This window comes from Gilliamella sp. Choc5-1, from assembly GCF_001690595.1.
GTDB lineage: Bacteria > Pseudomonadota > Gammaproteobacteria > Enterobacterales > Orbaceae > Gilliamella > Gilliamella apicola_M.
Window position 1 is genome coordinate 1 of the sequence record NZ_LZHH01000111.1, and the last position, 106,923, is coordinate 106,923.

A 106,923-nucleotide genomic window follows, 5' to 3' on the forward strand; every position below is an offset into this window, starting at 1 on the left:
AAGTTAAGCAACGTTGGAACTATTTATGTGTTTTAGTGAACTTATCCGATAGGCAGATTGTCGGTTACCATGTTGGTCAACATAAAACAGCAGAGCTTGTTATGTCGGCATTAAGCCAAATTAAACTGCCATTATCGAAATTAGATTTATTTCATTCAGACCGAGGTAAAGAGTTTGATAATCGGTTATTAGCGGATTGTTTTAAGACATTTAATATCACGCATTCATTAAGCAAGAAAGGATGTCCTTATGACAATGCGGTAGCGGAAGCGACATTTAAAACAATTAAAACGGAATTTGTAAAAGGCCAACGTTTTAACTCAACGGCTGAGTTACAACGCGCTTTTTCGGCTTATGCTTATTGGTATAATCATAAACGATTACATTCTTCGTTAGGCTACTTGCCTCCCGTTGAATTTAAAAAACACTTACCCCTTAATTTTTTTGTTTGAAAATGTGTTGCCATTCCATATTTATTTTTTAGTAAAAACCAAATCAAAATCTAATAAAAAATACTAAATAAAATACAAAATAAAAAGAGGGTTCCCCCCTCTTTTTTTATACTCCAGCTCGATAATTAGGTGGCTCTTTGGTAATAAGAACGTCGTGGACGTGGCTTTCTTTCATACCTGCCCCCGTAATACGATAGAATTTAGGCTTAGTTCTTAATTCATCAATCGTTACGCAACCCGTTAATCCCATACAAGATCTTAAACCACCCATTTGTTGGTGAATAATTTCTTTTAATTGTCCTTTATAGGCGATGCGCCCTTCTATGCCTTCTGGCACAAGTTTATCAGCAGCGTTATCGGTTTGAAAATAACGATCAGAAGATCCTTTAGCCATGGCACCAAGCGATCCCATACCTCGATATGATTTATAGGCTCTACCTTGGAATAGTTCAATTTCGCCTGGCGCTTCTTCAGTACCTGCAAACATGGAACCAACCATCACACAAGACGCGCCTGCAGCAATCGCTTTAGCAATATCGCCAGAAAAACGAATTCCACCATCAGCAATAACTGGGATACTGTGCTTTTGCGCTACTTCGACTGCGTCCATAATAGCACTAATTTGTGGTACACCAACGCCAGTGACAATACGAGTTGTACAAATAGAGCCTGGGCCAATTCCAACTTTAACAGCACTAACGCCGGCATCAATTAAGGCTTTAGCACCTTCGGCTGTAGCAACATTACCTCCAATAATTTGTAGTTCTGGATAGGTCTTTCTTGCTTGGCGAATGCGTTCAAGTACACCCTCGGAATGACCGTGTGACGAGTCAATTAATAATACATCAACACCTGCTTCAACTAATGCTGCAATGCGCTCTTCATTACCAGCGGCTGCGCCAACAGCTGCTCCAACACGCAAACGACCTTTTTCATCTTTACAGGCATTCGGCTTTTGTTCTGCTTTATTGTAATCTTTGACGGTGATCATGCCTTTTAGATGGAATCGTGAATCAACAACAAGAACCTTTTCTACACGGTGTTCGTGCATTTTTTGTAGTACAATTTCGCGTTGCTCACCTTCATTGACCGTAACTAAACGGTCTTTTGGTGTCATAACTGCGGTAACAGGTAAAGATAAGTCTGTGGCAAAACGTACATCACGCGCGGTAATAATACCAACAAGCTCTTGGCTTTCGGTCACAACAGGAAATCCTGCAAAACCGTGCTCTTTAGCAAGTTCAATAACCTGCTCTATGGTAGCAGTTGGTAAAACAGATACAGGATCTTGTACAATACCACTTTCGTGCTTTTTAACTCGTCTTACATGATTGGCTTGACTTTCAATTGACATATTTTTGTGTATAAAACCAATTCCACCTTCTTGGGCTAATGCAATAGCAAGATCTGATTCGGTGACGGTATCCATTGCTGCTGACAGCATTGGAATATTTAGCTTTATGGTTTTAGTTAGTTGAGTAGAGATATCAGCTGTATTAGGTAAGACGGTTGAGTGAGCTGGAACTAATAACACGTCGTCAAACGTGAGGGCTTCTTTAACTATGCGAGACATGACAATATTCACCATTGAGTTGAATTGTTGATAAAATATTGCCAAAGCATTCTATCTGCTTTTAATTTAAAAAACTAGTAAAATTTTATTTTCTATTAAAATAGAAAATAAATAAAAATGAATGAGTTCAAAATGTGTGAAGATATAGGAAAAATACCTCATCAGTAAGATAAACCTGATGAGGTAAAATAGACATGAAGCTTGATTAAATAAACATATTAATCACTAAGCAACCTGCTAACCCACAAACAGAGATTATTGTTTCTAACAATGACCATGATTTCATTGTTTCAGTAATGCTTAAATTGAAATACTCTTTAAATAACCAAAATCCTGGATCATTAACGTGTGAAAACACAACGCTACCTGCACCCGTTGCAATAACCATCAGCTCAGGACTTACCCCTGTTGAAGCAATTAGAGGAAACACAATGCCACCAGCTGTCAACGCGGCAACGGTGGCAGAACCAAGCGCTAATCGAAGCAGTGCAGCAATTAACCAAGCCATAACAATGGGTGAAACACTTGACGAATGCATCAGCTCTTCAATGTAAACTTTAACACCACTATCAACAAGCACTTGCTTGAAAGCACCGCCGCCACCAATAATTAATAACATCATTGCGATGATTTTGATTGAGTTAGCAAGCGTTTCATTAATTTGGGCCATTGAACGCCCACGGAAAATACCAAAAGTAAATACGGCAACTAAAACTGAAATTAATGTTGCAATGACAGGATCACCAAAAAATTCAACATAAGGTAATACTGCATGGCCTTTAGCTAACGTCATTTCACAAACAGCACGAATTGACATTAAGATCACAGGAATCAATGCAGTAAATATGCTAATACCAAAACTTGGCATTTGATCATCAGTGAATTTTTTAGAATTGTATAAACCTTCTTCAATTGGATGATTAATTGCACGAATAAATGGTAATCCTGCTAATACAGGCCCTGCTAAAATTACCGTTGGGATAGCAATAATAGTGCCATAAAGCAAAGTTCGTCCCATATCTGCTTTAAAAATTTCAGCAATCGCAGTTGGCCCAGGATGCGGAGGTAAAAAACCATGCGTAACAGATAATGCAGCAGCCATTGGAATGCCGACATACAAAGGAGATATTCGTAATGTTGCAGCGATGGTTAACACTAATGGTAATAATAAAACAAAACCAACTTCATAAAAAAGAGCAAAACCAACAATAAAACCTGTAAGCGTCACAGCCCATTGGATTTTTTTATCACCAAATGTTTCAATAAGTGTTGTTGCAATACGTTGTGCACCACCACAATCGGCTAGTAGTTTTCCTAACATTGCCCCAAAGCCCATAATTAAGGCTAAACTACCCAGTGTACCACCAACTCCATTTTTAATTGATTTTACAACATCCATAATTGGCATTCCTTCCATAACACCAACACTTAGTGCAACTAGGATGAGAGCAATAAATCCATTAACTCGAAGTGGTAACATTAAAATAAGTAGCAGAGCTACGCCTATAGCAATTATAATCAATGGCATGAATAAATAGTCCTCTAAATAAAAATCCGTGTTATCGGTAACATGCCGAATTATAGAGAATTTTAAAAAAAATAGTGAATAAAATCTCAAAATTGAGAATTAGATCACATTTTTAAACATTTCTTATTTTTTTGCCATTAGTATATAATTTACATCAACATTTGAACTTAATTTAAATTGATTTTTAAATAAGTGATATTCCATACCAATAATATCTTTCACATTCAGCTTGGCTTGTTCAACAAATGTCATTAATTCTGATGGACGAATAAAACGGTTAAAATCGTGTGTACCTTTAGGCACTAAGCGAGCAATATATTCTGCCCCATAAATTAATAATAATTTGGCTTTATGATTGCGATTAATGGTTGATAAAAACAATTTTCCATTAGGTTTAAGTAATGCTGAGCAAGCTTGAATGACTGAAAACGGATCTGGCACATGTTCTAGTAATTCCATACAGGTAATTACATCATAATGCTCTGGGTGTTGCTGTGCATGTTCTTCAACTGTTTGCTTTTGATAATTAATTGTAAGATCATTTTGCTCAGCATGCATTTTAGCAACCGCAAGCGACTCATCAGCAAGATCGATAGCAGTAACATTTGCCCCTAATTTAGCTAGGCTTTCAGACAAAATTCCCCCACCACATCCCACATCTAATACGGTTTGATTAGTTAACGAACCGCATTTTTGTTGTATGTAATCCATCCGCAATGGATTGATTATATGCAGTGGTTTACATTTGCCATTAGGATTCCACCAATCAGCAGCAAGTTGTGAAAATTTGTTAATTTCGTTTTGGTCGATGTTTTGCGACATAGTGACTCTTTAATATCAGTAAAATCTAAAATTAACTATATGCTATGTGCTTGTGATTATCAATAAATCAGCCTAATTAATCTTGTTTATTTAAATGCTAGTACGTTTATTATTTTTTATTACCCATTTTTCCCTTGCCTACCACTATTATTAATGATGCAACATAAGCTCATGACGACACTAATAAAAAATAGGTTCGTTAAAATAACAACCGCTTTTTACATTGCTTCCTTTTTTAGTTGTATTTTTGATGTATTAAAGATGTTTAATATGGCATAACAATTAGCTAATCCCCTTAAAAATAAATATGATACATTTGTATCACTACCCGCTAAATTTTTATACAGATATAACGAATAACATGCATAATGTCTTGTTTATAGATGTGTTTCATGGCATGATTAAAAATTCACTTATAAAAGAAACACTTTTTTCACAACGCAAATTAAACTAATTGAGATTAAAGGAAACAATATTAATGAGTACGGGTACTATGAAAAAAAGTCACTCACAGTGGAGTTCGCGCATGGGATTTATGCTAGCTGCGGCGGGTTCTGCTGTTGGGTTAGGTAATATTTGGAAATTCCCCTATATGGCTGGTGAAATGGGTGGCTCTGCGTTTGTGCTTACCTATTTATTATTTATGTTTGTTATTGGCTTGCCAATTTTAGTTTTAGAATGGTTAATTGGGCGTCGAGGGCAAAAAAATCCAATTCATACTATGGAAGATGTCGCTGTTTCAGAAGGTCGTTCTAAATCATGGCGCTGGATTGGTATTATTGGTGTAGTAGGTTCTTTTTTAATTCTATCATTTTATAGTGTTATCGGGGGATGGGCGACCGATTACATTGTTTTAGCTGCTCAAGGTTCTTTCGAAGGTGCTAATGGCGAAGCTACTGGTCAACTTTTTACCCATTTCCTTGGTAATGTTAACAGTCTACTAACTTGGCACACCGTATTTATGTTTGCTACAGCATTTATTGTTGCTCTTGGTGTTGGTGCTGGTTTGGAACGCGGTTGCAAATTGATGATGCCTGGGCTAGGTGTACTATTACTTGTTTTAGTTGGTTATGCTGCTTATGTTAGCGGTCCATCTTTTTATGATGCTTTTAAATTCTTGTTCACCCCTAATTGGTCTGCAATTAACGGTACAGCAGTATTGGCGGCATTGGGACATGCATTCTTTAGTCTATCTTTAGGTATGGGAATTATGATGGCATATGGTTCTTATCTGGGTTCAGATGTGAACTTACTATCAACTGCACGTACTGTAGTTATTTTAGATGTAATTGTAGCTATGCTATCTGGTATGGCGATTTTCCCACTGGTATTTGCTAACGGTTTACAACCTGGTGAAGGCCCAGGACTTATTTTTGTCACCTTACCGATTGCTTTTGGTAATATGGCTGGCGGCACTGTTTTAGGTGTTTTATTCTTTATTTTCCTTACTTTTGCTGCATTAACTTCTTCTATTTCATTACTTGAACCAACAGTTGAATTGTTAGAAGAAAAAACACCATTGGGTAGAAAATCAGCAACAATTTTAAGTAGTTTAATTATTTGGGCATTAGGTATCGCATGTATTTTATCATTTAATGAATGGGCTGAAGTGAAACTATTTGGTAAAAATATATTTGATTTGCTTGATTACTTAACTAGTAAAATAATGTTACCTGTTACAGGTTTAGGCACAGTGATATTTGGTGCTTGGATGATGAACCAAAAACGCATCCGAGAAGAATTAAATTTAAATAATTTCTGGTTTAGCATTTGGACTGTTTTATCACGATTCGTTATTCCAGCTGCTGTTATTTTAATTCTTGTTTATGGATTTATGTAATTTTTATTAATTTAAAATAACCTTTAATTAAAAAGCCTTAATCCCTTCAAGGCTTTTTTTTTGCTCTCTTTTTGCATTTTTAACAAAAAATAACCAAAAATGAATAAATGTCTTAACCCCTATTGAAATCTGGTTTTTTACTCCCATATAGCAATACATCAATAAATCAAACCATTATGTTAATTTTATTCGGTTAATCTAACTGGCAATGCGCTATTAAACTGAGCAAAATGATAAAAGTTAGTTAATAACAAATCATTTTCGCCATTAGAATTAATTGAAATGACTAAATATAATAGAGGAACTAGTCAATGAGTAAGCAAGGCACTGAAACTCGTGGATTTCAATCCGAAGTTAAACAAATTCTACATTTAATGATTCACTCTTTATACTCAAATAAAGAGATTTTTTTAAGGGAACTTATTTCAAACGCATCTGACGCCGCTGACAAACTTCGCTTTAAAGCGTTAGAAAACCCAGATTTATACGCGGGTGATGGCGAACTTGGTGTGCGCATTTCAACTAATAAAGAAGCAGGTACCCTAACCATTGCTGATAATGGCATTGGTATGACGCGTGATGAAGTAATTGAAAACCTAGGTACCATTGCTAAATCAGGTACCAAAGCATTTTTAGAGTCCATTGGTAGCGATCAAGCCAAAGATAGCCAATTAATTGGCCAGTTTGGTGTAGGTTTTTATTCTGCTTTTATCGTTGCCGATAAAGTCACTGTTAGAACGCGCGCAGCCACCGCAAAAGCTGACGAAGCAGTTATGTGGGAGTCAACAGGGGAAGGTGAATATACTATATCTGATGATAATAAAGAAACTCGTGGTACTGAAATCACTTTACACTTAAAAGAAGATGAAAAAGAATTTTTAGATGATTGGCGTTTACGTTCTGTAATTAGTAAATATTCTGACCATATTTCGCTCCCTGTTGAAGTACAAACCACTGACGAAGAAAGCAAAGAAGTCAAATGGGAAAAAGTCAACAAAGCCCAAGCACTTTGGACACGCAGTAAATCAGAAGTGACTGACGAGGAATATAAAGAGTTTTATAAACATCTGTCACACGACTTTGCCGATCCATTAAGTTGGAGCCATAACCGAGTTGAAGGTAAACAAGAGTACACAAGTTTACTTTATATCCCATCAAAAGCACCTTGGGATTTGTGGAATCGTGATAATAAACATGGTTTAAAACTTTACGTGCAACGTGTGTTTATTATGGATGATGCTGAACAATTTATGCCTAACTATTTACGTTTTGTAAAAGGCTTGATTGATTCAAACGATCTACCATTAAATGTATCGCGCGAAATTTTACAAGATAATAAAGTCACCCAAAGCTTACGAAATGCATGCACTAAACGTGTGTTACAAATGCTAGAAAAACTAGCTAAAGACAACAAAGAACAATATCAACAGTTCTGGAGTGAGTTTGGTTTAGTGTTAAAAGAAGGAACGGGTGAAGATTTTACAAACCGTGAAGCGATTGCTAAATTACTTCGTTTTGCCTCAACCCACACTGATAGCGATGCACAAACAGTATCACTAGAAGATTACATTAGCCGTATGCAAGATGGTCAAGAAAAGATCTACTATATTACTGCTGATAGCTATGGTGCGGCAAAAAATAGTCCTCATCTTGAGCTATTCCGTAAAAAAGGTATTGAAGTATTGTTATTGTCCGATCGTATTGATGAATGGATGATGAGCAATTTAACCGAATTTGATGGTAAGCAATTCCAATCAATCAGCAAATCAGATGAATCTATTGAAAAACTTGCTGATCAAGATACTGAAGAGCAAAAGCAAGTTGAAAAAGAACTTGAACCATTTATTGAACGTGTTAAAACCGCATTAGGCGATAAAGTGAAAGAAGTCAAATTAACGCATCGATTAACTGATACACCAGCAATTGTTACCACTGCTGCCGACGAAATGAGCACACAAATGGCTAAACTATTTGCTGCTGCAGGTCAAAAAGCGCCTGAAATCAAATATACATTTGAAATCAATCCAGATCATAAATTGGTTAAACGTATTGCCGATACACAAGATGAAAGCGCATTTAACGATTGGGTTGAACTATTGCTTGATCAAGCTTTACTTGCCGAAAAAGGCTCATTAAGCGACCCAAGCAAATTTATTCAAACCATGAATAAATTATTAACACAATAATAAAATAATAGACTAAGCAGCCTCGATACATTAACCCTATCGGGGCTTTTTTATAGTAAAAGAAAAGCAATATTTTTTTAAAATATGATATTTATCACATTTCTTTATATTTTTGCTTCCGATTTTTTTATGTCTATTCATAATAAATAGACATATATAATTAATCACACCCAATGAAAGTTTATAAAATATTAAACAACAATGTTATTGTTACACTTGATGCTAAAGGTAATGAATTAATTGTCACCGGCCGTGGAATTGGATTTAAAAAACGTGAAGGTGACTTAATTGATACAAGTCTTATTGAAAAGCAGTTTTCACTCGATAATAAAGAAACATACCCTAAATTTGAAGAATTACTTTCAAAAATTCCTTTTGAGGTATTGACCACATCTGAAATTATTATTAATCATACAAAACAATGCATAGATGGCAAATTACAAGACAGCATTTATATTTCGCTGACCGACCATATCCATTTTGCCATTGAACGCCATAAACAAGGTTTTGATATTCCTAATGGATTTCTATGGGAAATCAAAAAGTTTTACCCTAAAGAATTTCAAATCGGTTTGTATGCATTATCAATAATAAAAGAACGATTATCTGTTGAATTACCTGAAGACGAAGCTGGTTTTATTACTTTTCATATTATCAATGCGCAATTAAATGACACAATGCCCAATATTGTTAATATGACTAAAATCATGCGCGAAATTCTTAATATAGTGAAATATCACTTTAACTTTGAATATGACGAAAATTGCCTATCTTATCAACGTTTTGTTACTCATTTGAAATTCTTTGCTCACCGTATTTTAATAAGCCACAGCAAGCAAACACAACAAGATAATTCTTTGTATGAACTAGTACGACAAAAATACAAACTAGCCTATCTTTGTACTAAACAGATAGATTTACATTTAATACAACAATATCAACATCCACTTTCTGATGATGAAAGTCTCTATTTGACTATTCATATTGAACGATTACGAACTGAACTGAAAAATCAATAATGTGATATAACTCACATTTTAATCATTATATTTAAATAAACTATATCCATTATTCTTAAATCATGCTAATTTTATTAAATCATTTTTGGATTGTTATTGCATAGAAAAGCAGTTAGCTATGCGAGCAAAACCTAAATTCCTTAAATTAAAGGGATTTAGGTTTTTTTTTGCCTTGAAAAGGATAAGGTATGAAAAACAAACAGCTTGCCGAATCAATTATTCAACATGTTGGGGGTAAGGACAATGTTATCAGCTTAGTGCATTGTGCTACTCGTTTAAGATTTGTATTAAAGGATGATAACAAAGCCGATGCAGAAACATTAAAAAAGCTAGCCGGTGTGATTACTGTTGTACAAAGTGGAGGACAATTTCAGGTTGTCATTGGTAATAATGTTGCTGATGTATATAGTGACATTATGCAACTGACAAATCTTAATGAAAATAATCAACCAGCCTCGCAATCAGGCAAAAAATCGGGGATTTTCTCTAAATTGATTGATCTGGTTTCGGGCATTTTTATTCCAGCACTTGCTATACTTGTTGCTGGCGGGATTTTAAAAGGTCTAATCTCGTTGTTACAAGTAATCAATGTTATTATCCCTGAAACACCTACTTATAATTTCCTATTTGCCATTGCTGATGCACCTTTTTATTACCTACCTATTATTTTAGGATTTTCTGCTGTTAAAAAATTTGGCGGTAACCCCTATGTAGGCATGGCAATTGGCGGTGCATTAGTTCACCCTAATATTGTCGGTATGATGAGAGGCGCATTAGAATTACAAACTGAATTCTTTTCAATCCCAATTAGTCTAATCCCTTATGCATCATCGGTATTTCCAATTATTTTAGCGAGTTGGGTATATTCTATATTTGAACGAGCTTTTAATAAAATATTGCATGATTCATTTAAAAAATTTATCTCGCCATTACTCAGCATATTAATTACCGTACCGTTAACTTTTGCGGTTATTGGCCCAGTTGTGTCAATGTTAAGTGACCTTATTGCCTCTGGAATTATCTTCATCTATCAATTAAACCCTGTAATTGCTTCAATGATTTTAGCCGCTAGCTGGCAAATCATGGTGATATTTGGGGTTCATTGGGGATTAGTACCATTTTCAATGAATAACTTGGCTCTTTATCATGAAGACTTTATGTTACCTATTTTATTACCGGCTGTTTTTGCACAAACAGGGGCAGCATTAGCGGTAATGTTACGTTCTAAAGATAAACAATTTAAAGCATTAGCAAGTTCATCTGTATTATCAGGGATTTTTGGTGTGACAGAACCAGCAATCTATGGCGTGAATTTACCATTAAAAAAACCATTTGTTATTGGTTGTTTGTCTGCCGCAATTGGTGGGGCTATTGTTGGTTATCATCACACTGTCACTTATTCGTTTGGTATGGTTAGTATATTTTCATTTTTACAATTAATTCCAATTGAAGGGGTTGATACAAGATTTTATGCGGTTGTTATTGCTACAATTATTTCCTTTACAATTGCAACAATCGTTACTTACTTCTTTGGTATACCTAAAGATAAATCTCAAACGGATGAAATTGATAATTCATATTCTAACAATATGGAAACTGAAAATAAAACCACGATCTACAGTCCAATGTCAGGCAAGGTCAATTTATTAAGTGAGGTAAAAGATCCTACATTTGCCAGTGAATTAATGGGTAAAGGTATTGCAATCATTCCAACTGTTGGTCAAGCTGTCGCCCCTGATGATGGTGAAGTTGTGTCATTATTTCGAACTAAACACGCAATTGGCTTTCAAACAGAATCTGGAGCTGAAATATTAATTCATATCGGTATTGATACCGTTAAATTAGATGGTCAACATTTTGAGGCTCACGTAGAAGCTGGTAGCAAAGTAAAAAAAGGTGATTTGCTAGTCAGTTTTGATATAGAGGCAATTAAGCAAGCTGGTTTTGAAGTTACCACACCAATTATCATTACTAATAGTGATAGTTATCAAGATATACAATGTATCTTTGAACAAGATAATATTCAAAGCGGAGAGGCTTTATTAGCGTTATCCCAAAATAAGGAGTAAAACATGTCAACAAAATTTCCTAATGATTTTCTTTGGGGCGGTGCCATTGCCGCTAATCAAGTTGAAGGGGCTTACCGTGAAGGAGGCAAAGGTTTATCTACATCAGATTGTACGCCAAATGGTTTATTTGGAGACATCATCAATCGCAATGAAACTGATATTGCTAGTATTAAAGACAAAGCTATCGATTTTTATCATCGTTATCCTGAAGATATTGCTCTATTTGCTGAAATGGGTTTCACTTGTCTACGCACATCAATTGCTTGGACACGCATATTTCCTAATGGCGATGAAGAACAACCAAATGAGGCTGGTTTAGCCTTTTATGACAAATTATTCGATGAAATGGCAAAACACAACATAAAACCACTAGTCACTTTATCACATTATGAAATGCCCTATTATCTTGTTACCCAATATGGTGGATGGGAAAATCGTAAAGTCATTGAATTTTTCACTCGTTACGCTAAAACTGTTTTTGAACGCTATAAAAATAAGGTTAAATATTGGCTTACCTTCAATGAAATCAACATGTCATTACATGAACCTTTCACTGGTGTTGGTTTGGACAGAAACAGCACCAAACAGCAAATCTACCAAGCAATTCATCATCAATTAGTTGCCAGTGGTCGAGCGGTTAAACTCTGTCATCAAATCATTCCAGATGCAAAAATTGGTAACATGTTATTAGGTGCTGTGGCTTACCCTCTTACACCAAAACCTGAAGATGTTTGGGAAACTCATCAAGAAAATCATGGTTGGTTATTTTTTGGGGATGTTCAGGTGCGTGGTTATTACCCAACCTATATGAATCGATTCTTTAAAGAAAATCATATTAAGCTTGATATTACTGAACAAGATAAACAAGATCTAAAAGAAACAGTCGATTTTGTTTCATTTAGTTATTACATGAGTTGCTGTGCAACAGATGATGAGTCACAAAAAACCAAAGGTAATATTTTAGATATGGTGCCTAACCCTTACCTTAAAGCATCCGAATGGGGATGGCAGATCGATCCTGTTGGTATTCGCTATCTACTTAACTTACTTTATGAACGTTACCAAAAACCGTTATTTATTGTCGAAAATGGCTTAGGTGCTAAAGATAAATTAGAAGCAGACAATACAATTAATGATGATTATCGAATTAATTATATGAATGATCATTTAGTACAAATCCGAGAAGCCATTAATGATGGTGTTGAAGTCATGGGATACACCAGTTGGGGACCAATAGATCTTATCAGTGCATCCAAAGCCGAAGTAACCAAACGTTATGGCTTTATATATGTTGACCTAAATCAAGATGGTTCTGGCACATTAAATCGCTATAAAAAGAAAAGTTTCTACTGGTATCAATCCGTGATTTCATCAAAAGGTGAAAATTTGAAAGCATAAGATAATCTGGGAGGATTGACGCTGCTCATCTCCCCTATTATTTTTTAATAAACATGTGACAAGGTAAATAGCTAATCGAATGGAGATATAAATTATTTAAATTAATCATATTACTATAAAAAACACATATACATAAAAATAAAACAAAACTTTAAATTATTGGATTGTTACTGCTTTTTGGCAGGCAAAACCTAAATATTAATTAGAGAATTATTCTCTGATTTAGTATTTAGGTTTTTTTAATATAAAAAACAATTAGGAAAAGGAACAATGAAAATAAAATATTTCACAATAATGCTATTAGGGATATCAGGTTATTCTATGCTAGCAAATGCGACAACCCAAAACTCAATCCTCGATGATACATTTTTTAAAGACACCAAATTTGTATTTTCTACTCGAAACTATTGGAAATATTTAAAAGAAAATGCATCCCAACCTAAAGAGGTACACAGCGCTTGGGGGCAAGCATTTAGCTTTGATTATAAATCAGGTTATTTATTTGACATGATCGGTTTTGATGTCACCTATGATAACATAATAAGATTAGGCGCCAGTGATTACTTTGCGACCCGTAATCTACTTTATAACGATGGTAAAGGCTATAACAAACATAACGCTCACGGATTTAATAAATTTACCCAACGTTATGCCAAAATAAAATTAGGTAATGATGCTATTAACTTTAATGGGAAAGCTGGTTGGCATAGCATGAAGGATTTAGGTATCATAAGTTCAACCCAACATCTTACCCGCAATAGTTATCTTGGTTATAGTGGAATTCTAAAATATGATAACGTTTATTTTTCATTGGCTTATATTGATAGCACCCTACCCCGCGAATCCGCTAAAAAATTACGTTTTTTAACGGCAGATCGTAAAAAAGTCATTAATAATATTGCAACAGCTGAAATCGCTTATAAAAATAAAGATCTTACTTTAGATTATTCTTATGGTGTTGCTAAAGATTATTTAAGGCGCCATGTCATTGAATTATCGTATAAACCAATACAAAAATTAATCTTAGGCGGACAATTCTACGGAAGTTATGCTCTTGACAATTATGATGCCATGAAACAAAACAAAAAGGAGTTTGAAGATCACGCATGGCACTATGCAACCGATGTCGAATGGAAAGAAGAAGACTGGAGTATTAAAGTCGGTTTAGCTTATACAGACGCTAACAAACATAACGCTATCGGATATTATAATCGACATTTAGGTAAAAATACTCGTGCTCGCTTTAACGGTCTTGCCGCTGCTGGCTCAGATTATTTACGTGATGGTGAAATGGTACTAACAACTGTAATGAGTTATGATTTTGTTAAAAATAATAGCACTGGTCTATATATGAATTATGGCCAATTTAACTACAAACATAATACATTAAAAAATGGCGAAATTAACGTTTTTGATATATGGAAACCAACTAGTGGCGCTTTTAAAAATTTTTCTATTTTATCGAAGGTTGGGTATGGTTGGTCTTATAAAACTGTCAGTGCTTCAGACCTTACACCTAAACTTAGACATGGAAAATACCAACGTTCACCTTCACTTTCGGCGGAAACGGTAATTGATTACCGATTTAATTTATTATAAAGAGGACAAAACAATGAAAAAATTTATTATATTAATTAGTACATTAATTATTTCAATAACAACCTTATCACAAGCTTTTGCTGATGATGTTTATCTCTATGTCACTCGCCATGGTAAAACTATGTTTAATAACGTACACCGTGCCCAAGGATGGTCTGATACACCGCTAACAAAACCAGGTGTCGAGGTGGCAGAACAACTAGGACGAGGATTGAAAGGTGTCAAATTTATTTCAGTCTATTCAAGTGATTTAGGTAGAGCACGACAAACTGCTCGCATTGTTTTAGAAGCTAAAGGCGATAAAATTCAAATTAATGAAATGGAAGGCTTACGTGAACAGTGTTTTGGCGATTATGAAGGAGATTTTGATCCGAACATGTGGACACCAGCAGCACAGCATTTAGGTTATGCATCAGATAAAGAGCTAATGGCGGATATGGCTCAAGGCAAGGTTACCCTAAAAACAATGATGGATGCAATCGCCGCAGTTGAAAAATCAGGCGAAGCCGAAGACTACAATAAAGTAAAAAATCGTATGCAAGCATCATTAAAAACCATTGCTGAATCAGCCAAAGCACAAGGTGGTGGCAACGTGCTTGTGGTATCTCACGGTTTAGCAATTATGGCTATGGTTCAAGAGTGGCAAGATAAACCAATTACAGCTGGATTAGGTAACGCAAGTGTTACTAAAATTCGTTACACCGACGATGGTAAATTTATTGTTGAAAGCCTTGGAGATATGAGCTACGTCGAAAAAGGCAAAAATCAAGCAAAATAACTTCAAAATATATGGCTCACCAATGAGCCATATTCCAAATCGATAAATTTGTAGTATTTATCGTCATAAACAAGCATAATTTAATAGTGTATTTATTAAATGTGACTAAAAGACCAATATGTTTTATTTATGCAATTATTCATCTCCAGTGGGACTAATAACCCTAGCCAGTCAACAAAATAAGCTCGTTGGGGCTTGGATTGAAGGTGAAAAATATTTTGGCCACACACTCAATACACGAACAGAAGAAAAATCTAATTTATCCATTTTTAACTCAACAAAAAAATGGTTTGATGATTATTTTTCAGGAAAAAGACCGAATCCATACCAATTAGAGCTTGCGCCAAATGGCACACCTTTTCGAAACTTAGTATGGGAAATTTTATGCAAAATTCCATATGGCCAGGTCATTACTTACGGCGATATCGCAAAACAGATCGCCATTAAAACAAACAAAGCAAGCATGTCTAGCCAAGCCGTAGGCGGGGCTGTTGGTCATAATCCAATATCCATTATCATCCCTTGCCACCGAGTTATCGGCGCAAATGGTAATTTAACAGGTTATGCTGGTGGAATAGATAAAAAAATCAAACTACTACAACATGAAGGAATCGATACTACATCATTTTTTATTCCTAAACATGGTTGTTTTTAGATAAAACCCAAACAAAAAAATATCAGGTAGCATATTGATTTTATTTTATTAAATCGCTCCATAATTAAATAACGTAATAAATATCGGCATAATTAGTGTAAATAAAAAACCTTGGGCAATAGCGGCAGGTACAATTGCTATTCCGCCACCTTTTTGTAACATGGGTAGTGTAAAATCCATTGATGTTGCACCACACAGACCTAATGTGGTTAATTGGTAGCGATTAATCAGTGTTGGAATTAAGATAATTGCACATAACTCACGCAAAATATCATTTAAAAACGTAGCACTACCAATAATTGGGCCATGGGCTTCTGTCATTAAAATACCCGATAACGAATACCAACCAAAACCCGACGACATTGCCAGACCAACTCGCGCGGGCAAATCTAAAATAAATGAAGCAACAATGCCCCCAAAAAAGGCACTTATTGTAACTAACAGCGTTGTTGTTATGCCTATTTTATTAAGCAGAATTTGCTTGATTGAAATATTATTACTGCGTAATTGTATTCCGATAAAAAACAATAAAAAAACCAACACAACTTGCGTGGTAATTTCTGCATATTGCCAAATAAACAAAGGGAATAATCCACAAACAAACCCAAGAATTAACGCAATACAAACACGCAATGACTCAAAAATCATTTTAAAACGAGAATCATAAGTTTGATTTGCTTTAACTGTTTTAGCATGGGAAAAGTAATCAAAAATAAGCAAAACTACAAAATTTCCACCAAACGTACAAACAAACAAAACAATAGCGTAGCATAAAATAATTTGCAAATTAGTAGTCAAATTATCTAAATGAGCCAGTTCAGAGCCCATAATGAACAAAATGAGGTAGATCATCCAACTCAAAGTTAGATTAATTTTAGACATCCAGCTGTTGTTTTTAATTTTAATTAAATAACCTAAACCCAACGGTACTAGCGCAATAAGAATACCAAAATACATATTTTATTCCTTAACTATTCCTGATTTTTATTTTTAAATAATTGGATCAAACCTATGTTTTAAAATGTTACGGCTAATCATTAAGTCAATGATGCTAATTTTTGCTCAATATTAAGTTGAAGCAGATCCAATAAAGCATAACGATTTCGATATTCTGAACGTTTTTTACTGGCGATTTCTTCAATGGTTTTTCGATTAATTTGGCTTGGTAATATAAATAAACCATTGGCATCTTGTTTGCTATCAAGAGTTAACCAAAAATCATCATAATCAGACAAAATACGTTCCTGACGGCTGTTATAACGCCAATTATTATAAATATGAGTTTTATTACCCACAGCAACAATTTGCGTTAACTGGTAATAACGCGCAATCGTTAGTGCGGCTTCGACCACAATGCGTTTAGGAAACAGTCCATAGCACGCTTTAGTCGCTTTTTGCACACGAGTACGCGCATCACTATGCCCTGTGCCTTGTAAACCAGCAATAAATAGTGTTGCTTTGCCTTGATATTCAACGATTGAAAACGTTAAAGTGGCTAAATCAATGCCATCGCTATCATAAAAATAAAGGCTGATTTCGCCCTCTCTTGCAAATTTATTACGAGCTTGTACTGCTATTTGGATGTTTTGTTCATTTTTAACCGTTACATCGGCCAATACAAAAGGCAATTGCGGATTATAAAAAGCCTTGCTTACACTGTCAGGTTGTTTAGCTAAAAAATCATAGTGATACGCCAAAGCGTCATAACGGGATTTTTGACTCAAGCAAGAGGCTAAATAAGGGCGCTGTAATTTACACGGCAAATTTGTTTGGCACGAAAAATAATCGCCAAGTAATGGATACTGCCTTAATTTATCAAGCCATTTTAGGGTGATTGGACTTAAAAATAAGGTTCTGAAAAAAAACTTATAACGATAAGTCGGATTAAGCCATAATTCGTTTAACGGTAATTTACCTGTATAAAGCCAGTTAAAAAGTTGCCATTTACTTTTTGGCCTAGACATATTCGTAATATTATTCATAAGTAGAAATTAAAATCGAGTTAGTTATTCTGTCAATTACTGGCGATTAAATCAATACATATTGATATTTATAATCAGCCATAAAAAATCAAACGATAAGAGTACAACACAACCTAAATTGGTGCAACTGTTCCTGCGGTTATGCAAGATTAAATTAAATGAAAATAAAAAACGGTGAACTAGTCACCGTTTTTTAAGCAATAACGTCTTTTGTAAAAACGAATTATTGACCTTTAACTTCTTTTAAACCGTTGAATGGTGCTTTTGAACCTAATGCTTCTTCAATACGGATTAATTGGTTGTATTTAGCAACACGGTCAGAACGGCTCATTGAACCTGTTTTGATTTGACCCGCAGCTAAACCAACAGCTAAATCAGCGATTGTAGAATCTTCGGTTTCACCACTACGGTGAGAAATAACTGCAGTATAACCTGCGTCTTTCGCCATTTTAACCGCAGCGATAGACTCAGTTAATGTACCGATTTGGTTTACTTTAACTAAGATAGAGTTAGCGATACCTTTTTCAATACCTTGTTTGAAGATTTTAGTATTAGTTACAAATAGATCGTCACCCACTAATTGGATTTTGTGACCTAGTGCTTCAGTTTGGTAAGCCCAACCTTCCCAATCGCTTTCATCTAAACCGTCTTCGATTGATACGATTGGATATTCATTAGTTAAACCTTCTAAGTAATGAGTAAATTCTTGTGCAGTGAATTCTTTGTTACCTTCACCTTTCAATACATATTTACCAGTTTCTTTGTTATAGAATTCAGACGCAGCACAGTCCATTGCTAAAGTGATGTCTTTACCTAAAACATAACCTGCTTTTTCTACTGCTTCTTTAATGCATGCTAAAGCTTCAGCATTTGAACCTAAGTTAGGCGCAAAACCACCTTCATCACCAACAGCAGTATTCATGCCTTTAGCATGTAAAACTTTTGCTAAGTTGTGGAATACTTCTGAACCCATACGGATTGCTTCGCGTACTGTTTTAGCACCAACTGGTTGAATCATAAATTCTTGTAAGTCGATGTTATTATCAGCGTGCTCACCACCGTTGATGATGTTCATCATAGGTAATGGCATTGAATATTGACCTGGAGTACCGTTAAGGTCAGCAATGTGTTGATAAAGTGGCACACCTTTAGCAGCTGCGGCTGCTTTAGCCGTTGCTAAAGATACAGCAAGAATTGAGTTAGCACCTAAATTAGATTTAAAATCAGTTCCATCTAAGTCAAGCATAGCTTGGTCGACAGCGGCTTGATCTAACGCATCTTTACCCACTACAGCTTTAGCAATTGGGCCGTTAACGTTTTCAACCGCTTTTAACACGCCTTTACCTAAAAAGCGAGATTTGTCACCATCACGAAGTTCTAACGCTTCACGCGAACCTGTTGACGCACCAGATGGAACGATAGCAAGACCAACAAATCCACCTTCTAAATGAACTTCCGCTTCAACAGTTGGATTACCACGAGAGTCGATGACTTCACGACCATGTACTTTAACGATTTTTGCCATGTTATTTTCCTCTATATGACAGATATATTACAAATGTTAATTTAAAACTATTTTTGCTGCTGCTCTTGATAAGCTTTAGCAGCCTTAATAAAACTACTAAATAGTGGGTGTCCATCACGCGGTGTTGAAGTAAATTCTGGATGGAATTGACACGCAACAAACCAAGGATGATCAGGAACTTCAATGATTTCAACCAATTTTTTATCAGTTGAAAGCCCTGTCACCTTTAACCCTGCTTTAACCACTTCTGGTAATAAATTATTATTCACTTCATAACGATGACGATGACGCTCAGTAATCGATTCATTTTTATACATACCGTATACTAATGAATTTGGCTCTAAATGACAAATCTGAGACCCTAAACGCATTGTACCGCCTAAATCGCTATTTTCATTACGTTGCACAACATTACCCGACTGATCACTCCACTCAGTAATTAAAGCAATAATTGGACTTGCGCAATCTTTCACAAATTCGGTTGAATTTGCATCTTTAATGCCAGCAACATTACGAGCATATTCGATCATAGCAACTTGTAAACCAAGACAAATACCCAAATATGGAATTTTATTTTCACGCGCGTAGCGAGCTGCCATGATTTTGCCTTCAACGCCACGATAACCAAATCCACCAGGGATTAAAATCGCATCTAAGCCCTCAAGTAGCTCACTGCCACGCGATTCAAGATCTTCTGAATCAATATAACGAATATGCACCGTTAAACGATTTTTTAATCCACCATGTTTTAACGCTTCATTAACCGATTTATAGGCATCAGGTAACGCAATATATTTACCCACCATACCAATGGTCACTTCGCCAACTGGGTTTGCTTCTTCATAAATCACTTGCTCCCACTCAGAAAGGTCAGCTTCTTTACAATCAAGATTAAAACGTTTGCAAACAAAGGTATCTAAATTTTGTGATTTTAATAATGCAGGAATCTTATAAATTGAATCAACATCTTTAAGTGAAATCACCGCACGCTCAGGCACATTACAAAATAGGGCGATTTTGGCTCGCTCATTAGCAGGAATAATGCGGTCAGAACGGCAAATTAGCACATCGGGTTGAATACCAATTGATAATAATTCTTTTACTGAATGCTGTGTCGGTTTGGTTTTGACTTCGCCTGCTGATCCTAAATAAGGAACCAAAGTTAAATGCATAAACAACGTATGTTCACGCCCTACATCAACGGCTAATTGGCGAATTGCCTCTAAAAAGGGCAGTGACTCAATATCGCCCACTGTGCCACCGATTTCAACAATCGCAACATCAAAACCTTTAGCACCATCAATCACACGCGACTTAATTGCGTTTGTGATATGAGGAATAACCTGAACTGTTGCGCCTAAATAATCACCACGACGCTCTTTACGCAACACATCAGAATAGATGCGACCCGTAGTAAAGTTGTTTTTTCGCGTCATTTTAGTGCGAATAAAACGCTCATAATGACCTAAATCAAGATCGGTTTCGGCACCGTCTTCCGTCACGAAAACCTCACCATGTTGAGTCGGGCTCATTGTACCTGGATCAACATTAATGTAGGGATCAAGTTTAAGCATGGTGACTTTTAAATTGCGGGCTTCTAAAATTGCAGCGAGTGATGCTGCGGCAATGCCTTTACCTAAAGAAGAAACGACACCGCCTGTAACAAAAATATAATTCGTGACCATTAATACCAGACCATTATTTATTTAATAGAATAATATTACACTAAGGCTAAATGATAAAAAACCAATGCAATATATGATGAATCAGACGGGAAACTAGTATAACAGAATCTGTCTTACCTAACAATTGAATAATTAATTTTAACGGATGTTTTCAACAAGCATATTAGCCAAACTTATAACTAGTTTAGCTAATGAATTTTTATTAAATAATATCAATAATCGCGAAAATCAATCTAAATTATACCATTAGCGTATAACTTTTTAATTCTATTGTTACGAAGTCGATTCTGAATCAGTTTCAACAAGAACATAATACCGTTAAAAATGGTCACTGAAGCTAAAAGCAAAAATAACAGCAGGTTTACACAAATTGGCAATAGATTTTCGCTTATATCTTTTTGGTATAACTCTTGCGTATTTATGGTTAATGTTGAAATGGTATGATTAGTGTCATAATCAACATTTGAAACGAATCCCGACATCGTGACCACGATATGATCTACATGAAAGTTTTTGTCAGATTGTTGATCTACACTTTCACCCGATTGAGAACTTATCTTTTCATTTATACCATGTAAAACAAAATATCTTGTGGAACTGGCTAAATGAAAAGAGGTATCGGTAGTTGCACTGTGAATTAATGATTGAATACATCTATTGGCTTGATTTTTAACAGGTACTTCACATGCCAATGACACATCTAAAAAATTTAATTTCACTACATCACCCGACTTGATGTCGCTGGTTACTAATTTTGAGGGATCATCAAAAAACCAACGTTTAGAATCGTGATTGTATTGATGATAAACAAATGAGAAATTATCACTGACTTTTGCTTGATAATTGACAGCATAAAGGTAGAACATGCCAACTAAAAAAAGCCATAAATTACGCCCCCAAAATTTTGGTGGACCAAATTGTTCAACCTCTTTACTAACTGACATGTCGTAGCCATAACGAACAATTTTTTTACTGTCAATATCAACATCTAAATTAACATCAAAAGTGCTATTTTCAGGGATAAATGATTGCCAATTTTTAGGATACTTTAATTTCAAATCATGACCAATTTTAATCTCATTGAATTTAACAATTTTCTTATTTATTTTTCCTTTTACTTGATTAATAAATCGCACTTTAGCTTTATATTTTGGTTTACGAAAATAAAAGTAAATAGCAGCCAGAAAATTCACTCCAAACCAAAACAGATCGTTCAACTCTTTTGTATCCCAAAAACGATTAAAATAGCTTACTACAAAAAAACAAAAAAATGCCGTGAGTATCCCTCGATTTAATTTATTACGGGAAGCTGATTCTTGCGATGTTTCTTTTCGAACTGATAAAATTTCGTAACCCAATTTTTCACTCAGTTTAGGATGTGGAATTACAGTGTGTTTAATATTTTCATCTAAGTTTTCGCCTTTTGAGAATTTTGAAGCGCCGCTCAGCCAATATACCGAACTTTGTTTTTCATTTTTTTCATCTGCCAAATAGGTAGCATATAATGCTGAACCTATTTTGTGATCATTTAACTTAACCGCAATAGCGAAATTTTGCGTAAGCGCAATTTCAACTTCGTTATAATCACTAAGGTAACGATCCATGTTGAAAGGAAATACAATATCAATATTATGGATTTTATAAAAATAAGTGTTTTCGGAAGGCGAAAATTCAGTTTGTTTGACACACTCACCGGATATTGACATCACTTCTCTAGAAACTAAATGACTTTTTTTCCCCTGATGATTGGTCACATGTTATCGATAAATAGCTTTCTACACTTTTTCTTTCCTCTTCAGTTAACATTCTAATAGATTTGAGGTTGTTAACCGAACTACCTGCCATTAGCTTTTTTTTATACTTAGTACTTCTATACTTTTTTATCGGATAAAAAATAAATGAAATAATAAATTGAATTAAGAAGACCAAACCTAATATCTGCATTATAACTAATTCCTTATAAATCTTATTTTATAATAATAACTATATGAAACAATTGAGTCTTAATTTCTTAACCACTAAAATTAATGATTTACTGCTTTTCACTACATGATAAACCAATAATGCCAGAACGAACAATTTCAACTAGATTAATTACACGTTTAGCGAATATAGGCTAAAAATATCAATTAAATAGAGTAATTATTTGATTCTATTTTCATATGCTTTGATAATGTTGTTTTTTCGTTGATTATTGGCAATAAGTTTGCAGCAAATTATTATACCATTAGACAATGCCATTAAAGCTGTAATAATAAAAATAACAACACCAATAAATACTGGTGAAGTTAATGATAATAGCTGGTGTTGATAGATGCGATATAGTAGGTCATCATCGATAGTTAGATTCGAAACGGTGTTGTCATTTTGGTAATCAACCCCTGTCACTAAACCTGAAACTTTGACCTTTCCGCCCTTTCCTGATAAGGCGTTATAGTATGTTTGTAACAGGACTATATCTTTGTCTTCATCTGGATAGTTGATTTTGATCTCATTTGCATTTGCTAACGCTAAGCTGACACTTTGTGGTGATTGTTGATAATTAGTTAGAGCTGTGTTCGCTTTATCTAGGTAGTAAAATGACATACTTTTTTGTAAGTTGCTGATTTGTGTCTCTAGGTATTCAAGCGTACTTGCTACGATAATTTTGTCGTAGTTATGGTGTTGTTTGCTATATTCAACTAGTTGTGGCCATTGGTCTAGCTCATAGTCGGTTAGTTTGATAGTTTTGATTAGAATTAGTTTTATTTGTTTACATTTGTCTTCTCCTAACAATTGGCAGCTTTGGTCAACAGTTAGAATTAAGTGATCAACATGTAACAGTTTGCTTAACACACTGCCGGGTTGGTATTCCTTGTTGTAGCTGCTGTTTTTTTTATTTTTTTCGCTATTTAGCTCTTTTTCAAGCTGTTTTACGTCGTTGTCTCGTACTGTTTTAATTAAGTCGCCGTCAAATAATGCGTCGACTAAATTACTATTCGCTTTGGCTTCTTCAATATTGCTCGCAATTTGTTGGTTGATAAACACTTTATCACAATCTTCCAAATACATATCGCTTTCTGCATTACATGATGCACCTTTAAGTTTTATATTAATTAAATCGCCTTTTTTGATTGGGCTGTTTTTTAAAGACTTGGCATCTTTAATGTCCCAAACAGAAACATTGCTATCTAAAGGATAAGTAGCTAGTTGCAAATTGCTGGTGATATCAACTAGTTTGAAAGTCATAATAGATAAAATAAACGCAGTAACAAATAGAATAAGGTTGCGCATTATAAATTTGGGTGGGCCAAATTCTTCAATTTCACGGCTGATGGATAATAAATTGCCATAACGAAGTAGTTTTTCTTTTTTTACAATGACATCGATATCAACATCTTCATCAGATTTATAAGGTAAAAAAGGAGTCCAATAGGCGGGATATTTTAAAGTTCGATCATCGCCAACGAGTATTCTGTTTTTTATGTCGTCTTTATAGTGAATTTTTGTTTTTATGCGGTTAACCTCTAAGGTACAAGATTGTGCCTTACGCAGGTAAAATACAATAGATACAAGCAAGCTCAGCCCAATAAATAGCGGTAACCATGAGTCAAAAGTGTACCAATACTTAATAAAGAGTATAACAGTTAAAGCTAAAAAAACAGCGGCCAATATGCCATTGTTTTTTTTGTTTCTATTTGAAGATTCTATCGGTGTTTCTTGACGTTGTTCAACTATTTTATAACTAATTATAGGTTCTATTTCAATATATTCTTCATCAAATTTCATTATGCTGTCATTGGCATCGGCTAGGTTTTGTTCCGGTAAGATTTCTTCTTTTTTGCTTTTCCAAGCGGATTCAAAATAAGTTTTTTTATTTTGTTGCTTTTGCCGTTGTTGCTGCAGTTGTTCTTGTTTTTGTTTTGCTGTTTTTAAGTCATATTGATTGATTTTGACTACTAATGCATAGTGTTCAGTAACGACAACTTGCACGATGTTAATATCTTCAACATATCGTTCCATGTCATAAGGGAAAAAGACAACAATATCACCAATTTGATAAGTATAGATAGGATCGTTGCTATTATTAGAATGGTTAATAGCAATGCATGAACCAACAATAATTGAGACATCAGGACTAGCTAACGTGGAGCTATGTTCATAATGTCCAACCATGTTTGGGTTGTTAAGATAAGGTTCAAGTAGTTGCAACTCTTCTTCATTTATTGGCCGAGTTAACTCGGAAGATGAAGTCGATGAACTATATAGGCTATTTTTTTTATTAGGTGTAGCACCAAAATCCGCTAATGTGTCTAAACTATAGCCATTAAAACTAATAACTATCGCATAATTCGAAGTAAAAACCACTTCCGCAACATTATGACTTAAAGAAAATAGCTGTAAATTATAAGGAAATAGCGCTTCGATACCATCTATCTCATAATAAAAATCCGTTTCTTCTGAATTGGTATAGAAACTGTGGCGAATACAAGACCCCTCAATAATCGATACTTCGGAGTCAATTAATGATGATTTTAATTTATAAGGTTTAACTAATTTTTTATTGGTAAGGTAAGGTGTTATAAGCTCAAGTTCTTCTGCTGTTAATCTTCTTGTTGTTTTGCGGTTATTTATAAAATCTTCTAGATTTTTTTTGTTTTGCTTACGTTCAGATTTAAAATCTGACCACTGGACAAATCCAATTAAAGCACTAAATAACGTAATTAAGAGTAAAATGATTTTTAAAGTGGAAATTGTATCCATTTTTTGTGTTTTCCTTATTCTTGCCAGTTATTATTTTTATTTTTAAAAATGTAGAGATTAAATGCAATTACGTTTAATTTCTACATCACAATAAGTTATATCATAATTAGATTATTCTATTTTTATAAAATTTAATAATTTCGCTTTGTCGTCGACGGTTTGCAATTAATTTATAACACATTATTATGCCATTAAAGAATGAGATTAAGCTAGTAACACTAAAAATAACAAGGCTTATTAAAACTGGCGATGTTAATGAAAATAGATCATTTAAATTCATACTGTAACAATAATTTGCATCAACCTTTAAACCTGATATTGTATCGTCATCTTGATAATAAATGTCTTTAACCAATCCAACAACATTAATTATTCCTGCTTTGGCCAATAGAACATCATAATAATGATTTAACTTTAATTCTAATAATGAATCTTGTGTAAGATTGCCATTATTTACATTTTCTAGAGTGCTTATATCTTTATAGCTATAATTAGATAAATCAACTTTTAAGCTTGATTTTTGATGCTGATAATTTGAAACCGTATCCTTTATTTTTACTAATATATCTTTCTTTAATGTTGAAATTAAGCTATCAAGCCTAGATATAAATTTGCTATCAACCACCTCATCATGATTTGGATACTGTTCAGCATTTTTAACTATTTCTTGCCAATTAGAACTATTATAAAATATAGATAATTCTTTTCTAACGTTATGACAATCCAATTCAAAAACGTTGCAAGCTTTATCTAAAGTAGTAACAATTTTTCCTATATTTTTTAGTTTTGTATAAAGGCTTCTGATATTCATGCTATAGACTGATGCTCGTCTATCATATTGTTTATACATTTCATTCAATCTGTCTTGATATTGCTGAACTCTCATAACATCACGATCGATACGAGTATCAATAAAATTATTATCAAACAAGCTTTTCATTTGATCCACCATTGATGCTACGTGATTATTTTCAATAGGTTGATTGTTGATAAATAATGTATGGCATCCTTTTTCATTGCTCTTTTCATTGCTCTTTTCATTGACATCACACGATACGCCACTCATTTTTATGTTAACCAAATCACCTTTTTTAATTGGGCTATTTTTTAAGGTTGATTCATCTTCTAGATTCCAAGATGTTATACTTTCATTAACAGTCCGATAAGCCAATAACGCATTATCAATAATACTTGCTTGAAAATAGACAACAATAGATAAAACAATGCCTGTAATAAAGAGGATTAAATTGCATTTAACAAATTTGGGTGGCCCAAATCGTTCAATTTCGTTGTTAATTGAAAGCATATTTTGATAACAAATTAAGTTTTTATCATCTACTGTTACCTCCATGTTAGCTGGAATAGACGATTTATCAGGAAGGAACGGCAACCAATAATGTGGAACGTTTAAAATATAATTTTTACCAACAGTCACTTTTTTGGTATTAGTTTGTTTAGAGGTAATTAAGCCTTTAATACATTTTACTTTATGTAAATCGTATTTAGACTTTGGCTGATACCAATAAAAGAGCATAAAAAGAATAAAACTAAAAATGACTAAAACAAGAATGGCAGAATTAGTCAAATGCCAATACATCAGGAAAGATACTGTCATTGATATCAAAAAAAACGCTGATAATATGCCATTCGTTTTTTTGTTTTTATTTTTTGATTCTAATGGTGTTTCTTCTCGCTCTAACAATTCAACATAGTTATTTTTGTTATCAGTTTCTGATTTTATTTTCGTTGCTTTGCCGCTACTTGACTCCTCATCTTCTAAAGTTTCAAGATCAAAAGATTGTTCTTGTAGCCAAGGTTCATCGAGTTCTGAGTATATGCCCCCATTTTGAGACTCTGCAGCAGTTTTTATATCATAACCATTGATTTTAACAACAAATGCGTATCTTTGGGTAAAAACAACTTCAACCTCGTTAAAATCTGAAATATGATGATACATATTATAAGGAAAAAAGAGTTCAATGCCGCCAATCTCATAATAAAAAGATGTTTCTTCAGAATTTGTGTATAAACTATGTCGTACACAATTCCCTACTAACTCTGATACTTCTAAATCAATTAGAGAAGATTGATATTTATAAGGAAACACCAACCATTTATTATCCAAATAAGGTTTTAGAAGCTGAAATTCATCTTCAGTTAATTTTCTTATTGAAATGCGTTCATTAACAATATCATTTAAATTTTGTTTATTTTGATGTCTTTCTGACCTATAGCTAATCCAAGAAAATAAAGCAAGTCCTATCAAAAAAACTTTAAATAACCAATAAAACTCCATCCCTATATTTTCCTTATATTATTGCTAGTAATAAATAAAGTTAACAATATAACTTTTCTTTTATATTTTATATTTTATATTATTGTATCTTTGACAAAATTAAGGTGCATAATGCGCCTTTGATTAAATAAGTTATCTATAAATATGTTAATTATAAATATAGCTATTTAACTGTTTTTTCACTACGCGATAAACCAATAATGCCAGAGCGAACAATTTCAACAATGTTGCAAGTTTCGCGTATCGAGGCTAAAAATGAGTCTAGTTTTTCGCTAGTCCCTGATAATTGTACGATGTAATGTGTCGCTGTTACATCTACAATTGATCCTCTAAAAATATCAGCACAACGTTTAACTTCATCACGAGCATCAGATCCTTTTGCAGCGACTTTAACTAGCATAATTTCGCGCTCAACATGAGGTCCTTCGGTTAAATCATGTACGCGGTAAACATTAACTAGCTTATGTAGCTGTTTTTGGATCTGTTCAAGGACGTGTTCGTCACCACTAGTCTGTATTGTCATGCGGTGCATGGTAGGATCTTCAGTCTGCGCAGTGGTGATAGTTTCGATATTAAAACCACGTTGCGAAAACAAGCCGATAATTCGTGACAATGCGCCCGGTTCGTTTTCGGTTAAAATTGATAAGATATAACGCATTAGGTTCTCTCCGTTTTGCTAAGCCACATTTCGTTCATTGCACCACCACGAACTTGCATTGGGTAAACATGTTCAGTAGCATCGGTCATAACATCAACAAAAACTAAGCGGTTTTTAATGGCTAAGGCTTGTTTGAGTTTTGGTTCTAGTTCTTCACGTTTAGTAATTACCATTCCAACATGACCATAGGCTTCGGCAATCTTGGCAAAATCGGGGAGTGATTCCATATAAGAGCTAGAATGCCTGCCTGCATAAATCATATCTTGCCATTGCTTAACCATACCTAAAAAACGATTATTTAAATTTAAAACAAGCACAGGTAAGCCATATTGCAACGCGGTTGATAACTCTTGAATATTCATTTGAATACTGCCATCGCCCGTTACACAAACTACAGTCTTTTTAGGGAACGCCAATTTAACTCCAAGCGCTGCTGGCAATCCAAATCCCATTGTGCCAAGCCCTCCGGAGGTAATAAAGTGACGTGGCTTATCAAATGGGTAATAAAGCGCTGTAAACATTTGGTGCTGGCCAACATCGGTTGCTACAAATGCATCGCCTTTCGTTAATTTATACAATACTTCAATCGCTTCTTGAGGTTTGATGCTTTCACCTTCATGGCTATATGCTAAACAGTGACGAGCTCGCCAATGTTCAATTTGCTTCCACCAATCAATTAATGCATCTAAATCACGCTCTACATTTAGCTCATCAATTTGAGATAACATTGTTTCAACCACCATTTTAGCATCACCCACAACAGGAATACTTGCCATAATGGTTTTTGATATTGAGGTTGGGTCGATATCAATATGAATGATTTTAGCTTTTGGGCAATATTTTTCAACATTATTTGTTGTTCTATCATCAAACCTTGCCCCTATAGCCAAAATAACATCAGCATTATGCATAGCAACATTGGCTTCATAAACACCATGCATGCCAATCATACCAAGATAATGTTTATCGGTTCCTGGAAAAGCACTAATACCCATTAACGTTGAAGCGACAGGTAAGTTTAATTTTTCTGCAAGTGTTTTAATTTCGCCACTAGCATCGGCGGCAATAACCCCACCACCAATAAATAACACCGGTTTTTTAGCCGATAACAACGTGGTTAATGCTTTTTTAATTTGCCCTTTATGCCCTTGTATGGTTGGGTTGTAAGAGCGCATAGTCACTGATTTTGGATAATGGTAATTATATTTGTTGGCAGGATTAACAATGTCTTTAGGTAAATCAATAACGACAGGACCAGGCCGACCAGTTGAGGCAATATAAAACGCTTTTTTGATGGTTTCAGGTATGTCTTTGCTGTCTTTGACTAAAAAACTGTGTTTTACAATTGGACGTGAAATACCAACCATATCACACTCTTGAAATGCATCATTGCCAATTAAATTACTAGCAACCTGCCCAGATAATATTATTAACGGTACTGAATCCATATAAGCGGTTGCAATACCTGTAATAGTGTTAGTTGCACCTGGACCTGATGTAACTAAAACCACGCCCACATCGCCCGTTGCTCTTGCATAACCATCAGCCATATGTACTGCAGCTTGTTCATGGCGAACTAAAATATGTTCAATTCCACCTAGTGTATGAATTGCATCATAAATATCAAGAACACTACCACCGGGATAACCAAATATCTGTTTTACTCCTTGGTCAATCAAAGATTGAATAACCATCTCTGCACCTGACAGCTTCACCATGGTTGTTGCCTCCAATGTTATTGATTTATTATATAGTGAGTCATTTTGCATCAACTTGTAATAAAAATCAATAAAGTCAATTAGCTAAGGTATAAGAGAACGCCGACTTGTTTACACTTTATAGTTAAAATAATTCGCTAAAAACTCATAAGGCGTTTAAGTTTTTGTTTTTTCTCTTTTAAGTCGCTAAATATTTGTTGATTATGCAACTTCGCATTAACGTACGTATCACTATTTTGACTTGTCCATTGGTTTGTGTGTAGATGCGCTTGATGAATTTTACGCGTTTAACCAAATTAGTACGGTTATTTTTGTTTATTTTATCAGTGCCCTATCGATTTTATGTGATGGCGTTTCAATTTTGTTTTTTTATAACAGTAATTTCTCAAATTACAGTAAACAACGCGTAAAACTCCTACACATGAATAATACCCATAAAACTAACAATATTTATTCAAATATTGCAGATTGATTTTATTGTTATTTTTTTATTTTTTATATACACTCAGAAGATAAGTATTTCTAGCCATAACGGTACTAGGATTCTTCATCACCCAAAGGTACAAATATGAGCAATATTTCTTCTAAACCAACCTCTCTTGCTGACTGGCAATTACTTAAAGTTACAGGTGAGGATAACCGGGCTTTCTTGCAAGGTCAAATAACTAACGATATTAACCGACTTACTGAATATTCTACGCTTTATGCTGCTCATTGCGACAATAAAGGCAGAATGTGGAGTACTTTATTGTTATTTCAACGAGGTAACGATATTTACTACATTGAACGCAAAAGTGTTGTAAAAAAACAGGTTGCCGAACTAGCAAAATATGCTGTTTTTTCTAAAGTCTCTATCGAACCTGTCCAAGATTTAAATATGATTGGATTGGTTGGCGATGCCATTCCCACTGAAATCAAAGCAAAACTAAATGATAGAAACTGTTTAACTGAAAATAATATCACCTACATCAAGTTATCTTTACCTGAAATACGCGTCATTATGATAACGCCAAAAACGATTTCAAATGATTTAAATCCATGTAGCGAATGGTTAAAACTTGATTTACTGGCCGGTTATCCAGTTATTGATGATAGCAATATGGCCATTTTATTACCGCAAGCTTGCAATTTACAATCATATGATGCTATCAGCTTTGATAAAGGTTGCTATTGTGGGCAAGAAATGGTCGCTAGAGCACAGTTTCGTGGTGCAAATACGCGTGGCATGTATCTCATTAAAGGTACTAGCGACGTTTTGCCAAAAGTAGGAGACACTATTGAATACAAACTTGCTAGTGGTTGGCGAGAGGGAGGCTTAGTCTTAGCTACAACAAAACTAGATGACAAAGATGGAATTTGTGTTCAAGTAGTACTAAGTAATGGAATTGATTTAAATACCGTATTTAGAATCTACGGTAATGACAATAGCCGATTGATGTTTTAATCTATTATTCAGCTAAAACTGGGGGGAATAAATTAATATTTACCCCACCAGTTTTATATATCTACCGTTTTCAGCTAGTTGCTTAATTACTTAATTAGCTAATTCTTGGATAGCTAGTTCTTGGTTAACAATTTCAACAAAATAACTTACACCTGTTGCTAACACTTCATCATTAAAATTAAAGGCAGGATTATGTAAGTTAGCTCCTTTTCCTGCCCCTAACCAAACATATACTCCTGGTATTTTTTGCAGCATAAAAGCAAAATCTTCAGATCCCATTGAAGGAAGCGGATCAATAACTAAGTTTTCTTGCCCAACAACTTTGTTAGCAGCGGCAATTGCAATATCAGCTTGTTTTGCGTAATTAATCGTTGCTGGGTAACGACGTTGATAATCCACATCTGCTTTTGCATCAAAGGCTGTTGCAATACCAGTTGCAATTTGTTTAATTCGTTGTTCAGCCATATCTTGTACTTGAGCGCTAAATGTCCTAACCGTACCACGGATCACCGCTTTTTGAGGTAGCACATTCCAAGTATCACCACTATGAATTTGCGTTATGCTAACTACCAACGAACTTAAAGGATCAGCATTACGGCTCACAATGCTTTGCAAACTATTCACAATTTGTGTGGCAGTTAAAATTGTATCTTTACCTAGATGAGGCGCAGCAGCATGAGCACCAACACCCGTTATTTTGATCTCAAATACATCATACGATGCCATCATTGGACCATGATTAATATAAAAGTGATTTAACTTCATATTAGGTTGGTTATGAATACCATATACGGCTTCAATTGGGAATTGCTCAAATAAGCCATTTTCAACCATCACTCGTGCGCCACCTTCGTTTTCCTCGGCAGGTTGAAAAATAACAACAACCGTTCCTACAAAATTACGATGTTCGCTTAAATACTTAGCTGTGCCAAGTAACATAGCTGTATGTCCATCATGTCCACATGCGTGCATTTTGCCACGAACCGTTGAGCAATAATCAATGTTGTTTTCTTCGATAATATCTAATGCATCAATATCTGCTCGTAGCGCAATCCACCGCCCTTCTTGCTGACCTTTGATAATGCCAACAACTCCCGTTGGGGCAAAATGGGTATAGAGCTCAGTAATTCCAAAAGACTGGAGTTTTTCAACAATAAATTGTGTCGTGTTAACTTCTTCGAAAGCGGTTTCAGGATGAGCATGAATATGGTGGCGCCACGCTATCATTTCGTTTTTTAATTGATTAATACTATTAGATATCATAAGTAATTCCTTAGTTGATAAATAACCTGTGGCTTAGCTAGTTAAGCTAACACTATAACGCGATTTTAACTTTTATAAAAATAACTATTTTTACTATGGATATCAATTTTAGTTATATATTGCATCTATTGAAAAAGATAATAGCTTTATGCATTTTTAACACTTATTTTGTTTAACAATAAATTGATTAATACATCTATTTTTTCTGAAACTTTTTAACCAAAATAATAAATAGCATAACCAGAAATTAATAAAAAAGGACCAAATGGAACAGCTTTCGGTTTTGGTTTATTGATCATATATTGCAAAAAAAGAAAATACATAATCCCTAATAAGGAAGCAAAAAATAATAGCATTGGTAATAATGTATAAGGCAACCAGGCGCCAAGAGCAGCAAGCAATTTGATATCGCCACCCCCTAACCCCTGCTTTTTGGATATTAAATGAAATAAAGTAGCAGGTATTTTTAATAATAGATATCCCAAAAAAACGCCTACTAAAGCATCGGTTAAGGTGATGTTAGCCATGTCAAAATAAGCTAGCATTATACCCGTCCACATTAACGGCTGGGTAAATAAATCAGGTAATAAAAAGTATTTAAAATCGATTAAAGCTAACAGTAAAAAATAACAACCAAGTAGCATTAAAATAACACTTTGATAACCCAAACCGTAATCAAAATAGATAATAGCAAATAAAGCCGAGATTAATAATTCAACAATAAGATAATGCCATGAAATGTTAGTTTTACAGTAATAACAACGCCCTTTTAATATCAGCCAAGAAACAATGGGGATTAATTGCCAAGCATTAAGTCGATAATGACAGTGCGAGCAAACAGATCGATTAATGCAAATACGGTATAAATATTGGCATGGCGTAATTGTTGGCAAATAGCGACAATAAGCAACATAAACAAAGCTACCGACACAAAGCCCTAAACAGATAATGATAAATGCTAACATTAGTGAATCACTTCGCCCATTTGAAATATCGGTAAATACATAGCTACAATTAAACTACCAATAATCAACGCCAATACTAGCATTAATAATGGCTCAAACGCTTGCGATAAATTATCGGTTAGGGTTTGATTTTGTTCTTGATAATAGTTAGCTAACTTATCAAGCATTAAATCTAACGTACCTGACTCCTCTCCCACATGAATTAACTGTGAACATAAATTAGGAAAATATCGTTGCCCATGCAATACATGGCTAAATGAGTGTCCTTGCTCAATACTAGCTATAATTTTCGAAAGACTATCACGATAAAGGCAATAATAAGTGGTATTCGCCGCTGCAGCTAAACCCGCTAATAATGGTATGCCTGCTTTTTGGGTGATCGCAATGGTTTGAAAAATTTGCGTTAAGCAGCTAGTTTGAATCACTCGACCAACAAAGGGGCTTTTGATTATTATTTTTTCGATTTTATGACGATAGCGCACTTTTAAATAGCGCTGATAACAAAAATAGCTGATAAAAAAAATTACACACCAAATTAACCAGCTTTGTTGCAAATAATTAGAAAAATCAATCACACCTTGTGTAAAAGCAGGCAACTCGGCATCGAAATCTTGATAAATATCGGAAAATTTTGGCAAAACAAACAACAACATCACCAAACTTACAATTATCGCAACCAATAATAAAAACATTGGGTAACGCATTGCCTTTTTCAAACTTTTTTGTAGTTTGATTGATTTTTCAAGCAATAACGCTAATTGCTCAAAACTTTCATCAAGCTGTCCTGTCAGTTCGCCTGTTGCTATAATTTCGCAATACAGGGCAGAAAATACCGAAGAATGTTGCCGTAATACTTGGGATAAAAATTCGCCTTTAGCTATTTGTTGCTTAATATCAAGTAACAAATATTGCCAATGCGGTTTAGCTTGTTCTTGAGCAAGCAATTGTAATGTATCAATAATAGATAATCCCGCCTTTAGCATGGTAGCTAATTGTTTGGTAATCATCAGCAGATCTGTACGATTAAAACTGTGTGGGGTGATAATTTTACCGGCTTTAATCTTAATGGCGATTTTACCTTGTAACAATAAATGCCGTTTAACAGCCTGTGATGATTCAGCGATAATTTTGTGTTGATTAAAATCAACATCATACCAATAATAGAGCCGTTTCATACTGTATCACCCAAGACTCGATTTAATTCAGCTAATGTTGTTATTCCCTGCTTCACTAATTTTTGTCCAGCCATTTTTAGCGAAGTCATATTTGAAGGTAAAATAGTTTGATTGATTAATATTTGCTGTTGAATGTCGGAACTGATGACTAAAAACTCGTATAATCCAATTCGCCCTTTATAGCCGCCAATACAATTTGGGCATCCTGAAGCTAAATAATGGGGTTGGTATTCATTGTCTAACTTAACCAAATCACTTGCCACAATTTTGCAGTGTGGGCACAATTTTCGAACTAACCGCTGAGCAATAATTAATTTTAAACTTGATGACAATAGATAATTTTCTATTCCCATTTGCTTTAATCGTGTTATTGCCTCGACACTTGAATTAGTATGCAATGTAGATAACACTAAATGCCCTGTTTGCGCAGCTTGAATGGCAATTTCGGCGGTTTCACGATCGCGAATTTCGCCGATCATCATTACATCAGGATCTTGTCGTAGTAAGGCTCGCAATACTATAGCAAATGTTAATCCAGCCTTAAGATTAATCGCAGTTTGATTAATGCCCTCTAGGGGAATTTCAATAGGATCTTCAACGCTACAAATATTACGTTCGGTTTTATTTAACCGCTTTAATCCACTATATAGTGTTACCGTTTTACCGCTACCTGTTGGCCCTGTAACTAAGATCAAACCTTGTGGGTAGTTTAAAATTTGCTTGAATGTTAACAGATCTGCATCCGTTAACCCTAAATCATTAATGGTTAATTCAGATTCATGGTTATCCATTACTCTTAAAACAATTTTTTCGCCATTCATTACAGGCAAAGTGGAAATACGCATGGTATAACGATCAATAATGAGTTGACCATCTTGCGGTAATCGATGTTCAGCTATATTTAGTTGAGACATGATTTTTAATCTTGCTGTTATCTGTTTAGCTAATGCAAGGGGCGGTGATAGCATATCGTGCAAAACACCATCAATACGCATACGAATACGATAACTATGTTGATAAGGCTCAAAATGAATATCTGAAGCACGCTTATCTAATGCTTCAAGCAGTAATTTATCAATACTTTCAATTAGCTGTTCTTCTTGCATAATGATGCTTCCTTATCAGTTAATTTTTAAACACAAACATTAAAATTTAAAAATATCTTCACAAGCACTGGTTAAACTGGCATCGGCAGGTGATGTGGTGCAAACGCGGCTCCAATCTAAATTGCCATGAGTGGCGTTAACTGTGGGGGTTAGTGTGGTTGTTAACCCTGCTAAAGCGCTAGTTCCAACCAAGGTGATAATACCGTTATTGACTGTAATTGAAGTTACATAGTTCGACGTTCGACTTGCTGGCACACCATTGTTACCATTGCTACAGTTAGTTAAACCACCTCGTTCAACAGCACAAATTTCAACAGCGGTTTTATATGATGTCATTATTTGTAACATATCAGTCAGTGCGGCTTTTTTTACGTATCCTTGATAGGCTGGTACACCGATAGCGGCTAAGATAGCGATAACAATAATAGCAATCATAAGTTCAAATAACGTAAAGCCCGATTGATTAGACATAAATACCTCTATTTTTTAGTCAATGATTTAATCTAAGAGCCTTTATAGCAAAACAAAAAAATGGAATAATAACGAAACAACAAAATTGGAAAGTAAAATCCTTAATGGAGTTAATAATTACGTTGTATGTTCAATTTTTGCGAAGCAAATCGCAAAACAGACAAATCCATACATCGGTTTATAAAATAAGTTGGAGTCACTATGTCCCTAAAAATTGTTAATGGCTGGTTACAAGGTATAAAGCAAGTTGTTTCGCCTTTTTATAATGAACGACCTATTAATAAACCGATATCACTACTTGTTATTCATAATATAAGCTTACCGCCCAATGAATATGGAGGTCCTTATGTTGAGCAATTATTTACTGGTCGGCTCGATCCCAACCAGCACCCGTACTTTGCTTCGATTCATCAACTTGAAGTATCAAGCCATCTATTTATTCGACGTGATGGTGAAATTATTCAATTTGTTCCATTTGATAAACGTGCCTGGCATGCAGGAAAGTCAGTATTTGAAGGAAAAGAAAACTGTAACGATTTTTCAATTGGTATTGAAATGGAAGGATGTGATAGCGACAATTTTACCGAACAACAATATCAACAATTAGCAAACATCACATTATTATTACAACAGACTTATGCTATCAAAGATATCGCAGGTCATAGCGATATTGCCCCCAATCGCAAAACCGATCCTGGGCCTTGTTTTGATTGGCAGTATTATCAAAATTTGCTTGCACAAAAATCACAAGCAGACATGCTACTTAAGCAACTTGAAAAAATTATTATAGAATTGCAAAAAATCGACCTATGGCAAACCACACCGCCAAATCCTGATGCTTTTTTAAGCCAAGAGCCCTTTGCTATTGATACCATGCAAGCGCACGAATGGTTGCAGTGGGTTTTTATTCCGCGAATACAAGCAATGATTGATGCCAAAGCAAATTTACCTAAATTTGCTCTGCATCCCTATTTTGAGGAAGCACTAAAAGAGCAAAATGCTAATCATCTGCTCAATCTTATTAAACAACTTGATGATTTATCGTAATTAACAAAACAAAATGTACCGCATTAATATGCAGTACATTAATGTATATCATAGGTTAAAACCAAAATAACTCAATAAAAACTCGTTATTAAAATCATTATTTGATTTTTTTGAGGCTAATTTCCACTACTCGATAACTGTCGATATACATTCACCGCTTGTTGATGATTGCTATAAGTAGTTGAAAAAGTATGGCCACCTGTTCCATTGGCAACAAAAAATAGATAATTGGTTTTAGCTGGATGCGCTGCTGCTTCAAGCGAGGCTAAACTTGGCATTGCAATTGGAGTTGGTGGTAATCCTTCAATAACATAAGTATTATAAGGATTTTCAGTATCGGTCAAATCAACGCGCCTAATAGTACCTTTATAGTTATCGCCTAAACCATAAATAATGGTGGGATCAGTTTGTAACTTCATTTTTCTTTTTAGACGATTAACAAATACCGAAGCCACATTTGCCCGTTCAGAACTAATGCCGGTTTCTTTTTCAATAATTGATGCAATAATAAGGAGTTCATAAGGCGATTGGTAAGGAAGATCCTCATCGCGATTGTCCCAAATTTTTTGTAAATTACTTTTCATGATCATATGTGCACGTTTTAAGATATTAATATCTAACGTATCTGCGGTATAAAGATAAGTATCAGGCGATAACCAGCCTTCAATCGATCCTTCAATACCAAGTAGTTTAGCAATTTCTTCATCAGTTTTTCCCGCTAAAGTTTGTTGAATATACGGCGTATTTTGAACAACATTTAACCAATCTTTAGCCCGCTTACCTTCAACAAATTTAATCGAAAAATTACTCTCTTTGCCTGATACCAATAATTGCAAAAACTCTTCAACAGTCATATGCGGATGTAATTGATAAGTTCCTGCTTTAATGGATCTTAATGAGGGTTCTAATTTACATAAATAAGGAAGCAAATATGCCCTTTCGAGCAATTGGCTTTCTTTAACTTGCTCAACTAACTGATGCATGGATGTGCCTTTTTTCAAAACAAACATTTGATTTTCGGCAGTGACTTGCATCTGTTGTTTAGAAAACTGCTGCAAAAAGTAATAACCAATACTGATCGAGCCACCAACAATTAATATAAGGGTAAGTAAAGTGTATAAAAATATTTTTTTAATCATAACTAAATTTATCTACTATAATGAATTTTTGCGCGTGAAGTTAAGCGCGTTATTAATTCGTAAGCACTAATTCCTGTGTGCTTTGCAATTTCTTCAACGGGAAGTCCAGGTCCCCAAAATATGACTTCGTCACCGGGTTTTTCAAGGCAATTTATACCTAAATCAACTACAATCATATCCATTGATACTCGACCAACGATTGGTACTTTTCGACCATTAATCAAAACAGGAGTATTTTCTGGAATATTTCGTGGATAACCATCACCATACCCCATTGCAACCACACCTAGTTTAGTATCTTGCTGGCTACACCAAATTTGACCATAACCAACTGATTCACCTTTTTTGTGTTTTCGTACCGCAATTAATTCAGATTTAAACGTCATTGCGGGTTGTAGCTCAGCAATAGATTCATCAAAAGGTGAAACGCCATATAAAGCAATACCTTGACGCACAACATCTCGCTGAGCTTTTGGCCAGGCTAATATACCGCCCGATGCAGCAATCGAGCGTTTGCCAATAAGTGATTTGTCATCAATGGAATTAATAAACTGATCAAATAGTTCTATTTGCTTTAACGTTTTCTCTGAAGAGAGATCATCAGCCGAACTAAAATGACTCATAATATTAATTGGTTTGCAAACCACTGAACAACTAGCCAAACGATAAAATTCTTCTTTTGCTTCATCAGGACAAAAACCTAAACGATGCATTCCTGTATCAAGCTTAAACCATGTGGTAATTTGATCTTTACGGAGGGATGTTTGCAATATGTCAATTTGCCATTTGCTATGAATAGCTGGTTGAATGTTAAAATCAATAAAATAATCCAAATCATCATGCGGGAAGAAACCTTCCAAAGCCAGAATCGGTGTGTTAATACCATTGTTTCGCAATTGCATAGCTTCGGTAAGGCGCGATACACCAAAATAATTCACTTTATCATGTAATAATTGAGCAATCTCCTCACTACCGTGTGAATAAGCATTGGCTTTTATAATCGCAACTAGTTGACTATTTGGAGCCATTTTTTTGAGATACTCAACATTATGAATAACTGCTTGACGATTAACTTCAACAACTGCAATAGACATTTCTTTGATCCAGACTCTTATCGAGCCATTATTTTAAATTCTGTTTCTAATAATAACAAATTTTTCACAGTATACAAATCGGTGGAAGTTTTGGGCTATTTTGGGAATTAGTATTTTTAATCAATAGAATATACTAAACCGTAATTTTAACTTTATGACGAATTAATATTTGTTTTGTCATGGTAGACGTTAATAATGGTAATAACTTACCTACTCACCAAGTTTTTATAAAGATGCCTCAATGCCATTGTAGGATGATAAATTAACATTCTTGGGCCAGCATAACGCATTACTTGTTTTATTTTATGTTTATAATCTTTACGATAACAATGTTTAGGGCAACGTTCACATGTCGTTTTTTCTTCACCAAAACGGCACATTGTTAAACGTTGCATAGCATATTGCAATAGATCGTTGCATTCCTCACATAACTGATGATGTTGGCTATGATGTTGTTTACGGCAATATAAATAGATCATCGCACTCACTGTTGCTTTTTCTTGCTGAATTTTAGGACCGTTATTATTTGCAACCATAATTAAATATACGTTAATAAAGAAAGTGGTAAAATAAAAAGCATTGTACTATATCACAAGGGGTTGTTGTTATGACAAGAATTATTAATAAAGACACCACTGTTTGCATGTCCCTTTCGGCAAGACCAAGCAATTTTGGTACTCGTTTTCATAATTATTTGTATGAAAAACTCGATCTTAATTACTTATATAAAGCCTTTACTACCAATAATTTGAAAGATGCTATTTATGGCATTAAAGCCTTGGCAATTCGTGGCTGTGCTATTTCAATGCCTTACAAAGAAGCTTGTATTGAGTTTATTGATGAATTAGATGATTCAGTAAAATCCATTCAATCGGTTAATACCATTGTTAACACTAATCACTATTTAAAAGCCTATAATACTGATTATATTGCTGTTGCTAAACTCATTGTAGAAAATAAGATTGATAATACTACACCTTTTGTCTTAAAAGGTAGTGGTGGTATGGCTAATGCAGTAATTGGGGCTTTTTATGATGCTGACTTTAAAAATGGCATTATTGTCGCCCGTAACCAATCCAAAGGCGAAGCGTTAGCCAAACGCTATGGATATCAATGGGTAAAAGATGAACAAAATATCCCACCACAACAAGCAAAGCTTATTATTAATGTAACGCCAATTGGCATGCTTGGCAGTATTGAAGCGCAAGAATTAGCTTTTCCCAAAAAAATGATAAATAACGCTGATATTGTGTTTGATGTCGTTGCTCTCCCCGTTGAAACACCAATGATAAAATATACCCAGCAGTTAAACAAAACTATTATTTCAGGTGCTGATGTTGCAGTACTTCAAGCGCTTGAACAATTTGTATTATATACAGGTATTACACCTAGCGAAGAATTAGTTAAACAAGCAGGTGAATTTGCACGACAAGGTTAAATAACATTATCACTTCCACCGCGGCTATACGGTGGAAGTTGAATATATAACTTATGACATGATATAAGCTATAACATCGCCTGATGTAATTTGTTATACACTGCTAATAACTTTTGATGCATAGCAAATTGTTCTAAATTATTATTGGTGGTTTTTTGGTCTGTGGCAAAATCTGACAAGCAAAAAAATGTTTTTTCGCCACTAGCATATTGCCACATATCATCAACACAGGTTTTACCATACATTTTATTAAATGCGGCTTGATAGTTATTAAACTGTTTTTTGTCTCGTTCTAAAATAAAATTAACTAATGTCTGTAAACAACGATAAGCATGATTGCGCGATGGCGTGAATATAGACTCGTTCATTTCAATCGTCCAATCAATCCACTGTTGTGCTTGTATTAAGTCTTTGCCTGCCAATGCCAGCATTGCTTTTAACTCGCCAACGCGAAGAGTTAACCAAGCATTATCGTTACCTGTTGCTATGCCTAGCAGTTCGCGAATTCGAGCATAATCATCAAGCCTTTCATCATCAAGCTGTTCAATAATTGCTAGGTACTGTTTAGCTGTACGTTTTTGGTAAGGTAATGACAAAATAAGCTCTCGTAATCCAATAGCCATATTGCTATTGGCAATTATAAGATCTTCAGGAGGATAAATTTCAGACATACCAACGGCCAGAATTCGGCAAGCATATACACCAAGGTGTTCGTAGTCCATAATTAACACTTCAGTATTATGGCGGGTAAAAATATCCATCAAATTAGCAAATTCTTGCTCAGTTGAACCGGAAAAGTCCCAATCGACAAATTCGTAATCTGCTTGCTCATTAAATAGATCCCATGAAATCAAACCGCTCGAATCAATAAAATGCGTTTCTAAATTGCTAAGGTCGGCAATATCATCATTATCAAAACTTGGAGGTGAAAACACATCAAGATCTTTTAAACTGCGTCCTTGTAATAATTCTGTTACTGTTCTTTCAAGTGCAACGCCAAAATTTGGATGCGCACCAAACGAAGCGTAACATGTTCCATTTTGAGGATTAAATAACACTACACAAATAACCGGAAACTCGCCACCCAATGAAGCATCAAAACAATAAAGCGGAAATCCTTCATTTTCAAGTGCATCAATAGCCGATAACACTGCTGGATATCGATTAATAACCTCAGTGGGAATGTTCGGTAAACTAATAGCTTCGGCAATAATTTTGTTTTTCGTATAACGCTCAAAAATTTCAGATAACCCTTGTACTCGGGCCTCATTACGAGTATTACCGGCTGACATACCATTAGAGGCATATAAATTAGCAATTAAATTAACTGGCACATAAATAGTTTGTTTATCAGACTGTTGTTCAAATGGTAAAGCGCAGATACCTCGATCACCATTACTTGATTGTAAATCAATTAAATCTGTTGCACTCAATTCATGATCAGGATCATAAAACTTAAGTAGTTCTTTGGATAATAGTCCTTTAGGTAGGGAATTATCTTCAGGAATGGTGAACCATTTTTCACTTGGATAATGCACAAAATCGGCACTCGCTATTTGCTCTCCTAAGAAAAAATCTGAAAAAAAGTAATTGGTTGATAACCGTTCAAAATACTCTCCTAAAGCCGATGCTAATGCTGCCTTTTTGCTTGCGCCTTTACCATTAGCAAAGCACAGTGGACATTTAGCATTTTGAATATGCACTGACCACACATTAGGTACCGGATTTAGCCAAGAAGTTTCTTTTACTTCTAAATCATATTTTGCTAATTGCTGCTGAAAATAGTTGATCGAATCTTCAAGAGCAGCATCTTTACCGGGGATATAAGTTTTCATAAGTTAATCTCAAAATAATTTTATGTTATAATTGTTGTTGCTTACAGATTTTAAAAATTATAACTGTATATGCAAATTAAAAAAATAGAACTAATAAAATTAACTCCCTTTATAAAGGAAATATAATGAACAATAAAATTAAATTTTCAGATCTTACTATTAAAGATTTTTTATTTTTTAACCGAATGATAACACCAACATTTATCACTATCGTATATTGGATTGCATTATTTTGTATTACAATTACCTCATTAGCGATGGTTTTAGGTAGTTTTGCTTTATTCGCTTATAGTTTTTCAGCTGGTTTATTTACTTTTTTTACAGGTATTATCACTTTTGTTGCTGGCTTTATTTCAGCTCGTATTGGTTTAGAATTGATTTGTGTTTTATTCAATATTAACCACAATATCCAAAAATTAGCCAACGAAAAGACCGATTCAGAAACACAAGAATAATCATCTAATATCAATGTTATTAATCAATAGCATTGATTGGGCTTCAATAAAAAAGTGGGACTTATTCCCACTTTTTTATTTTCTATTTTTTATCGCAAAATCTAAAATAATTCCCTAACCTACATTAAGCTCATTAAGAGGCCATCTTGGTCTCACATTGATGGTCAAATCAGAATGTTGCCCTGCTTTTAAGTGGAGCATTCCCGCATAAGCAATCATAGCACCATTGTCAGTACAAAATTCAATTCTTGGATAATAAACCTGCCCTTTTCGTTGCGCCATTAATTGTGCAAGTTTATGACGTAATGTTTTATTGGCACTGACACCGCCTGCAATAACTAAACGCTTAAATCCTGTTTGTTCAAGTGCACGGCGAGACTTGATAACAAGCGTATCAACTAAGGCATCTTCAAAAGCTCTTGCGATATCTGCTTTTGTTTGCATGTCAATAAGTTGGTCATGTGTATTTTGATGGATGATATTAGCCGCCGCAGTTTTAAGACCTGAAAAACTAAAATCGAGCCCGGGTCTGTCTGTCATTGGCCTCGGAAAGTGAAAGCGAGCGTCATAACCTTGCTCTGCTAATTTTGACAACTTTGCCCCCCCAGGGTAATCAAGCCCAAGTAGTTTAGCTGTTTTATCAAAGGCTTCGCCTGCCGCATCATCAATCGATTCACCCATTAATTGATATTGTCCAACACCAACCACTTTAATTAATTGCGTATGCCCACCTGACACCAGTAATGCTACAAATGGGAATTCGGGCGGATTATCTTCTAACATTGGCGCAAGTAAATGCCCTTCCATATGGTGCACAGCAACGGCTGGCACATTCCAAGCATAAGCCAGTGAACGCCCAATTGATGCGCCAACCATTAACGCACCAATTAAACCAGGACCTGCCGTATAAGCAACCCCATCAATATCTTTAGCGGTTATGCCCGCTTCTTTTAAAGCAGCTTGGATTAATGGCACGGTTTTACGAATATGATCGCGCGATGCCAGTTCAGGTACCACACCACCATAATCGGCATGTAATTTTATTTGCGAATAAAGTTGGTTGGCAATTAAACCTTCGGCATCATCATAAATTGCGATACCTGTTTCATCGCATGAAGTTTCAATACCAAGGATCTTCATTAATGCCTACCTGCAAAATCGCTAAGATCTTCTTCACTCCAAAGATCTTGCTCGGTAATATCTTTATCAGCAATACGATGTTCTTCGGTTGCCCAATCACCTAAATCAATAAGTTGACAACGCTTGCTACAAAATGGACGGTACGGGCTGTCTTTACTCCATATAACTTGTTTTTGGCAAGTTGGACAATTGACATAGGTAACGGTTTGTTTATTCATTGTGACTCTTTCTTTTTAAATAATCAGTATTTAGTAGTACTAACAACAGGCTAATTCAAAATAAATACCATCGGTATTTACGCTATCACAAGCATCAAGTGGTAAAAATCGAATGCTATAGCGCGACATATGACCTGATACTTGGGGATACACGTTTTTTTCTAACGAAATTCGAATACGAATCAAATTAACATCGCCATTAGTTTCTTGAAAAAAGCTATTAGTATAAATAAATGGTTTAAATTCCCCCAATTGTCTTATTAATTGCATATAACATGTTAAAGACTCATCAAGAGGAGATAAATGTTGTAGCCAATTTTTTACTTGCATATCACGTTTTTCTTGTGGGATTTTTAACCACAAATAAAATGAAGGTAAATCAAAACTACAACAACCACCAGGTATCATTAAGCGTTGACGAATTGCGGTAATAAAACGGTCATCTTTTAACGGTTGTCCCAAACGGGTAATGACATTAAATTGTGCTAAAAACACATCAAACTTGCGAATCAAGTCACTAAGTAAATCATAATCCACACCATCAAAAGTTAACCATGAAATTAACTTTTGCTTTTGTGTTTCAAGTTCCTTAATGAAATCAGCTTTAATGTCGTTACGTTCAATAATCTCTAATAACTCAGACAATGCATGAAAAAAAACCAATGCATTATTTTGATCAAAATGACAATGCGTATTTAATTGATTTAATAAAAATTCAATACGAAGCCAAGTGCGCATTTTTTCATTTAGTGGATGTTCAAAAATAATGTTATTCATCTATTCAAATCTTACAATTAAAGTTATCTAAATATTGTTGATGTAATTGGTTGACTTGAGCGGTTAACGACGCCAAATTACCATCATTAACAATGATATCATCAGCATAAGATAAACGTTTTTGTAAAGACACTTGCGACAGTATCATTTTTTTAGCCAATGATTCGCTAATATTATCTCTTTTTACTAATCGTGCCAATTGTAACGATACAGGTGTATCGATTATCAATACACGATCAGCCAACGTATGTAAATTATTTTCAACTAACAACGGCACAACCCAAATTACATATGTGGCGCTTTGCATAGCAATTTGCTTTTGGGTTTCTTGTTGAATAATAGGATGCAACAAATGATTAAGCCATAGCCTCTCATGATCATTATTAAAAATAATTTCACGAAGTTGGCTACGATCAAGTTCGCCATTAGCGAGCAAAATCTCTTGGCTAAAGTGCTTAACAATTTGATTAAATGCATCGCTACCAATCTGGACAACTTGCCTTGCAATAATATCTGCATCAATAATAGGTACCCCCAATTTGTCAAACAAATTAGCGATAGTGCTCTTACCACTGGCAATACCACCACTGAGAGCAACAACATAAGGCATAAGGCAAATTCCAAGTTAAAAAATAGTATTTCATTATAGCATATAAGTAATTCGATCATATAACCTTAAATAAAAGCAAACTTATTTGCTAATTAGGGAATTTATTGTCCATTAATCTAACAAAATTACGCTCTAAAACTGAGCATAATAGCAAGAATTTGGAAAATTTATTGCCTGTTGTCAAATAAATAGAATAAAACAGTTGTTTTATATTATTAGCTGTATATAATCACATATATATGTATATAAAAACAGGAATATGTTATGAGACCATTAACAGAACGTCAACAAGAGATTTATGATCTAATTAAAGACAATATCCAAACTACTGGCATGCCGCCAACACGAGCTGAGATTGCTCAAAAATTAGGATTTCGATCAGCCAATGCTGCTGAAGAACACTTAAAAGCTCTAGCCAAAAAAGGGGCAATCGAAATGATCGCAGGCTCATCACGCGGAATTCGTCTTTTACTTGAAAACCCAGTTGAACAAAACGAGCCTGAAGGTTTACCGCTTATTGGCCAAGTAGCTGCAGGATCGCCAATCTTAGCGCAAGAGCATATAGAAAGCCATTACCAAGTTGATCCTTCACTATTTAAACCTCGCGCAGACTTTTTATTAAGAGTGCAAGGTATGTCAATGAAAGATATTGGTATATTTGATGGTGACTTGTTGGCTGTACATAAAACCCAAGATGTTAAAAACGGGCAAGTTGTGGTTGCTCGTATTGATGACGAAGTTACGGTTAAACGTTTATCACGTAAGGGAAAACATGTACACCTTATTGCCGAAAATGTCGAATTTTCACCAATCAAAGTCGATTTAGAACATCAAAATTTTGCCATTGAAGGACTAGCTGTTGGTATTATTCGTAATGGTTCATGGATGTAAGCATATAGCATATAGATGTATAAGCAAAGTTAGTATAGAATAGTAAAAGCTAAAAAAAATAGGAGATTGCTATGTGGCTATTTTGGTTATATGAAGGTTTAGCATTTGTTGCAGTCATATTGCTTGTTTTTGGATATTGCCATTTTAGGAAGATTGGTTTTTGGTCCTTCATCTGGAAATATTTAAAATGGGTATCGTTAGCAGTCCTTATTGCTTGGTTAACCGTTGCAATTCTTTGTCGCATTGACTTATATAATGCTGCTCACTGCTATTTTAGGGGTGAAAGTATGCATGCCAACACTAAATATTCTATCTTCTTAGGTGAATGCCAAGTTGAAACGCCGAGTGGCAGCTATGTACCTATTGAACGAGCTAGAGCATTACCAGGCTCAAGTCACCATGATCAAGGCGATAACAGCGATTCTACAAGTGAATTCTATCCTGTAAATTAATATATCGGAAATTCAAAATCTGACAACTGCTATCGCAATTGTCAGATTTATTTATTATTTTAATAAGAATGGAACTATAAAATTATAAACGAATAAGGAAATATCAGTTCATAGCTTAAATGAAGTTATTAATCATTTTTCACATTAGCTCGTTGAAAAACCAAGTAGTGTTGCTCTAACTTTTTAAAACTAAAAATCAACGTAAAGCTCACACAAAGATAAATCACTGCTGCAATACCAAAAGCATGAAAAGGTTGATAGGTTTCGGCATAAATATCGCGCGCAATCTTCATCACATCTGGCACAGTAACTGTAAAGGCCAATGCTGTTGAATGTAACATAAAGATCACCTCGTTACTATAAGCAGGTAATGCAATACGAAATGCTCTTGGAAAAATGATATAACGATAGAGTTGAAAACGATTAAAACCAAGTGCTGTTGCGGCTTGAATTTCGCCATTTGGCACATTCCGCATGGCACCAGCAAAAACCTCAGTAGTATAGGCGCAGGTATTTAAAGTAAAAGCGAGCACCGTGCAATTTAAGCCACTTTGAAAAAAAACGCCCAACCAAGCATTATGTTTAACCATACTTAAAGTATAAATACCTGTGTAAATAATCAATAACTGAACATATAAAGGCGTACCTCGAAAAATATAAGTAAACAACCAAATGGGTAATTTAATTAGTTTATTTGGTGAATTTCGACCTACTGCTAACGCTAGCGACAAAATTCCCCCCATTAAAACCGATAAAATCAAAATCCACAGCGTCATCGCAAGACCAGTGATATTATAACCATCGGTCCATAATAGTGATTGCCAATATTGTTGAATAATTTCTAACATGAGTTCTTATAATTTAGTTTTGGTAATGCCAATAGAATAATGCCGTTCAAGCCACCATAAAATGATATTAGATATTGATGTAAAAAACAGATAAAACGCCCCAGCAATCAAAGCAAATAACAAAGGCTGGTATAGGGCTTCGCCTGCATTTTTAGTAGCTTTAACTAAATCAGACAGTCCCAATAATGACACCAACGCCGTCGCTTTTAATACCACCAACCAATTATTCGCAATACCTGGCAGGGCAAAACGCATCATTAAAGGAAACATTACATACCGAAACACTTGCACTTTACTTAAACCAAGCGCTGTTGCTGCCGCTAAGGTATTTCTAGAAACTGCAAGATAAGCTCCTCTAAAAGTTTCGGTAAAATATGCCCCATAAATAAAACCTAACGTAATAATACCAGCGATTAACGGATCAACTTCAATAAAAGGAGCATTAAAATAATCAGTTATATTATTAACCAAAAATTGCAAGCCAAAAAAGATTAGCATCATCAACACTAAATCGGGTACACCTCGAATCAACGATGTATAAGCCTGACAAAACACATTACATACTTTAGAATCAGCCAACTTACCTAATGCACAAACAATGCCCAAAATCATAGCTAACAACAAAGAGGTTAGCGCTAAAATAATCGTTAGCCATGCGCCTTGAAGAATTAACGGAATATAACCTTGCATGGTTTATTTTTTATTACCATATACATTAAAATCAAAATACTTATTGTTGATTTTTTGATAAGTACCATCGGCTAAAATATCTTTTAAAGCTTGATTAAACGCTTCACGTAGTTCGTTATCGTTTTTACGAAAACCAATACCTACTCCAACATCAAAATAATTTGCATCAGTCAATGCATCGCCTGAAAAAACAAAACCTTTACCTTGTGGCTGTTTTAAAAAAGCATAACTGCCAGTAACTTCATCTTGCAATGCCGCATCTAAACGACCTGCCACTAGATCAGAAAATACTTGTAACTGATTTTGATAAGGCACTATAACTACACCGCTCAAACGCCACATCTCATTAGCAAAATGTTCTTGCGATGTCCCTTGCTCAACCCCAACACGCTTACCTTTTAATGACTCAGCATTAGGCATTAAATTAGAACCCTCTTTAACAATCAAACGAGAATAAGTCATAAAAATTTCGTCAGAAAAAGCGATCTGTTTTTTACGTTTTTCGGTCATCATTAGTGAAGACGAGATAATATCAATCTTTCTTGATAATAAGGACGGGATCAGCGCATCAAAATCAGTCGATTGAAAAGTACATTTAATATTGATCTTTTCGCACAAGGCTTTCGTGATTTCAATGTTGAATCCAGTAACTTCACCATTAGCATCAATAAAATCAAAAGGTGCATAAGACGTATCCGAACCAACTTTAATCGAATCAGGCAATGTGGCATAACCTGTTACGGAGAAGCTTAAACACAAAAAAATGGTTAACACTTTTAACAAATTCTTCATGATTTATCTTTCCTCGTTTTTAGCTAAAGGCATAATATAGCGCGTTCTGGTACAATTTTATAATAAAAAAAAGTTATTACTGTTAGACAATAAATTAGATTTCCTTAATAAAAGTTATTAACACCTACATAAAAACTTTTAACAATTTACGATTTTGGTACAAGAAATTACGCCTAATATAATGCTACATTATACAGGCTAACATCGCCTTACCTTGGCTTATTTCACACAAAAAATGATCAGGTTGAATAAAATATCTTATTAGAATAATTCCATATATATATTTAAAAAGCACTGATTGTTCTAACTTGCATATTTTTATTTTCTAGTTTAATTTAGGTATTCTGATTAATAAATAATTAAAGAGTAAACATGACGATATCTTTTAGAGATCAGCAGCAACGCATAAATTTTGTAAAACAATTTTTTTCTGAGCAATTGGCAGCAAATTTATCGCTTATTGAAATACAAGCACCTATATTAAGTCTAGTCGGTGATGGTATTCAAGATAATTTGTCAGGAAAAGAAAATGCAGTACAAGTCAAAGTTAAAGCTATTCCTAATTCTCAATTTGAAGTCGTTCACTCTCTTGCTAAATGGAAGCGTAAAATTTTAAGTGATCATCACTTTCAAGTTGGAGAAGGTTTATACACCAACATGAAAGCATTACGGCCTGATGAAGATCAACTGTCACCAATTCATTCGGTTTATGTGGATCAATGGGACTGGGAAAAAGTAATACGCCCTGAAGATCGTACATTAACTTATTTAAAACAAACCGTTGAAAAAATTTATTTAGCTGTCAAAACCACTGAAAAAGCAGTATCTGAAAGGTACCATTTATCACGTTTTTTACCAGAATCCATTACATTTATGGAGAGTGAGCAGCTATTAAAACGTTACCCAAATCTTTCGCCAAAAGAACGAGAAAATGCTATTACTAAAGAGCTAGGGGCTGTTTTTTTAATTGGAATTGGTGGCAAATTGTCTAATAATGAAAGACATGATATTAGAGCACCGGATTATGATGATTGGAGTTCTGACAACGAAATGGGGTCTAAAGGCTTAAACGGCGATATTTTGGTTTGGAATCCTATATTAGGCAGTGCATTTGAAATTTCATCAATGGGGATTCGCGTTAATCCAGAAGCACTAAAACATCAGTTAAACATCACTAATGAACAATCACGACTAGAATATAGTTGGCATAAAGCTTTAATCAATGGTGAGCTACTACAAACAATTGGAGGAGGAATTGGGCAATCACGCTTGGTCATGTTACTTTTACAACAAAAGCACATTGGGCAAGTGCAAGCAAGTGTTTGGAGTGATGATATAAAAGCAAATTACAGCGATTTGCTATAATTGCCTTCCTACAAAAATAGGGCATTTAGCCCTATTTTTTAACCTTACATGACTTAAATTAATTAAAACTCTAACTATTATTGTTCTTCTACAGGCTTAGGCTCTAAATTTTGTTCGGTTGGATTGATAGTTGATGGTTGTGTTACTTTATCAACATTTTGTTGTAAAGTTTCACTTGTTGCGTTAGTTGCTTGAACTTGTGACTCGGCTACCACTTTATCTAAACGTATATAAACAATATATTGCTGCCCATGATCACATGAACCTACAATTTTACCTTCAATTTGTTCTTTGGGCGTGTCAGTTGATTCTAATTTTAGTTGAAAGTGTGATGGATCAACACCATTATTTTTAATTTTTTCACCAATATTACGGCTAATTTCGTCACAATTTGAAGCTGTAGCGATCATAGATACCCCAAGTAAAAATACACCAATTAATTTTTTCATTTTCTTTCCTTTTAGATATGATGTAACTACTGCATGCAGTATAAAACGATTGATCAATCTGCCTATCTTATATTTAACAAGTGGTTAAAAATACACTTAAAATCATTACATACTAATAATTCAATCATTTTGTTGGATACAATTAAAACAACCTAATTAACTTGATTTATTCACTATACAATTTGATAAGTACTTAACAAACCTGTTGATAACTATATAATATATTAATTATTAATGATTTTTTGTTAAGGCTGAATAATAAACGATTTATTTTGAAATTTTAATTTAATCTCAAAAAGTAAGTTTATTAATTCTCTATCACCTTTTATTACTATTAATAAAATAAAAAATCAAGCTGATTGATTAAAACTAAATCAGTTAGCATCAATTAAAGAGCAGTAAAAAAAGCAATTAAACCAAAAAATACACCTGGTGAATTAGCAATTGCAATTGGCCAATCTTTCTTTTCTCTCAATAAGCCATAACAAACCCAAAGTGTACAGTTTATAGATGCGGCTAACGGTTGAGTAGGATTGGATTTAAAACCGTGTAAATTATCGATGATTTGTGGAATATAAGAAACATACATCCCTAACGATGCTATTGTAGCGATAATTCCTAAAATCCGAAAAGCTTTTGGTGAAAGATGCAAAATTGCCTCCTATTATCGTTTATTTAAAATTATCTTATACTAAAATAATACAAATCATTAACTAAATTTGATTTTTCATCACTTTGTAAATGATTGTAATATTGACCAATTAGCCCAAACTCAATTTACTTCAAAAAAAACTCGACATTAATTAAAAAACTATTATCCTATTGTTGCTTTTTGGCAAATTCAAATAGAACAACAATATAAGGATTAAAAATGGATATAAATAAAACAAATACAATTTCTTTTCAAACTAATGAATTATTGATAAAACATATGCGTTTTATTGCTACTATGCAACAAGTTTTTGGCGTTATTTTTATAATTATGGGTGCTTTTGCCTGTCTAGGTATAATCACTGCTATTATTGGTATTCCACAAATTATTGCTGGGGTAAAACTTTTTAAGTCAGGAGGAGCATTTAGCTTAGCAGCAACGCTTAAAAAAGAAAACGATATTATTGATGCTATTGAAAATCTATATAGTTACTGGAAATATTGTCTAATTACATTTATCGCATCAATTCTGTTTTTCATTGTATACATGATAATTGTTATTACTATTATTGCTTCATATAGTAACGGTTATTATTAATAACTATCGTTATAATTTAATATTTTTTACATATAAAATAAAAACCTCGTTAATAAACGAGGCTTTTTATCTATATTTTTATCAAGATTCAGGAATATCGTCGTCAGATTTAGTATCAATTGGGTCAGATATGCCTTGTTTATTCATCTCTTCTAATGATTTGGAGCCTTCTAGTTCTGAGGCCTTGATATCTTTCACAATGCCCATATCATCGAAATAAACAGCATAACTTCTTTGACTAACTTCACCATGTTGAGGTTGTTGACGGAAAATATAATACCAAACATTATCACCAAAAACAGAAGTTAACATTGGCGAGCCCATAATAAACACAACTTGTTCTTTGCTTTGCCCTACTTGCAATAACTCAATAGCATCCGGTGTTACATAATTACCTTGATTGATATCAGGCCTATATACCCAGCGATCAATAACAGAACAACCTGTTAATAAAACACTCGTTACAACTGCAAGTGCGGAAAATTTACGAAACAGCATCTACACTTAATCCATTCTTTAAAATTCAATGACCTGTATTATCGCTGATCTTTTAATTAAGTGCTAGCCAAATTAATAAATTCTTTCGAAGTTATGTAATGAAATAGTAATAACATTTGATAATATAAATTATTACTTGACTTTTACTTATGTATCTACAAACTAATCACCTTATTAATAAACCTTACCAATCAACTATCCAAAGGTAAAAAATGAAGTTAGAAACTATTGAACAAAAAGCAAGCTATGCACTCGGCTTACAAATTGGACAGCAATTAAAAGAATCTGGGTTGAACAATTTAGAACTAAATGCGTTAAAATTAGCAATGGAAGACGTATTATCGGGTAATCAACCTGCTCTGCCACTACAAGAATTACATGAAGCATTACGCCATGTACATGAACAAGCGACCAAAGAAAAGGCCAAACAAGCAGAAAAAATTGCTCAAGCAGGTAAAGATTTTCTAGCAGAAAACATCAAAAAAGATGGCATTAAATCAACTGAATCTGGTTTACAGTATGAAATCATCAAACAAGGCGATGGCGATTTACCGAAAGCAACTGATCGAGTGCAAGTTCATTATACAGGTCAATTGATTGATGGCACTGTATTTGATAGCTCTGTAGAACGTGGCCAACCTGCTGAGTTTCCAGTCAATGGCGTAATTCAAGGCTGGGTTGAAGCGTTACAACTTATGCCAGAAGGTTCAAAATGGCGTTTATATATTCCTCAAGAATTAGCTTATGGTGCTCAAGGTGCTGGCGCATCAATTCCACCATACAGCGCATTAATTTTTGATGTTGAATTATTAAAAGTTTTATAAGCAAGAATGGACGCTACTTGGCGTCCATTTGTTTTGAACTATTATCGTTTAGGAAGATGATAAGCACTAAACGCCGCCAGTAACAATAAAATACTTGCTGTACCAAACGCAACTAAATGAGTGTGTAAATGATCATAAGCCCATCCACCTAACCATGAACCAATCATCGCACCAATTTGATGTCCCAAATAGGTTAATCCTGAAAGTAGTCCCACAATTTTTACACCATAAATATCAGCGGTAATGGCTCCAGACATCGACAAAGCACCAGCCCAAACCAAACCACCCACTGCTGCAATAGTAAAAAGCTGCCATTTAGTTGATACTAAAACAAGAGCAATAAAACCTAAACCTCGTATTAAATAGACCATCATTAAAATGTTTTTTCGTTGCACTATATCAGATAAATAACCCAAAACTAAGGTACTAAAAATAGCGACTAAACCAATCAAACCAATACCATTAGAGCTAGTGATAAGATCAAATCCATGATCGATAAGCATTGGGACTCCATGTGTTCCTAATAAATTCATACTGAAGCCACAGGTAAAAAGCCCAAAACTCAGTTGCCAAAATGGACGTGTTTTTAACACATCTATAAGTTTGATACTAGGCTCTATTTTTTGATTGATAACAGGCTCTATACTAGAGACTTCGATTTCAGGTTGATTATCTTTCATAATAAACAAAGCAATAGGCAAAGCGATAATCATAAAAATCACAGCAAACGAAATTAGCGTTGTTTGCCATCCATAAATAGGAATGAAGAAAGCAAAAACAGGTAACATCACTGCAATACCTGCCATACTTCCTGTTGATAAAATAAATAAAGCAAATCCTCTACGCTTGATAAACCAACGTGCCACAATAGGCGTAAAACTGACAGAACCAACAAAAGAAGTACCAAAAGATAATGCAACACCAAAAGATAGAAAAAAGTTCCAATAATCAGTTGAGTTAGCAGCCCAAACAGTAGAAATAATAATAATGATGGAACCAAATTTTAGGACAAAACGAGTGCCATATTTACCAACTAAATATCCCGCTATTGGCATAGCAATTCCAGAGAAAAGCATACCTATAGCAATAATTCCAGAAAGAACGCTACGACTAAAATTAAGATCATTTGCAATGGGAAGAAAAAAAACTCCCATACTCATCCTCAAACCACTAGAAAGCAAAGTGAGAAAAGAAGCCGCAATAACGATATTCCAACCAAAATACCACGGAGATCGCATAATAACTCCTAATTATATTTTTATATAAAACGGTTCAAAAATTGTAGCATTTAAGTTTAGCTGATGTGTATAAGTTATGTATTTTCCGCTATAATATTTATTTATATTAATAAAAAATTAAGGAAAGTTATATGTCAACAAATATGATTCGTATCGCAATTGCCGGCGCAGGTGGCAAAATGGGACGGCAACTTATCCAAGCTGTTTCACAAATTGAAGGAGTTACCTTAGGAGCAGCATTTGAACGAGCAGGTTCCTCACTAATTGGTAGTGATGCAGGTGAGCTTGCAGGGATCGGTATTTGTGGCATTAAAGTCACCGATAATCTAGAACAAGCTAAAGATCAATTTGACGTATTGATCGATTTTACGCGACCTGAAGGCACACTCGCCCACTTAGCTTTTTGTGTTGAAAATAAAAAAATGATAATCATTGGCACAACTGGTTTTGATGATGCAGGCAAACAAGCTATTACTGATGCAGCGAAAAACATTGCCATTGTCTTTGCCGCAAACTTCAGTGTCGGTGTTAACTTAGTGCTAAAATTATTGGAAAAAGCTACCAAAATTATGGGCGGTTATACTGATATCGAAATTATTGAAGCCCATCACCGTCACAAGGTTGATGCCCCTTCTGGTACAGCATTAGCCATGGGTGAAGCCATTGCAGATGCACTTGATTGCAACTTAAAAGATTGTGCAGTTTACTGCCGTGAAGGTCATACTGGGGAAAGACCACAAGGCGCTATCGGCTTTGCAACTATCCGAGCAGGTGACATAGTAGGAGAACATACTGCTATCTTTGCCGATATTGGCGAGCGCGTTGAAATTAGTCATAAAGCATCTAGCCGCATGACATTTGCTAATGGTGCTGTTCGAGCCTCGCTCTGGCTTGCCAAACAACCCGTTGGTTTATACGACATGCACGATGTCCTAGACCTCAATAATTTGTAATTTGAAAATGTCAGATGAAATCTGGATGCGCCGTGCACTCATGCTTGCTAAACACGCCGAATCGCTTGGAGAAATCCCTGTCGGTGCGGTGATTGTTGATGAAAACAATCAAATTGTTGGCGAAGGCTTTAATCAATCCATTATCAAACATAATCCTACTGCGCATGCTGAAATGATAGCGATTGAGCAAGCTGGTAAAAATTTAAATAACTATCGCATAATTAATACCACGCTTTATGTCACACTGGAGCCTTGTATTATGTGCGCAGGTGCCATTATCCATAGCCGTATTAAACGTATTGTTTATGGTGCTAGTGATTATAAAACTGGTGCAGCTGGCTCATTTATCAATATTCTTGCTCAGCAAGGCATCAACCATTATGCAGAAGTAACTGGCGGAATACTAGCTAACGAGTGTAGCACTATGTTAAGTGAATTTTTTAAAAAGCGGCGTTTACAAAAAAAAATAATTAAAAATAGTTGTCAAAAAGTTTCAGGAAAACTAGGTGTTTGAGTATAAAAAATAAAATTTTTTCTTATCTTAGTTTAATAAAAAATGGGGTCGCTTATTCTTTTTATTAAGGAATATTGCTAGAATTTAAATTAATTTTTTTGAAAAAATAATTTGAGTATTATTAATGAAAAAACATACATTAGAAATGATGATATCAGCTAATGATATCCAAAACCGTGTCATCGAGCTTGGACAACAAATTAGTAAAGATTATCAAAATAGTCAAAACGAACTTATTTTAGTTGGGCTTTTACGTGGCTCTTTTATTTTTATGGCAGATTTGAGCCGTGAAATCACAGTCGGACACGAGGTTGATTTTATGACCGCCTCTAGTTATGGCAATGCAGTCATTAGTAATCGTGATGTTAAAATATTAAAAGACTTAGATGAAGATATTCGCGATAAAGATGTGCTAATTATTGAAGATATTATAGATACAGGTAATACCTTGAGTAAGGTAATGGCGATATTAAAATTACGTCATCCTCGTAGCATTGAAATATGCACACTACTGGATAAACCTTCAAGGCGTGAAGTAGATGTTCCTGTTAAATATATCGGATTTTCAATTCCCGACGAATTTGTGGTAGGCTATGGTATTGACTATGCACAGCACTATCGTCATTTACCTTATATTGGCCATGTAAGTTTGCTCGAATCTTAATATTATACGAGGTATATGTGGCACGATTTTCCTGCTCGGTAGGTTTACTTTTGATAATGACAGCAACATCAAGTTATGCTGATATGAAATTATCCATTAAAGGATTATCAGAAGAGTTAGCCGACAACGTTGATGTACGCATTTCATTAATCACCCCTAATAAAGTTGAGGATACACCCAATTTTAAGCGGTATTTTGAAAGCGAAGTGAAAAAAGCACTGCGCGCTTTAGGTTATTATTCACCGACTTTTGAATATAACGTGCAAGATGCCAAAGTACTTACCGTTAACATATCACCAGGCACACCTGTATTGATTGAGCAACTTAATGTGAATATAACCGGTGATGGACAACAAGACCCTGATTTTAACTATTTATTAAAAAACAACTTACCTAAAATCGGTGATGTGCTAAATCATGGTGTTTATGAGTCATTTAAAAAAAGCCTACAAAGTTTATCACTCAAAAAAGGTTACTTCGATGCCGATATGCCCAAACATCAATTAGCTGTTTCAATGTCTGAAAATAAAGCATTTTGGAATATTGATTACACTACAGGTAAACGTTATCGTCTAGGAAAAGTGACTTTTCATAATGCCAAAATTCGGGATGATTATTTAGCTAATATTGTGCCATTTAAAGAAGGTGAAGAATATACTGCCGAACTGTTATCATTGTTAAATAGACGCCTTACCTCAACAAGTTGGTTTAATTCTGTAGTGGTTGTGCCTGATTTTCCTCATTTAACAGAAGATAAAATACTTCCAATTGATGTTGAAACCTCGCCACGCAAAAAAAATAACATGGACTTAGGTTTAGGATTTTCAACAGATAACGGTGTACATGGTAAAATTGGTTGGAATAAACCATGGATAAATAGCCGAGGACAAAGTTTTCAAAGTAATTTATCGCTATCCTCACCGGAACAAATAATTACCATGAGTTACAAAATACCATTAAAAAAATCCCCTATTGAGCAATATTATACTATTCAAGGTGGTTATAAAAAAATAGATAATAATGATACCTATTCACGTTCTCATACTTTTGGAATACTACGCAACTGGGATAATTTTTATGGCTGGCAAACCGCTTTAGGTTTCAATATATTACGCGATGACTTTACCCAAGGTGATGCAAGCTTTAAAACATTTTTATATTATCCTTCAATTAGCTTATCTAGAGTCCGTTCTGATGGTAGTTTATTAGCAATGTGGGGAGATTCACAACGTTACTCTATTGAAGCTGCTGCAAATTCATTAGGCTCAGATATCAATTTAATTCGCTTTCAAGCACAACAAACTTGGATTCGCTCTATAAAAAAATCGCATCGATTTATAGCTCGTGGTAATTTTGGCATTATACAAGCAAGCAATTTTGATCGAGTTCCACCGTCATTTCGATTTTTTGCTGGTGGTGAGCGTAGTATTCGAGGTTATAGTTATCAATCTATTTCACCTAAAGATAAAAAAGACAAATTAAAAGGGGCTTCAAAACTCATTACAGGCTCAATTGAATATCAATATAATTTATCTGGTTCATGGTGGGGAGCTGCATTTGTTGATACAGGTGAAGCGATAGACAAAGTTGATAGAAGCAAATTTTATACTGGAACAGGGGTTGGTATTCGTTGGGCTTCGCCTGTTGGACCAATAAAAATGGATTTGGCAACGCCACTTGACAAAAACAAAGGTTCTATTCATCTATATATTGGTCTAGGAAGCGAATTATAATATGGCTAAAAATTTAATTAGAATTAAAAAAGTAAAAAAACTAAAGCGAATACGTAAATGGAAAAAACGAAGTGTAGCTATTTTAGCTATTATCATCTTTTTAATTACTTTTGTGATCCTATTTATATATACAAGCCTTGGTGTAAAAATAACTACTTATGCTTTAAATAAATTGTTACCTGAGTTAAAAATAGCTCAAGTTGAAGGCACCTTTCATGATCTGCATATACAAGGGCTTTCACTTGAATTAAAAGGTATTGATGTTCAACTTAATGACGCTTCATTTTCACTCACAGGTCTTTGCCTATTAAAAACTGAAATCTGTATAAATCAATTTAATGCTAATGGCGTAACGGTTAATATTGATACTACAAAAATTGAAAATTCACCTAATAAAATCGAAAGTTCAACTGATAATCAACCGATTTCACAAAGCCCTTTTGTAATCAAAACACCATTACCAATAGACCTTAAAAAAATTCACTTAACTGATATCAAAGTCACAGTAAATGATATGCAATTTGGCATGTCAGATTTTACTGGTAAAGCTACATGGGTAAGTCAGCAAATTTATGTTTACCCTGCTGTTGCAACAGATTTAAGTGCTATTTTTGCAGATAATAAAGCAACCGATGTGCCCGTTAAAAACGCAGATGACAACAATATTGCACTTAACGAAAAGATCACACAACTATTTAATCAACCTCTACTTGAATCACTACCTCAAGTTAACATTCCATTAGATATTAATGTAACAAGTTTAACAGGCAATAACTGGCTATTGCATATTGGTGGACAAGATTATCGATTTAATAATGTTGTAATTCAAACCAATATTATTAATAGTCGTATTATTGTAAAACAACTCGACACCGATGCAACAACACCTTATGCCAATGGGCATGCTTCTGTATCGGGCGAGATTACCTTGCGTGATGACTGGCCGTTATTAGCATTAGTCAAAGCACATACCGAACAAAACCAATTAAATGCACAATTTTCTGGCAAATTGCTTGGAAAGCTGTTAACCAACGCAACCCTTGATGGCTCAAATCAAATGAAAATAAACGGGCACATCAATTTTATAGAAAAATATTTACCTATCATGGCTCAAATTGAAGGTAAGCACATTCAATGGCCAATTGAAGGGCAAGCACAGTATCAATTAAATGATTTTGCCACATCAATAAATGGTAATGTGCAACAATATCAAATGTCAGCAAAAGGCAATATAAAAGGAAACGAACTGGCCAATACTTTTTTTGATATTGCCGGAACAGGTACCAATCAAGATACAATCATTGACCATGCTATCATTAAGTTACCTCAAGGTGAAGTTAACATAGCAGGAAAAGCCAATTGGCAACAAGCACTACAATGGGATACTAGCATAAAACTCAATAATGTTGATATCACCAAAGAACTACCAAATTATCCAATTCGATTAAATGGCCAATTAAAAACAACAGGATCATTAGAAGGCAATAAGTGGGAGTTAAAATTATCTGATTTACAGTTAAAAGGTAATATTAATCATGCAGATCTTTTAGCCTCTGGTAACCTGTTTATTAATTCTGAAAATAAAGCCACAGCTAATGATTTTGCCATCAAATGGGGAAAAAATCAGATCAATTTAAATGGCTCAATTGAAAAAGGCAACCTATTGGCTAAGCTAAATCTTGAATCATTATCGTTATTAGTTGACGGTATGGAAGGATCGGTTGTGGGTAATATTAAACTCAATGGTTCAGCTAACAATACCATTATCGATACCAATTTATCGATTAATTCGCTCTCTTTTAATGCAATCAAAGTAGCTAAAGCCAACCTTACAGGAAAAATTGAATACAAAGAACAAACCAGTGGCAACATCAAACTTACAGGGCAATCAATAGAACTGCCAAGCCAAACCATTAAAAATGCCAATATCGAACTATCTGGTAACGAGAGTCACCATACACTAACGATGAAAATCAATGGCGATCCAGCATCATTAACCACTTCATTAATAGGGAAACTAGATAAAGCTCGCACAAAATGGAGTGGAACAATGCCACATGCCCTACTCAATTTAGGCAAGAATAATAATTGGCAACTCGTTAAATCTTTGGATTTATCTTATGATATCAACAATCAAATACCTACTATTAATGCTCACTGCTGGGTAAATGATAATTCAAGTATATGTCTTGATAAACAATTGGTAATTGCTAAAAATACTGATACCATCATTACGCTCAAAAAAATCAATCTATCAAAATTGCCAATGCTAAACAATGGTGAAACCAAACTTACTGGTAATGTTAATGGTAAAATAAACATTCAATTTAATAATAACAATACAATACCATCAATAAAAGCCAATATAACAAGTAATGATGTTTATATTCAACAAATAGTTACCTCGCAAGAACTATCAATACCGTTCAAACTATTTAAAATTGATGCTGAGTTTAATCAGCAGCAAGCTAAATTAGATTGGAATTTTGACTTAAATAAGCTCGGCAAAATTAACGGTAATATTGCTATTATAGCTCCAACTGAACAAAAAAAATTAACTGGCCAGTTGAAGATAGATCAATTAGCATTATCAATAATTAATTCATTATTAGACAGCAAAGATTATGCTAAAGGGGCGATTAATGGAATGGTCAAATTTTCAGGATCATTAAATGACCCACTGTTAACCGGTAACATAAACCTAAAACATAGCGAAATACAATCAAGCCAATTACCGATTGATATTAAATCCGCTAAGGTTGATATCAATTTCAATGGTAAATCATCCACATTAAAAGGTGTTTTAACCACGCATGCTGGCAACGTTAATATTAACGGTAATGCTAGCTGGAACACTTTTGATAAATGGCAAGCATCGTTAACGGTTAATGGCGCTGCAATTGAAGTGTCCGTTCCACCAATGATTGTTATGACTGTTGTTCCTGATATAAAAATCAATGCAACACAAGATGAATTAACATTACTAGGAAAAGTAAGTATTCCCAAAGGAAAAATAACGGTTGAATCACTACCTGCATCAAGCGTTGATGTATCATCGGACGAAGTTATGCTTGATGTCAATCGAAAAGAAATAAAACCTCAAGAATTTGGCATGAAACTCTATAGTCATATCGAAATTGATATCGGTGATAAAGTAACTGTTGATGCATTTGGCTTAAAAGCTTCGCTTAAAGGTAACTTAATTGCAACACAAACTAATAAAGGACTTGATCTACATGGCGAAGTGTTAATTCCAAAAGGACGATTTTATGCCTATGGGCAAGACTTGATTATTCATAAAGGGATCATTACCTTTTCAGGAACCACAGATCAAGCAATGCTGGATATTGAAGCAATTCGTAATCCTGAATCAATGGAAAACAACAACATCATGGCTGGGATTCGTGTTACAGGATCGTCTCAATCCCCTAAAGTTGAAGTGTTTTCAGATCCAGCCATGTCACAACAAGAAGCCTTATCGTACTTAATTCGAGGCCAAAGTCTTGATAACGCTGAACAAAGTGATAGTGATATGATGACAGCACTACTAGTTGGTATTGGCACAGCAAAAACAGGCAAATATATTGGCGATATCGGTAATGTATTTGGCATCAAAAATCTAACACTTGATACGCAAGGTGCAGGTAACAACTCCAAAGTAGTAGTTAGTGGCTATATATTGCCTCACTTACAACTAAAATATGGCGTAGGTATTTTTGATTCACTAGCGACGTTTACTTTGCGTTATAGACTAATGCCCAACCTTTATTTGGATGCGACATCAAGCTTAGCGCAAACATTAGATATTATTTATCAAATTGATTTTTAATATTACGGCAAAATCCCTCGCATTTTTTACAGTAATTTAGAAAATTACAGTAATAAATATAAAAAACAAAATTAACGCCCATAGGGCGCTTATCTGTTATAGGTAGGTACTGCCTACACGGCAGTGAACATCTACTCAGATGCTGAAATAGCTAAGCGCTGTTTCTAAACTGCCTACACGGCAGTGAACGAACAGCGGCAAAAAAATTCAGCTCAGAATACTTTCTAAACTGCCTACACGGCAGTGAACATTTTGATACACACTCAATTTACGGCTTTGATTTTCTAAACTGCCTACACGGCAGTGAACTTTATAACGATAGCCGACATTAATCGCCAAAATTTCTAAACTGCCTACACGGCAGTGAACAGCCTGATAGTGGTTTTGAAGCGTTTTATTTATTTCTAAACTGCCTACACGGCAGTGAACAGCCAGTAATGATGATTTGCAAATATTACCAGATTTCTAAACTGCCTACACGGCAGTGAACTTGGTACAGTTCAAATACTGGAACGCCAGTACTTTCTAAACTGCCTACACGGCAGTGAACGAGCTACAAGTGCACGATCTTAAATATGGTAATTTCTAAACTGCCTACACGGCAGTGAACTTAAAGCAATACTCAGCTAGTGCGTGTGCTGTTTTCTAAACTGCCTACACGGCAGTGAACTTTAAACCATGCGTCGGGTGCTTGGCGGGTCATTTCTAAACTGCCTACACGGCAGTGAACTTTTAACGCCAATGATTGCGCCGGCATTGATTTTTCTAAACTGCCTACACGGCAGTGAACACGGCAGTGTTGAATTCGGCAATACAGTGGCATTTCTAAACTGCCTACACGGCAGTGAACCTAAACCGCCGGCACCAGCTCAGGCTCAGCAATTTCTAAACTGCCTACACGGCAGTGAACTAGAAGCTAATATACTATCAATATAGTATGTAAAAAGGCAAATAGGTATTTAGGTTTTAAAAACCCTTTTTTTAGAGATAAATTTAATTTATTGATTTTATTAACTTTTAAAATATAGCTAAAAAAAGGGTTTTTGTTTTTAGATTTTGTTGCTTTGTTATTTCTTAATATTTCCCAACTTTAAAGTTCAAAATACCCATTGGCTGAGTTTTTAATAAACGCTCCAGATGGAAAAATAACAACAAATCAGCTATGCTATAGCACCTATAACAGGTAGCTATAAAATGGCTAATATGAAAGTAAAAATCAGTGACTTTCTAATCAGGCAACACCTATTTTTTATTTAGGAATTTTGAAAATATGACTTCCAATAACGCCCAATCAATGACAGGAACGCAACAACGCGATCAACTACAACGCCAAATTTGGAAAATTGCCGACGAAGTCCGTGGTGCTGTCGATGGTTGGGATTTTAAACAGTATGTACTTGGTTCTTTGTTTTATCGCTTTATTAGTGAGAATTTTGCTAATTATATTGAAGGTGGCGATGAGAGTATCGATTACAGCACATTATCCGACGATGTCATTAACGATGAAGTTAAAAAAGACGCAATAAAAACCAAAGGCTATTTTATTTATCCTAGCCAACTATTTTGTAAAATTGTAGCGGAAGCTAATACCAATCCAAGTTTAAATACTGACTTGGCTAATATTTTTAATGCGATTGAAAGCTCAGCCATTGGTTACCCTTCAGAAAGCGATATTAAAGGATTATTTGCCGATTTTGATACCACCAGTAACCGATTAGGTAATACGGTTGCCGATAAAAACAAACGGTTAGCCGCAGTACTTAATGGTGTTGCCGAGCTTGATTTTGGCGATTTCGCAGACAATAAAATCGATCTGTTTGGCGATGCTTATGAGTATTTGATTTCTAATTATGCCTCGAACGCCGGTAAATCAGGTGGTGAATTTTTTACGCCACCGAATGTGTCGAAATTAATCTCACAATTAGCCTTACATAATCAAAAAAAGGTTAATAAAATCTATGACCCGGCGGCTGGTTCGGGTTCTTTATTGTTACAAGCGAAAAAACAGTTTGACGAGCATATTATTGAGGATGGATTCTTCGGTCAAGAAATCAACCATACCACCTATAACCTTGCTCGAATGAATATGTTTTTACACAATATCAACTATGATAAATTTGAAATTGCCTTAGGGGACACGCTGCTTAATCCCAAATTTGGCAACGAAAAGCCATTTGATGCCATTGTTTCAAATCCACCCTATTCAATTAAATGGATTGGCAGTGATGATCCAACCTTAATCAATGATGACCGATACGCACCTGCCGGTGTACTGGCACCCAAATCGAAAGCCGATTTTGCCTTTATTATGCATGCACTAAGTTATTTGTCCGAGCGAGGGCGAGCGGCAATTGTTACCTTTCCGGGGATATTTTATCGAGGTGGTGCGGAACAAAAAATTCGTAAATATTTGGTCGATAATGATTTTGTTGAAACCGTAATCTCGCTCGCACCAAACTTATTTTATGGCACATCGATTGCGGTTAATATTTTAGTGCTTGCCAAAAATAAAACCTTCAAAACAACACAATTTATTGATGCTAGCAAACTGTTTAAAAAAGAGACCAATAATAATGTGCTCACTGATGAACATATTCAAGAAATTATGCAAGTATTTGCTAGCAAGCAAGATATCGAATATTTTGCTAAATCGGTCGATAATCAAACCATTGCGGAAAATGATTATAATCTATCGGTCAGTTCGTATGTTGAAGCCAAAGATACCCGTGAAGTGATTGATATCGCCAAGCTTAATGCCGAAATAAAAGATACCGTAGCTAAAATTGATAGTTTACGTTCCCAAATTGATGCAATTGTGGCGGAGATTGAGGGATGAATAAGAGTAATAACATAACTGAGTTGCTAAAAGGTGTTGAGGTTGATTGGAAAGCTTTGAGCTCTGTTGCCCAATATGTTAGAGGGCTAACTTATAACAAAAAAAATGAAAGCAACAATAGCATAGGATATAAAGTACTACGTGCAAATAATATTACACTATCAAACAATACGCTAAATTTCAATGATGTTAAAATTATCAATTTGGATACCAAAGTTAAAGATACACAAAAACTTTATAAAAACGATATTTTAATAAGTGCTGCAAGTGGAAGCCGTGAACACGTTGGAAAAGTTGCTTTCATAACTAATGATATAGATTACTATTTCGGTGGTTTTATGGGCGTGATTAGAACCTCAAACAAAATCAGCCCTCGTTATTTATTTCACATTTTAACAAGTGAAATTTTTCAAAATTATCTAAATGAAATGTTGAATAGCTCAACTATAAATAATTTAAGTTCAAAAATTATAGAAGGATTCCAAATTCCCATCCCCCCTCTACACATTCAAACCGAAATTGTCCGTATTTTAGACACATTCACAGCCCTCACAGCAGAGCTCACAGCAGAGCTCACAGCAGAGCTTACCGCAAGGAAAAAACAATACAACTATTATCGAGATAAATTGTTGACCTTTCAAGAGGATGAAGTTGAGTGGAAGGCTTTAGAAAGTATAACTTTACCAACAAGCAATATAAGATGGAAAGAAACAGATCGTATTTACAAATATATTGATTTAACTTCTGTTAGTCGTGAAACTAAATCAATTATTGGAACAACTGAAATAACAGCTATAAATGCACCAAGTAGAGCACAAAAAGTTGTTGAAGAAAATGATGTTATTTTTGCAACGACTCGTCCAACACTACAAAGATTCACATTAATAGAAAAAGAGTTTTCTGAGAACATTGCAAGCACAGGTTATTGTGTTTTAAGAGCAAATCGTAATTATATTCTACCTAAATGGATTTACTACAATATTTCATCTACACGATTTAATAATTATGTTAATGAAAACCAAAGTGGTACTGCATATCCTTCAATTTCAGATGCAAAAGTAAAACAGTTTAAAATCCCAATTCCCCCACTCAAGGAACAAGCCCGTATTGTCGAAATTTTAGATAAATTCGATGCGCTTACCAATTCAATCACCGAGGGGTTACCGCGTGAGATAGCATTACGCCAAAAACAATATGAATATTATCGGAATTTATTATTAGACTTTCCGAAAGAGTAAGAATCATAAGATAGAGTTATAAAAAGATGAATACCATATTAAGGAATATTGCTGAAAAGCTGGATAAAAACAATAGAAAAGTCCAATTAATCTATGCCTTTAACGGTACTGGTAAAACACGTTTATCTCAAACATTTAAAAATTTTATTATATCGCAGCATAAAGGCGATAAAGAGAATAATGCAGCCTTAACAAGGCACAAAATCCTTTACTATAACGCTTTTACTGAGGATTTATTTGCTTGGGATAATGATAAACACCAAGAGGGTGAACATCAATTAATCATAAAACCTAACTCATTTACTGATTGGATTTTGAAAGACCAAGGACAAGACCAAAATATTGTTCGTTACTTTCAATCCTATACTCACCAAAGATTACTGCCGCATTTCAATGAGGATTTTTCTGCTATTACTTTTTCGCTGGCAGGAGATAATGAGCAGCGTATGGATAATATTAAAATATCCAAAGGAGAAGAAAGTAATTTAATTTGGAGTATTTTTTTCACCTTGATTAGTTTGGTGATTGCCGAGCGCAATATTACTGATAAAAGCGAACGCTCGACTAATGAATTTGACCATTTACGCTATATTTTTATTGATGATCCCGTCAGTTCGTTGGACGAAAATCATCTTATCCAATTGGCGGTAGATATTGCCCAATTAATTAAATCTAGTGAATCTAAAATTAAATTTATTATTACGACCCATAACCCACTGTTTTATAATGTACTTTATAATGAATTGAAGTTGTCAAACGGTTATATTCTAAGACGATTTGAAGACGGTGAATTTGCATTAGAAGAGAAAAAAGGCGATTCAAATCACTGTTTTTCTTATCATCTTTATTTAAAAGATATTTTACAACAAGCCATTCGCGAACAAAAAATTGAAAAATATCATTTTACCCTTTTACGTAACTTATATGAAAAAACTGCCTGTTTTTTAGGCTATCAGCAATGGTCAGAATTATTGCCTGACAATAAACAGGCCTATTTAACACGAATTATCAATTTTACAAGTCATTCAAAATTATCCAATGAAATGCCCCCTGAACCTTCCGATCCTGAAAAGCAGATTGTTGCCTTTTTACTGAATCATTTACTCGAAAATTATAATTTTAAATAGCTGGAATAGACTATGACGACTTATACAAAACCAATTGCCGAAACTAATAGCTACATTATTTTAGATAACTACAACAAACTTGAAGAGACGGCTGCTGTTTATCAGACTGAAACGGATTTAGAAAATGAATTTATTCATGATTTAGCTCGACAAGGTTATGAATACTTACCGAATTTAAATACGCATGAAAAGTTATTAGCAAATATTCGCGAGCAGTTGCAAACACTAAACAAAATGCAATTTACGGATGATGAATGGCAACGTTTTGTATTAGAGTATTTGGATAAACCCAATGAATCGATGATCGATAAAAGTCGCAAAATCCACCACGATCATATTTACGATTTTGTTTTTGATGATGGTCATATTCAAAATATCAAACTTTTAGATAAAAAAGAGGTCGCTAATAATAAATTACAAGTTATCCATCAATTCCAGCAAACTGGTAATTATACAAATCGTTATGATGTGACGATTTTAGTGAATGGCTTGCCGCTTGTGCAAGTTGAACTAAAAAAGCGTGGTATTGCTATTCGTGAAGCCTTTAATCAAGTACATCGCTATAGTAAAGAGAGTTTTAATCAAGACAATTCACTATTTAAATATTTACAACTGTTTGTTATATCAAATGGTACCGATACGCGCTATTTTGCTAACACGACTAAACGTGACAAAAATAGCTTTGATTTTACAATGAATTGGGCAAATGTTAAAAACGAACCAATAAAGGATATAAAAGACTTTACCGCAACCTTTTTTGCCAGCCGCACGCTATTAAATGTGTTACTGACTTATTCGGTGCTTGATGTAAATGACACATTGTTAATTATGCGCCCTTACCAAATCGCCGCCACCGAGCGTATATTATGGCAAATCATTAGCGCTTATCATGCCAAAAAGTGGAGTAGCTTACAAAGTGGTGGTTTTATTTGGCACACAACAGGTTCTGGCAAAACATTAACCAGTTTTAAAACGGCACGCCTTGCAACCGAATTAGAATTTATTGATAAAGTTTTTTTTGTGGTGGATCGTAAAGATCTGGATTATCAAACCATGAAAGAGTATCAAAAATTTTCAAAAGATAGTGTGAATGGTTCAAATAGTACCGCAGGGCTTAAGCGCAATATTGAGAAAACCGATAATAAAATTATTGTCACCACTATTCAAAAGCTTAATAATTTAATGAAAAGCGATGATAGTTTAGCAATCTATGATAAACATGTGGTATTTATTTTTGACGAAGCGCACCGCTCCCAGTTTGGCGAAGCTCAAAAAAACTTAAAGCGTAAATTTAAAAAATATTACCAATTTGGTTTTACTGGTACGCCGATTATGCATACTAACGCAATCGGAACGCAAACTACAGCGGATGTTTTTGGTCGTGAACTGCACGCTTATGTATTAACCGATGCAATTCGTGACGAAAAGGTACTAAAATTTAAAGTTGACTATAATGATGTGCGTCCTAATTTTAAATCGATAGAGCAAGAACAAAATCTCGAAAAACTCAGCGCTGCTGAAAATAAAAAAGCATTGCTCCACCCAAACCGTATTGAGCAAATCACGCAATATATTCTGAATAATTTTAAACAAAAAACCCACCGATTAATGGGCAAAAGTAAAGGGTTCAATGCCATGTTTGCAGTGAGTAGTGTAGATGCGGCTAAACTCTATTATGAGTCATTCAAAAAACTACAAGAAGGTGCAAATCAGCCGTTAAAAATAGCCACGATATTTTCTTATTCTGCTAATGAAGAACAAGATGCGCAAGGTAATTTTGCCGATGAAAGTTTTGAAATAGACGCCTTAAATCAAAGTGCTAAAGAGTTTTTGGCTTCTGCGATATCAGATTATAATCAGATGTTTAAAGCTAACTTTGATGTCAGTAGCGATCAATTTCAAAACTATTATCGCGATTTGTCTTTAAAAGTAAAAAATCAAGAAATCGATCTATTAATTGTCGTTGGCATGTTCCTAACTGGCTTTGATGCCCCAACACTTAATACCTTATTTGTTGACAAAAACCTGCGGTATCATGGGTTAATTCAAGCCTTTTCACGCACCAATCGTATCTATAATGCCACCAAAACCTTTGGTAATATTGTGGCGTTTCGTGATTTAGAACAAGCGACCATTGATGCAATAAAAACATTTGGTAAAAGTAATACTCATGAAGTAGTGTTAGAAAAAAGCTTTAAGGAATACATGGAAGGGTTTACTGATAAAGATTCAGGTAATTTCCACAATGGCTATCTAGCCATCGTTGCCGAGTTACAAGAAAAGTTCCCACGCCCTGATGAAATTATCAAAGAAAAAGATAAAAAAGAGTTTGTTAAATTATTTGGTGAGTACTTACGTGCTGACAATATATTACAAAATTATGATGAATTTGTTGCATTAAAGGATTTCCAACAATTAGATATGACAGATGCGCAAGCAGTTTTAGCGTTTAAAAATAAGCATTATGTGACTGATGAAGATCTGCAAAAAATGCAAGCAGTTAAACTACCGACTGACCGCACAATTCAAAATTATCGTTCAACTTATAATGATATTCGTGATTGGCTACGCCGAGAAAAAGAAGCCAATCAACAAGATCAGCAAAGATTTGACTGGGATGATGTGGTTTTCGAAATTGATCTATTAAAATCGCAAGAGATCAATTTGGATTATATTCTTGAGTTAATTTATGAACAAAATAAACAAGAAAAAACCAAACAGGACATTGTCGAAGATGCTAAGCGATTAATTCGATCAAGCTTAGAAAATCGAGCTAAAGAAGAGCTAGTTGTAGAGTTTATAAAACAAACTGATCTTGATGCTATTCCAGATAAAGCCTCGATTATTGATGCGTTTTTCTTGTATGCACAGCAAGAATTACAGGTAGAGCTTAATTCCTTAATTGAAGAGGAAAATTTAAATGAAGCGGCAACAAAACGCTATATTGCATCATCATTAAAGCGAAAATATGCAACCGAAAACGGCACAGAGTTGAACGAGATTTTACCAAAAATGAGTCCGCTGAATCCCCAATATTTAATTAAAAAGAACCGAGTCTTTGAAAAGATCGCCGCATTGGTTGAAAAGTTTAAGGGTGTTGGTGGTGAAATTTAATTGTTAACAGTTAAATTCGCTAATAATTAAAGGAAGATGAATGATCGATTTCTTATTCATCTTCCTAATAATTCATCATTCAAACTTACTTTGAGTGATTTTGTACGCAAAATCTTGCATTTTCGTAGTGGTAAATAATGGTTGAAAAGTCAAAAGGTTCGCCAGCTGTGGTATAAAATACCTCTTCCACACAAAGAGCTGGTTCACCTGCTTGTAAGCCAAGATATTGAGCGGTTTCGGCATCAAGTTTGATGACTTGAAAATATTTATCAGAAAAGCCAATATTAATATTATAATTATCTTGAATGTAACTAAAAATTGAGTTTTCAACAATTTCTTTATTCAAGTAATTGATTAATTTTTTGCGATAATAAGATTGCTCTAGGCCATATAATTTACCATCAACATAGCGCAGGCGTTTAATAAAATAAACATCCTCATCGTCATCACACTGTAAATTATCTTTTACCTTTGAGTTTGGTTTAATAAGATCGACATTAAGAACTTTGGATACACCATAAGTATCACCTAAATCAACCGTAAATCCATGACTTTGTAAAAAATTGAGATAGCCTCTTTTTTTACGTTGGCGTACAAAAATACCACTACCTTGCACTTGGTAGATCACCCCTTGCCGTTCAAGGCAATCAAGCGCTTTGATAATTGTGCTACGACTGACCTGATATTGGTTAATTAAGCCTTCAATATTAGCAAGTTGCGCCCCTTTTGGTAATTGCTGCTGATAAATCAGCTGTTTAATCTTCCCTGCAACATATTGATATTTAACCATTCAAAATTATTTTCTATTCTACAAAAGTTTAATGATTATTTTATACAGGTTATATTTAATTTTTAAACTAAATTACATAAAAAAAGAGATCTAGATCACAAACAATATAATTGATCATTAACAATTTAAAATTTCAGACTAAGATAAATACCTTAACTTGCTTTAAGGAGCTAAATCAATGTCATCAAAAATTAGAGACTATAACAAACTCGCTGTTGATATTTTAAATGAACTAGGCGGTGAAAATAACATTGTGACAGTTGCGCGTTGTGCAACTCGTCTTCGCCTTGTTACAAAAACAACCCCAGATCAAGCAAAAGAAAACATAGCAAAGCTACCTGGTGTTATTACTGTGGTTGAAAAAGGAGGACAAATTCAAGTTGTAATTGGTACTAACGTTGATAAAGTCTATAATGCATTTATTCAACTTGTTAATACAAATAACAATATTGAAACTAACAGTGATAATAATATCTTAAATAAAATCATTGCAACAATGTCGGCAGTTTTTGCCCCGTTTGTCTATATTTTAGCTGCATCAGGAATTTTGCAAGGTATCTTGATTTTACTTAAATTAGCCTGTCCTGAACTAGAAAAAACGGGGACTTTTGAGGTATTCAATTTCATCTCTTGGGCGCCTTTTGTTTTTTTACCTATTTTTATTGCCATTACGGCTTCGCAACATTTTCGTTGTAATTTATATATTGCAGTTGCATGTTGTGCTGCACTGTTATCACCAACATGGACTGAGTTTGCAAAACTAATAAGCGAAGGGCACGAAATTGATCTATTTGGTATTGCGCTATCAAAAACCACTTATGCCTCAACCGTTTTACCACCACTATTTTTAGTTTGGTTACTTTCATATTTAGAACGGTTCCTAGAGCCTCTCCTACATAGCATTATAAAGCCAGTTTTACTGCCATTATTTAGTCTTGTTATAATGGTTCCATTAACATTGCTTATTGTTGGTCCATTAACTGCCTATGGTGCACAATACATTGCTAACGGTTATAATTGGTTTGTCAGTCTAGCACCTTCAATAGCTGGTGGGATTATTGGAGCCGTTTGGCAAATCTTTGTTATTTTTGGCGTGCATTGGGGGATCACACCTGTCATTGTTGAAAACTTTAAACAATATGGTCAAGACTCTTTCCAAGCATTTCAAACCATTGCCGTTATTGGTCAAGTCGGTGCAGCATTAGGTTTTTATTTAAAAACCCAAACTCAAGAGATGAAAGGCGTTTCGTTATCTGCTTTTATCACTGGCTTATTTGGTATAACCGAACCTGCTATTTATGGTGTTAACTTACGCTTTAAAAAACCATTTATTTATGGTTGTATTTCTGCATCTTGTGGTGGTATTGTGGCTGGATTTGTTGCACCTCACTATGTTGCTTACGCTGGTTTGCCTGGTCCTTTAACTATCGTCAATGCGATCAGCCCTCATAATCCAGATTCATTTTTGGGTGTTTTAATTGGCTCAGGCATTGCTTTATTTGGACCTGTAATTTTAATCCAAATATTTGGTACAGGTGAAACAAAGCAAGATATAGCTAACATTAAAGATGATACCCCTAAAATTCTTCTTGATGAGGTTGAAATTACAAGCCCAATGACAGGTAAAGCGTTACCGCTAAGCGAAGTGCCAGACCCTGCTTTTGCGCAAAAATTGATGGGAGAAGGGATTGCAATTGAACCTACTGATAATCATGTTTATGCACCTTTTGATGGCGAGGTAACTGCAGTATTTGAAAATTCTAAACATGCCATTGGGTTAACATTAGATAATGGCGTCGAATTGTTAATTCACGTGGGGATTGATACCGTTAATTTAACTAATAATGAGTTTGAATATCACATTGAATTAAATCAAAAAGTGAAAAAAGGAGATTTGCTAATTAGCTTTAATCCTGATGCTATTAAACAAGCTGGTTATCCATTAATTACGCCAATTATTATTGTTAACACCGATCAATACCAATTAATTTCATTAACCGATAAAACTGACGTAACGATTAATGATATCATATTTAAAATTAAGCAATAACAAGGAATAAAAAATGACTAAAAAACCATTTTTATGGGGCGGTGCTTTAGCCGCTCACCAATTTGAAGGCGGTTGGAACGAAGGCGGTAAAGGCCCAAGCGTTGTTGATGTCATGACAGCAGGTGCTCATGGCGTTGCAAGACAAATCACTCAAGATATCGAAGCCGATAAGTTTTACCCAAATCATACTGCAATTGATTTTTATCATCATTATAAAGATGATATCAAACTCTTTGCTGAATTAGGTCTTAAATGTTTGCGCACCTCGATCGCTTGGACTCGAATTTTTCCAAAAGGTGATGAGCTTGAACCAAATGAAGAAGGCCTACGTTTTTACGATGATGTTTTTGATGAATTAATTGCTAATGGAATTGAGCCTGTCATTACCTTATCGCATTTTGAAATACCTTTACATATTGCTCGCCATTATGGTGGTTTTAGAAACCGCAAAACAGTTGAATTTTTTGAGCGCTTTGCCATTACTTGCTTTGAACGTTATAAACATAAAGTAAAATATTGGATGACGTTTAATGAAATCAATAACCAAATGGATACCAGTAACCCAATCTTCTTTTGGACTAATTCTGGCGTCCAAGTTAAACCGGGCGAAAATCCGCAAGAAGTCCTGTATCAAGTTGCTCACTATGAATTGTTAGCCAGTGCCAAAGCGGTGATTGCCGGTAAAAAAATCAACCCTGATTTTCAAATTGGTTGTATGGTTTCACATGTGCCAATTTATCCATTTTCATGCAATCCTGAAGATATGATGGCATCAGAAATTGCAATGCATCAACGATTCTTCTTCCCTGATGTTCATGTTCGTGGCTATTATCCAGCTTATGCCTTAAAAGAGTTTGAACGAGAAGGTTACAAACTTGATATTACTGACGAAGACTTAGCCTGTTTGAAAAAAGGTACTGTTGATTACATTGGTTTTAGCTATTACATGTCTACTGTTGTTAAAGCTGATGCCAAAAATGATAATCGTGACAACATTGTTAACGGCGCATTACCAAATGCCGTTGAAAACCCTTACATCAAAAGCAGTGATTGGGGATGGCCAATTGACCCTGAGGGTTTAAGGTATACATTAAATCGCTTATATGATCGTTACCAACTACCTTTGTTTATTGTTGAAAACGGCTTTGGCGCCATTGATGAACTCGAAAACGGCAATCAAATACACGACAAACCGCGTATTGAATACTTAGGTGCCCATATTAAAGCCATGCAAACCGCTATGGATTATGATGGCGTTGATGTCATAGGCTATACCGCTTGGGGTATTATTGATGTTGTTTCATTCACTACTGGCGAAATGAAAAAACGTTATGGCGTCATTTATGTTGATCGTGATAATGAAGGAAACGGCAGCATGAAACGTTATAAAAAAGACTCATTTGAATGGTATAAAAACGTCATTAGTACTAACGGTGAAAGTTTAAAATAATAATTCTCAATTAGTTATTATTGTATGAGGATGTTTAAGGCGTTGCCAACATCCTCTTTTTTATGAATTAACAATAACTAAAATGGAAAAATCAGCTGCTTTTCAACTTGTGGATCGATTAACGTAACATGGAACCCAATTAGCCGAACCCCACGACCATTACGCCGCTCACCCCAAACTTTATATGCTTGTTTAATTAAATCAGCTTTATCTAATTTAGACCATGCATGTTCTTGTGTTGTAAGTTGAAAATCATCAAACTTAAATTTGACCCCTTGCCGAGCTATAGACAAATCAGCACGAACTTTGCTTAACCGTTTTTCAAGCTCTGCAAATAATGGTTCAAACTGTAATAAACACTCATCCCAGCTATGAATATCCTCAGTTAAAGTACGCTCAACGCCAACAGATTTACGTTGCCTATCATTACACACTTCACGATCATCGATACCTTGGCATCGTTCATACAATACTCGCCCAAATTTACCAAATTGCTTAATTAATTTAGTTACATCATAATTAACCACATCATTGCACGTAAATAGCCCCAATTGGGCTAATTTCTTTTCTGTTACTTTACCCACTCCTGGGATTTTTTTTAAAGAAAGCTTCTCAATAAAGCTATCAACTTCATCGGGCGTTATCACATATTGACCATTAGGCTTGTTCATATCAGAAGCCACTTTAGCAAGGAACTTAAGAGGTGCAACGCCAGCTGATGCGGTTAATTCAAGTTCATTAAAAATAGCTTGGCGAATATCTTGAGCGATAAAAGTGGCAGATCCATAACAACGTTTGCAATCGGTAACATCAAGGTAAGCTTCGTCGAGCGATAGTGCTTCAATAGATTCAGTATACCGTTTAAAGATTTGGTGGATTTGTTTAGATACTTCTTTATAAACTGCATGCCTACCTGGTATTATTTTAAGATTAGGACACAGTTTTACCGCTTGCGCCATAGACATAGCGCTATGTATACCATATTGACGAGCTAAATAATTGGCAGTAGCAACCACACCACGTTTACGAGGATCCCCCCCTACCGCAATAGGCATATTACGATAACGGGGATTATCCCTCATTTCAACGGCGGCATAAAAACAATCCATATCAACATGAATGATTTTTCGCATAAATTGGTTCACAACATCTTAAAATATACACTGTATAAATATACAATACCATAATTTAAACCGTTGTGTAAATAACCTGTGGTGGTTACTTAGGTAATTTATCAAAATCAATTAAACCATTTTTATCATAAGGATCGCCAATCCAACGAATCGACTCATGAAAATTAGGATTAACAACGCTTTTTTCAGGAACATATAAATTATAACTTAATCCAGCTAAATCAGACCAAGTGTGAATCAAATCTTGTGTGCTAAATTTGCGATCCACATAATTTTGATAATTATTTGGATGTGTTTTTATCCATGTTGGCGATTGCCAAAGCATAAATGGTATAGTATACATAGTGCGTGTTGGGGCTTTCTCGTTTCGACCCAAAATATTGTGCGGAGGTGTTTGATAAACATCTTCGCCATGATCTGAAAAGTACAACATAAATCCATTTTGCTGGCTATTTTTAAAGATATTAAAAAGTGTTGTTGTAACGTAATCGTTATAACTTACCGCGTTATCATAAGTATTATAAATACCCACTTTATCGTTATCGATATTAAACGAAATGCCTGCCTTATCTTTAAAACGATCATGTTCGCCTCCTTTCGGATAACGAAATTCATATTTCATATGCGTTCCGAGCAAGTGAATAACGATAAATTTCTTTTCACTTGGATCGGTTAATACTTTTTTAAATGGATCAAAGACAGACTCATCATATCGTCTTGCACTTTGGTTACGATCATTATTCATATAAAATTGTTCATCAGTTTGCTGAGAAAACATTGTTAGCATTGTATTACGTCGCGTCATTGTTTGCTGGTTGGTAATCCAAAATGTCTTATATCCTGCTTGTTTCATTAAATGCATTAAAGAAGGTGTTTTTAAATATAAATCAGGATGTTTTTCATCAGCAAAAGTTAACGCCTGTTGCAAAATTTCAATGGTATAAGGCCTTGACGAAACCACATCATTAAATACCAGAAAATCGGGGTTATCTTTTTTAAACTGCTCAATTTGTGGTGTGGTATCGCGTTCATAGCCATAAATACCCATTCGATTGCGTGTTGTTGACTCACCGATAACTAGCACTAACGTTCTTGGAGTATTGCCGTTGGTATCTTTTAAGTTTTCTAACGGTGGTAACGTTTGTAAATGATTTAAAATACCTTCCATATTAGATAGTTGTGTTCGATAAGCCAAATAACTATTAAGAAGTTGCCATGGCACGGTTGTTTCCATGCGCGTTAACAAATGAGATCCTGCTTTCCTAATAGAAGATTTTTTGATTGTAACGCTAATAAACACCGGCATAACGGCATAAATCACAATTAATAGTGATGCAATCGATTTAGTACGGTTTTTAACATAAACTGGTTTAACTTTAGTCCAAAGATAAATTCCAATTAAACTATAAATAATCAGAACTGCAACTAATTTAAAGCTCAAATATTGTTGAATAAACTCACTAGATTCTGTAAAGTTTGATTCGGCTATAATAAAAAACACACTTTGCGAAAACTCCTGCCGATAAATAGTAAAATAACCAACAGGAATCAAAGACAAACTTCCTACAATTATCCCAAAAACAGTCGCAATTTTCCGCGTATAGTTAGGAAAAATCAAAATGGGAATAAGCCAAATCAAGCTATAAATGATAGAATCACGCAACCCAATGACATTTGAATGACCAGAAAAGAAAATATACAATTGCAATGCACTAGAAAAATAAGTAAAAAATAGAATATCAAAGATAAGCGCTGACCAACTAAATGAACAATTTGTTTTAGTATTTTCCATAGAGATTGAATAAGTATAGTTATTAGTTATTAGTTATTAGTAACAATCTACACAAAATAGATTAATAAAACCTTAAGATATAACTGTATGAATTTAAATCAGTAATTAAAAAATAAATAATCGGAAGTTGATTTAGAAGAATAATAAATAAATAGACAGACAGAAAAATGCCTTTATTTAGCCCCTAACAACTACGCTTTATTGAAATTAAAACCCAACACTTTAGTAATATGATTATTTTCAGGATGTTTTAATTGCTTTGGCAAACCATTAAAGACAATCTGTCCATTATCTACTACCAAACAACGCGAAAAATAACCTAGAAAATCGCTAATATGATGTGATACCATCATTAAAGTCAAATTAAACTCATCACAAATTTGATTAACTAATGCTAACATTTCAAAGCGTAAAGCTTGATCAAGTGCTGAAAACGGCTCATCTAACAATAAAATAGGACGCCGTTGAATTAGGCAGCGCGCTAAAGCAACACGTTGACATTGCCCACCAGATAGTTGATCAGGATAACGATTATTAAACCCCATTAAACTAACTTTCACTAACATATCATCAATGGTCTGCCGTTCGCAATCAGTGAGTTTTAAGCAAGGTCTAATACCTAAACCTATATTTTGTTCAACCGTTAAATGACTAAATAAATTATTATGCTGAAATAAAATTGAAACAGGCCGTTTACCAGGTAAAATATTAGTCATTTTTTGATGATTAAGTAAAATATTACCAGAATCAGGAAAAATAAACCCTGCTATCAAACTTAGCAAGGTACTTTTACCCGCACCACTTGGCCCTACAATCAGCACCTTGTCTTTAGAAGCTATTTTAATATCAAAATGCATTTTAAAATTATCATAATGATAATTAATTTTATTCAGTTCTATCATAATCTATCACTATCAACAAACTAAAAGATAATATTAACAATAAAGCAGCCGTTACGGTACTTTCTTGATAATGATAATGTGATATCTGCTCGTACAAATAATAAGGTAGCGTAGTGACAGATTGACCACCAAACAATGCAATAATACCAAAATCGCCCAATGACAAGATCGCCGCAAAAGCAAAACTCTGGACAATTAATTTTTTTAGCGCTTTATATTCAATTAAATAAAAATGCGAAAATCCGTTAATATTAAGTGATTGGCTTAATTGCCAGTAACGTGATATGACATCATACATGGGCATGGCAAGATTTTTTAATATAAAAGGTAATGACATTAAACCGTTACATAACATCATTAACCCACAAACAAAGACAGCACTATAAGCAAAAGGAAACAACAATAAAAATAAACCTGATGCAAGTACCATACTTGGAATAACTAAAATCAGCGAACCCACTAACATTAACCGATTACTCCAACGTGCTTGCTGATTAATCAACAAACGGCTATTGGTATAAAGCAACAATAACGCAAGCAACATAGCAATAATGGCCGAACCAAAGGCAATTAATAATGAAAACATGATAGCTCGTTGAAAATCTACCGTTAAAAATACCCACTTAAAAGAACAGATACCTTCAATTAATATAATAACAATTGGCAATGAAATAAATAATCCACCAATAACAACAATTACCATACACAACAACGCCAAATTCCACGAAACAGGTAAACGGTAGTATGATCTAAAATAACGCACGTTAATTTTTTGCCTATGATTAATTTTTTGCATCAAACACATAAAAATAGCACAATAAACCAACTGCAAACATGCTAAAAGCACAGCTTCAATCAAATCAAAATCACGAATAGCTTGATAAATAGCAACTTCAAGTGTGGTATATTTGGGCCCTCCTCCAAGTGCCAATGGGATAGAAAAGCTAGAAAAACAAAGCATAAAAATAAGCGTTGCCATTGGAAGTAACTGTCGAGATAACAATGGCCATTCAATCAATTTAAAATAAAAAAAACTTGAAAAATTCAATTGCGCTGCCAATTGTTTTTGTTCAATTGGTACACTATTTAACGTTTGATAAAACAAACAACAAGCATACGGAAGATTAAGAAATACATGAGCAAGTAAAATACCTTTTAAACCATAGATTGAGCTAAAAAATGACACGCCAAAATAATCAAAAATTGACGCGAATAAACCATGTTGTCCATAAATAGATAGTAATCCTGTAACCACAACCAATGTAGGCAAAATAAAGGTAATAGGCATAATGCGCAACAATACTCTTTTACCCAAAAAATTAACCATGGATAACGCCTTTGCCATCAATATTGCTAACAATACAGATAACACTGTCGATAGAGTTGCCTGATATGTTGTTATCCAAATGACATGCAATAAATAACTATCAAAATAAACCGTTAAATTATTGGATTTAATTGCATCCATGCAAAGTGTAAACAACGCTGTAGCTAATACAATTAAGATTAAGCTTGCAGCGCAAATACCGGGAAGTAACGTTTTTAATTTCAACATTATATTGAATAAAACTATTTGCTAACAGTAGATTTCCATTCACGTACCCATGCTTTTTGTTGGCTTTCAACTTGCTTTGCATCAAACTCAAGTGCTTTATTAATAGGTTTAATCTGTCCAAAAGCTTCAGGTAATTCGGTATTAACAATCGAATACATAATATTTTTTTCTGCAAATTGGCGTTGCACATCAGGCGTTAATAAATATTGTAAAAAAGCACGCGCTAATTCAGGATGATGATTATATTTAGTAATACCTGCCACTTCAACTTGGCGATAATGTCCTTCATCAAAAATTGCAGCAGCATAGCGATGTTCATTATTATTCATAATATGCGCAACAGGTGAAGTACTATAGCTAAGCACAAAATCGGCTTCACCTTTTAAAAATAACCCATAAGATTCGCTCCAACCTTTAGTAACTGTAACAGTATTTTTAGCTATTTTTTGCCATGCTGATACTGCATCATCACCATAGATATTTTTTACCCAAAATAAAAAACCTAAGCCTGGAGTACTTGTTCTAGGATCTTGATAAATAATTCGCCAATTTTCTTTATTATCAACTAACTCATGCATACTATGCGGAGGATTGCTGATCTTTTGTTGATCATAAATAAACGCAAAATAACCAAAATCATAAGGTATAAAATCACTATCCCACCAATCAATATTCAAATTATCAGGCTTACTGATTTGATGAGGAACAATAATATTAATCATTTTTGCTTGTTCTAAAAGGTTATTATCTAACCCTAAAATAACATCGGCATTAGTTTTATCACCTTCAAGGCGAATTCGATTCAAAATTGACACCCCATCGCCTAACGTCACAATATCGAGCTGACAGTCACATTTAGCTTCAAACCCTTTTTTAATTTCTTGACCGGGTCCCCATTCTGAAATAAACGAATTGTAACTATAAACTGTCAAAGTAGGTCGTTCGTCGATAGCGTTAACATTGTTGTTCATAAAAAGTATAAACAATCCAAAAGGTAATAGAACATTTTTAAAAAACATTTTGCCTCCAAAATAGCAAATAAAAGACAAAAGGTTTGAGTAGGTATAATAACTCAAATCCCTCCGCTGGCATTATCCAGTTCAGGTTCGACGGGTTACGTTAGCCAACCTAACATTCTCAGCCCTTCTGGGCACCCCGTTGAGAACGTTGAGTAGTTTAGAGGTTAGAGTTAGGCTTGTAAATAACGGAACAGGTAGTAAATAGAAATTTGGGAATTTTCTACTTAAATACTATACACTCCTGAAGCTTTTTGACAAAAACAACTAGCAAAATAAACCAATAAACAGCGCACTTTTTAAGTTGTAAAAAATAGCGAATTATTCTTTGTTATGATTAAAATAATCCGCCATAAATGCACCCGTGTATTTTTAAATTATTTATATAATTTAAATAGTTAAACAGTTAAATATTGATTAATGAAACGCTATTTCAATTAAAGTACCTATCACACTTTTCGGTTTTTAAATGCTTAAACGGTATAGACTCCTGAATATTTTTTACAAAAATAACCGGCAAAATAAATCAATAAATAGCCCCCACTTAATATGGGGCTGCTGTTTTTTATTGCTTGGCTGTCTTTTTATAACTTAAGTCTGATTTTTTTAGGTTTTTTACATAAACAAGGTACGTTCCTGAAAATTTTTAACAAAATGGGGCTTTGTCTGTTTTTTTGATAGCGTAAAAAAACTGAAATATTGGCCTTGCGGTGTTGTTGGCGCTTTTTACTTTTCTATTTAAATCAATTTGTTATGAATTTAAAGCGGTATAGACTCCTGAATATTTTTTACAAAAATAACCGGCAAAATAAACCAATAAATAGCCCCACTCAATGTGGGGCTGCTATTTTTTATTGCTTGGCTGTCTTATATAACTTTAAAGATTAATAACTAAAAACTAAGGGGTGACGCAAACTGCAAGAAGTGCATTGTTTCCGTTGTTAGCGGGGACAAGAATATTGCCAAAGAATGAGTAAACAATGTAATAAGCACCGTCTCGAGTAGTACCAGGACTATGATAGATTTCACTTGTGGTATAGCCGTTGTATTTAAAATCTCCATCTCTATAATTACTCATATCGCCCCACTCAGTGAACAAACCTGCACCTATTTGCCGCTGATAACCATTATGATGTGATGCTGGTTTAGCACCATCTACTCCATCACTGCAGTTGAAGTAATAACTACTTTTTCTATCACATGCCTGGTTAGTCAAGTCCTTTACCTGCGACAAACGATAGCCTAGACTGTTACACCAAGACATTTGATTAGGACTAAAACCTTTTATATTGCCTCGATTAACAAACCACTTCTGCAAAACAAATCCATATTTAATTACATGGTTACCTAAACTATCTCTACCCACTAATTCAAATGTCTGAGGTAATTTTGGCACTCGAATTGGTCTAGGATTGTCATTTTCCCATTGAGTTTTTGCCTCTGGGCCGGTTAACTTAACACGTATTACAATTTTTCCATCCTCTTCAGGAGGTAACCACCACCAGTTAGAGTTAGACCGTGGATAAGCCACTGTTCTTGTCGCTGTAGCCGTTATACCTTCATGCGTGACAGGATCCCATATCAATCCATCTACATCTCCCTCTATCAGTAAATCAAAGGATAACCCATTAGCACCCGTTGTTGGGAAATTTTTACTATATGATACAGGATTGTTCGATTGAATTAAAAATCCCTTATTCGGATTCCATATGTCAGCCGGACCAGCAAACCCATTAGCTTGTCCATAAAGCAACTCTGGTCTTGCATAGTTAATAACTTCTCTTGAATTTAAAATAATTGCATCACTATGCTTAACTTGATTATTGTTACCATTTGCTGCCTGCAATTGCCACGAATATGACAATAACGGCAGTGCCAGTAATGCAATTTTTGCAAATGATTTTAGTGGTGATTTAAACCAAAATGTCGAGGGTATAAGAAAGAAAAGTGTAAAAACGTGCCTAATGGCGTTATTTGATAAGCTTAAGGCATAGGTTTGCCAGTGTTGTGGATTAACATGGTACTGCATCATATTTCCCTTGTCAAGTAAAGTTTTGTTTTTTATACCCGCTCGATCATTAAATGATCTGTTTTGATTTTTTAGTGTAATCGTTTGAAAACTATTTGACTAGCCTTTTTGAAAACTTTTTTAAGATTTTTTTTAGTTTTATTAAGGGGTTTACTAATTAAGTTTTATGAAAAACTTTAAAATGGTAATTGCGTATTAAAACGATAATTAAATAAAAAACTAGTAAAATCAATTGTTTTTAATATATGTTGTTTATAAAGCTAGATTGGTTTTGTTTTCCTCTTATTTTTTACTATTACTGATTTTATTTTTTCGCCATGCAATAAACAAAAATGATTTCTTTTTCCGTTTTTTAGCGTACAATCAAAATCATCCCTATATCAAGGTAATGTTATGTTATACAATAACAAATCTGTGAATCATGATCACCATCATGAAGATAAAGGTTGTCATTGTGACTGTAAAAATATGGCGCATAATCATGCACATTTATCTCATGTTCTAAGTTGTCATCAAGACTCAATCCCTAGCTGTGGTGGAGATTGCCATACAGCAGCAAAAAAAAATCAGTGTGATGATTCCCCCGATGCTCCAGACAGGCAAAGCTCACAAACTAAATTAATATGGAAAATAAAAGGCATGGATTGTGCGCACTGTGCACAAAAAATTGAAAACGGACTAAAAACGTTGCCGAATATTGGCCAAACTAAAATTATCTTTTCTGCCCAAAAATTAGTGGTTTTGGTTCCGCAAAAGAATGAAAAAACCATTAAATTGATTGAAGATAAAATCACCGAGTTAGGTTATACCCCTATTTTTGAATCTACTTCTGAACATACTCATCATGAGCATACTCATGGTTTTGATAAAAAGGCGCTTATTCCTTTAGCGGTGTTAGGTGGCTTGATTGTAGTGAGTTATCTGCTGTTGTTGTTAAATAAAACAGCAGGCGAATATGCTTTTATGGTAACGGCCATTATTGGGTTAATTCCAATTTTAAAAGAGGCGTTAATTTTAGCGCGTAGCGGCACCCCTTTTGCTATCGAGTCGTTAATGAGTTTTTCGGCTATTGGTGCTTTATTTATTGGTGCCGCCGAAGAAGCAACCATGGTTATATTTTTATTTATGATTGGCGAAATGCTAGAAGGTGTGGCAACAAGTAAGGCTAGACAGGGAATCTCGTCACTTGCCAAGCTAATGCCTGAAGAGACAGTAATAATTATTGACGGTAAACGAAAAACCATTGCTAGCCGTAGTTTGAAACCGGGTGATATTATCGAAATTTCAGCAGGAGGACGTTTGCCTGCTGATGTAATTTTAATAAGCGAGCAAGCCAATATTGATGAAAGCGCTTTAACAGGCGAGTCGATCCCCGTAAATTACCTTTCAGGTGATAAAATTTTGGCAGGATCGCTCGTGGTCGATAATACCATTGAACTTAAAGTAGTTTCTGAAGTTGGGCAAAATGCCGTTGATCGTATTTTACAGCTAATTGAGGACGCCGAAGATCGCAAAGCACCGATTGAGCGTTTTATAGATAAGTTTAGCCGCTATTATACACCCGCAATTGCCTTGCTTGCACTATTGGTGATAGTTGTGCCACCAGTGCTGTTTAATGCTGATTGGTATACTTGGTTTTATCGTGGTTTGACATTGTTATTAATTGGTTGCCCTTGCGCACTAGTGATATCAACCCCTGCGGTGATAACCTCAGCATTGTCTAATGCAGCAAAGCAAGGTGTGTTAATTAAGGGTGGCGCAGCGTTAGAGCATATTGGTTTAGTGAAATTAATTGCGTTTGATAAGACAGGTACGTTAACTGAAGGCAAACCACAGATTACCGATATTATTAATCAAAATGCAATCTCAACAGAAGCGTTACTTGCCATTGTGGCAGCAATAGAAAGTGGTTCACATCATCCTTTAGCTAAAGCTATTGTTGATTATGTTAAGCAAAACAAAATTCCGTTTGTCGAAGCCAATAATCGTAAAACAATTGCAGGGGTTGGAATACAAGGTGAAATAAATCAGCAAATTTTTTATATTGTCTCACCCAATAAAATATCAACTATTTCGATGCAATTAACCGATGAACAGGTAAAAATAATTAGTCAACTAGAAAGCGCAGGGAAAACGGTCATTGTAGTAGTAACTGACCAAGCAGTAGTAACTGACCAAAAATTATTGGGGATTATCGCTTTACAAGATGTGCTCCGTGCTGATGCCATAACAGCAATCAATCAATTACATCAATTTGGTTTAAAAACCCTAATGCTTACAGGGGATAATGAACGTGCAGCAAAACAGATAGCAAAACAGCTCAACATCGATTACCGAGCCGAACTGTTACCAGCAGATAAATTAGTAGAGATTGAAAAAATCCGTAATACAACCGCTATTGCAATGGTCGGCGATGGAATTAATGATTCTCCTGCTATGAAAGCTGCAAGCGTAGGTATTGCTATGGGGAGCGGTACTGATGTTGCACTAGAAGCCGCTGATGCCGCACTAACCCAAAATAGCTTGTTAAGTTTGCCTAAGTTAATTGGTTTAACACGCTTTGCTTCTTATAATATTAAACAAAATATTACAATTGCGTTGGGGGTTAAATTAGTATTTTTGATCACCAGTTTATTTGGTTTTACTGGGCTGTGGTTGGCCGTGTTAGCTGATTCAGGTACAACGGCAATTGTTACGGCTAATGCCCTTCGAGTTTTGAAATTTAAAAATAAAAGTTAAAAAGTAGTTTAACTAGCCTATTCCGCTTGTGATAAGCGGAATAGTTTTTAATGATTTTGGGTTATTAGTTATCCATTCTTAGTGATATTTCGCCACCAATATGGGCATTAATTTTGCCATTTTGTTCTAACAATAAGGCTCCTTGGTCATTTATACCTTTTGCTGTTCCGCGAATAATGTTATCGCCAATTAATAGTTTTACAGGACGGTTAACAAAGTTATCTAGTCTATTCCAATCATTAATAAATGGCACTAAACCATGTTTTTCAAATTCTATTAATTGGCTTTTTAAGGTTTTGGCAACCTGCGAAACTAATAAGTTACGATCAACATTGCCTAAATTAGCCCATTTTTGGTTAACTATGGTGGTATCAGGGTTTGTCATGGTTAAATTGACGCCAACACCAATCACAACATGGGCACAGTCGCCAGTTTTACCGGCAAGCTCAACTAATATACCAGCTAACTTTTGGTCATTAAGATAAAGATCATTTGGCCATTTAACTTTAATATCTTGACCTGATAATGCCCGTAAGGTATCGGCAAGCACAATGCCGACCACTAAACTCAGCCCCATTGCCGCCGCTACGCCTTGTTCTAGTCGCCAATACATTGAAAAGTATAGATTAGTGCCAAAAGGTGAAAACCATTTCCGCCCTCTTCGCCCTCTGGCTTTTGATTGAAATTCGGCAACACAACAATCGCCTGATGTTAATTGACCAATTCGTTCCAGTAGATATTGGTTAGTCGAATCGATAATCGGTAATATTTCACAGTGGCTATCGGATTGGTAGTGTAGATCAATTTTGTTTTTACTTAGCAAATCAAGCGGAGCTGACAAGCAATAACCTTTGCCTTGTACAGATGATAACTCTAGCCCCCACTCACGCAGTTGTTTAATGTATTTATTGATGCCTGCGCGTGTTATGCCAAATATTACTGCTAATTCTTCGCCCGAATGATATTTGCCATCTGCAAGTATTTCAATTAATTTAAGTGGATTGTTGTGGTTGCGCATCCGTTCCTCTTTTTTTAATTAACAGCATAATGAAGTATAACGAGATTATAGCAAAGCTGACAAATAAATAAGCATTATTCATTTTATCCATAATAAAGGCGATCACAGCCGGTGCAATTAAACTGCCTAAAGTATTAGTTAATAGCATGGCTTGATTCATGGCAACGATATCTTGTTTTTTAACACACGAACATGCCCAAGCCATAGATATTGGGTAAATGGTATAAATGGTTACGCCTAATAGGATAATTGCTAATACATCACACCAATTAAATATCAGCATAATACATGCAATCAACATGAGTAGTGATTCGATGAGTAATACTGTTTGCCGTCCAAATTTGTCTGCACACCAGTTAGCAGGCATTTGTGCAATCACTCCTGATAAAATCAGTAATATCATCCAATTTGCAACTTGAATATCACTATAACCTAAGTGTGAATAATAAGCTGGTAAAAGCGAATATAATGATCCAATTAACATACCGGCAATTACGCAACCAGTTAAGCCTAGTCGAGAAGGCTTATTCAATATCATTGGCATAATGTTAAAGCTGCTTTTTTTCCTTTTAGGTAATTTATAATGGGTGAGCAAAATAAATAAAATCGCTAGCCCCATCAGTAACGCGATAACTAACCCAAAATACAATACATCTTCTGGAAAATACTGCAACAAAGCTTGCCCTAAAACCGTGCCTAAATAGTAAGTGGTTAGATATATTGCAAGCATTTTTCCACGCGTACGAACTGGACCTGTTAGCAATATACAACTTTCAATAACCACCCACGTTACAGCGCAAGCAATACCAATAAAAAATCGCCACATTATCCAACTATAAAAATTCATTGAAAAACCTAGCCCAATTGTTGCTACTGCAAAAATAATACAACTATAGGTATAAGTGTGACGCGCATTGAATTTATTAATAAACCAATTGGCAAAAATAGTACCAATCAAGTTACCTGTAAAATAACTTGATCCTACAAGCCCAATTTGCCCAAGCGAAAACTCATTACGCACCAACCACAATGGTACTTGTGTGTTTAATGCCGACAACGAGATAGTCACAAAGAGTAAACTGGTTAATAAAATAGGAAATGAGTACGAATGTTTCATAATGTTATCGCATATAATTTATAAGCTATAATTTACAGGCAATTATAATTTGGTGCTAATTATAAATAACTGTCTGCGTTAATTTCGCCCTGATTGCCAATAAATCGGATTTCTGGTGATAAATTCACCAAGAATTTTTGTGCTACGCATTTTTTAATATAACGCGCTAGTTCAACTACATCTTGCGCTGTGGCTTGATTTTTATTAACTAAAACCAATGCTTGTTGTTGATGCACTGCCGCTCCACCTATTTGGTAGCCTTTTAAGCCACACTGTTCAATAAGCCAACCTGCGGCTAATTTGGTTTTCTCATTAGCTTGTGGATATATTGGCATGGTTGGGTAAATTTCAAGTAACTTATCAGCAACAATTTTATCGACCACTGGGTTTTTAAAAAAGCTACCACCATTACCAAGTACTTTGGGATCGGGTAACTTACTACGGCGGATTTCACACACTTTATCAAAAACCATTTTTGCGGTGACTGTTTGTGAGTCAAAGTTTCGTAATTCACCGTAAGTTAAAACAGGCTGCCACTGTTTTGATAATTTTATACCAACATTGATAACAGCATAACCTTGCAAATATGCTTTTTTGAAGATGCTTTCACGATATCCATATTGACCATCAGTTACAGTGATGATTTTGCCTGTAGTTAGTTCAAGCAACTCCACATAATCAGCAACTTTTTGAAACTCAACCCCATAAGCACCAATGTTTTGAATCGGTGCCGAACCTACACATCCAGGAATTAATGCTAAATTTTCAAGTCCAGGTATGTTCTGCTTGATGGTTGTTGATACTAGATCATGCCAAATTTCACCAGCACCAACTCTCAAATGCCATGCTTGTTCTGTTTCGGTAATGGTTATACCTTTGATGCGATTAACAATAACAATACCGTCAAAATCACATGTAAATAGCGTGTTACTGCCTTGGCCAATAATCATAATAGGATAATTTTGAATATTATCTTGCCAAACTTGTTGTAATTGTTCAACTGTCGTGACAATAACAACTTTTTTAGCAAAAACAGTTAAACCAAATGTATTAGGAATTTTTTGTTTCATTAATCACTACCTTTACTTTTTTGAAAGCAGACACCAAAGCGCAAATCGGTTTTATCTATTATTTTTTATGGTTTATAGCCTATTGTATTTAGCTTCTATATTAGCACATGACTAATGTTATTTAATAACTTAATTTGGTCATAAATGCTTTTGAATTTTTTATAAAAAGTGTGAGTAAGATCAAATTCATTACATTAATTAATCAAATATTTGATAAAGCAATGCTTAAATATTTTTTGTTTTTTGTTATCATATATAACCATTAGCTGAGCAATGTTTTATGAATTATTGTTAGCACCAAGATAGTTACCAATATTTGACTGGCTGTAATTGATTATATTTATTGTGCTCAAGTTAAGTGTTGTCTATCAATTAGAGGATATTATGAAAAGAGTTTTTATTATGATCCTAGATTCGTTTGGGATCGGCGGTGCTGAAGATGCCAAAAAATATGGCGATCAAGGGGCTAACACTTTAGGTCATATTGCCGAAGCTTGTGCATTAGGTAAAGCTGAACAAGGGCGCAGTGGGCCATTAAAATTACCAAATTTAGGTCAATTAGGCTTAATTGAAGCCGCTTATGAATCTTCAGGTGATTACCCTAAAGGTATGCAAACTGAAGGTGAAATTATTGGCTCATATGGTTATGCTAGCGAAATATCTTCTGGTAAAGATACACCTTCAGGACACTGGGAAATTGCAGGTGTGCCAGTACTTTTTGACTGGGGATATTTTACTAATACCACAAATAGCTTCCCTCAAGATCTTTTAGATAAAATTGTTTCCCGCGCAAAACTTCCTGGTTATCTTGGTAATTGCCATTCATCTGGAACCATTATCCTTGATGAACTTGGTGAAGAGCATATGGCTTCTAATAAACCTATTTTCTATACGTCTGCTGATTCAGTATTCCAAATTGCCTGCCACGAAGAGACTTTTGGCCTAGATAGGCTTTATGAAATTTGCGAAATTGCTCGTGATGAGCTAAATAAAGGCAATTACAATATTGGACGTGTTATTGCAAGGCCATTTATTGGACAAAAAGCAGGCGAATTTGTACGAACTGGTAACCGTCACGATCTTGCCGTTGAACCACCTGCACCAACCGTGATTAAGAAATTAGTTGATGAAAAAAACGGCACGGTAGTATCAGTTGGTAAAATCGCCGATATTTATGCACACGTTGGCATCACCAAAAAAATTAAAGCAACTGGCCTTGAAGCACTTTTTGATGCCTCACTTGAGGAAATAAAACAAGCTAAAGATAATACTATTGTCTTTACCAATTTTGTTGACTTTGACTCATCTTATGGTCACCGTCGTGATGTTTCTGGTTATGCCGCCGCATTAGAATATTTTGATAGTCGTCTACCGGAAATGTTAGCGTTAATTCAGCCTGGAGATCTGCTTATTATTAGTGCCGATCATGGTTGCGATCCTACTTGGGCAGGTACTGATCATACTCGTGAACATATTCCTGTCATTGTTTATGGTGGCAGTGTACCTGTGGGTTCTTTAGGACATCGAGAAACGTTTGCCGATATTGGGCAAAGCGTTGCTGACTATTTTGATTTATCGCCAATGGATTACGGTAAATCGTTTATAAAAAAGAAGTAATTGAAGTCATGCCAATTTAGTAACAAATATCAGGAGAATTTAATGTCTACCCCGCATATTAATGCCGTTGATAATGCGTTTGCAAAAACCGTTTTAATGCCTGGAGATCCACTTCGAGCAAAATTTATTGCAGAAACGTTTTTAGAAAACGCCCAAGAAGTCACTAATGTAAGATCTATGTTAGGTTTTACTGGTTATTACAAAGGACAAAAAGTTTCAGTTATGGGGCATGGCATGGGCATTCCATCTTGCTCTATTTATGCAACCGAGCTAGTTAAATTTTACGGTGTTGAAAACATCATCCGTGTTGGTTCATGTGGTGCTATAAGTCCAAATGTAAACCTTGGCGACATTATTATTGGCATGGGCGCTTGTACCGATTCAAAAGTCAACCGCTTACGTTTTAAAGATCATGATTTCGCAGCTATTGCCGATTTTGATCTTACTTGTAATGCTGTTAATGCTGCTAAAAAATTAGGTGTAAATGTTAAAGTAGGTAATCTATTTTCTGCCGACCTTTTTTATAGTGTTGAACCTGATATGTTTGATGTGATGGAAAAATACAATATTTTAGGTGTTGAAATGGAAGCCGCCGGCATTTATGGCGTAGCTGCAGAATATGGCGCAAAAGCACTGGCTATTTGTACGGTTTCAGACCATATCCGCAAAAACGAAGCCATGTCAGCACAAGAGCGACAACTAGGCTTTAAAGATATGATCACCGTCGCGTTGGAATCTGTTTTATTAAATCAGAACTAAAAAATGGCAGAATAACTGCCATTTTTTTTAACTTATCAATATTGATAGTGATACAAATTTTTTATTTATATTTATGTGTAATAGGTTATAAAGATCTTGTTTAATAAGGGAACAAAATGAATACCAAGATACAACTTAAAATAGTATTTTTTCTACAATTTTTTATATGGGGAAGTTGGCTTATTACCCTCGGTTCTTATATGATGGGAACCTTAAAATTTAGTGGTACTGCTGTCGGTTCTATATATGGAACAATGGGCATAGCATCGCTATTTATGCCTGGTTTACTCGGCGTCGTAGCGGATAGATGGATACCTGCTAACCGCTTATATATGATTTGTCATTTGATCGGTGCAGCTACACTATTTATAGCAGCTTCAATAACATCACCTTTTATAATGTTTATTATTATGCTAATTCATTGTTTAGCCTTTATGCCAACCATTGCAATTTCCAACTCTATCTCTTACTCTTGCTTGGAATCGCAAGGCTTAGATGTTATTACACAATTTCCAAGCATAAGAATATTTGGCACAATTGGCTTTATCGTTGCTATGTGGCTAGTGAGCTTTTTAAAATTAGAATTAAGTAATATGCAACTATATATTGCTGGATTAAGTTCTATTTTACTTAGCCTATATACCCTTACTTTACCATTCATTTCAACTTCTCAAGGAAAATCAGAAAAAAAATCACTTATAACTTCTTTAGGGTTAGATGCGTTTGTTTTATTTAAACAACCAAGAATGGCTATCTTTTTCTTATTTGCAATATTACTTGGCGGTATTTTACAAATCACTAATACTTTTGGTAATCCTTTTATTCGTTCATTTGAAGATATTCCTGAATATGCAAATAGCTTCGCTGTTCAGTATCCATCAGTATTGTTGTCAATTTCTCAAATTTCAGAAGTAGTATTTATTCTATTCGTTCCATTCTTTATGAAACGCCTTGGCATTAAATATGTGATGTTAATTAGTATGCTAGCTTGGGTTGCTCGTTTTGGTTTGTTTGCTTATGGCAATCCGTCTCCTTTCGGTTTTGTATTGCTTCTTCTTTCAATGATTGTTTATGGTTGTGCTTTCGATTTTTATAATATATCTGGTTCAATGTATGTTGATAAAACTGTTTCCCCTAATATTCGTAATAGTGCCCAAGGTCTATTTATGATGATGACTAATGGGATTGGCGCTTATTTAGGTTCGGTAAGCAGTGGCTATGTAGTCGAATATTATACGATTGAAAACGTTACTGACTGGCAAACAGTTTGGCTTATTTTTGCTGGCTATTCTTTGATTTTAGCCGTCGTATTTGCGTTGATATTTAAAAACGAAAATTCTAACGAAAACATTAATTAATCAATTATTGTGTGATAGGTTAAATTTAACACTACCAATATAAAAGCAACAATATCGGTTGTTGCCTTTTGGGTTATCAACAAACCAACTTTAATTGTTAAAGTTAAAAAGTATGATTTGTCGCACAAAAAATAAATAAGTGATGCAAAATAAATAGTAGAAAAATACCTTATCAGGGTAAACTAACTAAGGTTATAGCTCATAATGTTAGTGTGCTATTTTGAACTTTTTAATAAATTTTTTATGTCATTGTTACTAGAGCACACTTAGCTCATTTAAATAAATTAAATGCCAAATGAACAATCAAATAATACCTAAAGTCATATTACATGAGCACATTGAAGGAAGTATTACCCCTGTGATGGCTCACCAATTAGCTCAAAAAAACAATATTCCATTCCCTAAAAGTTTATGTTACCAGCCCGATCAATATGATACTAATGAGTATAAAAATGGTAGATATTCATATGACGAATCTAAATTTGAAGAATTTATCAAAACATATGATGTTGTTTCTAGCTTTCTAAAAAATCCAGAGGATTATTATTTAATTACTTACGATTTTCTTAATAGAAATGCTAAACAAGGATTGATTTATTGCGAGCTGTTTATATCCCCTTTTCACATCTGTGCAACACAATCCCATGATGGATACGTTGTTTGGAATCAAGATAGATTTCAGCAAACACTAAAGCAGATGGATAAGGCAATTATTGACGTTCGTAAGCAATATGATATTACCGTACGTTATCATGTCATTGGTGTGAGGCATCTTGGTGCGGGCGTAGTTTACGATACATTGCGATTCATTGAAAATAATCCTCACCCATTTATTACTGGTTTTAATATCGCTGGTAATGAAAAAGCAGGTCATTTTGATGATTTTAAAGATGCTCATGAATTGGCTACTGAGCTTAATCTAAAAAAATCGTATCACGCCGGCGAAATAGATTCAGCCCAAAGTATTATTCAAGCCATTAAGCATGGTGCAAACAGAATTGGACACGGCATTAGTGCTATTGAAGACAAAACACTTATTCGTGAACTGATTGATAAAAAAATCACCCTCGAAATTGCCTTAACAAGCAATCGAATTTTAGTTAATGAGCTGCATGGCGATATTTATCGGCATCCCATCAGGCAGCTTTATGACCAAGGTGTGCGCATTACACTAAATACCGATGATGCAGGGATTTTTGGTACTGATATAGAAAAAGAGTATAACATCGCTCAATCTATATTTGCATTTTCACGATTAGAATTGCTTGATATCACACTGTGCGGCATTCAAGCTGCATTTGTTGAAAATTCAGTTAAAAACCAGTTAATTAAAAAGGTTTTTGCTTGTTTTACATCTGCTGATAAGCAGTTGTTAAAAAGGTGTATCAATGACAAAAAATATCATCTAGCAATTGTTGAACGCTTTTTAGAATATCAAATATTATTAGACAACTTAGGTTTTGATGTATAAATCTACAAGCACCCACAAAATAATGTGATTAAGACAGAAGGATTATTAATATGAAAATTGAAAAATTAATTGAATTAGCTAAAACAGCACGAGCTAAGGCTTATGTGCCATATTCTAAATTTAAGGTTGGGGCTGTGCTTATCACCGAAGATGACCAAGCCATTTTAGGTTGCAATATTGAAAATGCCTCTTATGGACTAGCTAACTGCGCGGAGCGTACGGCTATTTTTAAAGCGGTATCTGAGGGGAAAAGGAAATTTAAAAAATTAGTAGTGATTGGCGATACCGAAGGTCCTATCTCACCTTGTGGCGCTTGTCGTCAAGTGATTAGTGAATTTTGTGCTAAAGATATGCCAGTAATTTTAACCAATATGAATGGTAAAATTCAAGAAACCACGGTAGGAGAATTATTACCTTGGTCTTTTTCACCAAGTGATTTAGATTAATTTTGTTTTTGAAACAAAGTTGATAAAAAATATAATGTTATGCTTATTTTTAGTGTTGTTTTTAACTCGATAATTTTCGACAAAAACTAAACACGCTCATTGGTATAAGTAAAGAAAATTAATTTATTGATTTAAAAGAGAAAAATAATGAGATTTGTAGATATTATTGAAAAAAAACGTGATGGACACCCTTTAACTACTGAAGAAATCCAATTTTTTATTACTAACTATACTAATGGTACTATTCCCGATTACCAAGTTAGTGCTTTATTAATGGCAATTTACTATCAAGGTATGACATCAAAAGAGTGTGCGGATTTAACTAGCGCAATGATGTATTCAGGCGATACGGTTGATCTATCTTCAATCCAAGGTATTAAAGTTGATAAACATTCAACTGGAGGCGTTGGTGATACCACAACACTCGTACTTGCACCGCTTGTTGCCACATTAGATGTGCCTGTTGCCAAAATGTCTGGACGTGGCTTAGGTCATACTGGTGGCACTACCGATAAATTTGAGTCAATTCCAGGATTTAAAATTGAATTAAGTAAACAAGATTTTATCGATCAAGTTAATCATAAAGGGCTTGCCGTTATTGGTCAATCTGGCAACTTAACCCCTGCAGATAAAAAGTTGTATTCTTTACGAGACGTTACAGGAACGGTTAACTCTATTGCGCTTATTGCAAGCTCAATTATGAGTAAAAAGTTAGCAGCCGGCGCTGACGCTATTGTACTTGATGTAAAAACCGGTGATGGTGCGCTAATGAAAGATATGGCCGATTCTGAAAAATTAGCTCACGAAATGGTAAATATTGGTAATCAAATTGGCCGTAGAACCATGGCAATTATATCTGATATGTCACAACCGCTTGGTTATGCCATTGGTAATGCGCTTGAAATAAAAGAAGCTATTGATACCTTAAAAGGTCATGGCCCTGCTGATTTAACTGAATTAGTTTTAACATTAGGCAGCCAAATGGTTGTACTTGCTAATAAAGCCAAAACATTAGAAGAAGCCAGAGCAAAACTTCAAGAAGTTATTAAAAATGGCAAAGCTGTTGAGAAGTTCAAAATACTGATTGAAGCACAAGGTGGGGATAGCTCAGTTGTTGATCACCCTGAAAAATTGGCTAGTGCACCTTATCAAATTGCTTTACCTGCACTTAAATCAGGTTATGTTTCAAGAATCATTGCTGATCAAATTGGTATTGCTGCTATGCAATTAGGTGCAGGCCGTGCAACTAAAGAAGATATTATCGATCCTGCTGTTGGAATTGTGTTACATAAAAAAGTGGGCGATAAAGTGACCGAAGGTGAAGCATTGTTAACGATCCATGCCAGTACCGATAAGATTGATGCAATCAAACAAAAACTTTATGACAATATTACAATTAGTGATAGTGCAAAAGAGCCTCAGCTCATCTATAAAATCATTACACAATAACTAATTGAGCAAGCAGATTTAAAAAACATCAGTATTGTTTAAGATTTAATAAAAAATGGTGATCAAATTGAGGATGATAAAATTAATAATTATATGTTTAATTTTGCAAAATAAGTTTGATCACCCATTAACATTTGAATAATCAACAAAAGTAATTTATTGCTAACAAAGAATAAATTGGTAAAAATTTAGAATTAAACTATATTTTTTAGTATCGAGGTTAACATTCACATGACAGAATTTCAAAATAGTTGTTATCAAATCGTGACCGACCCAAATTTGTCACCAAAACAAAAAGCCAATTTGCTCGCACTAGCAGCAGAAAATAATTTGCCTTATGTTGATATTGATAGTGAAACCCAAAAAGCTTTAGATGAACGTGTTATTTGTGACATGTATGAGGGGCACGCTCCATATAAACCACGCTATGTGCTCCCTGATTATGCTAAATTCTTACAACAAGGTTCAAAATGGCTTGAACTTGAACCTGCCAAGACTTTTGATGATGCACTAAATATGCTAACTATTGCTTATCATCATGTTCCTTCGGTAACAGGTATGCCTGTTTATTTAGGATGCTTAGATCAAATTTTACTTCCTTACATTGGTAATCTTACTGAAGATGAAATTTATCAACGATTAAAGCGTTTTTGGATCATGCTTGATCGTAATTTGCCCGATGCGTTTATGCATGCCAATATTGGCCCAACTGATAATATTATCTGTCGGGTAATCTTACGTGTAGATAGAGAGCTTAAACAAGTTGCACCTAATTTAACCTTTATCTATGATGAAGACATTACACCAGAATCACTATTATTAGTCGCAATAGAAAATATTTGTGAAACAAGCAAACCTCATATTGCAAACAATAATATGATCAAAAAAGATTTTGATGACCAAGGATATGGCGTAGTAAGTTGCTATAATTCACTACCCGTTGCCGGCGGAGGAAGTACGCTTTCACGAATCAATTTAAAAGAAGTAGCATTACGCAGTAAAAATAGTGAGGATTTTTTGACAAATACCTTACCTTACTATTGTCAGTTACAATTTAATCTTATTCAAGCAAGATCGGACTTTCTTTATAATCAATCCAATTTTTTTAATGGCAGTTTTTTAGTTCAAGAAGGATTAATCGATCCTAACCGATTTGCCCCTATGTTTGGTATTTTTGGCATGGCTGAAGCGGTCAATATCCTGCAAGAAAAAGCAAATCTAGCAGGGCGTTATGGTTTTGACGAGCAAGCTAATGAACTGGCATTAACCATTACCCAACTCATTGCCAAATTTATTGATAACCACACAATAAAAAATGCTTGGAAAGGAAAGGCTATGTTACACTCACAATCAGGAATCAGTACTGATAGAGGTGCAACCCCAGGTCTACGAATTCCTTATGGTCATGAGCCTGATCCCGTTACTCACATTATGGCATTGTTTAAACATCATCATTACTACACATCGGGCATTAGTGATATTTTGACTATCGATGAAACCATCAAAAATAATCCATCAGCATTACTGCAAATTTGTAAAGCAGCTTTTAAATTAGGTTTTCGTGAATTTACAGCCAATATTAGTGGCAATGATCTGGTTCGAGTAACCGGTTATATGGTTAGATTATCCGACATCAAAAAGTATAAACAAGAAGGATCACGAATTAACACAACGTTTTTAGGCGCAGAAGCTGCTGATGACGTTAAAAACAATAGTTATTTATGCCGAAAGCCAAGAGTTATTAGTCATGAACAAGTCATGGGCAATCGTTAATAAAATATTACCCTTTTCTTGTGTTGATGGACCAGGCAATCGGCTAGTCATATTTTTACAAGGATGCAATTTTCGTTGCTTAAACTGCCATAATCCTTACACAATATCATTATGTAAGGATTGTGGTGATTGTGTTTATGCTTGTCCACATAAAGCATTAAGTTTTAACAATCATCATGTTATATGGCAAACTTCGGTTTGCCAACAATGCGATACTTGTATTAATACTTGCGTTCATAACTCAACACCAATGACTTATAAATATAGTGTTGAAGATATATTAACAATTATCCGAAAATATCTGCCATTTTTAAATGGTATAACCCTTAGTGGGGGCGAAGCCACTATGCAACTTCCTTTTATTGAAAATCTATTTAGAGCAATAAAACAAGCCAACGATTTAAACCATCTTACTTGCTTTATTGATAGTAATGGTTACTTAACACAGACAGGATGGCAAAAAATAACAAGCACGATGGACGGTGCAATGATTGATCTTAAAGCGTGGAATAATAATATACATAAAAAACTAACAGGACGAGACAATCTACGAGTAAAAGAGACAATTAAATATCTTGCCAAAGTTAATAAATTATATGAGGTCAGATTTTTAGTTATTCCTAAACAGACCGACCTACAAGATAACGCAAAAAATATTGCTGAATTCTTAATTGATATAGATCCCAATATCCGAATTCGAATTAATGCCTTTCATAATCATGGCGTACATGGCATCGCTAAAACATGGCTATCTGCCAATAAACAACAAGTAGAGCAGTTTGCAGAACAATTAAAACAATATAATCTACAACAGATTATATTACCTAGTGTTTATTTGTGACTTTTTTAAGTCTATGGTAACTTTATCTACTTGCCAATTTTTGAAGTTATTTATTTACTCATTAGGCAATAGCTATTAATAATATTCAATAGTTCGAGTTGTTATCTTTCGATCATTACATTCTTTGACTGTCCAATCACCTTTTTGATTGTGTTTAGAAAACTGACATTCAAGGCTTGCTTTCTTTTTATTACCAATATATTTTTTTATTTTGATTAATTGACCCTGTTTATCATACTCCATAGTATAAGTTTCATTATCAATCACCCTTGAAATCAACTGATTTTTATTATTGTATTGAAATGTCATATTATTATTAAAATATAGTATTTTGTCTTCATCATCATAGCCAACGGAAACTGAACGAAGCTTATCTAAATCCCCCCCTGTTTGAATAAGTTTTGTGTTATAGTCTGCTTGAAAAATATCAAATACATCTGTTTCTTCATACTTATTGGTTGCGAACGGATTGAGATAATTTTGATCTTGGCTAGGCAAAGACATGGTAAAATAATCATAGAATTTCCAAGTTGTCCGTTCCGCTTTTACATCGTCAGAAGATGCAATAATACGTTTTTGTTTATAACTATAACTTTTAATGATATTAGCAAAATAAGAAACTAATCCATTTTCATCAAAATTCATTTCAAAAGCAAAATCGTTTCTTTCGCTAAGCAATTTTGAGTACTGATCTAATAACTTATCTTTTATATGTCCTTTTGCCGACTTAATACGATTTTGGGTCAGTGCATGATCAAAATAATAATACATTACAACTAAGTTCGTTGAACGAGCTAAATTTGCTGATGGTTTTGGTTTTTCTTTTGAAAATAATACGGAATCTGGCTCTATTCCCCAATCATTATTCATTTGATTATACATAACAAAATCATATCTGATTTCTGCTGCTTTTGCCGTATCATAATATGCATAAGTGAAATGCCCTCGATCCCATTTATCATCTTTTTTACTATAAAAATATGAATGCTTTATCGAATCTTCGTTATTAAAGATTAGTTCACCATTCACTAATTTGGCTAACTTAATTGAGGACGATATTTTCTTCGGAAATTGCCCGTTAATTAAACGAGGATAACTATAATAAACATGATAATTTAATTTATTTTTATCTAATTCACGTGCATAAAAATATTGTTTAAAAATATCATTATTAACCCAAGAAGGAATTTGCTCAATCGTATAAGTTACCATTGCAAAAGGGTTTACACCATTTTTATTATCCTTAACAACAAGATAATCTAAACTCAGTTGCCCAAAACAAAAACTACCTTTTTTAAATATCGTATCGCTGTTTAATTTAGCTAATTGATAGGTGGTTGTTTGATTGTTAGCATCTGATGAACGCTCTAGTAAACCTAAATTTGAAAAAATCTCTAACCGTCGATTTAATTCATTATTTACCCAAACTTCTGAGCGTTCATTTGCAGGATAACTAAGATCTTTTTTAAGATAAGGAAATGTTACTTTACCTAGATAAAAACAGATCGGTTTGTCTTGATCTTCCAATTCTGCTTTAACTTCTTCTGTTAATTTTATTTCGTTTTTATCACATCCTAACAGCATAATTGTTAATGTCAGCAAAACAACATTCAAATATTTTTTCATTATTTTTGATATTCCCTTTATATTATTTTATAGCTTAGTTAAAAAATAACTAAAAGTATATTGATAATATTCAATATAAAAATGGCTATAATTCAACGCAGCTGATTACAAAATAGGGACTATTGTCCCATAATTTATAAAAATTTTTATTTAGTTTTCTTTAATGCTGCAGCAAACGCATTTCCTATCGCACTGTTACTCAGCGATGAATTATAATTGTTTTGTTTGTTAGACTGAGTGTGTTTTTTTGAAATACGATTATCATCTTGCTTAGTCGATGATGCAGGATCATCAAGGCGCATAGTTAACGCAATACGTTTGCGTGGAATATCAACTTCCACCACTTTAACTTTAACAATATCGCCTGCTTTTACTACGGTTCTTGGATCATCAACAAACTTGTTTGATAAGGCCGAAATATGCACTAAACCATCTTGATGAACACCAATATCAACAAAGGCACCAAAATTGGTTACATTGGTAACTGCACCTTCCATAATCATACCGAGTTTTAGATCTTCCATTGTTTCGATATCTTCAGCAAACTGAGCAGTTTTAAATTCAGGTCTTGGATCTCGTCCTGGTTTATCAAGTTCTTTAATAATATCCGTTACTGTTGGCACACCAAAATTTTCATCCACATAATCAATTGCTTTAAGTGATTTTAAATAATTGCTATCACCTAAAATCTCTTTTAAAGATTTTCCATTTTTCTCTAAAATTCGCTCAACAACAGGATAAGCTTCTGGGTGAACGGCTGAAGCATCAAGTGGATTTTTACCATCCATAATTCTTAAAAAACCTGCACATTGTTCAAATGCTTTAGGACCAAGGCGCGAAACTTTTAATAGTTGTTTACGATCGGTAAATTGTCCATTTTCATTACGCCAATCAATAATATTTTGCGCAATAACTTTATTTAGACCAGCAATACGCGCAAGTAACATCATTGAGGCGGTGTTTAAATTGACACCAACTGCGTTAACGCCATCTTCAACCACAGCATCAAGTTTTTTAGCTAACTGAGTTTGGCTTACATCATGCTGATATTGACCTACTCCGATCGATTTAGGATCAATTTTAACAAGTTCTGCTAATGGATCTTGTAAACGCCGAGCAATAGAAACTGCACCACGAATAGATACATCAAGATCAGGAAACTCTTGCGCTGCTAGTTCTGATGCAGAATAAACCGAAGCGCCGGCTTCGCTAACAATCACTTTTTGCGCTTTCACTTCTGGGTATTTTTTTTGAACATCCAAATAAAAACGTTCTGTCTCGCGCGAAGCTGTACCATTTCCAATTGCCACTAATTCAACTTGATATTTAACACAAAGCGCAGCAATAACCATCGCTGCTTTATCCGCTTGACCTGTGTGCGGATAAATCGTTTCAGTCGCAACTAATTTACCTGTTGCATCAACAACCGCTATTTTTACGCCTGTTCTTAACCCCGGATCCATACCCATGGTGACTTTCATACCAGCAGGTGCAGCCATTAACATATCATGCAAGTTGGCAGCAAATACATTAATCGCTTCTTCTTCGGCCTGTTCTCGAAGCGTAGTCATCAGCTCGGTTTCCATGTGCATTAAAATTTTAATGCGCCATGTCCAATTAATTACTGCTTTTCGCCATTTATCTGCTGGTTCATCGTTAAAATGGATACCTAAATATTCAGTAATAATTTGTTCACAATAACTCTCTTTTGGCGCTTGCTCTAATTGCGGATCGGCATTTAAGGAAAGTTGTAAAAAGCCCTCGTTTCGCCCTCGAAACATTGCTAAAGCACGGTGTGACGGTACTTTAGAAATCAGTTCACTTTGTGCAAAATAATCTCGGAATTTTGCGCCCTCTTCTTCCTTACCACTCACTACTTGTGAAACTAAATGAGCATTATTCCAAAGATAATGACGTACTTTTGCTAATAAATTGGCATCTTCAGCAAATCGCTCCATTAAAATATAACGAGCACCATCCAAGGCAGATTTAGTATCGGTAATGCCTTTATCTGCATTAAAATATTTTTCTGCTTCGTTTTCTGGATTTAATGAAGGATTTTGCCATAAATCATCAGCTAGTGGTTCAAGACCTGCTTCAATTGCAATTTGACCTCGAGTACGGCGTTTGGGTTTATAAGGTAAATAGAGATCTTCAAGTTCTGTTTTGCTAAGTGTAGAGTTAATACTTTTACTTAATTCAGGTGTTAATTTACCTTGTTCTTCGATTGATTTTAAAATGGTTTGCCGGCGATCTTCAAGTTCCCTTAAATAACTCAATCGGCTATCAAGAGTTCGTAATTGGGTATCATCAAGCCCTCCTGTTACCTCTTTACGATAACGAGCAATAAAAGGAACTGTGCTACCTTCATCTAATAACTGAATTGCAGCTAACACTTGTTCTGGCTTTACAGTAAGTTCACCAGCGATAATATGGCTAATTTGATTATTTATCATGATGTTTTTATCTAATTATAAGCAAAGCGCAATTATATACCTATCTACCTTTTTGTTGCAATTCGGTAAGCTTTTTCTTCTTTTTGCAGAAATATTACTATAACGTGTTAAATAACTGGTACTTGTTAAGTGAAAACTTTGTAAAAAATATTCAGGACTCTATACCGTTTCAAATTAGATTCTATAATTAAATTTTCGGCTTCAATAAGTCGTTTGTAATATTTTGATTTAAAATTGCCTTGATTATCAGCTCATTACTGGATTTCCGATCGTGTTAATCCATATAATTGCCATATAGTTACCTTGATTTTTAAATATTAAGTTGATATATTTAGACTTATCTGTAGAGGTCTTTCTCTATTTTGAATACAACTAAAAAGTCGGAAACTAAAAAGTAGTAAAAGAAATATAATTAAAATTTACTTTTCTTTTCCTTGAGCCCTCGTTTTAGATTGGAGTTACCTTATCAAGTTCTTCAGATGATGATTGCTGTAACAATACCTACTTAAAAATCAATACATTTATCTGAAAATATTAGTTTTTATAATTTTGGAATTTATTTTAAATGGATTTTTTGAAAAATATTGCTACCTTGCTTTGTCTTACTCCGTTCTTTACTTACTCAGCACAGAATTTTAATTCAGCTAAAACACATCTAACTAAGCTATACAAATCAAACCCTGAACAAACCGAATTTTATTGTGGATGCGAATTTAGTTTTAACAATAAAAAAGGTACCATTAATTTTACTAAATGCGGTTATAAACCACGTAAAAACCAAGCTAGAGCTGAACGCATTGAATGGGAACATGTAATGCCTGCTGAAAATTTTGGGCGACATCTACAATGTTGGCAAGATGGGGGACGTAAAAATTGCAAGAAAGATATAACATTCAACAAAATGGAAGGAGATATGCATAATCTGCAACCATCAATCGGCGAAGTAAATGGCGATCGCTCTAATTATCACTACTCGCAATTCACTAAAGAATTTAATCAATATGGAAGTTGTAAAACAGCCGTTGATTTTAAAACGCGTAAATTTCAACCAAGAGAAAAAATTCGTGGAAAGATAGCACGTACATATCTTTATATGTCTGACAAATATAAAATTAATTTATCTGATCAGGAAAAAAAATTAATGGCTGCTTGGGATAAAATGTTCCCACCTGAAAAATGGGAATGTGAGCGTAATAAGCATATAGCAAAAATACAGGGTAATGATAACAAATTCATTACTGAGCAATGCAATTAATTTCGATACATGTAGGAAAATATCGTACTATTTACACACCATAATTAAAATAATCCGCTAAAAATGCATAAGGCGTTTTGCCTGAAATTTATTTATGCGGTTTATGCGGTTTAACCGTATTATAAAAATTAATAAAGTGTTTCAATTTTAGTTTTCTCTCTTTTAAATCACTAAATATTGGCTGATTATGCCACATCTCAATTTAAAACTTGTATCACGCAATTTATCTAAACAAACATTTGTCTAAACAAACAAAGACGCCCCATTTTTGTCAAAAAGTTTCAGGAGCGTACCACGTTTATGTATAAAAACAATAAAAATCAAATGGGTAGTTAAAAGTAAATATTCTCTAGTTTGCTGTTTCGTTTGATTGTTAAGTCAAGGTAAACCTTTGGTATCAGCCCTTATCGTGTGTCTGTGACAGGCGTTAATTCTGTTTTTTATGGGGATTTATAACAGTAATTTTTCAAATTACGGTAAACAACGCAAGGAATTTCTATAGTCTATTCATTATAAAAAAATAACACCAAAGATAAATATTAAAATTATTTATAATTTAGTTAGTTAAGCAATAACCTAATAAATTATATCAATAATACCGATGTTAAATAAACAAAATAATTTATACAAAAATAAGCGCTAAAAAAAGATTATTGAAATAATATTGTTCAAAAATATTGTTTCAATAACAAAAATAACGTATTTTAAATAAGAAAATACATTTATTTTCGATTTCTTAACAGTTCTATAGTGGGGATGTTGTTGGTGATATTGATAAATCATAATGTTAATTATTATTTTGTTTTATTTCATGGAGTAAGCATATTATGTTAGATATGCCACTAGCTAACTGGCGCACCATCACCGCCACCTCATCCATGCCTTTATATGCGGTGCTTTCTAACGTCAGTGATGCGCAAGCCGTTAAAAACTACTATATTACCGATGGCTCGCAAACGCCTTATGGCCTTTATACTGGCACCCCTTACGAGCACTGGTTTTCAGTAATGCCTATGCTAGTTAGGCTTGATGAGCACAGCCCTTTTTTAGATTGGGTAAACAACACCGAGTATAAGGACTGGGGCTGGTTAGCACGCTCTCATTTACCCTTTGAAGACATCTGCGCGCATTTACGCAGCTTAACCCAAGCCATAATGCCCGATGGCGAAACAGTCTTTTTTCGCTACTGGGATGGCGAATACCT

General features: G+C 34.5%; 83 protein-coding genes, 1 pseudogene, 1 CRISPR repeat array and 1 riboswitch. Of the genes and pseudogenes, 40 read left to right on the top strand and 44 right to left on the bottom strand.

The genetic code is table 11. The features are described from left to right. The coding region (locus A9G35_RS09695) for an integrase core domain-containing protein (protein ID WP_141673717.1) at positions 1 to 452 on the top strand (452 nt) is incomplete at its 5' end. Positions 453 to 558: 106 nt separating this feature from the next. Here A9G35_RS09695 and guaB read toward each other — a convergent pair. The 3 genes from guaB to ubiG form a co-directional block, all read right to left on the bottom strand. After that, positions 559 to 2,025 (bottom strand): IMP dehydrogenase, encoded by a 1,467-nt coding sequence (gene guaB, locus A9G35_RS09700; RefSeq protein WP_065636678.1) that lies wholly within the window; start codon positions 2,023 to 2,025, stop codon positions 559 to 561. 205 nt (positions 2,026 to 2,230) lie between these two features. After that, positions 2,231 to 3,553 (bottom strand): gluconate transporter, encoded by a 1,323-nt coding sequence (gntT, locus tag A9G35_RS09705; protein ID WP_065636679.1) that lies wholly within the window; start codon positions 3,551 to 3,553, stop codon positions 2,231 to 2,233. 123 nt (positions 3,554 to 3,676) lie between these two features. Continuing rightward, a complete protein-coding gene (gene ubiG, locus A9G35_RS09710) occupies positions 3,677 to 4,375 on the bottom strand; it encodes a bifunctional 2-polyprenyl-6-hydroxyphenol methylase/3-demethylubiquinol 3-O-methyltransferase UbiG (RefSeq protein ID WP_065636680.1) in 699 nt (232 codons plus the stop codon). A gap of 478 nt (positions 4,376 to 4,853) precedes the next feature. On the opposite strand from ubiG, the gene A9G35_RS09715 reads away from it, so the two are divergent. From A9G35_RS09715 to A9G35_RS09750, 8 genes are all read left to right on the top strand, one after another. Beyond that, complete coding sequence (locus tag A9G35_RS09715; protein ID WP_218057254.1) at positions 4,854 to 6,215, top strand: sodium-dependent transporter; 1,362 nt, start codon at positions 4,854 to 4,856, stop codon at positions 6,213 to 6,215. Between the two features lie 311 nt (positions 6,216 to 6,526). Continuing rightward, a complete protein-coding gene (gene htpG / locus A9G35_RS09720; RefSeq protein ID WP_065636681.1) occupies positions 6,527 to 8,401 on the top strand; it encodes a molecular chaperone HtpG in 1,875 nt (624 codons plus the stop codon). 173 nt (positions 8,402 to 8,574) lie between these two features. Then, complete coding sequence (gene licT / locus A9G35_RS09725) at positions 8,575 to 9,420, top strand: BglG family transcription antiterminator LicT (RefSeq protein WP_065608342.1); 846 nt, start codon at positions 8,575 to 8,577, stop codon at positions 9,418 to 9,420. A gap of 188 nt (positions 9,421 to 9,608) precedes the next feature. Further along, complete coding sequence (locus A9G35_RS09730) at positions 9,609 to 11,489, top strand: beta-glucoside-specific PTS transporter subunit IIABC (protein WP_065636682.1); 1,881 nt, start codon at positions 9,609 to 9,611, stop codon at positions 11,487 to 11,489. A gap of 3 nt (positions 11,490 to 11,492) precedes the next feature. Next, on the top strand, positions 11,493 to 12,887 hold the full coding sequence (locus A9G35_RS09735) for a glycoside hydrolase family 1 protein (protein ID WP_065636683.1): 1,395 nt from the start codon (positions 11,493 to 11,495) through the stop codon (positions 12,885 to 12,887). 270 nt (positions 12,888 to 13,157) lie between these two features. Beyond that, on the top strand, positions 13,158 to 14,486 hold the full coding sequence (locus A9G35_RS09740; protein ID WP_034909880.1) for an OprD family outer membrane porin: 1,329 nt from the start codon (positions 13,158 to 13,160) through the stop codon (positions 14,484 to 14,486). 13 nt (positions 14,487 to 14,499) lie between these two features. Further along, positions 14,500 to 15,264: a histidine phosphatase family protein gene (locus A9G35_RS09745; RefSeq protein WP_034909954.1), complete on the top strand. Its 765-nt coding sequence runs from the start codon at positions 14,500 to 14,502 to the stop codon at positions 15,262 to 15,264. Between the two features lie 118 nt (positions 15,265 to 15,382). Then, positions 15,383 to 15,919 carry a methylated-DNA--[protein]-cysteine S-methyltransferase gene (locus A9G35_RS09750; RefSeq protein ID WP_065636684.1) on the top strand — a complete coding sequence of 179 codons (537 nt, stop codon included), beginning with the start codon at positions 15,383 to 15,385 and terminating at the stop codon, positions 15,917 to 15,919. Between the two features lie 48 nt (positions 15,920 to 15,967). Here A9G35_RS09750 and A9G35_RS09755 read toward each other — a convergent pair whose 3' ends face one another. The 9 genes from A9G35_RS09755 to ilvI form a co-directional block, all read right to left on the bottom strand. Then, on the bottom strand, positions 15,968 to 16,876 hold the full coding sequence (locus tag A9G35_RS09755; RefSeq protein WP_065636685.1) for a lysine exporter LysO family protein: 909 nt from the start codon (positions 16,874 to 16,876) through the stop codon (positions 15,968 to 15,970). An 80-nt stretch (positions 16,877 to 16,956) separates the two neighbouring features. Further along, positions 16,957 to 17,883, bottom strand: coding sequence for a VirK/YbjX family protein (locus tag A9G35_RS09760; RefSeq protein WP_218057256.1), 927 nt, complete (start codon positions 17,881 to 17,883; stop codon positions 16,957 to 16,959). 241 nt (positions 17,884 to 18,124) lie between these two features. Then, a complete protein-coding gene (gene eno, locus A9G35_RS09765; RefSeq protein ID WP_065636687.1) occupies positions 18,125 to 19,426 on the bottom strand; it encodes a phosphopyruvate hydratase in 1,302 nt (433 codons plus the stop codon). A gap of 47 nt (positions 19,427 to 19,473) precedes the next feature. Then, positions 19,474 to 21,111, bottom strand: a complete 1,638-nt coding sequence (pyrG, locus tag A9G35_RS09770; protein ID WP_065636688.1) for a glutamine hydrolyzing CTP synthase — start codon at positions 21,109 to 21,111, stop codon at positions 19,474 to 19,476. Between the two features lie 233 nt (positions 21,112 to 21,344). Continuing rightward, positions 21,345 to 22,865 carry an IgaA/UmoB family intracellular growth attenuator gene (locus A9G35_RS09775; RefSeq protein ID WP_141673855.1) on the bottom strand — a complete coding sequence of 507 codons (1,521 nt, stop codon included), beginning with the start codon at positions 22,863 to 22,865 and terminating at the stop codon, positions 21,345 to 21,347. Between the two features lie 388 nt (positions 22,866 to 23,253). Beyond that, a complete protein-coding gene (locus A9G35_RS09785; protein ID WP_065636691.1) occupies positions 23,254 to 25,854 on the bottom strand; it encodes an IgaA/UmoB family intracellular growth attenuator in 2,601 nt (866 codons plus the stop codon). Between the two features lie 106 nt (positions 25,855 to 25,960). Then, positions 25,961 to 28,150, bottom strand: coding sequence for an IgaA/UmoB family intracellular growth attenuator (locus tag A9G35_RS09790; protein ID WP_065636692.1), 2,190 nt, complete (start codon positions 28,148 to 28,150; stop codon positions 25,961 to 25,963). A 163-nt stretch (positions 28,151 to 28,313) separates the two neighbouring features. Beyond that, positions 28,314 to 28,808 carry an acetolactate synthase small subunit gene (gene ilvN, locus A9G35_RS09795; RefSeq protein ID WP_065561163.1) on the bottom strand — a complete coding sequence of 165 codons (495 nt, stop codon included), beginning with the start codon at positions 28,806 to 28,808 and terminating at the stop codon, positions 28,314 to 28,316. Further along, positions 28,808 to 30,526, bottom strand: coding sequence for an acetolactate synthase 3 large subunit (gene ilvI / locus A9G35_RS09800; RefSeq protein WP_065636693.1), 1,719 nt, complete (start codon positions 30,524 to 30,526; stop codon positions 28,808 to 28,810). The genes ilvN and ilvI overlap by 1 nt, the downstream gene beginning before the upstream one ends. A gap of 568 nt (positions 30,527 to 31,094) precedes the next feature. On the opposite strand from ilvI, the gene ygfZ reads away from it, so the two are divergent. Further along, positions 31,095 to 31,970: a tRNA-modifying protein YgfZ gene (ygfZ, locus tag A9G35_RS09805; RefSeq protein ID WP_065636694.1), complete on the top strand. Its 876-nt coding sequence runs from the start codon at positions 31,095 to 31,097 to the stop codon at positions 31,968 to 31,970. A gap of 90 nt (positions 31,971 to 32,060) precedes the next feature. On the opposite strand, the gene A9G35_RS09810 is transcribed toward ygfZ, so the two are convergent. The 5 genes from A9G35_RS09810 to ppdD all read right to left on the bottom strand — a co-directional run bounded on the left by A9G35_RS09810 (position 32,061) and on the right by ppdD (position 36,950). Beyond that, a complete protein-coding gene (locus A9G35_RS09810; RefSeq protein ID WP_065636695.1) occupies positions 32,061 to 33,233 on the bottom strand; it encodes a M20 aminoacylase family protein in 1,173 nt (390 codons plus the stop codon). 215 nt (positions 33,234 to 33,448) lie between these two features. Next, positions 33,449 to 34,198, bottom strand: a complete 750-nt coding sequence (locus tag A9G35_RS09815; protein ID WP_065636696.1) for a prepilin peptidase — start codon at positions 34,196 to 34,198, stop codon at positions 33,449 to 33,451. Further along, positions 34,198 to 35,373, bottom strand: a complete 1,176-nt coding sequence (gene hofC, locus A9G35_RS09820) for a protein transport protein HofC (RefSeq protein WP_065636697.1) — start codon at positions 35,371 to 35,373, stop codon at positions 34,198 to 34,200. Before hofC ends, A9G35_RS09815 begins: the two co-directional genes overlap by 1 nt. Beyond that, positions 35,370 to 36,479 carry an ATPase, T2SS/T4P/T4SS family gene (locus tag A9G35_RS09825; protein WP_065636698.1) on the bottom strand — a complete coding sequence of 370 codons (1,110 nt, stop codon included), beginning with the start codon at positions 36,477 to 36,479 and terminating at the stop codon, positions 35,370 to 35,372. The genes hofC and A9G35_RS09825 overlap by 4 nt, the downstream gene beginning before the upstream one ends. Positions 36,480 to 36,518: 39 nt before the next feature. Beyond that, positions 36,519 to 36,950 carry a prepilin peptidase-dependent pilin gene (gene ppdD / locus A9G35_RS09830; RefSeq protein ID WP_065636699.1) on the bottom strand — a complete coding sequence of 144 codons (432 nt, stop codon included), beginning with the start codon at positions 36,948 to 36,950 and terminating at the stop codon, positions 36,519 to 36,521. A gap of 201 nt (positions 36,951 to 37,151) precedes the next feature. Here ppdD and ampD point away from each other — a divergent pair, with 201 nt between their 5' ends. Continuing rightward, positions 37,152 to 37,997 (top strand): 1,6-anhydro-N-acetylmuramyl-L-alanine amidase AmpD, encoded by an 846-nt coding sequence (ampD, locus tag A9G35_RS09835; protein ID WP_065636700.1) that lies wholly within the window; start codon positions 37,152 to 37,154, stop codon positions 37,995 to 37,997. A gap of 116 nt (positions 37,998 to 38,113) precedes the next feature. Here ampD and mltG read toward each other — a convergent pair whose 3' ends face one another. The 3 genes from mltG to A9G35_RS09850 all read right to left on the bottom strand — a co-directional run bounded on the left by mltG (position 38,114) and on the right by A9G35_RS09850 (position 40,766). Then, complete coding sequence (gene mltG / locus A9G35_RS09840) at positions 38,114 to 39,136, bottom strand: endolytic transglycosylase MltG (RefSeq protein WP_065636701.1); 1,023 nt, start codon at positions 39,134 to 39,136, stop codon at positions 38,114 to 38,116. Between the two features lie 8 nt (positions 39,137 to 39,144). Continuing rightward, positions 39,145 to 40,230, bottom strand: a complete 1,086-nt coding sequence (gene alr, locus A9G35_RS09845; protein ID WP_065636702.1) for an alanine racemase — start codon at positions 40,228 to 40,230, stop codon at positions 39,145 to 39,147. A 206-nt stretch (positions 40,231 to 40,436) separates the two neighbouring features. After that, positions 40,437 to 40,766, bottom strand: coding sequence for a nitrous oxide-stimulated promoter family protein (locus tag A9G35_RS09850; RefSeq protein ID WP_065636703.1), 330 nt, complete (start codon positions 40,764 to 40,766; stop codon positions 40,437 to 40,439). 71 nt (positions 40,767 to 40,837) lie between these two features. Here A9G35_RS09850 and A9G35_RS09855 point away from each other — a divergent pair, with 71 nt between their 5' ends. Continuing rightward, the gene (locus A9G35_RS09855; RefSeq protein ID WP_065636704.1) at positions 40,838 to 41,668 is read left to right on the top strand and encodes a shikimate 5-dehydrogenase; all 831 of its coding nucleotides are present in this window, start codon (positions 40,838 to 40,840) and stop codon (positions 41,666 to 41,668) included. Between the two features lie 68 nt (positions 41,669 to 41,736). Here A9G35_RS09855 and ycaO read toward each other — a convergent pair whose 3' ends face one another. After that, complete coding sequence (gene ycaO / locus A9G35_RS09860) at positions 41,737 to 43,503, bottom strand: 30S ribosomal protein S12 methylthiotransferase accessory factor YcaO (RefSeq protein WP_065636705.1); 1,767 nt, start codon at positions 43,501 to 43,503, stop codon at positions 41,737 to 41,739. A 125-nt stretch (positions 43,504 to 43,628) separates the two neighbouring features. Here ycaO and A9G35_RS09865 point away from each other — a divergent pair, with 125 nt between their 5' ends. After that, the gene (locus A9G35_RS09865) at positions 43,629 to 43,958 is read left to right on the top strand and encodes a DUF4282 domain-containing protein (protein ID WP_081300195.1); all 330 of its coding nucleotides are present in this window, start codon (positions 43,629 to 43,631) and stop codon (positions 43,956 to 43,958) included. A gap of 114 nt (positions 43,959 to 44,072) precedes the next feature. Here the strand turns inward: A9G35_RS09865 and tsaD are convergent, their stop codons facing one another. The 4 genes from tsaD to coaE are packed head-to-tail and all read right to left on the bottom strand — an operon-like array spanning position 44,073 to position 46,703. Then, entirely contained in the window at positions 44,073 to 45,098 is a 1,026-nt protein-coding gene (gene tsaD, locus A9G35_RS09870; protein WP_065636706.1) for a tRNA (adenosine(37)-N6)-threonylcarbamoyltransferase complex transferase subunit TsaD, read from the bottom strand. Next, positions 45,098 to 45,316: a DNA gyrase inhibitor YacG gene (gene yacG / locus A9G35_RS09875; protein WP_065636707.1), complete on the bottom strand. Its 219-nt coding sequence runs from the start codon at positions 45,314 to 45,316 to the stop codon at positions 45,098 to 45,100. The genes tsaD and yacG overlap by 1 nt, the downstream gene beginning before the upstream one ends. A gap of 39 nt (positions 45,317 to 45,355) precedes the next feature. Next, a complete protein-coding gene (locus A9G35_RS09880) occupies positions 45,356 to 46,093 on the bottom strand; it encodes a cell division protein ZapD (RefSeq protein WP_065636708.1) in 738 nt (245 codons plus the stop codon). Between the two features lie 4 nt (positions 46,094 to 46,097). After that, a complete protein-coding gene (coaE, locus tag A9G35_RS09885) occupies positions 46,098 to 46,703 on the bottom strand; it encodes a dephospho-CoA kinase (RefSeq protein ID WP_065636709.1) in 606 nt (201 codons plus the stop codon). 264 nt (positions 46,704 to 46,967) lie between these two features. Between coaE and lexA the strand changes: the two genes are divergently transcribed. Further along, positions 46,968 to 47,594 (top strand): transcriptional repressor LexA, encoded by a 627-nt coding sequence (gene lexA / locus A9G35_RS09890; RefSeq protein ID WP_065636710.1) that lies wholly within the window; start codon positions 46,968 to 46,970, stop codon positions 47,592 to 47,594. A gap of 71 nt (positions 47,595 to 47,665) precedes the next feature. Then, complete coding sequence (locus A9G35_RS09895; protein WP_065636711.1) at positions 47,666 to 48,046, top strand: hypothetical protein; 381 nt, start codon at positions 47,666 to 47,668, stop codon at positions 48,044 to 48,046. Positions 48,047 to 48,174: 128 nt separating this feature from the next. Here the strand turns inward: A9G35_RS09895 and hisM are convergent, their stop codons facing one another. Genes hisM through A9G35_RS09910 form a run of 3 tightly spaced genes read right to left on the bottom strand, consistent with a single transcriptional unit; the run spans position 48,175 to position 50,376 of the window. Next, complete coding sequence (gene hisM / locus A9G35_RS09900) at positions 48,175 to 48,894, bottom strand: histidine ABC transporter permease HisM (protein WP_065636712.1); 720 nt, start codon at positions 48,892 to 48,894, stop codon at positions 48,175 to 48,177. A 6-nt stretch (positions 48,895 to 48,900) separates the two neighbouring features. After that, on the bottom strand, positions 48,901 to 49,584 hold the full coding sequence (locus A9G35_RS09905; protein WP_065636713.1) for an ABC transporter permease: 684 nt from the start codon (positions 49,582 to 49,584) through the stop codon (positions 48,901 to 48,903). Between the two features lie 3 nt (positions 49,585 to 49,587). Then, positions 49,588 to 50,376: a lysine/arginine/ornithine ABC transporter substrate-binding protein gene (locus A9G35_RS09910; protein ID WP_065636714.1), complete on the bottom strand. Its 789-nt coding sequence runs from the start codon at positions 50,374 to 50,376 to the stop codon at positions 49,588 to 49,590. 372 nt (positions 50,377 to 50,748) lie between these two features. On the opposite strand from A9G35_RS09910, the gene asnA reads away from it, so the two are divergent. Next, positions 50,749 to 51,741, top strand: a complete 993-nt coding sequence (gene asnA, locus A9G35_RS09915; RefSeq protein WP_065636715.1) for an aspartate--ammonia ligase — start codon at positions 50,749 to 50,751, stop codon at positions 51,739 to 51,741. A gap of 77 nt (positions 51,742 to 51,818) precedes the next feature. Here asnA and A9G35_RS09920 read toward each other — a convergent pair whose 3' ends face one another. Further along, complete coding sequence (locus tag A9G35_RS09920) at positions 51,819 to 52,190, bottom strand: DUF1161 domain-containing protein (RefSeq protein ID WP_065636716.1); 372 nt, start codon at positions 52,188 to 52,190, stop codon at positions 51,819 to 51,821. A gap of 388 nt (positions 52,191 to 52,578) precedes the next feature. After that, entirely contained in the window at positions 52,579 to 52,842 is a 264-nt protein-coding gene (locus A9G35_RS09925) for a SemiSWEET family transporter (protein WP_081300196.1), read from the bottom strand. 219 nt (positions 52,843 to 53,061) lie between these two features. Between A9G35_RS09925 and A9G35_RS09930 the strand changes: the two genes are divergently transcribed. Beyond that, positions 53,062 to 53,439, top strand: coding sequence for a DUF5362 family protein (locus A9G35_RS09930; protein ID WP_065636717.1), 378 nt, complete (start codon positions 53,062 to 53,064; stop codon positions 53,437 to 53,439). An 81-nt stretch (positions 53,440 to 53,520) separates the two neighbouring features. Here the strand turns inward: A9G35_RS09930 and bamE are convergent, their stop codons facing one another. Continuing rightward, entirely contained in the window at positions 53,521 to 53,937 is a 417-nt protein-coding gene (bamE, locus tag A9G35_RS09935) for an outer membrane protein assembly factor BamE (protein ID WP_065636718.1), read from the bottom strand. Positions 53,938 to 54,149: 212 nt separating this feature from the next. Here bamE and A9G35_RS09940 point away from each other — a divergent pair, with 212 nt between their 5' ends. Continuing rightward, positions 54,150 to 54,761: an FKBP-type peptidyl-prolyl cis-trans isomerase gene (locus tag A9G35_RS09940; RefSeq protein WP_065636719.1), complete on the top strand. Its 612-nt coding sequence runs from the start codon at positions 54,150 to 54,152 to the stop codon at positions 54,759 to 54,761. Positions 54,762 to 54,802: 41 nt separating this feature from the next. Here the strand turns inward: A9G35_RS09940 and A9G35_RS09945 are convergent, their stop codons facing one another. After that, positions 54,803 to 55,999 carry an MFS transporter gene (locus tag A9G35_RS09945; protein WP_065636720.1) on the bottom strand — a complete coding sequence of 399 codons (1,197 nt, stop codon included), beginning with the start codon at positions 55,997 to 55,999 and terminating at the stop codon, positions 54,803 to 54,805. 131 nt (positions 56,000 to 56,130) lie between these two features. On the opposite strand from A9G35_RS09945, the gene dapB reads away from it, so the two are divergent. The 9 genes from dapB to A9G35_RS09990 all read left to right on the top strand — a co-directional run bounded on the left by dapB (position 56,131) and on the right by A9G35_RS09990 (position 72,007). Next, positions 56,131 to 56,952, top strand: a complete 822-nt coding sequence (gene dapB, locus A9G35_RS09950; RefSeq protein ID WP_065636721.1) for a 4-hydroxy-tetrahydrodipicolinate reductase — start codon at positions 56,131 to 56,133, stop codon at positions 56,950 to 56,952. Between the two features lie 7 nt (positions 56,953 to 56,959). Beyond that, positions 56,960 to 57,466, top strand: a complete 507-nt coding sequence (gene tadA / locus A9G35_RS09955; protein ID WP_065636722.1) for a tRNA adenosine(34) deaminase TadA — start codon at positions 56,960 to 56,962, stop codon at positions 57,464 to 57,466. A 124-nt stretch (positions 57,467 to 57,590) separates the two neighbouring features. Continuing rightward, positions 57,591 to 58,130, top strand: a complete 540-nt coding sequence (gene hpt, locus A9G35_RS09960) for a hypoxanthine phosphoribosyltransferase (RefSeq protein ID WP_065636723.1) — start codon at positions 57,591 to 57,593, stop codon at positions 58,128 to 58,130. A 56-nt stretch (positions 58,131 to 58,186) separates the two neighbouring features. Next, positions 58,187 to 59,863, top strand: coding sequence for an autotransporter assembly complex protein TamA (tamA, locus tag A9G35_RS09965; RefSeq protein ID WP_065636724.1), 1,677 nt, complete (start codon positions 58,187 to 58,189; stop codon positions 59,861 to 59,863). 1 nt (position 59,864) lies between these two features. Then, on the top strand, positions 59,865 to 63,692 hold the full coding sequence (tamB, locus tag A9G35_RS09970) for an autotransporter assembly complex protein TamB (protein WP_065636725.1): 3,828 nt from the start codon (positions 59,865 to 59,867) through the stop codon (positions 63,690 to 63,692). A 161-nt stretch (positions 63,693 to 63,853) separates the two neighbouring features. Beyond that, positions 63,854 to 64,602: a CRISPR direct-repeat array (repeat unit 28 nt; unit sequence TTTCTAAACTGCCTACACGGCAGTGAAC). Between the two features lie 384 nt (positions 64,603 to 64,986). Next, complete coding sequence (locus A9G35_RS09975) at positions 64,987 to 66,528, top strand: type I restriction-modification system subunit M (protein WP_065636755.1); 1,542 nt, start codon at positions 64,987 to 64,989, stop codon at positions 66,526 to 66,528. Beyond that, a complete protein-coding gene (locus A9G35_RS09980) occupies positions 66,525 to 67,766 on the top strand; it encodes a restriction endonuclease subunit S (protein WP_065636726.1) in 1,242 nt (413 codons plus the stop codon). Before A9G35_RS09975 ends, A9G35_RS09980 begins: the two co-directional genes overlap by 4 nt. Before the next feature lie 26 nt (positions 67,767 to 67,792). Then, positions 67,793 to 68,893: an AAA family ATPase gene (locus A9G35_RS09985; protein WP_065636727.1), complete on the top strand. Its 1,101-nt coding sequence runs from the start codon at positions 67,793 to 67,795 to the stop codon at positions 68,891 to 68,893. 12 nt (positions 68,894 to 68,905) lie between these two features. Beyond that, positions 68,906 to 72,007 (top strand): type I restriction endonuclease subunit R, encoded by a 3,102-nt coding sequence (locus tag A9G35_RS09990; RefSeq protein ID WP_065636728.1) that lies wholly within the window; start codon positions 68,906 to 68,908, stop codon positions 72,005 to 72,007. An 85-nt stretch (positions 72,008 to 72,092) separates the two neighbouring features. Here the strand turns inward: A9G35_RS09990 and A9G35_RS09995 are convergent, their stop codons facing one another. Beyond that, positions 72,093 to 72,797, bottom strand: coding sequence for a GntR family transcriptional regulator (locus A9G35_RS09995; RefSeq protein WP_065636729.1), 705 nt, complete (start codon positions 72,795 to 72,797; stop codon positions 72,093 to 72,095). A 178-nt stretch (positions 72,798 to 72,975) separates the two neighbouring features. Here A9G35_RS09995 and A9G35_RS10000 point away from each other — a divergent pair, with 178 nt between their 5' ends. Both A9G35_RS10000 and A9G35_RS10005 read left to right on the top strand, forming a co-directional pair. Then, positions 72,976 to 74,847 (top strand): glucose PTS transporter subunit IIA, encoded by a 1,872-nt coding sequence (locus tag A9G35_RS10000; protein ID WP_065636730.1) that lies wholly within the window; start codon positions 72,976 to 72,978, stop codon positions 74,845 to 74,847. A gap of 13 nt (positions 74,848 to 74,860) precedes the next feature. Then, positions 74,861 to 76,297 (top strand): 6-phospho-beta-glucosidase, encoded by a 1,437-nt coding sequence (locus A9G35_RS10005; RefSeq protein WP_065636731.1) that lies wholly within the window; start codon positions 74,861 to 74,863, stop codon positions 76,295 to 76,297. A 77-nt stretch (positions 76,298 to 76,374) separates the two neighbouring features. Here A9G35_RS10005 and dinB read toward each other — a convergent pair whose 3' ends face one another. From dinB to A9G35_RS10035, 6 genes are all read right to left on the bottom strand, one after another. Then, positions 76,375 to 77,430: a DNA polymerase IV gene (gene dinB / locus A9G35_RS10010; RefSeq protein WP_065636732.1), complete on the bottom strand. Its 1,056-nt coding sequence runs from the start codon at positions 77,428 to 77,430 to the stop codon at positions 76,375 to 76,377. 85 nt (positions 77,431 to 77,515) lie between these two features. Beyond that, positions 77,516 to 79,222, bottom strand: coding sequence for a phosphoethanolamine transferase CptA (cptA, locus tag A9G35_RS10015; protein ID WP_065636733.1), 1,707 nt, complete (start codon positions 79,220 to 79,222; stop codon positions 77,516 to 77,518). Positions 79,223 to 79,413: 191 nt separating this feature from the next. Then, positions 79,414 to 80,124, bottom strand: coding sequence for a thiamine ABC transporter ATP-binding protein ThiQ (gene thiQ, locus A9G35_RS10020; protein ID WP_065636734.1), 711 nt, complete (start codon positions 80,122 to 80,124; stop codon positions 79,414 to 79,416). Further along, a complete protein-coding gene (gene thiP, locus A9G35_RS10025) occupies positions 80,108 to 81,679 on the bottom strand; it encodes a thiamine/thiamine pyrophosphate ABC transporter permease (protein ID WP_065636735.1) in 1,572 nt (523 codons plus the stop codon). The genes thiQ and thiP overlap by 17 nt, the downstream gene beginning before the upstream one ends. A gap of 14 nt (positions 81,680 to 81,693) precedes the next feature. After that, entirely contained in the window at positions 81,694 to 82,650 is a 957-nt protein-coding gene (gene thiB / locus A9G35_RS10030; protein WP_218057258.1) for a thiamine ABC transporter substrate binding subunit, read from the bottom strand. A gap of 88 nt (positions 82,651 to 82,738) precedes the next feature. After that, a riboswitch (TPP riboswitch) is annotated at positions 82,739 to 82,847 on the bottom strand. Between the two features lie 746 nt (positions 82,848 to 83,593). Next, a complete protein-coding gene (locus A9G35_RS10035) occupies positions 83,594 to 84,724 on the bottom strand; it encodes a hypothetical protein (RefSeq protein WP_065636737.1) in 1,131 nt (376 codons plus the stop codon). Positions 84,725 to 85,117: 393 nt separating this feature from the next. Between A9G35_RS10035 and A9G35_RS10040 the strand changes: the two genes are divergently transcribed. Next, positions 85,118 to 87,463 carry a heavy metal translocating P-type ATPase gene (locus A9G35_RS10040; protein WP_065636738.1) on the top strand — a complete coding sequence of 782 codons (2,346 nt, stop codon included), beginning with the start codon at positions 85,118 to 85,120 and terminating at the stop codon, positions 87,461 to 87,463. 64 nt (positions 87,464 to 87,527) lie between these two features. Here the strand turns inward: A9G35_RS10040 and birA are convergent, their stop codons facing one another. The 3 genes from birA to murB are packed head-to-tail and all read right to left on the bottom strand — an operon-like array spanning position 87,528 to position 90,668. Further along, entirely contained in the window at positions 87,528 to 88,481 is a 954-nt protein-coding gene (birA, locus tag A9G35_RS10045) for a bifunctional biotin--[acetyl-CoA-carboxylase] ligase/biotin operon repressor BirA (RefSeq protein WP_065636739.1), read from the bottom strand. Continuing rightward, on the bottom strand, positions 88,456 to 89,598 hold the full coding sequence (locus A9G35_RS10050; protein WP_065636740.1) for an MFS transporter: 1,143 nt from the start codon (positions 89,596 to 89,598) through the stop codon (positions 88,456 to 88,458). The genes birA and A9G35_RS10050 overlap by 26 nt, the downstream gene beginning before the upstream one ends. A gap of 59 nt (positions 89,599 to 89,657) precedes the next feature. After that, positions 89,658 to 90,668: a UDP-N-acetylmuramate dehydrogenase gene (murB, locus tag A9G35_RS10055; protein WP_065636741.1), complete on the bottom strand. Its 1,011-nt coding sequence runs from the start codon at positions 90,666 to 90,668 to the stop codon at positions 89,658 to 89,660. 384 nt (positions 90,669 to 91,052) lie between these two features. Between murB and A9G35_RS10060 the strand changes: the two genes are divergently transcribed. The 8 genes from A9G35_RS10060 (at position 91,053) to A9G35_RS10095 (ending at position 100,382) form a co-directional block, all read left to right on the top strand. Next, positions 91,053 to 92,285, top strand: a complete 1,233-nt coding sequence (locus A9G35_RS10060) for a phosphopentomutase (protein WP_065636742.1) — start codon at positions 91,053 to 91,055, stop codon at positions 92,283 to 92,285. Between the two features lie 42 nt (positions 92,286 to 92,327). Continuing rightward, on the top strand, positions 92,328 to 93,044 hold the full coding sequence (gene deoD / locus A9G35_RS10065) for a purine-nucleoside phosphorylase (protein WP_065636743.1): 717 nt from the start codon (positions 92,328 to 92,330) through the stop codon (positions 93,042 to 93,044). Between the two features lie 116 nt (positions 93,045 to 93,160). Then, a complete protein-coding gene (locus A9G35_RS10070) occupies positions 93,161 to 94,402 on the top strand; it encodes a nucleoside permease (protein WP_065636744.1) in 1,242 nt (413 codons plus the stop codon). A gap of 295 nt (positions 94,403 to 94,697) precedes the next feature. Beyond that, positions 94,698 to 95,873 carry an adenosine deaminase gene (gene add, locus A9G35_RS10075; protein WP_081300197.1) on the top strand — a complete coding sequence of 392 codons (1,176 nt, stop codon included), beginning with the start codon at positions 94,698 to 94,700 and terminating at the stop codon, positions 95,871 to 95,873. A 50-nt stretch (positions 95,874 to 95,923) separates the two neighbouring features. Beyond that, positions 95,924 to 96,319: a cytidine deaminase gene (locus tag A9G35_RS10080; RefSeq protein ID WP_065636746.1), complete on the top strand. Its 396-nt coding sequence runs from the start codon at positions 95,924 to 95,926 to the stop codon at positions 96,317 to 96,319. Positions 96,320 to 96,466: 147 nt separating this feature from the next. After that, positions 96,467 to 97,768: a pyrimidine-nucleoside phosphorylase gene (locus tag A9G35_RS10085; RefSeq protein WP_065636747.1), complete on the top strand. Its 1,302-nt coding sequence runs from the start codon at positions 96,467 to 96,469 to the stop codon at positions 97,766 to 97,768. A 231-nt stretch (positions 97,769 to 97,999) separates the two neighbouring features. Further along, positions 98,000 to 99,541, top strand: a complete 1,542-nt coding sequence (locus A9G35_RS10090; protein WP_065636748.1) for a YjjI family glycine radical enzyme — start codon at positions 98,000 to 98,002, stop codon at positions 99,539 to 99,541. Continuing rightward, positions 99,516 to 100,382: a YjjW family glycine radical enzyme activase gene (locus A9G35_RS10095; RefSeq protein ID WP_065636756.1), complete on the top strand. Its 867-nt coding sequence runs from the start codon at positions 99,516 to 99,518 to the stop codon at positions 100,380 to 100,382. The genes A9G35_RS10090 and A9G35_RS10095 overlap by 26 nt, the downstream gene beginning before the upstream one ends. Positions 100,383 to 100,457: 75 nt before the next feature. On the opposite strand, the gene A9G35_RS10100 is transcribed toward A9G35_RS10095, so the two are convergent. Next, positions 100,458 to 102,008 carry a hypothetical protein gene (locus tag A9G35_RS10100; protein WP_065636749.1) on the bottom strand — a complete coding sequence of 517 codons (1,551 nt, stop codon included), beginning with the start codon at positions 102,006 to 102,008 and terminating at the stop codon, positions 100,458 to 100,460. A 286-nt stretch (positions 102,009 to 102,294) separates the two neighbouring features. After that, positions 102,295 to 104,464 (bottom strand): annotated as a pseudogene (locus A9G35_RS10105) (Tex family protein); the annotation flags it as partial. 565 nt (positions 104,465 to 105,029) lie between these two features. Between A9G35_RS10105 and A9G35_RS10110 the strand changes: the two are divergent. Beyond that, positions 105,030 to 105,719, top strand: coding sequence for an endonuclease (locus A9G35_RS10110; RefSeq protein WP_065636751.1), 690 nt, complete (start codon positions 105,030 to 105,032; stop codon positions 105,717 to 105,719). Between the two features lie 827 nt (positions 105,720 to 106,546). Beyond that, positions 106,547 to 106,923, top strand: a 377-nt coding sequence (locus tag A9G35_RS10115) for a DUF4123 domain-containing protein (protein WP_141673856.1), incomplete at its 3' end; no start/stop codon positions are given.

Coding starts and splice junctions, on each gene's coding strand:
- guaB (WP_065636678.1), bottom strand. CDS start 2,025: ATGTCTCGCATAGTTAAAGAAGCCCTCACGTTTGACGACGTGTTATTA.
- gntT (WP_065636679.1), bottom strand. CDS start 3,553: ATGCCATTGATTATAATTGCTATAGGCGTAGCTCTGCTACTTATTTTA.
- ubiG (WP_065636680.1), bottom strand. CDS start 4,375: ATGTCGCAAAACATCGACCAAAACGAAATTAACAAATTTTCACAACTT.
- A9G35_RS09715 (WP_218057254.1), top strand. CDS start 4,854: ATGAGTACGGGTACTATGAAAAAAAGTCACTCACAGTGGAGTTCGCGC.
- htpG (WP_065636681.1), top strand. CDS start 6,527: ATGAGTAAGCAAGGCACTGAAACTCGTGGATTTCAATCCGAAGTTAAA.
- licT (WP_065608342.1), top strand. CDS start 8,575: ATGAAAGTTTATAAAATATTAAACAACAATGTTATTGTTACACTTGAT.
- A9G35_RS09730 (WP_065636682.1), top strand. CDS start 9,609: ATGAAAAACAAACAGCTTGCCGAATCAATTATTCAACATGTTGGGGGT.
- A9G35_RS09735 (WP_065636683.1), top strand. CDS start 11,493: ATGTCAACAAAATTTCCTAATGATTTTCTTTGGGGCGGTGCCATTGCC.
- A9G35_RS09740 (WP_034909880.1), top strand. CDS start 13,158: ATGAAAATAAAATATTTCACAATAATGCTATTAGGGATATCAGGTTAT.
- A9G35_RS09745 (WP_034909954.1), top strand. CDS start 14,500: ATGAAAAAATTTATTATATTAATTAGTACATTAATTATTTCAATAACA.
- A9G35_RS09750 (WP_065636684.1), top strand. CDS start 15,383: ATGTTTTATTTATGCAATTATTCATCTCCAGTGGGACTAATAACCCTA.
- A9G35_RS09755 (WP_065636685.1), bottom strand. CDS start 16,876: ATGTATTTTGGTATTCTTATTGCGCTAGTACCGTTGGGTTTAGGTTAT.
- A9G35_RS09760 (WP_218057256.1), bottom strand. CDS start 17,883: ATGTCTAGGCCAAAAAGTAAATGGCAACTTTTTAACTGGCTTTATACA.
- eno (WP_065636687.1), bottom strand. CDS start 19,426: ATGGCAAAAATCGTTAAAGTACATGGTCGTGAAGTCATCGACTCTCGT.
- pyrG (WP_065636688.1), bottom strand. CDS start 21,111: ATGGTCACGAATTATATTTTTGTTACAGGCGGTGTCGTTTCTTCTTTA.
- A9G35_RS09785 (WP_065636691.1), bottom strand. CDS start 25,854: ATGGATACAATTTCCACTTTAAAAATCATTTTACTCTTAATTACGTTA.
- A9G35_RS09790 (WP_065636692.1), bottom strand. CDS start 28,150: ATGGAGTTTTATTGGTTATTTAAAGTTTTTTTGATAGGACTTGCTTTA.
- ilvN (WP_065561163.1), bottom strand. CDS start 28,808: ATGCGTTATATCTTATCAATTTTAACCGAAAACGAACCGGGCGCATTG.
- ilvI (WP_065636693.1), bottom strand. CDS start 30,526: ATGGTGAAGCTGTCAGGTGCAGAGATGGTTATTCAATCTTTGATTGAC.
- ygfZ (WP_065636694.1), top strand. CDS start 31,095: ATGAGCAATATTTCTTCTAAACCAACCTCTCTTGCTGACTGGCAATTA.
- A9G35_RS09810 (WP_065636695.1), bottom strand. CDS start 33,233: ATGATATCTAATAGTATTAATCAATTAAAAAACGAAATGATAGCGTGG.
- A9G35_RS09815 (WP_065636696.1), bottom strand. CDS start 34,198: ATGTTAGCATTTATCATTATCTGTTTAGGGCTTTGTGTCGGTAGCTTT.
- hofC (WP_065636697.1), bottom strand. CDS start 35,373: ATGAAACGGCTCTATTATTGGTATGATGTTGATTTTAATCAACACAAA.
- A9G35_RS09825 (WP_065636698.1), bottom strand. CDS start 36,479: ATGCAAGAAGAACAGCTAATTGAAAGTATTGATAAATTACTGCTTGAA.
- ppdD (WP_065636699.1), bottom strand. CDS start 36,950: ATGTCTAATCAATCGGGCTTTACGTTATTTGAACTTATGATTGCTATT.
- ampD (WP_065636700.1), top strand. CDS start 37,152: ATGTCCCTAAAAATTGTTAATGGCTGGTTACAAGGTATAAAGCAAGTT.
- mltG (WP_065636701.1), bottom strand. CDS start 39,136: ATGATTAAAAAAATATTTTTATACACTTTACTTACCCTTATATTAATT.
- alr (WP_065636702.1), bottom strand. CDS start 40,230: ATGTCTATTGCAGTTGTTGAAGTTAATCGTCAAGCAGTTATTCATAAT.
- A9G35_RS09850 (WP_065636703.1), bottom strand. CDS start 40,766: ATGGTTGCAAATAATAACGGTCCTAAAATTCAGCAAGAAAAAGCAACA.
- A9G35_RS09855 (WP_065636704.1), top strand. CDS start 40,838: ATGACAAGAATTATTAATAAAGACACCACTGTTTGCATGTCCCTTTCG.
- ycaO (WP_065636705.1), bottom strand. CDS start 43,503: ATGAAAACTTATATCCCCGGTAAAGATGCTGCTCTTGAAGATTCGATC.
- A9G35_RS09865 (WP_081300195.1), top strand. CDS start 43,629: ATGAACAATAAAATTAAATTTTCAGATCTTACTATTAAAGATTTTTTA.
- tsaD (WP_065636706.1), bottom strand. CDS start 45,098: ATGAAGATCCTTGGTATTGAAACTTCATGCGATGAAACAGGTATCGCA.
- yacG (WP_065636707.1), bottom strand. CDS start 45,316: ATGAATAAACAAACCGTTACCTATGTCAATTGTCCAACTTGCCAAAAA.
- A9G35_RS09880 (WP_065636708.1), bottom strand. CDS start 46,093: ATGAATAACATTATTTTTGAACATCCACTAAATGAAAAAATGCGCACT.
- coaE (WP_065636709.1), bottom strand. CDS start 46,703: ATGCCTTATGTTGTTGCTCTCAGTGGTGGTATTGCCAGTGGTAAGAGC.
- lexA (WP_065636710.1), top strand. CDS start 46,968: ATGAGACCATTAACAGAACGTCAACAAGAGATTTATGATCTAATTAAA.
- A9G35_RS09895 (WP_065636711.1), top strand. CDS start 47,666: ATGTGGCTATTTTGGTTATATGAAGGTTTAGCATTTGTTGCAGTCATA.
- hisM (WP_065636712.1), bottom strand. CDS start 48,894: ATGTTAGAAATTATTCAACAATATTGGCAATCACTATTATGGACCGAT.
- A9G35_RS09905 (WP_065636713.1), bottom strand. CDS start 49,584: ATGCAAGGTTATATTCCGTTAATTCTTCAAGGCGCATGGCTAACGATT.
- A9G35_RS09910 (WP_065636714.1), bottom strand. CDS start 50,376: ATGAAGAATTTGTTAAAAGTGTTAACCATTTTTTTGTGTTTAAGCTTC.
- asnA (WP_065636715.1), top strand. CDS start 50,749: ATGACGATATCTTTTAGAGATCAGCAGCAACGCATAAATTTTGTAAAA.
- A9G35_RS09920 (WP_065636716.1), bottom strand. CDS start 52,190: ATGAAAAAATTAATTGGTGTATTTTTACTTGGGGTATCTATGATCGCT.
- A9G35_RS09930 (WP_065636717.1), top strand. CDS start 53,062: ATGGATATAAATAAAACAAATACAATTTCTTTTCAAACTAATGAATTA.
- bamE (WP_065636718.1), bottom strand. CDS start 53,937: ATGCTGTTTCGTAAATTTTCCGCACTTGCAGTTGTAACGAGTGTTTTA.
- A9G35_RS09940 (WP_065636719.1), top strand. CDS start 54,150: ATGAAGTTAGAAACTATTGAACAAAAAGCAAGCTATGCACTCGGCTTA.
- A9G35_RS09945 (WP_065636720.1), bottom strand. CDS start 55,999: ATGCGATCTCCGTGGTATTTTGGTTGGAATATCGTTATTGCGGCTTCT.
- dapB (WP_065636721.1), top strand. CDS start 56,131: ATGTCAACAAATATGATTCGTATCGCAATTGCCGGCGCAGGTGGCAAA.
- tadA (WP_065636722.1), top strand. CDS start 56,960: ATGTCAGATGAAATCTGGATGCGCCGTGCACTCATGCTTGCTAAACAC.
- hpt (WP_065636723.1), top strand. CDS start 57,591: ATGAAAAAACATACATTAGAAATGATGATATCAGCTAATGATATCCAA.
- tamA (WP_065636724.1), top strand. CDS start 58,187: ATGACAGCAACATCAAGTTATGCTGATATGAAATTATCCATTAAAGGA.
- tamB (WP_065636725.1), top strand. CDS start 59,865: ATGGCTAAAAATTTAATTAGAATTAAAAAAGTAAAAAAACTAAAGCGA.
- A9G35_RS09975 (WP_065636755.1), top strand. CDS start 64,987: ATGACAGGAACGCAACAACGCGATCAACTACAACGCCAAATTTGGAAA.
- A9G35_RS09980 (WP_065636726.1), top strand. CDS start 66,525: ATGAATAAGAGTAATAACATAACTGAGTTGCTAAAAGGTGTTGAGGTT.
- A9G35_RS09985 (WP_065636727.1), top strand. CDS start 67,793: ATGAATACCATATTAAGGAATATTGCTGAAAAGCTGGATAAAAACAAT.
- A9G35_RS09990 (WP_065636728.1), top strand. CDS start 68,906: ATGACGACTTATACAAAACCAATTGCCGAAACTAATAGCTACATTATT.
- A9G35_RS09995 (WP_065636729.1), bottom strand. CDS start 72,797: ATGGTTAAATATCAATATGTTGCAGGGAAGATTAAACAGCTGATTTAT.
- A9G35_RS10000 (WP_065636730.1), top strand. CDS start 72,976: ATGTCATCAAAAATTAGAGACTATAACAAACTCGCTGTTGATATTTTA.
- A9G35_RS10005 (WP_065636731.1), top strand. CDS start 74,861: ATGACTAAAAAACCATTTTTATGGGGCGGTGCTTTAGCCGCTCACCAA.
- dinB (WP_065636732.1), bottom strand. CDS start 77,430: ATGCGAAAAATCATTCATGTTGATATGGATTGTTTTTATGCCGCCGTT.
- cptA (WP_065636733.1), bottom strand. CDS start 79,222: ATGGAAAATACTAAAACAAATTGTTCATTTAGTTGGTCAGCGCTTATC.
- thiQ (WP_065636734.1), bottom strand. CDS start 80,124: ATGATAGAACTGAATAAAATTAATTATCATTATGATAATTTTAAAATG.
- thiP (WP_065636735.1), bottom strand. CDS start 81,679: ATGTTGAAATTAAAAACGTTACTTCCCGGTATTTGCGCTGCAAGCTTA.
- thiB (WP_218057258.1), bottom strand. CDS start 82,650: ATGAACAACAATGTTAACGCTATCGACGAACGACCTACTTTGACAGTT.
- A9G35_RS10035 (WP_065636737.1), bottom strand. CDS start 84,724: ATGCAGTACCATGTTAATCCACAACACTGGCAAACCTATGCCTTAAGC.
- A9G35_RS10040 (WP_065636738.1), top strand. CDS start 85,118: ATGTTATACAATAACAAATCTGTGAATCATGATCACCATCATGAAGAT.
- birA (WP_065636739.1), bottom strand. CDS start 88,481: ATGCGCAACCACAACAATCCACTTAAATTAATTGAAATACTTGCAGAT.
- A9G35_RS10050 (WP_065636740.1), bottom strand. CDS start 89,598: ATGAAACATTCGTACTCATTTCCTATTTTATTAACCAGTTTACTCTTT.
- murB (WP_065636741.1), bottom strand. CDS start 90,668: ATGAAACAAAAAATTCCTAATACATTTGGTTTAACTGTTTTTGCTAAA.
- A9G35_RS10060 (WP_065636742.1), top strand. CDS start 91,053: ATGAAAAGAGTTTTTATTATGATCCTAGATTCGTTTGGGATCGGCGGT.
- deoD (WP_065636743.1), top strand. CDS start 92,328: ATGTCTACCCCGCATATTAATGCCGTTGATAATGCGTTTGCAAAAACC.
- A9G35_RS10070 (WP_065636744.1), top strand. CDS start 93,161: ATGAATACCAAGATACAACTTAAAATAGTATTTTTTCTACAATTTTTT.
- add (WP_081300197.1), top strand. CDS start 94,698: ATGAACAATCAAATAATACCTAAAGTCATATTACATGAGCACATTGAA.
- A9G35_RS10080 (WP_065636746.1), top strand. CDS start 95,924: ATGAAAATTGAAAAATTAATTGAATTAGCTAAAACAGCACGAGCTAAG.
- A9G35_RS10085 (WP_065636747.1), top strand. CDS start 96,467: ATGAGATTTGTAGATATTATTGAAAAAAAACGTGATGGACACCCTTTA.
- A9G35_RS10090 (WP_065636748.1), top strand. CDS start 98,000: ATGACAGAATTTCAAAATAGTTGTTATCAAATCGTGACCGACCCAAAT.
- A9G35_RS10095 (WP_065636756.1), top strand. CDS start 99,516: ATGAACAAGTCATGGGCAATCGTTAATAAAATATTACCCTTTTCTTGT.
- A9G35_RS10100 (WP_065636749.1), bottom strand. CDS start 102,008: ATGAAAAAATATTTGAATGTTGTTTTGCTGACATTAACAATTATGCTG.
- A9G35_RS10110 (WP_065636751.1), top strand. CDS start 105,030: ATGGATTTTTTGAAAAATATTGCTACCTTGCTTTGTCTTACTCCGTTC.